The organism is Kitasatospora sp. NPDC048298 (genome assembly GCF_043201465.1).
GTDB lineage: Bacteria > Actinomycetota > Actinomycetes > Streptomycetales > Streptomycetaceae > Kitasatospora.
This window is the reverse complement of the sequence record NZ_JBICYZ010000041.1, coordinates 1-86,995: the sequence shown is the minus strand read 5'-3', so window position 1 is coordinate 86,995 and position 86,995 is coordinate 1. Positions and strand designations below refer to the sequence as shown.

Annotated in this window: 78 protein-coding genes and 4 tRNA genes; 40 read left to right on the top strand and 42 right to left on the bottom strand. The window is 73.3% G+C overall.

All coding sequences use genetic code 11. From position 1 onward, the window contains the following. Positions 1-226 precede the first annotated feature (226 nt). On the bottom strand, positions 227-412 hold the full coding sequence (locus tag ACGF0D_RS27445; protein WP_392920661.1) for a DUF397 domain-containing protein: 186 nt from the start codon (positions 410-412) through the stop codon (positions 227-229). Between the two features lie 3 nt (positions 413-415). Continuing rightward, positions 416-1,228, bottom strand: a complete 813-nt coding sequence (locus ACGF0D_RS27440; RefSeq protein WP_392920658.1) for a helix-turn-helix domain-containing protein — start codon at positions 1,226-1,228, stop codon at positions 416-418. Between the two features lie 265 nt (positions 1,229-1,493). Between ACGF0D_RS27440 and ACGF0D_RS27435 the strand changes: the two genes are divergently transcribed. Continuing rightward, on the top strand, positions 1,494-1,862 hold the full coding sequence (locus ACGF0D_RS27435) for an ATP-binding protein (protein WP_392920656.1): 369 nt from the start codon (positions 1,494-1,496) through the stop codon (positions 1,860-1,862). Next, complete coding sequence (locus tag ACGF0D_RS27430) at positions 1,859-2,128, top strand: hypothetical protein (protein WP_392920653.1); 270 nt, start codon at positions 1,859-1,861, stop codon at positions 2,126-2,128. The genes ACGF0D_RS27435 and ACGF0D_RS27430 overlap by 4 nt, the downstream gene beginning before the upstream one ends. A 215-nt stretch (positions 2,129-2,343) precedes the next feature. Here ACGF0D_RS27430 and ACGF0D_RS27425 read toward each other — a convergent pair whose 3' ends face one another. Beyond that, positions 2,344-3,471: a tryptophan dimethylallyltransferase family protein gene (locus ACGF0D_RS27425; protein WP_392920650.1), complete on the bottom strand. Its 1,128-nt coding sequence runs from the start codon at positions 3,469-3,471 to the stop codon at positions 2,344-2,346. Next, entirely contained in the window at positions 3,468-3,656 is a 189-nt protein-coding gene (locus ACGF0D_RS27420; protein ID WP_392920647.1) for a hypothetical protein, read from the bottom strand. The genes ACGF0D_RS27425 and ACGF0D_RS27420 overlap by 4 nt, the downstream gene beginning before the upstream one ends. Before the next feature lie 128 nt (positions 3,657-3,784). Between ACGF0D_RS27420 and ACGF0D_RS27415 the strand changes: the two genes are divergently transcribed. After that, positions 3,785-4,606, top strand: a complete 822-nt coding sequence (locus ACGF0D_RS27415; RefSeq protein ID WP_392920644.1) for a class II aldolase/adducin family protein — start codon at positions 3,785-3,787, stop codon at positions 4,604-4,606. Positions 4,607-4,668: 62 nt separating this feature from the next. Further along, the gene (locus ACGF0D_RS27410; RefSeq protein WP_392920641.1) at positions 4,669-5,703 is read left to right on the top strand and encodes a 2-dehydropantoate 2-reductase; all 1,035 of its coding nucleotides are present in this window, start codon (positions 4,669-4,671) and stop codon (positions 5,701-5,703) included. Positions 5,704-5,788: 85 nt separating this feature from the next. Here the strand turns inward: ACGF0D_RS27410 and ACGF0D_RS27405 are convergent, their stop codons facing one another. Further along, complete coding sequence (locus tag ACGF0D_RS27405; protein WP_392920638.1) at positions 5,789-6,307, bottom strand: SMI1/KNR4 family protein; 519 nt, start codon at positions 6,305-6,307, stop codon at positions 5,789-5,791. Between the two features lie 197 nt (positions 6,308-6,504). Here ACGF0D_RS27405 and ACGF0D_RS27400 point away from each other — a divergent pair, with 197 nt between their 5' ends. Further along, positions 6,505-6,840, top strand: coding sequence for an NIPSNAP family protein (locus ACGF0D_RS27400; RefSeq protein WP_392920635.1), 336 nt, complete (start codon positions 6,505-6,507; stop codon positions 6,838-6,840). Positions 6,841-6,884: 44 nt separating this feature from the next. On the opposite strand, the gene ACGF0D_RS27395 is transcribed toward ACGF0D_RS27400, so the two are convergent. After that, entirely contained in the window at positions 6,885-7,343 is a 459-nt protein-coding gene (locus ACGF0D_RS27395; protein WP_392920632.1) for a MarR family winged helix-turn-helix transcriptional regulator, read from the bottom strand. 189 nt (positions 7,344-7,532) lie between these two features. Here ACGF0D_RS27395 and ACGF0D_RS27390 point away from each other — a divergent pair, with 189 nt between their 5' ends. Together ACGF0D_RS27390 and ACGF0D_RS27385 are read left to right on the top strand one after the other, a co-directional pair. Beyond that, positions 7,533-9,041 carry an MFS transporter gene (locus ACGF0D_RS27390; protein ID WP_392920672.1) on the top strand — a complete coding sequence of 503 codons (1,509 nt, stop codon included), beginning with the start codon at positions 7,533-7,535 and terminating at the stop codon, positions 9,039-9,041. A 182-nt stretch (positions 9,042-9,223) separates the two neighbouring features. Continuing rightward, positions 9,224-9,934 carry a hypothetical protein gene (locus ACGF0D_RS27385; protein ID WP_392920629.1) on the top strand — a complete coding sequence of 237 codons (711 nt, stop codon included), beginning with the start codon at positions 9,224-9,226 and terminating at the stop codon, positions 9,932-9,934. 308 nt (positions 9,935-10,242) lie between these two features. Here ACGF0D_RS27385 and ACGF0D_RS27380 read toward each other — a convergent pair whose 3' ends face one another. Beyond that, the gene (locus ACGF0D_RS27380) at positions 10,243-11,592 is read right to left on the bottom strand and encodes a LuxR C-terminal-related transcriptional regulator (protein WP_392920626.1); all 1,350 of its coding nucleotides are present in this window, start codon (positions 11,590-11,592) and stop codon (positions 10,243-10,245) included. 166 nt (positions 11,593-11,758) lie between these two features. Here ACGF0D_RS27380 and ACGF0D_RS27375 point away from each other — a divergent pair, with 166 nt between their 5' ends. Then, entirely contained in the window at positions 11,759-11,968 is a 210-nt protein-coding gene (locus ACGF0D_RS27375; RefSeq protein WP_392881130.1) for a hypothetical protein, read from the top strand. A 56-nt stretch (positions 11,969-12,024) separates the two neighbouring features. Next, a complete protein-coding gene (locus ACGF0D_RS27370; protein ID WP_392920624.1) occupies positions 12,025-12,162 on the top strand; it encodes a hypothetical protein in 138 nt (45 codons plus the stop codon). Between the two features lie 139 nt (positions 12,163-12,301). On the opposite strand, the gene ACGF0D_RS27365 is transcribed toward ACGF0D_RS27370, so the two are convergent. Next, positions 12,302-13,069, bottom strand: a complete 768-nt coding sequence (locus tag ACGF0D_RS27365; protein ID WP_392920621.1) for a CDP-alcohol phosphatidyltransferase family protein — start codon at positions 13,067-13,069, stop codon at positions 12,302-12,304. A gap of 375 nt (positions 13,070-13,444) precedes the next feature. Between ACGF0D_RS27365 and ACGF0D_RS27360 the strand changes: the two genes are divergently transcribed. Beyond that, positions 13,445-14,035 (top strand): NUDIX hydrolase, encoded by a 591-nt coding sequence (locus ACGF0D_RS27360; RefSeq protein WP_392920618.1) that lies wholly within the window; start codon positions 13,445-13,447, stop codon positions 14,033-14,035. 157 nt (positions 14,036-14,192) lie between these two features. Then, complete coding sequence (locus ACGF0D_RS27355; protein WP_392920615.1) at positions 14,193-14,876, top strand: HAD family hydrolase; 684 nt, start codon at positions 14,193-14,195, stop codon at positions 14,874-14,876. 7 nt (positions 14,877-14,883) lie between these two features. Here the strand turns inward: ACGF0D_RS27355 and ACGF0D_RS27350 are convergent, their stop codons facing one another. After that, positions 14,884-15,609, bottom strand: a complete 726-nt coding sequence (locus ACGF0D_RS27350) for a YidC/Oxa1 family membrane protein insertase (protein ID WP_392920613.1) — start codon at positions 15,607-15,609, stop codon at positions 14,884-14,886. A gap of 118 nt (positions 15,610-15,727) precedes the next feature. Beyond that, entirely contained in the window at positions 15,728-16,021 is a 294-nt protein-coding gene (locus ACGF0D_RS27345; protein ID WP_392881143.1) for a DUF6412 domain-containing protein, read from the bottom strand. A gap of 228 nt (positions 16,022-16,249) precedes the next feature. Between ACGF0D_RS27345 and ACGF0D_RS27340 the strand changes: the two genes are divergently transcribed. Next, positions 16,250-16,534, top strand: a complete 285-nt coding sequence (locus tag ACGF0D_RS27340) for a type II toxin-antitoxin system Phd/YefM family antitoxin (protein ID WP_063349249.1) — start codon at positions 16,250-16,252, stop codon at positions 16,532-16,534. Then, positions 16,527-16,949, top strand: coding sequence for a type II toxin-antitoxin system VapC family toxin (locus ACGF0D_RS27335; RefSeq protein ID WP_049649700.1), 423 nt, complete (start codon positions 16,527-16,529; stop codon positions 16,947-16,949). The genes ACGF0D_RS27340 and ACGF0D_RS27335 overlap by 8 nt, the downstream gene beginning before the upstream one ends. Here ACGF0D_RS27335 and ACGF0D_RS27330 read toward each other — a convergent pair. Both ACGF0D_RS27330 and ACGF0D_RS27325 read right to left on the bottom strand, forming a co-directional pair. Next, a complete protein-coding gene (locus ACGF0D_RS27330; RefSeq protein WP_392920610.1) occupies positions 16,936-17,451 on the bottom strand; it encodes a hypothetical protein in 516 nt (171 codons plus the stop codon). The two genes, ACGF0D_RS27335 and ACGF0D_RS27330, sit on opposite strands and share 14 nt — an antisense overlap. Before the next feature lie 62 nt (positions 17,452-17,513). After that, positions 17,514-18,590 (bottom strand): Gfo/Idh/MocA family oxidoreductase, encoded by a 1,077-nt coding sequence (locus tag ACGF0D_RS27325; protein ID WP_392920607.1) that lies wholly within the window; start codon positions 18,588-18,590, stop codon positions 17,514-17,516. A 192-nt stretch (positions 18,591-18,782) separates the two neighbouring features. Here ACGF0D_RS27325 and ACGF0D_RS27320 point away from each other — a divergent pair, with 192 nt between their 5' ends. The 3 genes from ACGF0D_RS27320 (at position 18,783) to ACGF0D_RS27310 (ending at position 21,784) form a co-directional block, all read left to right on the top strand. Continuing rightward, positions 18,783-19,562 (top strand): HAD-IIA family hydrolase, encoded by a 780-nt coding sequence (locus ACGF0D_RS27320; RefSeq protein WP_392920604.1) that lies wholly within the window; start codon positions 18,783-18,785, stop codon positions 19,560-19,562. A 230-nt stretch (positions 19,563-19,792) separates the two neighbouring features. Further along, positions 19,793-20,521, top strand: coding sequence for a uracil-DNA glycosylase (locus tag ACGF0D_RS27315; RefSeq protein ID WP_392881170.1), 729 nt, complete (start codon positions 19,793-19,795; stop codon positions 20,519-20,521). 225 nt (positions 20,522-20,746) lie between these two features. Next, a complete protein-coding gene (locus ACGF0D_RS27310; RefSeq protein WP_392881173.1) occupies positions 20,747-21,784 on the top strand; it encodes a glycoside hydrolase family 6 protein in 1,038 nt (345 codons plus the stop codon). A 75-nt stretch (positions 21,785-21,859) separates the two neighbouring features. Here the strand turns inward: ACGF0D_RS27310 and ACGF0D_RS27305 are convergent, their stop codons facing one another. The 4 genes from ACGF0D_RS27305 to ACGF0D_RS27290 all read right to left on the bottom strand — a co-directional run bounded on the left by ACGF0D_RS27305 (position 21,860) and on the right by ACGF0D_RS27290 (position 28,018). Beyond that, positions 21,860-23,791, bottom strand: coding sequence for a galactose oxidase-like domain-containing protein (locus ACGF0D_RS27305; protein WP_392920601.1), 1,932 nt, complete (start codon positions 23,789-23,791; stop codon positions 21,860-21,862). A 24-nt stretch (positions 23,792-23,815) separates the two neighbouring features. Beyond that, complete coding sequence (locus tag ACGF0D_RS27300) at positions 23,816-26,014, bottom strand: glycosyltransferase family 2 protein (protein WP_392920598.1); 2,199 nt, start codon at positions 26,012-26,014, stop codon at positions 23,816-23,818. A gap of 548 nt (positions 26,015-26,562) precedes the next feature. Then, positions 26,563-27,252, bottom strand: a complete 690-nt coding sequence (locus tag ACGF0D_RS27295; RefSeq protein ID WP_392920595.1) for a 3-oxoacid CoA-transferase subunit B — start codon at positions 27,250-27,252, stop codon at positions 26,563-26,565. 4 nt (positions 27,253-27,256) lie between these two features. Then, positions 27,257-28,018, bottom strand: coding sequence for a CoA transferase subunit A (locus tag ACGF0D_RS27290; RefSeq protein WP_392881183.1), 762 nt, complete (start codon positions 28,016-28,018; stop codon positions 27,257-27,259). A 536-nt stretch (positions 28,019-28,554) separates the two neighbouring features. Here ACGF0D_RS27290 and ACGF0D_RS27285 point away from each other — a divergent pair. The 6 genes from ACGF0D_RS27285 (at position 28,555) to ACGF0D_RS27260 (ending at position 34,636) form a co-directional block, all read left to right on the top strand. After that, positions 28,555-29,826, top strand: a complete 1,272-nt coding sequence (locus ACGF0D_RS27285) for a substrate-binding domain-containing protein (RefSeq protein WP_392920592.1) — start codon at positions 28,555-28,557, stop codon at positions 29,824-29,826. Between the two features lie 5 nt (positions 29,827-29,831). Next, a complete protein-coding gene (locus tag ACGF0D_RS27280) occupies positions 29,832-30,665 on the top strand; it encodes an ABC transporter ATP-binding protein (protein ID WP_392920589.1) in 834 nt (277 codons plus the stop codon). A gap of 95 nt (positions 30,666-30,760) precedes the next feature. Next, positions 30,761-31,531: an ABC transporter ATP-binding protein gene (locus ACGF0D_RS27275; protein WP_392920669.1), complete on the top strand. Its 771-nt coding sequence runs from the start codon at positions 30,761-30,763 to the stop codon at positions 31,529-31,531. After that, entirely contained in the window at positions 31,531-32,397 is an 867-nt protein-coding gene (locus tag ACGF0D_RS27270; protein WP_392920586.1) for a branched-chain amino acid ABC transporter permease, read from the top strand. The genes ACGF0D_RS27275 and ACGF0D_RS27270 overlap by 1 nt, the downstream gene beginning before the upstream one ends. A gap of 236 nt (positions 32,398-32,633) precedes the next feature. Further along, positions 32,634-33,734, top strand: coding sequence for a branched-chain amino acid ABC transporter permease (locus ACGF0D_RS27265; protein ID WP_392920666.1), 1,101 nt, complete (start codon positions 32,634-32,636; stop codon positions 33,732-33,734). Further along, positions 33,731-34,636: an alpha/beta fold hydrolase gene (locus tag ACGF0D_RS27260; RefSeq protein ID WP_392920583.1), complete on the top strand. Its 906-nt coding sequence runs from the start codon at positions 33,731-33,733 to the stop codon at positions 34,634-34,636. The genes ACGF0D_RS27265 and ACGF0D_RS27260 overlap by 4 nt, the downstream gene beginning before the upstream one ends. A 118-nt stretch (positions 34,637-34,754) precedes the next feature. Here the strand turns inward: ACGF0D_RS27260 and ACGF0D_RS27255 are convergent, their stop codons facing one another. Both ACGF0D_RS27255 and ACGF0D_RS27250 read right to left on the bottom strand, forming a co-directional pair. Then, entirely contained in the window at positions 34,755-36,041 is a 1,287-nt protein-coding gene (locus tag ACGF0D_RS27255) for a hypothetical protein (RefSeq protein ID WP_392881194.1), read from the bottom strand. Between the two features lie 453 nt (positions 36,042-36,494). After that, positions 36,495-37,082 (bottom strand): DedA family protein, encoded by a 588-nt coding sequence (locus ACGF0D_RS27250; protein WP_392881379.1) that lies wholly within the window; start codon positions 37,080-37,082, stop codon positions 36,495-36,497. A 642-nt stretch (positions 37,083-37,724) separates the two neighbouring features. On the opposite strand from ACGF0D_RS27250, the gene ACGF0D_RS27245 reads away from it, so the two are divergent. After that, positions 37,725-38,816 carry an LLM class flavin-dependent oxidoreductase gene (locus ACGF0D_RS27245; RefSeq protein ID WP_392920580.1) on the top strand — a complete coding sequence of 364 codons (1,092 nt, stop codon included), beginning with the start codon at positions 37,725-37,727 and terminating at the stop codon, positions 38,814-38,816. Between the two features lie 144 nt (positions 38,817-38,960). Here ACGF0D_RS27245 and ACGF0D_RS27240 read toward each other — a convergent pair whose 3' ends face one another. Further along, a complete protein-coding gene (locus ACGF0D_RS27240; protein ID WP_392920577.1) occupies positions 38,961-41,126 on the bottom strand; it encodes a putative bifunctional diguanylate cyclase/phosphodiesterase in 2,166 nt (721 codons plus the stop codon). Between the two features lie 475 nt (positions 41,127-41,601). Further along, positions 41,602-42,027, bottom strand: coding sequence for an OsmC family protein (locus ACGF0D_RS27235; RefSeq protein ID WP_392881201.1), 426 nt, complete (start codon positions 42,025-42,027; stop codon positions 41,602-41,604). 322 nt (positions 42,028-42,349) lie between these two features. Between ACGF0D_RS27235 and ACGF0D_RS27230 the strand changes: the two genes are divergently transcribed. Both ACGF0D_RS27230 and lepB read left to right on the top strand, forming a co-directional pair. Continuing rightward, complete coding sequence (locus ACGF0D_RS27230; RefSeq protein WP_392881203.1) at positions 42,350-42,685, top strand: chorismate mutase; 336 nt, start codon at positions 42,350-42,352, stop codon at positions 42,683-42,685. 125 nt (positions 42,686-42,810) lie between these two features. Further along, positions 42,811-43,599 (top strand): signal peptidase I, encoded by a 789-nt coding sequence (gene lepB, locus ACGF0D_RS27225; RefSeq protein WP_392881205.1) that lies wholly within the window; start codon positions 42,811-42,813, stop codon positions 43,597-43,599. Here the strand turns inward: lepB and ACGF0D_RS27220 are convergent. From ACGF0D_RS27220 to ACGF0D_RS27210, 3 genes are all read right to left on the bottom strand, one after another. After that, complete coding sequence (locus tag ACGF0D_RS27220) at positions 43,562-44,626, bottom strand: DMT family transporter (RefSeq protein ID WP_392920574.1); 1,065 nt, start codon at positions 44,624-44,626, stop codon at positions 43,562-43,564. The genes lepB and ACGF0D_RS27220 overlap by 38 nt on opposite strands. Before the next feature lie 213 nt (positions 44,627-44,839). Continuing rightward, complete coding sequence (locus ACGF0D_RS27215) at positions 44,840-47,257, bottom strand: transglycosylase domain-containing protein (protein ID WP_392920571.1); 2,418 nt, start codon at positions 47,255-47,257, stop codon at positions 44,840-44,842. A 224-nt stretch (positions 47,258-47,481) separates the two neighbouring features. Continuing rightward, positions 47,482-47,555: transfer RNA gene (locus ACGF0D_RS27210), tRNA-Lys, on the bottom strand. A 122-nt stretch (positions 47,556-47,677) separates the two neighbouring features. On the opposite strand from ACGF0D_RS27210, the gene ACGF0D_RS27205 reads away from it, so the two are divergent. Beyond that, positions 47,678-48,541: a DUF998 domain-containing protein gene (locus ACGF0D_RS27205; protein ID WP_392920568.1), complete on the top strand. Its 864-nt coding sequence runs from the start codon at positions 47,678-47,680 to the stop codon at positions 48,539-48,541. Further along, positions 48,538-49,422 carry an alpha/beta fold hydrolase gene (locus ACGF0D_RS27200; protein ID WP_392920565.1) on the top strand — a complete coding sequence of 295 codons (885 nt, stop codon included), beginning with the start codon at positions 48,538-48,540 and terminating at the stop codon, positions 49,420-49,422. Before ACGF0D_RS27205 ends, ACGF0D_RS27200 begins: the two co-directional genes overlap by 4 nt. Positions 49,423-49,536: 114 nt before the next feature. On the opposite strand, the gene ACGF0D_RS27195 is transcribed toward ACGF0D_RS27200, so the two are convergent. The 4 genes from ACGF0D_RS27195 to ACGF0D_RS27180 form a co-directional block, all read right to left on the bottom strand. Continuing rightward, positions 49,537-49,610: transfer RNA gene (locus ACGF0D_RS27195), tRNA-Lys, on the bottom strand. A 60-nt stretch (positions 49,611-49,670) separates the two neighbouring features. Next, entirely contained in the window at positions 49,671-51,752 is a 2,082-nt protein-coding gene (locus tag ACGF0D_RS27190; RefSeq protein WP_392920562.1) for a dipeptide ABC transporter ATP-binding protein, read from the bottom strand. Then, a complete protein-coding gene (locus ACGF0D_RS27185) occupies positions 51,749-52,771 on the bottom strand; it encodes an ABC transporter permease (protein WP_392920559.1) in 1,023 nt (340 codons plus the stop codon). Before ACGF0D_RS27185 ends, ACGF0D_RS27190 begins: the two co-directional genes overlap by 4 nt. 16 nt (positions 52,772-52,787) lie before the next feature. Continuing rightward, the gene (locus ACGF0D_RS27180) at positions 52,788-53,768 is read right to left on the bottom strand and encodes an ABC transporter permease (RefSeq protein WP_392920556.1); all 981 of its coding nucleotides are present in this window, start codon (positions 53,766-53,768) and stop codon (positions 52,788-52,790) included. Positions 53,769-54,100: 332 nt separating this feature from the next. Between ACGF0D_RS27180 and ACGF0D_RS27175 the strand changes: the two genes are divergently transcribed. Further along, positions 54,101-55,807, top strand: coding sequence for an ABC transporter family substrate-binding protein (locus tag ACGF0D_RS27175; protein WP_392920553.1), 1,707 nt, complete (start codon positions 54,101-54,103; stop codon positions 55,805-55,807). Positions 55,808-56,306: 499 nt separating this feature from the next. Then, entirely contained in the window at positions 56,307-57,548 is a 1,242-nt protein-coding gene (locus ACGF0D_RS27170; protein WP_392920550.1) for a low temperature requirement protein A, read from the top strand. On the opposite strand, the gene ACGF0D_RS27165 is transcribed toward ACGF0D_RS27170, so the two are convergent. Then, positions 57,545-58,522: a LysR family transcriptional regulator gene (locus tag ACGF0D_RS27165; protein WP_392920547.1), complete on the bottom strand. Its 978-nt coding sequence runs from the start codon at positions 58,520-58,522 to the stop codon at positions 57,545-57,547. The two genes, ACGF0D_RS27170 and ACGF0D_RS27165, sit on opposite strands and share 4 nt — an antisense overlap. A 303-nt stretch (positions 58,523-58,825) precedes the next feature. Here ACGF0D_RS27165 and snpA (ACGF0D_RS27160) point away from each other — a divergent pair, with 303 nt between their 5' ends. The 4 genes from snpA (ACGF0D_RS27160) (at position 58,826) to ACGF0D_RS27145 (ending at position 63,496) form a co-directional block, all read left to right on the top strand. Next, on the top strand, positions 58,826-59,467 hold the full coding sequence (gene snpA / locus ACGF0D_RS27160; RefSeq protein WP_392920544.1) for a snapalysin: 642 nt from the start codon (positions 58,826-58,828) through the stop codon (positions 59,465-59,467). A 312-nt stretch (positions 59,468-59,779) separates the two neighbouring features. Next, entirely contained in the window at positions 59,780-60,403 is a 624-nt protein-coding gene (snpA, locus tag ACGF0D_RS27155) for a snapalysin (RefSeq protein ID WP_392881236.1), read from the top strand. A gap of 161 nt (positions 60,404-60,564) precedes the next feature. Next, a complete protein-coding gene (locus ACGF0D_RS27150; protein WP_392881238.1) occupies positions 60,565-61,224 on the top strand; it encodes a pentapeptide repeat-containing protein in 660 nt (219 codons plus the stop codon). 190 nt (positions 61,225-61,414) lie between these two features. Beyond that, complete coding sequence (locus ACGF0D_RS27145) at positions 61,415-63,496, top strand: phosphocholine-specific phospholipase C (RefSeq protein ID WP_392920541.1); 2,082 nt, start codon at positions 61,415-61,417, stop codon at positions 63,494-63,496. Between the two features lie 69 nt (positions 63,497-63,565). Here ACGF0D_RS27145 and ACGF0D_RS27140 read toward each other — a convergent pair whose 3' ends face one another. The 3 genes from ACGF0D_RS27140 to ACGF0D_RS27130 form a co-directional block, all read right to left on the bottom strand. Then, the gene (locus ACGF0D_RS27140; RefSeq protein ID WP_392920538.1) at positions 63,566-64,549 is read right to left on the bottom strand and encodes a hypothetical protein; all 984 of its coding nucleotides are present in this window, start codon (positions 64,547-64,549) and stop codon (positions 63,566-63,568) included. 154 nt (positions 64,550-64,703) lie between these two features. Beyond that, on the bottom strand, positions 64,704-65,243 hold the full coding sequence (locus tag ACGF0D_RS27135) for a carboxymuconolactone decarboxylase family protein (RefSeq protein WP_392881245.1): 540 nt from the start codon (positions 65,241-65,243) through the stop codon (positions 64,704-64,706). A gap of 152 nt (positions 65,244-65,395) precedes the next feature. Beyond that, positions 65,396-66,202 (bottom strand): phosphoribosyl-dephospho-CoA transferase MdcG domain-containing protein, encoded by an 807-nt coding sequence (locus ACGF0D_RS27130; protein WP_392920535.1) that lies wholly within the window; start codon positions 66,200-66,202, stop codon positions 65,396-65,398. Between the two features lie 189 nt (positions 66,203-66,391). Here ACGF0D_RS27130 and ACGF0D_RS27125 point away from each other — a divergent pair, with 189 nt between their 5' ends. Next, the gene (locus ACGF0D_RS27125; RefSeq protein ID WP_392881251.1) at positions 66,392-66,604 is read left to right on the top strand and encodes a hypothetical protein; all 213 of its coding nucleotides are present in this window, start codon (positions 66,392-66,394) and stop codon (positions 66,602-66,604) included. A gap of 9 nt (positions 66,605-66,613) precedes the next feature. Here the strand turns inward: ACGF0D_RS27125 and ACGF0D_RS27120 are convergent, their stop codons facing one another. Next, positions 66,614-69,853: a S41 family peptidase gene (locus ACGF0D_RS27120; RefSeq protein ID WP_392920532.1), complete on the bottom strand. Its 3,240-nt coding sequence runs from the start codon at positions 69,851-69,853 to the stop codon at positions 66,614-66,616. Positions 69,854-70,053: 200 nt separating this feature from the next. On the opposite strand from ACGF0D_RS27120, the gene ACGF0D_RS27115 reads away from it, so the two are divergent. After that, positions 70,054-71,754 carry a chitinase gene (locus ACGF0D_RS27115; protein WP_392920529.1) on the top strand — a complete coding sequence of 567 codons (1,701 nt, stop codon included), beginning with the start codon at positions 70,054-70,056 and terminating at the stop codon, positions 71,752-71,754. Between the two features lie 110 nt (positions 71,755-71,864). Beyond that, the gene (locus ACGF0D_RS27110; RefSeq protein ID WP_392920526.1) at positions 71,865-73,052 is read left to right on the top strand and encodes an MFS transporter; all 1,188 of its coding nucleotides are present in this window, start codon (positions 71,865-71,867) and stop codon (positions 73,050-73,052) included. A gap of 38 nt (positions 73,053-73,090) precedes the next feature. Here ACGF0D_RS27110 and ACGF0D_RS27105 read toward each other — a convergent pair whose 3' ends face one another. From ACGF0D_RS27105 to ACGF0D_RS27090, 4 genes are all read right to left on the bottom strand, one after another. After that, on the bottom strand, positions 73,091-73,720 hold the full coding sequence (locus ACGF0D_RS27105) for a DJ-1/PfpI family protein (RefSeq protein ID WP_392881261.1): 630 nt from the start codon (positions 73,718-73,720) through the stop codon (positions 73,091-73,093). Next, entirely contained in the window at positions 73,720-74,691 is a 972-nt protein-coding gene (locus ACGF0D_RS27100) for a GlxA family transcriptional regulator (protein WP_392881264.1), read from the bottom strand. The genes ACGF0D_RS27105 and ACGF0D_RS27100 overlap by 1 nt, the downstream gene beginning before the upstream one ends. A 197-nt stretch (positions 74,692-74,888) precedes the next feature. Further along, positions 74,889-74,962, bottom strand: a tRNA-Lys gene (locus tag ACGF0D_RS27095). 73 nt (positions 74,963-75,035) lie between these two features. Next, positions 75,036-75,944, bottom strand: a complete 909-nt coding sequence (locus tag ACGF0D_RS27090) for an NADP-dependent oxidoreductase (RefSeq protein WP_392920523.1) — start codon at positions 75,942-75,944, stop codon at positions 75,036-75,038. Positions 75,945-76,103: 159 nt separating this feature from the next. Here ACGF0D_RS27090 and ACGF0D_RS27085 point away from each other — a divergent pair, with 159 nt between their 5' ends. Together ACGF0D_RS27085 and pgi are read left to right on the top strand one after the other, a co-directional pair. Further along, positions 76,104-77,687, top strand: a complete 1,584-nt coding sequence (locus tag ACGF0D_RS27085; RefSeq protein ID WP_392881268.1) for a Na+/H+ antiporter — start codon at positions 76,104-76,106, stop codon at positions 77,685-77,687. A 219-nt stretch (positions 77,688-77,906) separates the two neighbouring features. After that, positions 77,907-79,568, top strand: coding sequence for a glucose-6-phosphate isomerase (gene pgi / locus ACGF0D_RS27080; RefSeq protein ID WP_392920520.1), 1,662 nt, complete (start codon positions 77,907-77,909; stop codon positions 79,566-79,568). A 178-nt stretch (positions 79,569-79,746) separates the two neighbouring features. Here pgi and ACGF0D_RS27075 read toward each other — a convergent pair. The 3 genes from ACGF0D_RS27075 to ACGF0D_RS27065 form a co-directional block, all read right to left on the bottom strand. Next, positions 79,747-79,820, bottom strand: a tRNA-Lys gene (locus tag ACGF0D_RS27075). 68 nt (positions 79,821-79,888) lie between these two features. Beyond that, entirely contained in the window at positions 79,889-80,449 is a 561-nt protein-coding gene (locus tag ACGF0D_RS27070; RefSeq protein ID WP_392920663.1) for a bifunctional DNA primase/polymerase, read from the bottom strand. 210 nt (positions 80,450-80,659) lie between these two features. Further along, entirely contained in the window at positions 80,660-81,013 is a 354-nt protein-coding gene (locus tag ACGF0D_RS27065; RefSeq protein WP_392881274.1) for a hypothetical protein, read from the bottom strand. Positions 81,014-81,246: 233 nt separating this feature from the next. Between ACGF0D_RS27065 and ACGF0D_RS27060 the strand changes: the two genes are divergently transcribed. Continuing rightward, positions 81,247-81,555 carry a hypothetical protein gene (locus tag ACGF0D_RS27060; RefSeq protein WP_392920517.1) on the top strand — a complete coding sequence of 103 codons (309 nt, stop codon included), beginning with the start codon at positions 81,247-81,249 and terminating at the stop codon, positions 81,553-81,555. Between the two features lie 24 nt (positions 81,556-81,579). On the opposite strand, the gene ACGF0D_RS27055 is transcribed toward ACGF0D_RS27060, so the two are convergent. From ACGF0D_RS27055 to ACGF0D_RS27045, 3 genes are all read right to left on the bottom strand, one after another. Continuing rightward, positions 81,580-82,932 carry an AAA domain-containing protein gene (locus ACGF0D_RS27055; RefSeq protein ID WP_392881384.1) on the bottom strand — a complete coding sequence of 451 codons (1,353 nt, stop codon included), beginning with the start codon at positions 82,930-82,932 and terminating at the stop codon, positions 81,580-81,582. A gap of 8 nt (positions 82,933-82,940) precedes the next feature. Then, positions 82,941-84,566, bottom strand: coding sequence for a hypothetical protein (locus ACGF0D_RS27050; protein WP_392920514.1), 1,626 nt, complete (start codon positions 84,564-84,566; stop codon positions 82,941-82,943). A gap of 141 nt (positions 84,567-84,707) precedes the next feature. Then, positions 84,708-85,946 (bottom strand): hypothetical protein, encoded by a 1,239-nt coding sequence (locus tag ACGF0D_RS27045; RefSeq protein WP_392920511.1) that lies wholly within the window; start codon positions 85,944-85,946, stop codon positions 84,708-84,710. Between the two features lie 215 nt (positions 85,947-86,161). Between ACGF0D_RS27045 and ACGF0D_RS27040 the strand changes: the two genes are divergently transcribed. Next, positions 86,162-86,818 (top strand): histidine phosphatase family protein, encoded by a 657-nt coding sequence (locus ACGF0D_RS27040; RefSeq protein WP_392881284.1) that lies wholly within the window; start codon positions 86,162-86,164, stop codon positions 86,816-86,818. Positions 86,819-86,995 lie beyond the last annotated feature (177 nt).

Here is an 86,995-nt window from a genome sequence, read left to right as displayed (position 1 = left end):
TGTGTTGTGTTGGGAGCGGTTGGGGGTGGGGACGGCGCAGGGGCGCCGGCACCTGTGTGGGGGCCGCCCCCCTTCCGACTGTGGAGCGCCAGGCCCGGGTTGCACGGACTCTTCCTACTGAAAGTAGGACGTGCTCTGGTAGCACCGCTGACGCCTGACGAGAGATTATCTCTCTCGCGACGTCAGGAACATTAGCAGGTCAGAGCCCGTGTGCCGAATCGGGGAGTCAGGCGTCGAACTCGCCGGCGCGGATGGCGGCCACGAGGTCGCGCCACTCGCTGACGTCGAGCTGGGCGATGGCGTCGGGCCGAAGGCTGCTGCGGACGTAGACGGCGTCATCAGCCACGGCAACTTCGGGGCAGTTGTTTGAGTTGGCGCACGACGTGGGGCGTGTCCAGGTGAGCTCTTCCACGATCTATATCTCCTTCTTGATTTTCGCGATCAGGTCGCGAGAACCTTCAACCGAAAGAGACCGATCAGTCATCCGCTTGATGATGGTGCGGTAGGTGTTCAGATGCTCTGTCGTGTGAAGGAAGATCGGCCCATCGACCGAGTCGTACTGGACCGTGTCGAGGCGAGGAACGGGGCCGTTCGCGTAGATGATGGCCTGGCCTGACCCCATGAATCCACCCGACTCGAACGTGACCACCCGAAGCGTCACGTGAGGACGCAGAGACAGTTCCAGCATCCAGTCCAGCTGTTCCCGCGTGACGTCACGGCCGCCGAACTGCGCTCGCAGAGCGGCCTCGTAAACGATCGCCGTGTACGGATGGGCGCCTTCAGTCATCAACGTCTGCGATCGGCGCAAGCGCTGTTCGACTCGCGTCTCGATGACACGGGGAGTCAGCGGCGACTGCGCGTGCTGAAAGATCGCGCGACAGTATCGCTCTGACTGCATCGGCCCCGGCGGATGGCAGATCTGGTACGACTGCATGCCCATCGAGTAGTACTCGAGCTCGCAGATGTCGAGAAATCCCTGCGGAACAAAGCCGCGATACTCGTCCCACCAGCCCTTGTGTCGCTCCCCGGCCATGGATGCGAGGGCCGCGACGTACTCAGCGTCCGCCTCGCCGAAGGCTTCCGCAAGTACTCGGACGCGCTCGGCAGTGATGGGATAGTGCCCCTTCTCGACCTGCGTGATCTTCGTTCGATCGAGGTTGAACACGGCGGCGGCTTGGGCGGTCGTCTGGCCGACGCTGTCTCGCATCTTCCGCAGCTCGATGCCCAACCGTTCCTGCCTGGCCGATGGGGTTGTGCGTGGTGGCATGGCCCAAGCATCTACGTCGTCTCATCAACAGTCCAGCGGCTACCGGTAGACCATGTTTCCAGATCTGGTGGCACATGTGAGCCTCAATGCCCTACAGTCTGTGATGCACCGATCACCGAACGGATCGTCAGTAACGCCGCTCGGGCACCGCAGAACACCCATGTCCAGTGGGTTCGTTCACGGCGACGCATCCGCCGGTCTCACCCATCCCCCTCCGGGAGACGCTGTGCGCAACCTGAACTCCCCCTCTCTCACCCTCTCCCGCGGCGCCCTCCGTGACGGGATGGCCAGCGCCGGCTGGCCGCCCTCCCTCATCGCGGACGCCGAACTCGCGATGGTCGAACTCATCGTCAACGCCTGGCGCCACGGCGAGACGACCTCCCCGGTCATCCTGATCCACCACCGTGCCAACACCCTCCGCGTCGCGGTCTCCGACCGCAGCCCGCTCCCCCCGGAGAAGGGCCCCCTCTCCCTCCTCTCCGAGACCGGCCGGGGCCTCCAGCTCGTCGCCGGCCTCACTCACCGCTGGGGCGTCGACCCCCAACACCTCGGCAAAACGGTCTGGTTCGAGCTCCACCAGGACGGTGCTCTGTGAGCGCCCACCACCCGATCCACCCCGCCGACCCGGCGCTCCTCCACCTCACCTCGCGCCAGGTCACCGAGCTCATCGTCGAACTCCGCACCGAGGGTCGCGAATTCGGCCTCCTCTGGCCCTCGGCGGCCCCGGGCGGAACCAACCTCCACGGCCGTCCGCTGGTCGACATCGGCAACGTCCCGGCCAGCACTCTGATCAACCTCCTCGCGCTCATCCGCGAGTTCAGGCGCAACCGCGACGTCCACCACCGCCCGGAGCCGACCTAGCTCGCCCGGATGGCCTCGGTCCCGGAAGGGTGCTTGCATGGAATTCGGGCGATCCGGACCCCGACGACTCCGGCGCGACCGAAGGGAGTCGTCCCCATGGCCACGTACTCCAAGAGTTCCGGCTGCACGTCCGAGATCCTCTTCATCGGGACCACGGTTCCGCGCTCCTTGAGCGACTCGAAGTTCCCACTGGGGAAGTTCGAGGGGCGGCCCGCTCAGGTCACCGGCCCGGCATAGGTGTTGAACCGCAGGTACAGCCCGATGTGCGCCGGAACCCCCGGCGCGATGGTGCGGTAGCTGCACAGCTCCTGCACGCCGGTGTCGCCCTCCTCGACCCCGGCCGTCAGCCGTCTCAGCACCTCGGCGTGCGGGCGCGGGTCGATCCCCTCGATCCGCATCAGCTCCGCGATCCGCGCGGCCGCCTCGGCATCGTTCCGGGCGTTCCCCGGCAGCCGCAGGTAGACGTTGGCCTCCTCGGGCCCCGTCGCACCCTCGCGGAACGCCAGGCAGGTCATCGGCTCGTTGTCCACCGTGCCGCCGTCTCGCCCGTAGATCACGGCACGCGCCCGCGCCGCCCGCGCCGAGTCGTGGCGGTGCGACAGTGCGGCCACCGTGTCCAACTCGTCCATCGTCATCGGGAGATGGCGGAAGTAGACCTTCACCCGGGAGGCGCTTCCGCCGTCCAGATCAAGTGCGAAGAATTCCACCTCGTGCCCGCGCAGCGCGAGTTCCTCGCACCGCCGCCCCACCGGCTCCCAGGCCTTCGCCAGCCCCAGCCGGTGCATCGCCTCCGCCATGACCTCGTGGGTCCGGTCCAGGCCGTGCGCCTGGGGGTTGAGGTAGACCTTGTAGTGCGGCCGCTCGCCGGGCTGCCAGGCCAGGGAGTGCCAGATGGTGGGCCGGTTGTGATCGGGAGCGGTCGTGACGAACAGGTCCTCGACGTCGAGGTACCGCCCGATGCTCACCCCCGGTCGTTCGGCGAGCCGGAGCGTCAACTCCCGTCCGGCTTCCTGGTATCCGAGTGGGGTGCGATCGATGCTCAGCGACTCGAACAGGATGCGGATCTCCGGCTTCCCCGCCTTCCAGCTGACGGAGAGCTCGGCGGGGAAGCCGTCGGACGACACGAAGGACGGAGGATCGCACCTGGTCCCGATGGCGCGCCCGCCCCACGGGCTGAGCACGTCCCGCAGCTCCCGCAGGACGCGCGCCGTCTCCAGCTCGCCTGTCCCCAGGCCTCGGCAGACGGCTGTCCACTTCTCTTCCAGGAACTGCCCGAACGTCTTCTCCGGGGCCCGGAAGGGGGCCTGGGCGGATAACGCGTCGCGAAGCAGCGGGCTGGTCACTGGCCCGACTGGTTGGGCTCGTTCCGCTGGACGACGACCGACTGGTTCGGTTCGTTCAGCTGGACCACGACCGACTGGTTGGGCTCGTTCCACTGGCCGGCGACGGTGGTGACCGAGGTGCCGCCGAGCAGGGCCGTACCGGCGGCGATCCCAACTGCCAGCGCTGCCAATGCCTTACGCATCATTGCCCCTCTCCATGATCGATGATCAGATTGATCATAGTCACGAGATCATTGCCAAAGGTATGTATCTTTCGAACATGCCTTTGGATTGATCCACCCCCTGCCCCACCGTCGCAGCCCCGGGAGTCGCCATGTCCGCACCGCAGCAGCCCGCCGACCCGTACGCGGCGACCGGCGTCGTGGGCCCGGCCCCGGAAGGGGTGACCCTGCCGCTGCCGCCGGTCTTCGACACCGTCGAGGAGGAGCGCCAGTATCGGAAGGAGCAACTGGCGGCAGGCTTCCGCCTGTTCGGCCGGTTCGGCTTCTCCGAGGGCGTCGCCGGGCACATCACCGTCCGCGACCCGGAGAACCCGAACTGGTTCTGGGTGAACCCGTTCGGCATGAGCTTCAACCAGATCAAGGCCTCCGACCTGATCCTGGTCGACCACGACGGCGCCCTGCTGCACGGCACCCGGCCCGTGAACCGGGCCGCGTTCGCGATCCACTCCCAGGTGCACGCGGCCCGCCCGGACGCCGTCGCCGCCGCGCACTCCCACTCGCTGTACGGCAAGGCCTTCTCCAGCCTCGGCATCCCGCTCGACCCGATCACCCAGGACGCCTGCGCCTTCTTCGAGGACCACGGGCTGTACAGCGACTATCGGGGCGTGGTGACCGAGACCGAGGAGGGCAAGCGGGTCGCCGCCGCGCTGGCCGACCACAAGGCCGTGATCCTGCAGAACCACGGCCTGCTGACGGTCGGCGGGACGGTGGCCGAGGCGGTCTGGTGGTTCATCACCATGGAGCGCTCCTGCCAGGCGCAGCTGCTCGCGATGGCGGCCGGCACGCCGAAGCTGATCGACCGGGAGACCGCGCTGAAGACCCGCGACCAGCTCGGGAGTTCACTGGCCGGCTGGTTCCAGGCCCGCCCGCTGTGGGACCAGATCACCCTCTCCGACCCCGACCTCTTCGACTGACCGGCTGGCCCCACACCCCCGGTTCCTCCTCCTCGTCCCCGCCTTCGTCCTGGAGCCGCACCGTGCCCACCACCCCCGCCCAGCGCAGGCTCCGGATCGCCGTGTTCGGCGCCGGGTCCATCGGCTGCCACCTCGGCGGCATGCTCGCCTCGACCGCCGAGGTCACCCTGGTCGGCCGCCCCGCCGCGATGGCGGCGATCGACGCGGGCGGGCTGACCCTCACCGGCCCGGGCGAGGCCCGCCGCGAGGTGCGGGAGCTGACCGCTGCCGCCGGCCCGGAGGCCGTGGCCGGCGCCGACTACGTCCTGGTCACGGTGAAGTCCGCCGACACCGAGGCCGCCGCCCGGGAACTCGCGCCGCACCTGGGCCCCGACACGGTGGTGGTCAGCTTCCAGAACGGGCTGCGCAACACCGAGGTGCTCGCGGCCGCGCTGCCGTCCCACCGGGTGCTGGCCGGTATGGTCCCGTACAACGTGGTGCGGACCGGCCCCGCCGCCTTCCACCAGGGCAGCGGCGGGTCGTTGATGCTGGCGGGCGAGGAGGGCGCGGACGCCCTCGCCGACGCGGCCAGGGAGAGCGGTCTGCTGCTGGAGCTGCGGTCGGACATGCCGGCCGTCCAGGCGGCGAAGCTGCTGATGAACCTGAACAACGCCGTCAACGCGCTCTCCGGGCTGCCGCTGCGCGAGCAGGTCGGGCAGCTGGCGTACCGGCGGTGCGTGGCGCGCTGCCAGCTGGAGGCGCTGGCGGTGTTCCGGGCCGCCGGAGTGGAGCCGGCCCAGCTCGGCCCGGTGCCGCCGGAGGTGATGCCGCAGGTGCTCGAACTGTCGGACGCGCAGTTCCACGAGCTGGCCGGGGCCAGCCTGCAGATCGACGCCACCGCCCGCTCCTCGATGTGGGAGGACCTCCAGCGCGGACGCCCCACCGAGATCGACTCGCTCCAGGGCGAGATCGTCGCCCTCGCCGAGCGCCACGGCCTCACCGCCCCGGCCAACGCCCGTCTGATCACCCTCGTCCGCGAGGCCGAGGCGGCCGCCCCCGGCGCGGCGCCCGGCTGGGCCGGCCCCGCCCTCCTCGCCGAAGTCGCCCCGGCCGGCTGACGGCCCCGGCCGCGCGGGCCACCGTGACGGCCGCCGGTCACCCCGCGAGGGGCCGGCCGGCGGTCGGACGTCGAAGGTGACCCCGTCAGGTCAACGGCCGGTAGAACGGGCGGTCCGGGGCGAGGTTGTGGGAGTGCACCGTGACGTCCTCGCCCCTGAGGTACGCCAGCATCCAGTCGCCGAACGTCAACTCGTAGGACACGAACTCCAGCGTGTCCGTCTCCAGCACGCCCACGCCCCACGGCATCGAGGGCTCTTCGGGCACCCGCAGGAAGACGAACTCGCGCGTGGTGGCCGTGGCGACCGGCAGCAGTTCGCCGGGGCCCGACCCCGCCGGGGCCGGAAGGAACTCCGCCTCGTCCTCGTCGCGCCAGAGTTCGAGCGACTCCTGGATCTTCTCGCCCAGGTTCCTGATCGGATGCCCGGGGTGCTCCAGGTACAGCTGCTCGTTGATCTCCACCGGGCCGTAGGCGTCGGTGAAGGCCCGGAAGTCGGCGGGGAGGGAGACCCCGAGGTCCTGCTCCAGCCGCGTCCAGGGCGCCGGATCGGACCAGTTGAAGCGCGGCTCTCCCAGCAGTGCCCTGAGCTCGTCGAGCGTCGCCATCGCGCCCTCCCCTTCCGTGCGGACCAGGTCGAAGGCTACGGCTCGCCACTGACACGCGGGGTCGGCGCCCCGCGCGGGAAGTCGGCTGGGGCCGAATCCTGACGCGCGGCCTCGCGCTCCCGTCTAGGCTTCCACCCGCCCTGGCCGGGGGACGGGCCTCCGGTCTGACCGGGCGTCAACCATCGCGAGGAGCCGCCGTGATACTGGAACTGCGCACCTACCGCCTCAAGCCGGGCACGCGCGCCGACTTCGTCCGGGTGATGGGCGAGGAGGCCGTCCCGCTGCTGCGGGCGGCGGGCATCCGGGTTGTCGACCACGGGGCGTCGCTCGTGGACGAGGACGGGCACGAGGAGGCGTACCTGATCCGGGCGTTCGACTCGATCGAGCAGCACCGCGCGCAGGAGGACGCCTTCTACGGCAGCGAGGTCTGGCGGCAGGGCCCGCGGGAGGCGATCGTCTCCCGCATCGAGAGCCTGCACTCGATCGTGGTCGAGGTCGTCGACGACGCGGCCGAGGTCTTCAAGCGCTCCTGACCGCTCCTGACCGCCTTGGCCGCCCCTGGCCGCTCCCGGCACCCTCAACCCCGGGGCCAGGGGCGGCCGTCGATCCGTTCGATGCCGGTGTTGAAGCGGCGCAGGTACGCCGCGAAGGTGGCTATGTCCTCCTCCGGCCAGTCCGCCATCACCAGGTCGAGCGCCCGGACGTGCGCCTCGCGCTCGTCGTCCAGCCGGCGCCGGCCCTCCTCGGTCAGGCGGAACTTGCGGGCGATGCCGCCGTCCGGATCCGGGATGCGGTCGAGGAGCCCGGCGGTGGTGAGCGCCGCGGTCTGGCGGTTGAGCGTGGAGACGTCCAGCCCGAAGGCGTCGCTGAGCTGCCCGATCGACATGGGCCCCTGGGTCGCGACGCGGCTGAGCAGGATGTAGGCGCTGCGTTCGAGCTGGCTGCCCTCGGGGCGGCGGTCGTCGACCTGGTTGAGGTCGCGGTGCCGGGCGAACACCAGGAACTCGAGGGCTACCTCGTGCGTGGGGCCGGCCATGTCGAAGTCCCTTCATCACCGCGTTGACCTGCGGGTTCTTCGTCGATCACGTCCAGTATGCCAGAGATGTGTGCATCCCACACGATGTGCATGGCGCACATCGTGTGTAGCCTGAGCAGAGTGTGCTATCCGCACATGGTGTGCGAACTGCACACGCCTGCGTCCCCCGAATGCCCGAGGAGGCCCGTCATCAACGGCCCCGCCCCCACCGCCCGTACCGGTCCGATCGTGGCGACGCTCGCCTTCACCGGCACCGTCGCCGCGATCATGCAGACCCTGGTCACCCCGCTGATCAGCGAACTCCCGCAACTCCTGCACACCACCGCGTCCAACGCCTCCTGGGTCATCACCGCGACCCTGCTCTCCGCCGCCGTCTTCGTCCCGATCAGCGGCCGTCTCGGCGACCTGCTGGGCAAGCGGACGATGCTCATCGCCTCCTGCGTCCCGCTGCTGCTCGGCTCGGTGTTGTGCGCGGTGGCCGACTCCGTGCTGCCGATGATCACCGGCCGGGCGCTGCAGGGCATGGGCATGGGCCTGGTGCCGATCGGCATCAGCCTGCTGCGCGACGTCCTGCCGCCCGAGCGGCTCGGCTCGGCGATCGCGCTGGTCAGCGCCTCCATGGGGATCGGCGGCGGCCTCGGCCTGCCGATCGCGGCCGGCGTCGCCGACTACGCCAGCTGGCGCGTGCTGTTCTGGGGCACCGCCGTGCTGACCGTCGTCATCATCGGCATGCTCTGGACCGTCATCCCGGCCTCGACGGCCTCGCCCACCGCGGCCTCGCCCACCGCCGGTGGCCGCTCCGCCGGCCGCCGGTTCGACTTCGTCGGCGCGATCGGCCTGAGCATCGGTCTGGTCTGCCTGCTGCTGCCCGTCTCCAAGGGCGGCGACTGGGGCTGGGGCAGCACCCGCACCCTCGGCCTGTTCACCGCCTCCGCCGCGATCCTGATGCTCTGGGCCCGCTGGGAGCTGCGCGTGACCGAGCCGCTGGTCGACCTGCGGGTCACCGCGCGCCCGCGGGTGCTGCTGACCAACGCCGCCTCCGTGCTGGTCGGCTTCGGCATGTACGCCCAGGCGCTGATCATCCCGCAGCTGCTCCAGCTGCCGGAGGCCACCGGCTACGGGCTGGGGCAGTCGATGCTGGCGATGGGCCTGTGGATGGCGCCCGGCGGGCTGATGATGATGGTCGTCTCCCCGCTCGGCGGCAAGCTGTCGGCCGCCCGCGGGCCCAAGTTCACCCTGGTCGCCGGGGCGCTGACGATCGCCGTCGGGTACGGGCTGGCGCTGCCGCTGATGGGCTCCACCTGGGGCGTGCTGGTCGTCACGATCGTCTGCAACAGCGGTGTGGGCCTCGCCTACGGCGCGATGCCCGCGCTGATCATGAGCGCGGTGCCGCTGACCGCGACGGCCTCGGCGAACAGCTTCAACACCCTGATGCGCTCGCTGGGCACCTCGGTGTCCGCCGCCGTGATGGGCGTGGTGCTGTCGCAGCTGACCGTCACCCTCGGCAGGCACACCCTGCCCTCGGAGGGCGGCTTCCGGGTCGGCCTGGTGATCGGCTGCGTCGTCGCGCTGATCGCGGCCGCCGTCGCCGCCGTCATCCCCGCGCCGCCGGGGCCGCAGCTGCGCGCCGTCCCCGCCCAGGAGACGGCGGGCGCCGACGCGGGGGGCGCCGACGTGGGGAAGCCGGCCACCGCCTGAGCCCCGCGCCCGGGGCCCCGTCCGGGCCCGGGCGGGTCCCGTCCGGCTCCGGTCGGGCCGCCTCCGCGCGGGGCGGCCCACTCGGACGGGTCAGGAGCTGTCGCTGTGGAGCGGGATGTTGCCAAGCATGGGGACGTACGGGCCCCTCGGCCGCCGAACACCGACCAGGAGAGGGATCCTCGGTGCGTGAACTCCACAGTCCCCCCAGCCACGGCCGAACCGGCCACCGTCCGCTGCCCGGCCGTCGCGCGGGCGGTGACGGGCGAGCGGGCCGGAGCTGGACACCGCAGCGCACGGTCGCGCTGATCGTGGCGGCGTCCGGCGCCGTCGTGCTCGCGGCCTGCGGCAGCAGCCCGTCGGGCACGGCGGCCGGTTCGCCGACGGCCACCCCGCCCAACACGAGCGCGTTCTCCGGCCAGCCGCCCTCCGCCGTCGCCTCCGCCGCGGAGTCGCTGCTGGCCTCGGCGTCGGCCGCGGCCGCCTCGGCCTCGGCGGCCGCCTCCGAGGCCGCCGCCTCGCTCTCCGCGAGGGCGTCCGCCTTCGGGGCGTCCGTGTCGGCCCAGCAGTCCGCGACCCAGGAGAAGGCCGCCTCGGTGCTCAGCGGGGTGACGGACGGCGGCAACGCGCAGGGCGACATCACCATCACCGGAGTCCCGCGGCAGAACACCGGGGGCCTGCACGCCGTGGTCGTCACGATCCAGAACCCGGGGCCCAACGCGGCCTCCTACGCGGTCCAGGTCGACTTCACCGACACTGGCGGCAGGACCGTGGACAGCGCCATCGTCGGAGCCGAGAACGTCCCGGCGAACGGCAAGGCCCAGCCCGTCGCCTTCAGCCGGCAGCCGGCCGACAAGACCCTGATCCCGGTGGTGGTCAAGGCCGTCCGCTACTGACGCGGCCCGTCCGTCGTCCGCCGCGCGATCCCGCACCCGGCTGCGGACGTCGCGCGGCGGGCGCCCGAGCACCTCCCGCACGGTGCCGGTCACCCGCTCGGTTCCGAACGTCCTCCGGGCCTGCGCCGCGGTGAGGCCCTGCGCGTCCCCCGTGGCTCAGGGCCGCCCGGCCGGCGCCACGAGTCGGAGCCACCCGCGCCGGTGAGCCCGCGCTTGCGCCGACTCGCCGTGGACGCCCGCGATCCCGCGGCCCACGCCCGGGTTACGTCACGCCGTCGCCGGGTTACGTGACGCCGGCGGCTCGCCGCTCAGGTGACGCCGTCCGTCTGTTCCCGTCGGCGGGTCCGGTAGGCGCGGGAGCGGCAGCGGGGCGAGCAGTAGCGGGGCGGTCGGCCGCCCGGGCGCCGGCCGTCGGGGGAGGGGGCGGGTGCCGGTAGTGGTCCGTCACAGGCGGGGCAGGCCGCCGTCGGTGCGGGCTCGGTCGGTGCGGGCTCGGTCGGTGCGGGGGTCCCCGGTGCGGGCGTCTCCGGCGCGGGTTCGTCGGTTCCGGCGGTGGGGGTGGCGGGTGCCGGGTGCGAGGTCAGGCCCAGTCGCTCCGCGACCACGCCGGCCTCGAAGCGGCTGTGGGCGCCGAGGCTGTCCAGCAGGTCCGAGACGTGCCGGCGGCAGGTGCGCAGGGAGATGCCGAGGCGGCGGGCGATGGACTCGTCCTTGAGGCCCTTCGCGAGCAGCACCAGGATGCTCTGCTTCATCGTCTTGGTGACGTCGTGCGCGGCCTGCGGGCCGCTGGCGAACGGGGTCGCGTTCTCCCAGTCCCGTTCGAAGACCGTCAGCAGGTAGCTGATCAGGTCGGGCTCCCGGATGATCAGCGCGCCGCCGGAGCTGGCGGGCAGCAGGGCCAGCGTGCCGTCGACGATGATCAGCTGCGGCAGCACCTCCGGCAGCGTCCGGATCTCCGCGCCGGCCTCGATGAGCTGCTCCGCGTGCACCCGGGTGGGCTGGTCGAAGCGGGTCGCGTGCTGGTAGAGGCTCCGCATCCGGACGCCCCGGTCGAGCAGCTCCAGGTCGCGCGGCAGCGCCTCACGCAGGGCGGCGGGGGAGAACGCTCCGCCGTGCTTGGAGACCAGCACCTCGCTGCGGCAGGAGTCGATCACGTCGGCGAGCATCGAGCGCACCGCGAACTTGTCCGGCAGGCGGTCGATGGTGCCCTGCGGGAAGGCGTGTTGGCGGGCCTGGAGGTAGACGGGCACCAGCGCCGCGAGGCCGTCGCGCTGCTGCTGGACGAGCCGCCGCTGCTCGCGCAGGGCCTCCTCCCGGGCGCGCAGGGCGGTGTCACGGGCGGAGAGCAGCTGCGCGGTCGCGGCCTGGGGGCTGACGGGCCGCCAGGCGATCGGGCCGCCGCAGGTGGGGGCCTCGCCCGCGGGGGTCTCGCCCGCGGGGCCGTCGGGTGAGCGCAGCTCCTGGAAGAGGCAGGCCCCGGTGAGCTGCCGGACGGCCGCCTCGCACTCCGCCAGGCTCAGGTCGGTCTCCGACGCCGCCCGCGCCAGGGTCGCCGGGGTGAGCTGCTCGTTCACCACCGTCCAGCGGTAGAGGGTGACGGCGCTGCTGTCGAGTGCGGGTACGTCGACGGTCGGATCGGGGCCGGTCTCGGGGTCCATCGCATGCCTCCTAAAGCTGCCAGGCAGGCTCATGATCCCTTGCGGGGGATGCCGTGGCCATCCGCCGCCTGGCAGGGTGGCGAGCACGGGCCGGGCGCTGCGGCGGGAACCGCGGAGAGGTCCGGAACGTGTGGAACTGTCCCCCGAAGTGATGGGAGTTGTCGGCATGCGAGGAATCGTGACGCGGACCCTGGCCGCGGTCGCGCTGGGCGCCGCCGCCTGGTTGGGCGGGGTGTCCCCGGCCGGTGCCTCCGTGTTCGACGATGCGACGCCGACGGGCTCGGGCGCGGGTGCGAGCTACGGGCAGGGCGGCCACAGCTGCGTCGCGACGACGGCCTGGGGCGACGCCTGGTGCCCCGGCAAGCCGCTGAGCTGACCGGCCGCGGCGCGACTTCCGTCTCCTCGACCCTCCTCCCGGAAAGGGAGCCTGTCATGCACATGGCCCTGAAGCGTTCCGTCCGTACCGCCACCACCGCCACCGGCCGGGCCGGCTCGACTGCCTCGTCCGCTGCGTCCGCCGCCGGGTCCGCCGCCGGGTCCGCCGCGTCCGCGAGCCGCTCCGGCCGCTGAGCCTCCCGGCGAAGTGGCGCGCCCTGCACGGGAAGTCGGCAGAGTCGACTTCCCGTGCAGGGCGCGTTGCCGATTCCGGCGGTTCGGCGGTCCGGCGGTTTGTTCGTCCGTTTGTCCGTCCGTCCGGCCGTCCGCGCGCTCAGCGCAGTCGCGAGGAGGACAGGATCGACGCCAAGTGCGCGACCACCATGCCCCAGGTGATCACCGTGATGCCCGCGAGCGTCCAGCGCGTCGCGTCCAGGTTGCCGAGCCCCGTGTCCACCGCGGCCGCCGCGAGCAGCACCAGCGAGGCCTCGATGCCGTTCGTCACCCGGTGGATCTTGAACACCGAGGCGAGCCTGCGGGCCGTCGCGATGCCCTGGGAACGCGGCTGCGTCGACTCCTCGGTCGCCGGGAGCTGCCCGCTGCGGGCCCGGGCCACGTCCACCAGGTCGGTCGAGGCCTTGAGCAGCACCACGCCCAGCGCGGCCGCCAGCCCCGCCGACACCCACAGCTCCGACCCGCCGCGCGCCGCCCGTACGCCCGCGCCGATCATCAGCGCGGCGTCCGCCAGGTAGGCGCCGAGCCGGTCCACGTACACCCCGGCCATGCTGAACTGGCGCTTCCAGCGCGCCACTTCGCCGTCCACGCAGTCGAACAGCAGGAACAGCTGGAACAGCACGGCGGCCAGCACCGCGCCGGTCAGGCCCGGGATCAGCAGGGCCGCACCGCCGCCGACCCCGCACACCACCATCACCCAGGTGAGGGTGTTCGGCGACACCGAGGTGCGCACCAGCTGCCGGGTCGTCCGCAGCGAGATCGCCCGCATGTACATCCGGCCCGCCCAGTGCTCGCCGTTGCGGCTCTGAAGCTTGGCCTGCGGCTGGCACACCTCGCGCAGCTCGGCGAGCGCCGGAGCAGCCACCATGACGACTTCCCTCCACCTGTCCTGAAACGATCACCACAGGCTACGGCCTCCGGGGGAACGCCCCGACCGGGTGGGGCGCCGGTGGTGGTACGGCAGGTGTCCACCGGTGGAACGTCTGTCGCGGACGGCTTCCGGAGGGGTGCGGGGCGGTGTGCGGGGCGGTGCGGGCGGCGGTCTGAACGGCGGCGTGTACGGCGGCGTGTGAAGCGGTGAAAACCGGTGGGCCGCCCGAGCGGGCCGGGCTAGGCTGCGCGGGTTCGCCGGAACCCGAAGCCCCGGGGCCGACCGCTCGCCCCCGACCGCCCGCGCCCGCACGCCCGCGCGCCGGTCGACGCGGTCCGCGCGGTCCCGGAGCAGAACGAGGAGCGCAGATCCATGGTGACCACGGGCGGCCCGTCCCAGAGCCCCGACCTGGCCCGACTGCTGGCGGACCACCGCCCGCACGGGCCGGTGGAGACCGCCGACCACGAGCGGGCCCGCCGGCTCCTCGACGTCGCCGACGCCTGGAACAGGGGCACCTTCCCGCTCCACTTCACCGCCTCCGCGCTGATCGTCCACCCGCCCACCCGCCGCGTCCTGCTGCGCTGGCACGTCCGTCAGCAGGCCTGGCTGCACGTCGGCGGCCACGGCGACCCGGGGGAGACCCGGCCGCTGGACATCGCCCTGCGCGAGGGCCTGGAAGAGACCGGCCTGACCGACCTCACCCCCTGGCCCGGCCCGGCCCTCGTCCACCTCGCCGTGGTGCCCGTCCCCGCCTCGCCCGCCGAACCCGCGCACCAGCACGCAGACCTGCGCTTCCTGCTGGCCACCGGTACCCCGGAACTGGCCCGGCCGGAGAACCCGGCGTCCCCGCTGGAGTGGCTCACTGTCGAGGAGGCCGGGCGACGGACCACCGAGGAGAACCTCCGTGAGACCCTCGACCGCGCTGCCCGCCTGCTGCCGCCCGCCTGGCCGACTCCGGCCTGACCGATTCCCGCCTGACCGACTCCGGCCTGACCGGCTCCGGCCTGACCGATTCCCGCCTGACCGACTCCGGCCTGACCGGCTCCGGCCTGACCGACTTCCGCCGCTGCCCGCCTGACCGCCCCCTGCCGCCCGACCGACGTCCCCTGGAGACCACCGGATGCACACCGACCAGACCCTGATCTTCGACGCCGACGACACCCTCTGGGAGAACAACGTCCTCTTCGAGCGGGTCATCGACGGCTTCCTGAACTGGGTCGCCGCCCCGGCCGAGCACGTGCGCACCAGGGCCCTGCTGAACGAGATCGAGGCCGCCAACTCCGCCACCCTCGGCTACGGCGCCACCGTCTTCCGGCAGAGCCTCGCCGACTGCCTGCAGCAGCTCAACAGCCGCACCCCCACGGCCGACGAGCAGGCCCGCATCGACGACCTGCTCACCCCGCTGACCAGCCGCGACGTCGAACTGATCCCCGGCGTCGCCGACACCCTGGCCGCCCTCGCCGACCGCCACCACCTGCTCCTGCTCACCAAGGGCGACCAGGACGAACAGCAGCGCAAGGTGACCGAGTCCACCATCGACCACCACTTCCTGGGCATCCACATCGTCGCCGAGAAGTCGGTCGACACCTACCGGCAGCTCACCACCGACCTCGGCCTCGACCCGGGCCGGACCTGGATGATCGGCAACTCGCCCAAGTCCGACATCGCCCCCGCCCGCCGGGCCGGCCTGCGCACCGTCTTCATCCCGCACGAGCACACCTGGGTGCTGGAGCACACGGAACTCGGCCCCGACGAGGCGACGCTGCAGCTCGGGGCCTTCCCCGAGCTGCTGCGCCACTTCTGACGGATCGTCAGCCCATCATCGAGGCCGCCGGGACGGGCGTCCCGTCCCGGTGCAGCCACGCCCGCTCGGCGGCCGACCAGACGCCGGTCGTCAGCAGGTAGAGCACGGCGGCCACCGGCACCAGCGCCGCGAACAGCACCGACCCGAACGACAGGTACGGCAGCAGCCCCGCCCCCGGCTGCGCCGGAGCCTTCGCCGTTGTCGCTGTCGCTGTCGCTGTCGCTGCCGCCGCCGTCGCGCGCCGGGCCCGGCGGAAGTTGACGACCCCGACCGCCGCCAGTCCGGCGAACAGCACCCCGAACACCGCCCACTGCCCGGCGCCGTGCGCGCCGGTGACGTGCAGGCCCAGCGGCACGCCGAACAGGGTGTGGTCCAGCAGGTCGTTCGGGGTGGTGAACAGGCGGTACATCACCGAGAAGAACGGGATCTGCACCAGCACCGGCAGGCACCCCGCGAACGGCGACACCTGCTCCTTGCGGTACATCTCGGCCATCGCCTCCCGCAGCTTCTCCGGCCGGTCCCGGTGCTTGTGCTGCAGCGCGGTGACCTTCGGCGCCAGCCGCGCCCTGGCCTTCTCCCCGCGCGCCGCCGCCCGCGCCAGCGGATGCAGCGCCAGCCGGACGGCGACGGTGAACAGGACGATGGCCAGTGCGGTCGGCACCAGGTGGGCGACGGCGGCGACGACGGCGTGCGCCACGGCGACGGCCGGGTCGAGAACGGCGAGTACGGACATGGTGAAGCGAGCCCTCCGGGGTCTCAGGACATGAGTGATCGGCGGAGGACGGCCACGAAGAACGTCTTACGGTCCTACGGTCCTGCGGAAGACTCGCGGAAGACCGGCGGAAGAGGGTTTACGCGGCCGCCGGGGCCGCTCCCGGCGCCCTGGGGCGTCGCCTGCCCCGGGCGTCCGGATCACGCTGCGGAAGGAACGCCGTACCGAACGCCCGACGCCGCAGCACCCCGCTGCGCACCGCCGCCGGTGCCCGCGCCCCCAGCAGCCGCGCCCCGGCCAGTGCCCCGGCGACCGCCCCGGCCACCAGCGCCACGGTCGCCACGGCGGCAACCGACGCCAGCGTCCCGCTGTCGGCCACCAACTCCCCGGTCAACACCCGGAGCAGGCCCAGCAGCATCGCGACCACGGCCACGGCGCCCTCCCCCTCCCGGTGTCCTCGGCTCCCTGATGTACCAGCACGACGATCCTACGAGCCGCAGGGTTCCCGCCCGTCGGGGATTTCCCCGGCGGTGCATCCCCACCCGCGCCCGCGCCCGGCGACGCCCCGTTTCCGTTCGTGATCGAAGGTGCCCTTCCCGGCCCGGGGATGGGACGTGCAGAGGGTGTAGCCAGCGGGGCTACACGGGGCTACCTTGGAAGGGTGAAGACGATTACCCAGCGGGAGTTCCGGAACAACTCCGCCGCGGTGATGGACGCGGTGGAGGCGGGGGAGACCTTCCACATCACCAGGAACGGGGTCGAGGTCGCCGAGCTGCGGCCGGTGTCCGGGCGCCGGCGACTCACGGCGGAGGAACTGGTGGCGCGGCACGTGAAGCTGCCGCGGGTGGACTACCAGCAGATGCGCAAGGAGGCCGAGGAGTACTTCGGGCCCGAGGAACTGGTGGGGGACGAGGGCGACGACCCGTTCGAGCGGCGGCGTGGCTGAGCGCCGCAGGGCGCCCCGGCGACGGCCGGCCGGGGTGCTGGACACCTGCGTGTACATCGACCTGGCGCTGCTCAGCCCGTCCGACCTGCCGGCCGTACCGGAGCTGACCGCGATCACCTTCGCCGAGTTGCAGCAGGGCGTGTCGATGGCCAGGGACCCGGCCAGCCGGGCGGCCCGGCTGGAGGTGCTGGGCGCGGCGATGGCGGACTTCGACCCGCTGCCCTTCGACGCGGCCGCCGCCGCCCGCTACGGGACGCTGGTCACCCTCACCATCGCCGCGGGGCGCCAGCCGCGCCCGCGCCGGATAGACCTGATGATCGCCGCGGTGGCCTCGGCCCACGGACTGCCGCTGTACACCCGCAACGTGGCGGACTTCCGGGGGCTGGGCTCGGCGGTGGAGGTCATCGGGGTGTGAGGGCGGCCGTCCCGCTGCGCTCCACCTCGTCCGCCAGGGCCGTCGCGGCCTTCATCGCGGCCGGGCGCCGCCGGGTCCGGGCGAGCACCTGCTCGCGGCCCCCCTCGGGGAGGGCGGTGACCTCGAAGTGCGGGCGGCCGGTCAGCTCGATGAACAGCCAGCGGAAGGCCAGGAACAGCACGACGACCGCGGTGACGGCGATCTCCATGAAGGGGATGACGGCGAGGACGTTCAGCAGCTTCTCGCCGGAGCCGCCCCTCGCGGGCTCCCGGTACCGGAACGGCCGCTCGATCGCGATCAGGACCGGCAGGCCGTCCGGCCCGGCCACCTTCACGCACCCGGCGAAGCCGGTCTTGTCCCCGCGGGCCCAGGCCTTCCGCTGCAGCGCCATCGCTCCGGCGCTCTCACGCTCGCTGAACTGCCGGTCCCGCTCCTGGTCCTGGCGGATCCGCTCCTCGTCCGCGGCCTTGCGTGCGGCCCGCCGCTCCCCCCGGGTGCTCATGGCGATCATCGTAGGAGTTCGGTTCAAGGGAGGGTGGAGCGGGCCGGAGGAGCGGCCGTCCGTCAGCCCAGGCGGACCGCCGTCCCGGTCGCGGCGGAGGCGCGGGCGGCCTCCAGGACGGCCAGGGCGGCCACCGCGTCGCGCGGGTCGACCGGGGGTGGGGTGCCCGGGGTGGCCAGGGTGGCGGCGACGCCCCGGTAGAAGGCGGGGTAGTCGCCCGGGTCGGTCGGCAGCGAGATCGCGGACTCGTCGGTGCCGAGGGTGCCGTAGTACGCGGGCTGGTCGGCGCCCCAGGGGCGGGTGCCGTCCGGGCGCAGCCCCGCCCGCAGGTCGGCCTCCTGTGGGTCCATGCCGGGCTTGACGTAGCCGGCGGTGTCGCCGAGCACCCGCAGCCGCGGGCCGATCAGCGGGGTGATGGCGCTGGTCCACAGGTGGGAGCGGGTGCCGGAGGCGTGGGTGAGGGCCAGGAACGCGTCGTCGTCCACCACCGCGCCGTCGCGCCGCACGTCGATCTCCGCGTACACCGTCTCGACCGGCCCGAACAGGGTGAGCGCCTGGTCGACCAGGTGGCTGCCCAGGTCGTACAGGGTGCCGCCGACCTCGGCCGGATCGGCCAGCTCCCGCCAGCCCGGCTTGGGCTTGGGGCGGAAGCGCTCGAACCGGGACTCGAAGCGGTGCACCCGGCCGAGCGCGCCGCCGAGCACGAGGCGGCTCGCGGTGAGGAAGTCGCCGTCCCAGCGCCGGTTGTGGAAGACGGAGAGCAGGACGCCCCGCTCCTCGGCGAGCCGGCACAGCTCCAGCGCCTCGGCGGCGGTGCCCGCCAGCGGCTTGTCCACCACGGTGGCCAGGCCGGCCCGCAGGGCGGCGCGGGCGAGCGGCGCGTGGGTGCGGTTGGGCGAGGCGATGACGACCAGGTCGAGCGCGTCCGGGTCGGCGAGCAGCTGCTCGGGCGTGTCCACGGCACGGGCGCCCGGGTGCTCACGCGCCAGCTGGGCACGCCGCTCGGGATTGGCGGTGACCACGGCGTCCAGCCGCAGGCCCGGCGTGGTGGCGATCAGAGGCGCGTGGAACGCGGAGCCGGCCAGGCCGTAGCCGACCAGGCCGACGCGGAACGGACCGGAGCTCGTCTTCGGGGTCATGCGCCTACTCAATCACGGGGCGCCCGCTTGCTCCCGGTTTGGTGCACGGGGGCCGGGGAGCGCGGGTGGGGAGTGCCGGGGACGTTCCGGTGGGCGGGACGTTCTGTCCCCGGACACCCGGGCGGATTAGGCTGTGCCGCGTCAGGGCCCTCGTACTACGCACGACGTTGCAACACTTCGGGAGACACGCACGTGGCAGACCGCAAGCCCATCGAGTCCTGGCTGACCGACATGGACGGGGTCCTCATCCACGAGGGCACTCCGATCCCCGGGGCGGAGGAGTTCCTGCGCAAGCTGCGGGAGTCCGGCAAGCCCTTCCTGGTCCTCACCAACAACTCCATCTACACCCCGCGCGACCTCAGCGCCCGGCTCGCGGGAATGGGGCTGGAGGTGCCCGAGGAGTGCATCTGGACCTCCGCCCTGGCCACCGCCAAGTTCCTCAAGAGCCAGCGGCCGAACGGGACCGCGTACGTGATCGGCGAGGCGGGGCTGACCACCGCGCTGTACCAGGCCGGTTACGTGCTCACCGACAACAACCCCGACTACGTGGTGCTCGGCGAGACCCGCACCTACTCCTTCGAGGCGCTCACCAAGGCGATCCGCCTGATCAACCAGGGCGCCCGGTTCATCTGCACCAACCCGGACGAGACCGGCCCCTCCACCGAGGGCGTGCTGCCGGCCACCGGCTCGGTCGCGGCCCTGATCACCAAGGCGACCGGGGTCGAGCCGTACTTCGTCGGCAAGCCCAACCCGCTGATGATGCGCGAGGCGCTGAACACCGCCGGGGCCCACTCCGAGACGGCCGTGATGATCGGCGACCGGATGGACACCGACATCGTCGCGGGCATGGAGGCCGGCATGGAGACCATTCTGGTGCTCACCGGGCTGACCTCCGCCTCCGACGTGGAGCGCTTCCCGTACCGGCCGGGCCGTGTGGTCCAGTCGATCGCCGACCTGATCGAGCTGATCTAGGGGCGTCCTCGCCCCGGCAGCCCTCTGGCCGCCGCGGTTCTGTCGTGGGCCCCGTTCCGGCCGGTCGCCGGGGCGGGGCCGCTTCGTACCCGCGGGGAGGGGCGGGCGGCCGCTTCGTCCCCGCGGGCCCGCGACCGGCTCCGGGGACGTGAGTTGTCGGTGGGGCTGTGTAGCGTTCGGGGTGAAAGAGGGCGTGCGGCGCAGCAGCCGCGGTGTGGGAGGTAGATGTCGTGACGGACACGGTCGAGGCGGGCGTGGTCGAGGCCGGCGCGGGCGGCGGGCTGGAGCTGCCCGAGTCCTGGCGCGAGGTGCTGGGCGCCGAGACGGAGAAGCCGTACTTCGCCGAGCTGGCGGCCTTCGTGGCGGCCCAGCGCGCGGAGCACGAGGTGTTCCCGCCGAGCGGCCAGGAGTTCGCCGCGCTGGAGGCCACCCCGTACGACAAGGTCCGGGTGCTCGTGCTCGGCCAGGACCCGTACCACGACAACGGCCAGGCCCACGGCATGAGCTTCTCGGTGCTGCCGGGCACCAAGACGCCGCCGTCGCTGCGCAACATCTTCAAGGAGCTGGACGCCGACCTGGGCATCCCCGCCCCGGACAACGGCTACCTGATGCACTGGGCCGAGCAGGGCGTGCTGCTGCTCAACGCGGTGCTCACGGTCCGCGCGCACGAGGCCAACTCGCACAAGGCGAAGGGCTGGGAGAAGTTCACCGACGCCGTGATCAAGGCGGTGAGCGACCGCGAGGAGCCGGTCGTCTTCGTGCTGTGGGGCAACTACGCGAAGAAGAAGCTGCCGCTGATCGACACCGCCAAGCACGTGGTGGTGCAGGGGGCGCACCCGTCGCCGCTGTCGGCCAAGCTGTTCTTCGGCAGCCGCCCGTTCTCCCAGATCGACACCGCGCTGGACTCCTTCGGCGCCGAGGCGATCGACTGGCAGGTGCCGAACCTGAAGGAGGCGTGAGCCTCGGCTCGAGCACCTCGGTGTGAGCACCCTGGTTCGAGCACCTCGGTTCGAGTGCTGGTGGCCGTGGGCCGGACGGGTTCGATGTCCCGTTCGACCACGGCCACTTGGCGTTCAGCGACGGTGGCCGTCGGCCGGTACCGGGTGTGCTTAGCTGGTGCCGACCGGTCGCCGGACCGGTCCGGGGAGGGGCGTCACGTGCACGGGCTGGGGCGGACGGGGACGTTGCGGTGGGCCGTGGGGGCGCTGCTGGCCGGGGTGATGGCCGTCGTTTCCGGCTGCAGCGGGTCGGACGGCGGCACGCCGGGCGCCGTCGCGAGTTCGGGGCCGGGCGGGGGTGGAGGCGAGGGCGTCGGCGCGGGTCAGGGCGGGGGGTTCGCCCAGCTCCCCGGGCAGGCCTTCTACGTCTCCGACCGGACCAACGCCGCCCACCAGGTGACCGCGCTGCGCGGCCAGGGCCGGACGGCGGAGGCCGACGAGCTGCAGCGGATCGCCGCCCAGCCGTCCTCGCAGTGGCTCGGCGAACAAGGCGCCCGGGAGATCGCCGAGCAGGTGAGCCGGCAGGCCACCGAAGCGGGCCGGACGGCGGTCTTCGTCGCGTACGACATCCCGCACCGCGACTGCGGCCAGTACTCGGCCGGCGGCGCCCCCGACGCGGCCGCCTACCGGGCCTGGATCACGGGCGTCGCGCAGGCCCTCGGGGACCGCAGGGCCTGGGTGGTGCTGGAGCCGGACGCCGTCGCGCACACCCTGGACGACTGCGGGATCAAGGGCGACCTCGCCGCCGAGCGGTACGGCCTGCTGGCCTTCGCCGTCCAGGAGTTGAAGAAGAACCCGAACGCGCGGGTCTACCTGGACGCCGGCAACCCGGGCTGGGCGCAGGACCCGGCGGAACTGGCCACCGCCCTGCGCAAGTCGGGCATCGCGGCGGCGGACGGCTTCGCCGTGAACGTCGCCAACTTCTACGACACCGACCGGAACGCGGCGTACGGCGCCAGTCTCTCCGCGGCCCTCGGCGGGAAGAACTTCGTCATCGACACCAGCCGCAGCGGCAACGGGGCGCTGGGCGGCGCCTCCTGGTGCAACCCGCCCGGGCGCGCGCTCGGCGAGCGGCCGACCACCGGGACCGGCCGGCCCGGGGTGGACGCCTACCTGTGGATCAAGAACCCGGGGGAGTCGGACGGCGACTGCGGCCGGGGCGAGCCCCGGGCGGGCGAGTTCTGGCTGCCGTACGCGCTCGGGCTGGCGCGGGCGGCGCGCTGAGGGCGCTCGCTCCGCCGGGGCCGCCCCGTCTGCTCCGCCCGCGCCGTCTGCTCCGCCCGCGCCGTTTCTCGGGCGTCAGCCGGTGACCTGGATCCAGCGGGCGACCGACGGGGTGCCGGCGGCGTCCGTCAGGAACAGCATGTACCAGCCCGGCGGCAGCAGGTCGGCGCTGCCGGGCAGGGCGAGCGAGACGCCGTCCGCCGTCCGCCCGGTGACGTCCAGGGCCACCGAGCGCTGCTCGACGTCCGTCACGTGGGTCACCGAACTCGGCCGGATCAGCTTGGCGGTGGCGACCGCCTCCGGCCGAGCGGTACCGACCGTGACGGACCCGCCGAGCCTGGCCGTCCGCGGAACGGCACCGACCTGCGGGCGGTCACCGTGGTACAGGTACGGCGGGGTGTAGATCTCGATGCGCTGCTCGAAGCCGCCCGGCTGCGTCTCGGCCTTGTCCGCGAAGAGCGGGTTGGAGCCGAGCACGGCGACCCGGCCGTCCGGTAGCAGCAGCGCCTCGGAGTGGTAGTTGCGGCCGACGGTCGGCTCGGCGGCGGTACTGAAACTGTTCGAATCCGGGTGGTACACCTGCGCCTTGAGCAGGTCGCTGTCGCCGCGGCCGCGGTAGCCGCTGGATCCGCCGGTGGTGAAGACGGTGTCGTCCGGGAGGATCACGCTGTTGAGGTAGCGGGTGCCGCCGGCCGGCAGGTCAGGACCCGGGGTGAAGACCGGTTTGGCGGAGGAGAGGTCCGCGATGTCGGTGCGGGCCGTGGACAGCGGGGACTCGCCGACGCCACCGCCGCCGAGCACCATCACCCGCTGCGCCTGCGCGGGCGGCAGCAGCACCGAGGAGGAGGTCTCGGTCAGGCCGGGGTCGCGCAGACCGGGGACGGGCTGGAAGGCCCCGTTCGAGAGGTCCCACAGGCCGGGCTCGCGGCCCTTGTCGCCGGGGCCGTAGCCGCCGTTGGAGCCGGAGTAGAAGAGCCGGCCGGAGGCGGTGAGGAAGATCGCCGGGTAGGTCGGGAAGTAGTGGTCGGGGCCCTTGGACCAGGACTTGGCCTTCGGGTCGTAGATCTCGTTGTCGTTGCCGTTGAGGATCTCCCCGGTGTCGTCCAGCCCGGAGACGGTGACTACTCGGCCGTCGCCCAGCCCGGTCAGCGTCGGGTACCAGCGGGCGTGGGCCATGTCGGTGACCGGCTCGTACAGTTCGGTGTCCGGGTTGAACTCGAAGGCGGAGCGGATGCCCTGGTACTCCTGCTTGTCCAGGGTCAGCTTCTCGTTCTGCCCGTACAGGTTGTGGGCGTCCGCGCCGCTCAGGCCCTTGATCCGGTACTGGGCGGGGGAGTCGGAGGCGTAGTCCGGGCCCGGGCCGACCGCCTCCACGTACACGTGCTGCTCGCCGGCGGTCACCACGGTCTGCTTGCCGGAGCCGGTCTTGGTCGCGGCCGGGACGGTCACCGCGGCGGTGCTGGCGTACTCGTGGCCGTTCGGGGCGACGAAGACGGTGCCCTTGGGGAACGTCCGGTCGTGCTCCGGGCTCTCGTTGCGCACCCGCATGACGCCGGCCGCCTTCTTCACGGCGCCGGCCAGCTTCTCGTAGCGCTGGGTGCCGCCGGCCACCAGGACGCGGCCGTCCGGCAGCGAGGTGTGGCCGCCGCAGAACATGTCGGCCGGGGTGGGGACCAGCTTGTAGGTGTTCTCGGCCGGGTCCCAGAGCAGGCTCTTGAAGGTGCCCGCGTTGAACTGCTTCTCGTCGTTGCCGGAGCCGGCCACGATCAGGACCTTGCCGGTGCGCAGCAGGGTCGCGTGCACGGCGTTGACCCGGAACTCGGCGGGCAGCGACAGGGTCTGCCAGTGGCCGTACTGCGCCTTGTACTCGGGGTGGTTGATCACGTAGTGGTGGTACTGCTCGGAGGCGAAGCCGAGGACGGCCGGCGCGTTCATCCCGGCCACGGTCAGTGCGACGGTGCTGCCGAGGGCGAGGCGCTTGGTGCGGCCGGCCTTGTGGATCTTCACGTGGGTGCTCCCCTCGGGAGGTCGTCAGTGGGTGGGTGTCAGGGGGTGTCCGGGCGGTACGGGAGCTCCGGGGGCTGCGGGGGCTGCGGGGGCTGCGGGGGGTAGGGGAGCTCCGGGGGGTACGGGGGCTGCGGGCGGTACGGAGGCTGTGGAGGCTCGGGGAGTTCGGGGATCGCGGGCGTGGCGCGGGCGGCGCTTCTCCAGGAGGACGCCAGGGGTCGAGGCCGGGCCGCCGGTGACGGTGAGGGTGGCGGTGGGGCGGGTCCGGCGGCGACGGACGGCGTCGCCGACGGTGATCAGGACCGGCAGGAGGGTGAGCAGGAGGGCGATCCAGGCCCAGGTGCGCATCGCGGCGTGGTCGTAGCCGGTGAAGTAGGAGGCGGTGATCGCGCCGCCGAACACCAGCGTCCAGAACAGGTGGAAGCGGAAGGCGCCGAGCCGGTCGGTACTGGCCGAGCGGCCCTTGGGCGTCACCACGAAGCGGCTGCGGCGGCGGACGAGTGCCTGGAGCAGCGAGGCCGCGTAGACCGGGCCGCAGAGCGCCGACATCACCATGCCGGCGACCCCGGAGGAGCCGGCCGGCTCGTGCGGGCTCACGTTGTGCTTGCGGTTCCAGGTGTAGAGCAGGAGTTGGAGCGCGGCGGCGTCGCTGTAGAGCATCATCCAGATCTCCGAGGAGACGTGCACGCCGGAGGCGCCGAAGCCCAGGTAGAGCACGCTGGACAGGCCGCCGAGCAGCCAGGTGAGCGCCGCCATCGGGTAGAAGCCCACCATCAGCGAGTAGTTGAGCAGCCGGCCGGGCGACAGCTTCCACAGCACCCGCCAGTACTGGGTGAGCAGGGTCTCGTAGGTGCCCCGGCTCCAGCGCAGTTGCTGGGAGAAGAAGTCGGTCCAGGAGGACGGCCCTTCGCCGACCGCCAGCACGTCCGGGGTGTACACGGACTTCCAGCGCTCCCCGGTCTCCGGGTTCCGGCTGCGGTGGAACTCCAGGCCGGTCGCCATGTCCTCGGTGATGGAGTCGTACAACCCGCCGATCGACTGGAGTGCCCGAATTCTGACGGCGTTGTTGGTGCCCACGAACATCGGTGCGCCGTAACGGTTTCCGGCGCGCTGGATGAGGGCGTGGAAGAGGTACTGCTGGCTCTCGGAGAACCTGGTGACGGCCGAGCCCGAGGTGCGGTAGTTCCCGTACACCTGGGGGCCGACCACGAATGCCACGTCCGGGTCGCGGAAGTAGCCGAGCATCCGCTCGCAGAAGTCCGGCAGCGGGACGTGGTCGGTGTCCACGGACACCCAGAACTCGTAGTCGTCGCCGTGGGCCTGGAGCCAGGCGTTGTAGTTGCCGTGCTTGGTCCCGGCGCGGAACCGGCCCTTCGGCCGGTTCCAGTGCGGGCGGCCGGCACGGCTGAAGTGGCGCACGCCCAGTTCGGTGCAGAGCGCCTGCATTGCAGGATCGTTTCCCTCGTCCAACAACCAGACGTCGTACGGTCCGTTGTGTCGCACGGCCCGGGCCGCGGTCAGCGTGGCCCGGACCATCTCGGGCGGTTCCTTGCCCGGCACGCAGGTGGTGAGGAAGGCGACCCGGGTCCCGGCCTCCGGTGTCACCGGGACCGGGTCGCGGGCGACCAGCGTGGCGTGGGTGTTGGAGACGACGTTGACCAGCCGGAACACCTCGACCACGGCGATGATGCCGATCATCACCTTGTCGCCCAGGAGCACCAGGGCGTTCGTCTCGTCCAGCCGCTCGGGCCAGTGCTCCGGCAGTAGCAGCCAGACCAGCAGCACCGCCTCCACCACGGGGGCCGCCATCATCAGTAGGGCGGCGCGGATCCGGTGCGGCTCGCGGCGCAGCAGGCTGCGGTACCGGACGCGGTAGGGCGGTGCGGAGGGTGGGTCGTAGTCGTACGGGGCGGCCGTCGGGGCAGGGCCGTACGGGGAGGCGGCCGAGGTGGGGCCGTACGGGGCGCCGGGGGGTGGGTCGTACGGGGCGGCCGCGGGGGCGGGGCCGTAGCGGGCGGCCGGTTCGGGCCAGTAGACGCCGCCGCCGAGGTCGTCGTCCTCGTCCGGGTCGTACGCCGGGCCGGCGAGACGGCTGAAGTGGCCGTAGTCGTAAGGGGCTTCGGGAACGGGAACGGCGCTCAGGGTGGCCTCGTCCAGCTGCCCGGGACCTCGCCCGTGGGCCGTTCCGACGCCCTTTCGTCGTGAGAACGGCGGCGTGGTCATAGCTGCTCCCCCCGGAGTTCGCGCCTCGCTCGGCTCGCTAGGCTCGCTCGGCTTCTGCGTGGGCTTGCCTCGACTCGGAGCCGTCCGGGTGGAAGTGGAACAGGGCGGAACGGGGCGGAACCGGTCGGCGTCAGCTCGAATCGGCTGGGCCGTCCAGCGCATTCGGCGTGTGCGATCGGTTCCGTGGAGCGGCGGTGCGGCGGTGCGGCGGCTTCGAATTCGGGATCCCGATGCACTTTCCCGTTTCCCCTCCGGGCACGTCGGGATCCTTGGTCTCCTCAACTCTCCCTGAGCGCAACGGTGATCGCAACCAGTCCGGGAGATCGCCGCCGCCGAGGCATGAAGATGCCACGGTTCCCGACCGCAATGGCGGGGGTTGATGCTATTGCGGGGGAATCGGGTTCCGGGGTGGCTTGTGGGTGCTCAGCGGGTGATCCGCGAGTGGTCTGCGAGTGGTCTGTGGGTGGTTCGCGGGTGGTTCGCGGGGCAGCGGAACGGCCGGACCGTCCCTCAGGGGCGACCCGGCCGTCCGTACGGGAGCGGACTGCTCAGAGCGGGGGCAGCAGGGTGGCACCGGTCGCCGACCGGACCTCCGCGAAGTCCACGCCAGGAGCCGTCTCCACCAACCGCAGGCCCTCCGGGGTCACGTCGATCACGGCGAGGTCGGTGACAATCCGGTCCACAACTCCGCGCCCGGTGGCCGGAAGTGACAGTTCCTCGACGATCTTCGGCGAGCCGTCCCGGGCGGTGTGCTCCATCACCACGATCAGTCGACGGGCCCCGTGCACCAGGTCCATCGCGCCACCCATGCCCTTGACCATCTTGCCGGGGATCATCCAGTTGGCAAGGTCCCCGGCGGCCGACACCTGCATCGCGCCGAGCACCGAGACGTCGATCCGCCCGGCCCGGATCATGCCGAAGGAGACGGCGGAGTCGAAGTACGAGGCGCCGGGGGCGACCGTCACCGTCTCCTTGCCGGCGTTGATCAGGTCGGCGTGCTCGGTGCCCTCCTCCGGGAACGGGCCGACGCCGAGGATGCCGTTCTCCGAGTGCAGCACCACCTCGACGCCCGGCGGGAGGTGGTTGGGGATCAGGGTCGGCAGGCCGATGCCCAGGTTCACGTACTGGCCGTCGCGCAACTCGCGGGCGGCGCGGGCGGCCAGGGCGTTGCGCAGGTCGAGGGCGGGGGCGGCGGGGGTGCCCGTGGCGGGGGCGGGGTCGGCAGTCTCGATGGGCATCGGGTCAGGCCTCCTGGAGTGCGGGGCGGACGGTCCGGCGCTCGATGCGGCGGTCCTCGGGGTCGGCGGCCACCACCCGGTCGACGTACACCCCGGGCAGGTGCACCGCGTCCGGCGGGAGCTCGCCCGGTTCGACGATCCGGTCCGCCTCGACCAGGGTGATCCGGCCCGCCATCGCGCAGAGCGGGTTGAAGTTCCGGGCGGCGGCGTGGAAGACGCAGTTGCCGTGCCGGTCCGCCACCTCGGCCCGGACCAGCGCGAAGTCCGCCGTGATCGCCTCCTCCATCAGGTACCGACGGCCGCCGAACTCCCGCACCTCCTTCGGCGGGGAGGCCAGGGCCACCGAGCCGTCGGCCGCGTAGCGCCAGGGCAGCCCACCCTCCTCGATCTGGGTGCCGACCCCGGCCGGGGTGAAGAACGCCGGGATGCCGGATCCGCCCGCCCGCAGCCGCTCGGCCAGCGTGCCCTGCGGGGTCAGCTCCACCTCCAGCTCGCCGGAGAGGTACTGCCGGGCGAACTCCTTGTTCTCCCCGACGTACGAGGAGGTCATCCGGGCGATCCGGCCCGCCCGCAGCAGCAGGCCCAGCCCCCAGTCGTCCACCCCGCAGTTGTTCGAGACCACCCGCAGTCCGGTGGCACCGGAGTCCACCAGGGCGCCGATCAGCGTGCTCGGGATGCCGCAGAGGCCGAAGCCGCCGACGGCCAGGACCGCGCCGTCGGGGATGTCCCCGACCGCGTCGGCGGGGGAGTCCAGGACCTTGTCCAAGGGGTCACCTCGTGAGGGAGTGGGAGGAGGGGAGGAACGGAGGGCGGAGGGGTGGAGGGGTGGAGGGAGGAGGGGTGGAGGGAGGAGGGGGAGGAGGCGGGGAGGGCAGGCGGGGGACAGAAGGAAGGAGACGGCGGGGACGGGCAGGCGGTGGGACGGACGGGCAGGCGGGGAGGGGTGGCCGGCGGGCTCGGGAACCGCGCGGAGCCCACGGCCGTGCCAGGCCGGGCTGGGGTCCTGCCTGGGCCGGACCGGGTCGGACGCGCCGCTGGGGTGGCTGCTGCCGGACGGGCTCCGCGCCCCTCCACCGTCACCGGGCGGGGGCCGCCGCAGCCATGGCGGCCACCCCCATGGGTGGGCGCGGATTCGTGTCGGTGGGCCACACCTGTGAACCCGGGGGACGGCGACCGGCCGACGGTATGTCGGTTGCCACCACATCCTGGTGGGCTGATGCGTCGACCAGGCACATGTCGCTGCTCTCACCGCACACCTACGGTTCCCGCATCCACCCCGCCGCACCTCAGGAGTCGGTCACCATGCGCAGCTCGACAGCCCCCTCCAGGACCGCCTCCGGCGCCCGCCTGGGCGACTCCCTGACCGGCGGCCCGACCCGGAAGCTCGCCGCCCTCGCGGCCTGCGTCCTGCTCGCCTCGGGCTGCGCCAAGGCCGGCACGGCCGGGACGAGCGCGGCGGACGGTGGATCGAAGGGCCCGATCAAGGTCGGCCTGGTGTACTCCAAGACCGGACCGCTGGCCGCCTACGGCAAGCAGTACCTGGAGGGCTTCAAGGCCGGCCTGAGCTACGCGACCAAGGGCACCGGCGCGGTCGACGGACACAAGATCGAGTTCGAGGAGCAGGACGACGCCGGCGACCCGGCCAAGGCGGTGTCCGCCGCCAAGGACCTGATCGGCAAGGGCTACAAGGTGCTGGCCGGCTCCACCGCCTCCGGCGTGGCCCTCCAGGTCGGCCCGATCGCCGCCCAGAACAAGGTGCTCTTCATCAGCGGCCCGGCCGCGGCCGACAAGGCCACCGGGCTCAACAAGTACACCTTCCGTTCCGGCCGCCAGTCCTACCAGGACATCAAGACCGCGGCCTCGTTCGTCGGTGACGCCAAGGGCAAGAAGGTCACCGTGCTCGCTCAGGACAGCGCCTTCGGCCAGGCCAACGTGGCCGCCGTGAAGGCGGTGCTCGGCGCCGAGGGCGCGACGGTCGACCAGGTGCTCGCCCCGCCGAGCGCCACCGACCTCACCCCCTTCGCCACCCAGGCCAAGACCGCCAAGCCCGACCTGCTGTTCGTCGCCTGGGCCGGCGACACCGCCTCGGCCCTGTGGACGGCGCTCAACCAGCAGGACGTGTTCGCCGACACCAAGGTCGTCACCGGCCTCGACCTGGCCGCCTCCTACCCGCTGTTCGGCCCGGCCGGCGAGAAGATCTCCTTCCTGAACCACTACTTCGACGGCGCCGCCGGCACCCCGGTGGAGAAGGCCATGACCGACGCCGTCACCGCCGCCGGGGGGAAGACGGACATCTTCACCCCGGACGGCTTCACCGCCGCCCAGATGATCGTGCACGCCGTCGAGTCCAACCACGGCTCCGCCGACGACACTTCGGCCCTGGTCAAGGCCCTTGAGGGCTGGAGCTTCGACGGGGTGAAGGGGAAGACCACGGTCCGCGCCGAGGACCACGCCCTGCTCCAGCCGATGTTCCAGGTGCGGCTGACCGGCAATGGCGCCGCCGCCAAGCCCTCGGTGGAGAAGACCCTGACCGCGGACGAGGCGGCACCCCCGGTCACCCCGATGGCGGGCTGATCCCGATGTCCGCCCGTACCACCTCCACTCCTTCCGGCTCCTCCGTCGCGTCCGCCGCGTCCACGTCGTCCGTGCGTTCCTCCGCGTCCTCCTCTCCGGTGCTGCGACTGGACGGGCTCGGCTGGGCCGTCCGTGGCGTGCCGATCGTCGAGGACGTCTCCTTCTCGGTCGGCGAAGGCGAGTTCATCGCCTTCATCGGGCCCAACGGCGCCGGCAAGACCTCCCTGTTCAACCTGATCTCGGGCATCTACCCGGCGACCCACGGCAGCCTCCACCTCGACGGTGCGGACATCACCGCCGAGGCGGTGCACGCCCGGGCCCGCCGCGGGCTGGGCCGCACCTTCCAGACCTCCTCCCTCTGGCCGGGGATGACCGTCGCCGACCATGTCCGCCTGGCCGCCCAGGCGGCGGCCGGGCCGCGTGCCTCGTACCGGCTCTGGCGCCGCGCCGACCGCTACGAGCAGCAGTTGGCCGACACCTTGGAACGCACCGATCTCACCCACCGTGCGGACACCCTGGCCAGTGCGCTCTCGCACGGGGAGAAGCGCAAGCTGGAGCTGGCCGTCCTGCTGGTCTCCGAGCCCCGGCTGATCCTGCTGGACGAGCCGATGGCCGGTGTCAGCGCGGAGGAGGTGCCCGCTCTCACCGAGCTGATCCGCTCCGTGCACCGCGACCTGGGCCGGACCGTCCTGATGGTCGAGCACCACATGGACGTCCTGCTCGGCCTGGCCGACCGGCTCGCGGTGATGCACCACGGCACCCTGCTCGCCCTGGACACCCCCGAGGCCGTGATGGCCGACCCGACCGTGCAACAGGCCTACCTGGGTGAGGCGTTGTGACCTCCTCTCCGTTCTCCGCTCAGCGCACCTCTCCTTCGGCGCGCTCCGCCTCCTCGCCGTCGTCCGCTGCCGATCCCCTCCTCTCCGTCCGCGATCTGCGGGTGGTCATCGACGGGCTGCACATCCTGCACGGCGTCGACTTCGATGTGGCCCCCGCCGGGGTGACCGCACTCCTGGGCCGCAACGGCGCCGGCAAGACCACCACCGTCAAGGCCGTCATGGGCCTGGTGCCGCGCACCGGAAGCATCCGGCTCTCCGGCGCCGAACTCTCCTCCCTTCCCACGCATCTGGTCGTTCGGCATGGCATCGGGTACGCACCCGAGGACCGGGGGATCTTCGCCGGCCTGACGGTCGCCGAGAACCTCCGCCTCGCCGAGCGCGCCGCCGGGAGCGGGAGCGGGGGCGAGGCCGGTGAGCCGAACTACGCGCTCGTCCACGAGCTCTTCCCCGAACTCAAGCAGCGGGCGGGCCAGTTGGCCGGGACGCTCTCCGGCGGCCAGCAGCAGATGGTGGCGATCGGCCGGACGCTGCTCAACCGCAATCGGTTGATCATCGCCGACGAGCCCACCAAGGGCCTGGCCCCGAAGATCGTCGCCGAGGTGGCCGAGGTGCTGGCGCGTGCGGCCGAGGCCGTGCCCGTCCTGCTGGTCGAGCAGAACCTCGCCCTCGTCCGCCGGCTGGCCGGCACCTGCGCCGTCCTGACCGACGGCCGCACCGCCCACCGCGGTGACACCGCCGAGCTGTTGGCTGACGAGGAAGCCGCCCGCCGCCTGCTCGGCGTCGGCTCCCACCACCCGCTCGCCGGCGGGCCCCGGCCCGCCTCCTCCCCGGCCGCCCCTGTCGTCACTGCCGAGGTGAAGCCCTGATGGACACCGTCGTCCTCCTTTCCTGTACCGGGCTCGGTCTCGGTGCGTTGTACTTCCTGGTCGCCTCCGGTCTGTCACTGATCTTCGGTCTGATGGACGTGCTCAACTTCGCGCACGGCGCCCTGCTCTCCATCGGCGCCTATGCCACCTGGTGGGCCGGCACCGAGGTCGGCTTCTCCTTCTGGCTCGCGGTGCCGTTCGGCACCCTGGTCGGAACGGCCGCCGCCGTCCTGCTGGAGCTCTTCCTGATCCGGCCCCTCTACAGCCGCCCACGCGACCAGATCCTCGCCACCGTCGGGGTCGGGCTCGCCGTACCCGCCCTGCTGATGGGGATCTGGGGGGCGGACTCCCGCCCCTTCCCCCAGCCGGAGCTGCTGTCCGGCACCTGGCACGTGCTCGGTGCGACCGTCCCGGTCAACCGCTTCGTGCTGGTGGCCGCCGCGGCCCTGCTGCTGCTCGCTCTTCGGTTGTTCCTCGCCCGCACCCGCTACGGGCTGATCGTCCGGGCCGGCGTCGAGGACCGGGCGATGGTCACCGCGCTCGGCATCGACGTCCGGAAGGCGTTCACCCTCGTCTTCGCCCTCGGCGGGGCTGCCGCCGCCCTCGGCGGCGCCCTCGGGGGCCTCTACTTCGGTTCGGTCAACCCCGGCCAGGGGACCGGCCTGCTCATCTTCGCCTTCGTCGTCGTGGTCATGGGCGGCATGGGCTCCGTGACCGGAGCCGCCGTCGCCTCGGTGGGCGTCGGCCTCGTCCAGCAGTTCGCCAACTACTACACCGGCGCCGGGCTCGGCGACCTCTCGGTCGTCGTCCTGCTCGCCGTGCTGCTTCTCGTCCGACCCCGTGGACTCACCGGGAGGCTCGCGTGAGCGCCGAAACACCGATCACGAGCACCGGTGGTCCTGCGGCCGACCGCAGCGCCACCCGTCCGACAGGGGGGACTGACACCAGCCCTGCCGTGACCACCATGCCGGCAGAGGGGACTGACACCAGCTCCGCCGACACCGCCACTGTGGCAAGGGGGACTGACACCGGCCTTGCCGAGACCCATTGTGAACACAAGGCCGAGCCCGGCGCCATCCCTCGAACAGGTGATTCGGTCACTATTCGTTGGACAGGAGTGCACAGAGCGCTACGCTGGTGGCCGATCGCTCTGCTGATCACGCTCCTTGTCGCCCCATATAGTGCGCTTCCCGTCCCGGGACTGCTCGACGGTCCGCTCGGCAGCCCCGGAAGCCTCCAACTGATGGCCCTGTGCCTGCTCTACGGGGGCCTCGCCACCGGTTACGACCTCCTGCTCGGTCGGACCGGACTGCTCTCCTTCGGCCACGCGCTCTACTTCGCGACCGGCCTCTACGCCACCGACCTCGGCATGCTGGAGCTGCAACTGCCGTTCGCCGTCGCCGCGGTGTTCGGCGTCGCCTGCTCCGTTCTGCTGGCCCTGCTGCTCGGCTCGGTCAGCCTGCGCGTCACCGGCATCGGCTTCTCCATGGTCACCCTCGCCTTCGCCCAGGCCGGCTCGATCCTCGTCCAGCGCAACCCCGGTGGCGCCACCGGTGGCGAGGAGGGCCGCTCCGCCCCGGCCGAGCTGCTGCCCTCCGGTCTGCTCGGGATCGAGAACACCGCCAACCTCTACTGGATCGCCGTCGGTTACCTGGTGCTGACGGTCGCCGCGGTCCACTGGGCCGTCAAGTCGCCCATGGGTCGGGTCTGGGAGGGCATCAAGGAGAACGAGCGCCGGGTCGAGGTGCTCGGACTGCGGCCCTACGGCTACAAGTTGGTCGCCTTCGTGCTGTCCGGCGGGCTCGCCGGCCTGGGCGGGGTGGTCTACCTGCTGCTGACCGGTGGCGCCACCCCGCAGGCCGCCACCTCGGACGCCACGCTCGCGCTCCTGGTCATGGTCGTCCTCGGCGGCTCCGGCACCCGTTGGGGGCCACTGCTCGGTGGTGTGCTGTACACCTGGGCGAGCCACCGGCTCGGCGACCTCGCCAACTCGTCGACCGTGGCCGACCTGCCGGCTGTGCTGAAGGTGCCGCTCTCCCAACCCCTGTTCCTGCTGGGCGCCCTGTTCGTCGCCGTGGTCTACCTGCTGCCCGGCGGCCTGGCCAGACTGCCTGCCCGCATCCGGTCCGCTCGGTCCGCGCGCTCAGCTCCGGCGCCGACCGGCCTCGGAACCGCCCACCCCACCGGAGGTACCCCCGCGTGAGCCAGTCGCCGCTGAAGCCCGAGGAGTTGACCGTCCCCGTGCCCGGCGGGGACCTCGCCGTCCTGCGCTGGCCCGCCGACGACCCGCAGGCCCCGACGATCGTGGCGGTGCACGGCATCACCGCCAACGGCCTCGCCTGGTACGAGGTCGCCCGCCGGCTCGCCGGTCGGGTCACCCTGCTCGCGCCCGACCTGCGGGGCCGCGGCGCGAGCCGCTCGGTCGCCGGACCGTACGGGCTGGCCCGGCACGCCGACGACGTGGCCGCGCTGATCGGCGCCCTGGGTTCGGGGCCCGTCACGGTGGTCGGCCACTCGATGGGGGCCTGGGTCACCGCGCTGGCCGCCGTCCGGCACCCCGAGCTGGTCCGTCGCGTCCTGCTGGTCGACGGAGCGGTCACCTTCCCGCTGCCGCAGGGCGTTCGCGAGGAGGACGCCCTGGCCGCCGTGCTCGGCCCCGCGCTGGCCCGGCTGTCCACGACCTTCCCGGACCGGGACGCCTACCGGGAGTTCTGGCGCGGCCACCCCGCCTTCGCCGGCGAGTGGACCGAGGGGATCGACGCCTACACCCAGCGCGACCTCGTCGGCACGGAGCCCGAACTGCGCTCCTCCTGCGTGCTGGAGGCGGTGCAGACCGACGGCGCCCAGGTCCTGCTGGACGAGGACGCGGCAGCCGCCGTGCACCGGCTGCCCTGCCCGGCCGACCTGCTCTGGGCCGAGCGCGGCCTGCTCGACGAGCCGCAGGGCCTCTACGACCACGAGCGGATCGGGCTGGCCCGGCTGGACCAGGAGCGGGTGTCCGCCGTGCCGGTGCCGGGCACCAACCACTACTCGATCCTCTGGGGTGAGGCCGGGGCGGACCGCATCGTCCGCACCCTGCTCGCGGACGCCCCTGCCGCCGGGTAGCCGCCCGCCGGGTAGCCGCCCGACCCCGGGAACCGACCGGGACGACAACGGCCGGCGGGGGCCGAACCCCCGCCGGCCGCCGGCGGCGCCAAGGGCGTCCGCCCCTCGGCGCGGGGCGTCAGCCCGCCGTGCCGAGGAAGCTCTCCCAGCCGCCGGCCGGCGCCTGGCCGACGTTGAGCGAGCGCAGCTTGCGCAGGGTGGACTGGTCCTGCACCTCCAGCCACTCGACCAACTGCTTGAAGGAGACCAGCCGGACGTCGGGCTTGCCCGCGATGGCCTTGAGGGCCTCCTCGACGGCGTCCATGTAGATGCCGCCGTTCCACTGCTCGAAGTGGTTGCCGACGAAGAACGGCGCGCGGTTGCTGTTGTACGCCCGCTCGAAGCCCGCCAGGTAGGAGTTGGCGGCTTGGGTGCGCCACTCGCCGTACATGGCCGGGTCGCCCTTGGTGCTGCCCTTGGACTGGTTGGCCAGGATGTTGTAGTCCATCGACAGGACCTGGAAGGTGTGCCCGGGGAACGGGATGGACTGCAGCGGGAAGTCCCAGATCTTGCCGTCCTGCACCTTCTGCGGCCATATCTGGAGGCCGCCCGAGGAGCTGGCGTCGTACTTCCAGCCCAGGTTGGCGATGGTCGGCAGCAGCGCCTTCTGGCCCTCCAGGCACGGGGTGCGGCCGCCGATGAGCTCCTTCTTGTAGTCGAAGGGGAGCGGGTCGACGTCGGTGAAGCCGGTGTTGGTCCGCCACTGGGTGACGAAGCCGATCGCCTGGTCGATCTCGCTCTGCCAGTCCTCGGGGGTCCACACGTTGACCCCGTTCTTGTCCGGACGGCTGGAGCAGAAGTGCCCGTTGAAGTGGGTGCCTATCTCGTGCCCGGCCAGCCAGGCCTGGCTGATGAGCTTGAGCGTGCTCTTCACCGCGCCGTCCGACAGGTACGGGATGTCGGAGGCGCCGACCGAGTGCTTCGGCGGGTGGTACAGGTCGGCCTTGCCCTTGGGCAGGGCGTAGATGCCCGAGAGGAAGAAGGTCATCGTGGCCTTGTACTGCTCCGCCAGCTTCAGGAAGCGGGGGAACTGGCCGTCCTCGGTGCCGCCCGCGCCGTCCCAGGAGAAGACCACGAACTGCGGCGGCCGCTCGCCCGGCTTGAGCTTCTCGGGCTTGGGCTGGTTCGGCTGCGGGCCGGTGTCCGCGTTGGAGCCGTCGCCGATCGGGGTGCCCTTGGGCACCACCGCCCGGGTGGGGTCGGTGGTGCCGCCCTGGGGCGTGCTCGCGCCGCCGGAATCCTGGGAGACGGAGGGGGAGCCCTTTCCGCCCGAACCGGATCCGCCGCTGGAACAGGCTGTGACCGCGCCGAGGGCCGCGGTTGCCGCGGTCGCACTGAGCACCGTCCTGCGCGAGATGCTGGTCATGGTCTCCCCTGGGTGCCGACGCCGGTGGTGAGGGCGGCCCGCAGCCGCACCGGTCAAATCGGGCAATTGATGATTATTTCGCCGTTAGCTTGTCATGTCGCCACAGCGGTCACCAAGGTCGCCGAGCGCTGACGACTCTCAACACGCCGGGCGTGACCGGCTGGGCTGCGGGGATGCGTCGACTGTTGCCGTCCTGTGACGCTTCCCACCCCTTGCGGCCCGGTCAGTACGGTACCGCCGGTCGGCTCGCACTCCGGTGGAGTTCGTCTGCGTTCGGCCCGGTTGGTCGCCCTTTTGGGAAAACTTTTGCCCCTTGCTGGGCTGGGGCGGCCCGAGGCCCGCCAAGGGGCACTGCCGGACGGAACGGGCGGAGCGGCGGAGCGGATCGGCCGGAAAGGAGCGGGGCCGGAAGTGGACAGGCCGGTCGGTCGGCGACGGCTGCCGGGCGGACCGTCAGAGCGCGGCGAGCCGGCGGGTGCGGCGCACCATGCGCGCGATCGCGGTGCTGATGGCGGTGGCCGCCGCGCAGGAGACCACGAGGCTCAGCCAGGCGGTGTTGAACCAGTGGCTGTTCAGCCAGCCCAGCGTCACGATGTAGGCGGCCCAGACCATCGCCGCCAGCGCCGACCAGTGCAGGAACCGGTGCGGATGGGCGGGGGAGTGGCCGATGGCCAGGTCGAGGACGGTCCGCCCGGCCGGGACGAACCGCGCGATCACCACCATCGCGGCGGCCGTCCCGTGGGGGCGTTCGATCAGGGCCTCCTGGACCCGGGTCACGCTGGCCGCCAGTTTCGGGCGCCGGGCGAGCCGGCGGTGCAGCACCGGGGCACCGCGCCGGGCCAGGTTGAGCAGCAGGAGGTCGCCCAGGAAGGAGGCCAGCGCCACGCCCAGTCCGAGCATCAGGGGCGCGCCGTTGACCTGGGAGGTCTTGAGCACGGCCAGGATGACCAGCGTCCCGCTGGGGATGAACGGAAGGAGTGCGTCACCGAGCACGGCGACGAGCGCCAGCGCGCAGATCCACGAGGATCCGATCGCCGCCACGAAGTTCAAGGCCCTTTACTCCCTCCATGCCTCCCGGAGGAGCAGGTGGCTGCAGGGGTCAACGCTAGCGCCTCGACCTTTCATGGCATGAAGCACCCCGGTATGGGATGGATCACGGCTGTTGATTCCGGCCGCGCCGCGAGGTGGCGAACCGTGCGTCCGGGCCGTCCGGGGCGTGCGGCACCCGGGGGCGGAAGGCCGCCGGAACCCGAACGAGCCCCCGGGGCGGGGTGCCGCGCCGAGGGCTCGCAGTGATCGTCCGGTGCTGGTCCAGCCCGACGATCTTGCTGGTGGAGTGCGGATCCCGCTCCGGTGACCCGCTCCTGGTTCCCAGCCTGCCGGACATCGGCCCCCGCCGCGAGCGCCGGCACTGGCGACTTCCGGCGCTGGCGGGAAGTCGCCAGCCGTGTTCGCCCGCTGGCTCTGCGTCAGTCGAAGGGTCGGTCGGACTTGGCGCGAAATGGCCGAAATCCACCTGGACCCTGGCCGGACGGCACCCCAGGGGCGGGAACAGCGGGCCGCCGGCCGTGGTTGACCCCGGTCGGCGACAGCGACCGGCGGGCCCACCCGGGCCGCGCGGTCGCCACGACGGCCGGCTCCAGGACGGCCGGCTCAAGGACGGCAGCCAGGAGGGCGGACGGGATGACCACCGAGGACCAGCAGGAGCACGGAACCGGGCCGGCGGCCGGCGCGGCGATCCGGGGCACCGCCCGCGGAACGGCACCCGCTCCGCTCTCGATCCTCGACCTGGCCACCGTCGGCGTCGGCCACACGCCCGCCGAGGCCCTCGCCGCCACCACCGAACTGGCCCGCAAGGCCGAGCAGTGGGGCTACCACCGCTTCTGGGTGGCCGAGCACCACGGCATGCCCGGGGTGGCCAGTTCCACCCCGGCCGTCCTGCTCGCCCACCTCGGGGCCAACACCACGACGCTGCGGCTCGGCTCCGGCGGCGTCATGCTCCCCAACCACGCCCCGCTGGCCATCGCCGAGCAGTTCGGCCTGCTGGAGGCCCTGCACCCCGGGCGGATCGACCTCGGACTCGGCCGCGCCCCGGGCACCGATCCGGCCACCGCCCGGGCGCTGCGCCGAGGCCTCACCGAAGGTGCGGACGACTTCCCCCAGCAGCTCGCCGAGCTGACCCACTTCCTCGACGGCGACTTCCCGGACGGCCACCCGTACGCCCGGCTGACCGCCGTCCCCAAGGGCGAGGGCCGCCCGCCGGTCTGGCTGCTCGGCTCCTCCGGCTTCAGCGCCCAGCTGGCGGGCCGTCTGGGCCTCCCGTTCGCCTTCGCCCACCACTTCAGCAGCGCCAACACCATCCCGGCGCTGGACCTCTACCGGTCGTCCTTCCGCCCCTCCGCCGTGCTCGCCGAGCCGTACGCGCTGATCGGCGTGAGCGCGGTCGCCGCCGACGACGAGCCCTCGGCCCGGCGCCTCGCCCGCTCCGCGGCCCTCGGCATGCTCCGCCTGCGGCGCGGCAACCCCGGCCCGATCCCCACCCCGGAGGAGGCCGAGGTGTACCCGTACAGCCCGGTCGAGGCGGACTTCATCGACAGCTGGCTCGACAACGTCGTGCTCGGCGACCCGGGCCGGGTCGCCGACGGACTGGAGGCACTGCGCAAGCGGACCGGCGTGAACGAGCTGATGGTCACCTCGCACATCCACGGCCACGAGGCCCGCCTGCGCTCCTACGGCCTGATCGCCGAGGCGTACGGCCTGACGGCGACGGCCTGATCGCCGAGGGGTACCGCGTGACGGCGACGGCCTGACCGGCCGGCGGGGCACGGTCCACACGGTGGCGGTCCGCGCACTCGGTCCGTCCAGCCCCAGCCCTCAGCCCCCGGCTCCCCGCCCCCGGGCCCCTCAGCTACCGGCGGGCTACCGGCGGCCCAGGGCGGGGCGGCCCTCGCGGAGTATGGCCGCGACCAGTTCGGCCTCGCCGGGGCGGGCGAAGTACCAGCCCTGGGCGGTGTCGCAGCCGGTCAGCCGCAGGCGCTCGGCCTGGGCGGCACTCTCGATGCCCTCGGCGGTGACGGTCAGGCCGAGGGTGTGGGCGAGCTGCACCATCGCGCCGACGATCTGCTCGTCCGCGTCGCTGCGGCGGGCGCCGAGTTCCGGGCGGCCGGGGCGGTCCGTCGGGGCGGGCTCGCGGAAGCCCTCGATGAAGGTGCCGTCGAGCTTGAGCACGTGCACCGGCAGCCGGGAGAGGTAGGCCAGGTTGGAGTAGCCGGTGCCGAAGTCGTCGATCGCGATCCGCACGCCCATGTCGGCGAGCGACTGGAGGGCCTGGAGCGGGCGGCCGCCGGGGCCGAGCAGGGCGCTCTCGGTGATCTCCAGCTGGAGGAGCCGGGCCGGCAGGCCGGTGCGTTCGAGGGCCCGGGCGACGTCGGCGACGATGTCGGAGTCCCAGATCTGGCGGGCGGCCAGGTTGACGCTCACGAAGGTCTCGGTCTCGGGGAACTCGGCGAGCCACTGCCGGGCCTGGCGGCAGGACTCCTCCAGCACCCAGGTCCCGAGCGGCACGATCGCGCCGGTCTCCTCGGCGAGCGGGATGAAGCGGTCCGGGGAGAGCGTCCCGTAACGGGGGTGGCGCCAGCGGACCAGCGCCTCGGCGCCGTGCACCGCGCCGTCGGCCAGACCGACCAGCGGCTGGTACTCGATGGTGAACTCGCCGCGCTCCAGGGCCGGGCGCAGCGAGGTGGCGAGCAGTTGCCGGGTGAGCTGGTGGGCGCCGCGGTCCGGGTCGTAGAGGGTCCAGCGGGCGCGGCCGTCGGCCTTGGACCAGTAGAGCGTGGCGTCGGCGTCCTTGACCAGGTCGGTCGGGGTGGTCTCGTGCACGGACCGCTCGACCACGCCCACGCTGGCGGTGATCACCAACCGGTGCCCGGCGACGTCGAAGGGACGTTCCAGCGCCTCCAGGATCCGGGCGGCCAGCTCGGTCAGCTGCTCGCTGCCCAGGCTGTCGGTGACCAGGACGGCGAACTCGTCGCCGCCCATCCGGGCCACCAGGTGGGTGTCGCGCCCGTCGAACCCGCGCCGCAGCCGGGTGGCGACGGCGATCAGCAGCTGGTCGCCGATGTGGTGGCCGAGCGCCTCGTTGATCGCCGCGAAGCCGTCGATGTCCAGGTAGCAGACCCCGACCCGGCGTTCGTCCGTGGCGGCTGTGGCGGCTGTGGCGGCTGTGGCGGCTGTGGCGGCTGTGGCGGCGGCGGCGACCGGGCCGGGCTGGTCGGTCGGTGTGAGGCAGGCGGCGTCGAGCCGCTCGAAGAAGTACGCCCGGTTGGGCAGCCGGGTCAGGGGGTCGTGCAGGGCCTGGTACTCCAGCCGGTCGCCGAGCCGGCGCTGTTCGGTGATGTCCTCCACCAGCGCGAGGGTGTAGAGCGGATCACCGGCGCCGTCCCGGATCAGCGAGACGGTGACCTTGCTCCAGACGGTGTGACCCTCACGGTGCTTGAGCAGCTTTTCCACGCGGAACCGTTCCCGCTCCCCGCGGACGAGTTCGGCGAAGAGCCGGTCCGGCATGCCCTCCGGGTCGATGATCTCGTGCAGGTGGGTGCGGACCAGGTCGCCGACGCCCCGTCCGATCAGGGCGGCGAAGGCGGGGTTGACCTCGATGATGCGGTCCTCGGCGTCGATCAGGGCCATGCCGATGACGGCGTCGCAGAAGGCGGCCCGGAACCGGGACTCGCTGGCCCGCAGCGCGGCCAGCAGCCGGTCGGCGCCGATGCCCTCCCGACCGGTACCGGTGTCCGTCCCACCGGCACCGCTGTCCTCCAGGCCGGTGCCGTCGCCCTCTCGGTCCGTACGGCCGTCGGCCCGGCCGGTGCCGCCGGTGAGCCACCGGTCCCGGTGGGTGTCGCCGGTGAGCGGGGCCGAGCAGGTGGGGCAGAGCAGCAGGTCGGGTTCCGCGAGGGTCCCGCAGACGGTGCCGGCTCCCGCTGGGGCACCCGTGGCTCCGGGGACGGGCGCGCCGTGGGATCCGGCGGCCGGTTCCAGGACCGGTGAGGCGAGGTGGCGGTGGCGCGGTGATTCCGTGTGCCGCACGCCGGGGTGGTGTGCGTCGGCCCCCTCGTTCTGGCCCGGCACGGCATGCTCCCGTCCGCTGCTGACGCTTGACGATGGTCCGGCCGGCCAGTCGGGACCCGGCGGCCGGCTCCGCACTCTGTCGTGGTCCTCGGAGTCGGTCCGCTGCGGGGGCCGCCCGTCGTGGGGTGGCGGCGCGCGGGGACCCGCCTGAAGGACAGGGCGCTGCGGCCGATCATAGGCCGGGATGGCAACACGCGGTGACCGCCGCCAGGGTGATTCGCCCGCTTTGTGATCATGAATGGCGGTACGTGCAGACGCCCCTGGTGTACATCACATGATGTGCACCAGGGGCGTGTGCGCCGAAGCCGCGCCCCTGGGCGCCGGTCGCGCGCCGGAAGCGGTCCGGAGCGGGACGGGAGCCGAAGGACAGGGACCGAGAGGCGGGGGAAGAAAGAAGGGGAGAGAGGAGAAGAGGAGAAGAGGAGGGCGCGGCTCAGGCCAGGGAGGCCGAGAGGGTGATGGTGGTGCCGGTCAGGGCCTGGCTGACCGGGCAGTTGGCCTTGGCGTCCTCGGCGGCCTTCACGAAGCCGGCTTCGTCCAGTCCGGGGACGTCGCCGACGACGGTCAGGTGGATGCCGGTGATGCCCGTGCCGGGCTGGAAGGTCACGTCGGCCCGGGTGTCCAGCTTGGTGGGCGGGGTGCCGGCGCCGGTCAGGCCGTGCGAGAGGGCCATCGAGAAGCAGGCGGAGTGGGCGGCCGCGATCAGCTCCTCGGGGCTGGTCTTGCCGTTGGGTGCCTCGGCGCGGGACGGCCAGGAGACGGGGTACTCGCCGATCCCGGACGAGGCGAAGGTCACCAGTCCCTTGCCGTCGAGGAGGTTGCCCTCCCACGCGGTGGTGGCGGTGCGGGTGGTTGCCACGATCGGTTCCTCCAGTGCTGAGGGAGTGTTCGAACGGTCACTTCCGGTCATGCGTGCCCCAGCCTACGGCCAGAGCCCGCCCCGGTCCCGGCGCGTCACGCCGCAGCAGTCGGCCGTAGCGGTCGGTCGGGGTGGTCGGGGTGGTCGGTCAGGGCAGTCGGTCGGGCACGGCGCCGGCGGGCGGTCCCGGCCCGCTGTCCGGATCGTGGACGGTTCCGTCCGACGGTGCGGGGCCCGGGCAGGGGCCCTGTTAGATTTGCCCGGGCCCGAGCCCGGTCGCCGTACGGCCGGGCGCCCACTCCAGACACCGGGAGCCGCCCCGATGACGGACCACTCCACGACCCCCGACGCCGGCTCGTCCGAGGGGATCGACGACGCCGTACGCGCCGAGCTGACCAGCCTGCGCGAGAGCATCGACAACATCGACGCCGCGGTGGTCCACATGCTGGCCGAGCGCTTCAAGGCGACCCAGAAGGTCGGCCGGCTCAAGGCCGAGCACAAGCTGCCGCCGGCCGACCCGGCGCGCGAGCGGGACCAGATCAAGCGGCTGCGGGAGCTGGCGGCGGGTGCGAAGCTGGACCCGGTCTTCGCGGAGAAGTTCCTGAACTTCATCATCGCCGAGGTCATCCGCCACCACGAGGCCATCGCCCGCTCCTGAAACCCGGGCCCGAGCGGCTCCGGGACACCCGGAGATGTCGGCGGCGGCTAAATGACCGATTTCGTCAGGCTCCACGGTTGGCGTAGCGTGCAGGTTTCCCCAGCCGGAGAGGTGGAGCAGCGACGATGGCGGTGAACCTGCCCGAAACGCCCAGCGGAGCCGGAGCGCCCAGCGGTACCGCGTCGGACGTCCACGGGGCGTCCGACGGCCGCGCCGAGGCCCGCCGTCGGGCGCGCGGTTCGCGTGGCGGTACGGCCCGCCGCCCGGGCCGGCGGCCGCGGCCGTGGTGGATCGAGCTTCCGGTGATGGCGGCGGTCGGCCTGGTGGTCGCGCTGCTGATCAAGACCTGTCTGTTCCAGGTGTTCACCATCCCGTCCGGCTCGATGGAGAACACCCTGCGGATCGGCGACCGGGTCGGCGTGAACAAGCTGGCGCCGCTGACCGGCTGGGAGCCGGAGCAGGGGCAGCCGGTGGTGTTCAAGGACCCGGGGGGCTGGCTGCCGCCGCAGCCCGCCGACCCCAACCCGTTCACCAACACCATGAGCTCGGTGCTCAGCTTCGTCGGCCTGGTGCCGCCGAAGGACGACAACTACCTGGTCAAGCGGGTCATCGCGACCGGTGGTCAGACCGTGCAGTGCCAGGGCACCACGCTGACCGTCGACGGGCGGAAGCTCGACGAGCCGTACCTGCACCCCGGGGACGACTCCTGCGCCGGGATGGACTTCGGGCCGGTGAAGGTGCCCGCGGGCTACGTCTGGGTCGAGGGCGACCACCGCAGCGACTCCGCGGACTCCCGCTTCCACCAGCACGGCCCGGGTGGCGGCGCCGTGCCGGTGGACAACGTGGTCGGCCCGGTGTCGGCCGTCGTGTGGCCGCTCAATCACCTCGACTGGTTCGGCTGGACCGGCCGCTGACCCCGCGCTCGGCGGTCACCCGGTCGCGGGCCCCGGAGTCAGTCCCCGAGCCCGCCCCCCTGTCCGCCCCTGGGCCGGCCCCCGTGTCCGCCCCCGCCTCCGCGGGCTTGCTCGCCTGCGCCGCGAAGGCGCCGGTCAGCACCAGCAGGCCACCCGCGATCTGCGGGAGCCCGAGGTGCTCGCCGAGCAGCACCCAGGCCGTCACGGTGGCGACCACCGCCTCCAGGTTGGCGACCACCCCGGCGATCGGCGGCGAGAGGTAGCCGACCGAGATCACCCCGGTGAGGTAGGCGAGCACGGTCGCGATCAGGACCATCCACACGGCCGGGAGGAACGCGGGCAGGGAGTGCCCGTTCATCACCACCGACCCGCCGAGCTTGCTCCAGTCGGCCTGCCAGGGCCGCGTGAGGGCGGTGAGCAGCACGGCGCCGACGAGCAGCCCGAACGCGCTGACGGCGAGCGGGTCGACCGGCCGGTCGCCGTGCCGGCCGGCGTCGGCGAGCACGAAGTAGCCGACCTGGCAGAAGGCCGCGCCGAGGGCGAACAGCACGCCCAGCGCGTCGAAGCTCAGACCGTTCCAGACCTCGACCACGCAGGCCAGCCCGGCCACCGCGACGCCGGCGCCGATGGCCGCGCCGCGGGTGATCGGCTTGCGCTGGACGAACTTGACGTAGCCGATCAGCAGCGGCGGCCCGAGGTACTCGATGAGCAGGGCGACGCCGACCGGTATGCGGGAGATCGCCGCGAAGTAGCAGGCCTGGACGCCGGCCACGGCGAGCAGGCCGAAGCCGAGCAGCAGGCCGGGGCGGCGCAGTACGGCGTCCCGGTGCCGGTAGGCGATGGGGAGGAGTGCCACCGCCGCGCCGGTGACCCGGAGCCACACCACGTGTAGCGGGGAGAGTCCGGCCTCTATCAGAGGCTTGGCCGCGGTGCCGGAGCCGCCGAAGGCGACGGCGGAGACCAGCGCGAGGCCGAGGCCGAGGGTTCTGCCCGAAGGGAGGGTGGGCGAGGCCGTTGATCTGTGCACGGCCGCATTCTGACAGTCATACCGATGATCGGGTAAGGCGCCATTCCGTCATTCGGTCCTGCCCGTACCTGTGCGTCATGGCGCAATCACCCGATCCGGCAAGACCCGGGGCTCCGAGGGCCCCCGAAGCTCCCACGGCCCCGGAACGCCCGGGGCCCCGAGAGCCTCAAGGCTCCCGGGGCCCCAGGGCTCCGACGTGTCCGGACCCGCCCGTCAGCCCCTGGACCCGCCCGACGCCCCAGCCCCAGCCCCCGCCCCCACGAGCGCGTCCGTCCCGCCGTTGGTCGGGGCGGTCGGCTGCGTGGTCGGGGCCGTGGTCGGCTGGGTGGTCGGCGTCGGCCGCGAGGTGGGCCGGGGCGGCCGGGTCGGCTGGGTGGTGGGCTCGGTCGGGGGAGGCGTCGGGGCGGTGGTCGCGCCGCCGTCCGTGCCGCCCGACGGGGTCGAGCCGTCGCCCGGCGCCGTGGTGGGGCCGGTGCTCGGAGCGCCGGTGGGCGCGCTCGTGGTCGGGGCGCTGCTCGGCGTGCTCGGGGCGGTCGGCAGGTCGGTGGCGCCCGTGGAGGCGCCGGCGGCCGGGGTCGGGAAGTCGCCGACCGGCTGGCCCTTGAGCGCGGCCTTCATGTAGCTGGTCCAGATCTGGGCCGGGTACTGGCCGCCGGCCGCGCCGTCGATGCCGCCGACGCCGCTCAGGCTGACCTGGGAGCCGTTGCCCGGGTCCTGCCCGAACAGGGCGACCGAGGTGACCAGTTCGGGGGTGTAACCCACGAACCAGACCGACTTCTGGTCGTCGGTGGTGCCGGTCTTGCCCGCCACCGGTCGGCCGAGCGCCTTCGCCCGCCAGCCCGTGCCGCCCGGGTCGCTCACCACGCCCTGGAGCATCGAGGTGACCTCGTTGGCGGTGTCCTCGCTGATCGCCTGGGTGGTCTTGTGCGCGGGCAGCGCGACGTTCTCGCCCTCGCGGTCCACCGCCTGGACCAGCCACGGGGTGATCTGCCTGCCGCCGTTGTCCAGGGTGGCGTACACGCCCGCCATGTCGAGCACGCTCGGGGTGGCCGCGCCCAGCGGGATGGACGGCACCGGGTCGAGGCCCGGGGTGTTGCCGGGCAGGCCCAGCGCGACGGCGGTGTCCTTGACCTTCTGCAGCCCGGTGTCCTGCGCGAGCTGCGCGAAGGCCGAGTTGACCGACCAGTCGGTGGCCTGCTGGAGGCTGATCTGGCCGTAGCTCCTGTCGCCCTCGTTCGGCGGCGCGTACGGGGTGCCCTTGCCGCCGCGGACCTTCCGGCCGCTGGTGCCGTCGTAGACCGTGTTCGGGGTGATGGTGCGGCCGTCCTGGGTCTTGGCGTCGTTCTCGAGGGCGGCGGCCAGCGCGATCGCCTTGAAGGTCGAGCCGGCCTGGTAGTCGCGCCGGGTGGCGTTGTCCACGTAGTGCTTCACGTAGTCGACGCCGCCGTACAGGGCGACGACCGCACCGGTCTTCGGGTCGACGGAGGCGGCGCCGGCCTGGGCGGCCGCGTCCTTCTTCCGCTTGTCCGGGCTCAGGGTGTCGTGCAGCTGGGCCTGGACGGAGTCCTGGAGGGCCTGCTGGCGGGCCGGGTCGATGCTCAGCTTGATCGTGTAGCCGCCCTTGGCCAGCTCGGTCTCGCTGATCACCCCGTTGGAGGTGAGGTACTGGGTGGCCGCGTCGACCAGGTAGCCGGCCTGGCCGGACAGACCCGGGTTGGGCTGCGGGTCCCGGACGTCGGGGAAGGTGGTCCCGGCCCGCTCCTCCGCGGAGAGCCAGCCCTCCTTGACCATGCCGTCGAGCACGTAGTTCCAGCGGTTGACGGCGTTCTGCTTGCCCGCCGCGGTCGCGGTGGCGACGTCGTAGGCGCTCGGGGCGTTCAGCAGGGTGGCCAGGTAGGCGCCCTGGGCGGCGTTGAGCGCGGACGCGTCGACGCCGAAGTACGCCTGGGCGGCGGCCTGGATGCCGTAGGCGCCGCGGCCGTAGTAGGAGGTGTTCAGGTAGCCGGAGAGGATCTCGTCCTTGCTCTCGGTGGCGTCCACCTTGATGGCGATGAACAGTTCCTTCACCTTGCGGGTGATCGACTGCTTCTGGTTCAGGTACGTGTTCTTCACGTACTGCTGGGTGATGGTGGAGCCGCCCTGGGTGCCCTGGCCCTTGGCGGTGTTGATCGCGGCCCGGGCCAGGCCCTGGACGTTGACCGCGCCCTCGTTGTAGAAGTTCCGGTCCTCGGCGGCCAGCGCCGCGTGCTGGGCGGCGGGGGAGACCTTGTCCAGGCCGACGTTCTGCCGGTTGGTCTGGCCGGTGCGGGTGAGCACCGAACCGTCCGAGTAGAGCCAGGTGTTGCTCTGGGCGGTCGCGGCCGCGTGCGCGTCCGGCACCTTCACCAGGGCGATCCCCAGCGCGAACAGGCCGATGCCGAGCAGCAGCGCCGAGCCGAAACCGAGCAGGGTCATCCGCCAGGTGGGTATCAGCCTGCGCCAGCCGGTGCGCCTGGGACGGCGCGCCTTCTTGCCGCCGGACCCGCCGGGCCCACCGGACCCGCCGACCGGGCCGGTGGAGCGCTTGAACCGCTTGACCGGGCGGAGGCTGATCGACGGCGTACGACGGCCGCTCTGGGCGTTTCTGGACAAAGCGCGGCCTTTCCTGCGGGTGCGTCGACGCAGCCGGCACGGACGGGGACATCGGCGGTTGGGGACCTTTGTCCCGATTCCGGTTCTACTGCCCTGGACGAGCAGACCGGGCCGGATGGCTCCGGCGGATCGCCAATCGAGACCGACATCACACGCAAATCGGACGTCGGAGGCCAAAAAATCAGGGAGCCTCTCGCTGTTGCGAGAGGCTCCCCAACTGTCTGTGCGCCGCCAGGGACTCGAACCCCGGACCCGCTGATTAAGAGTCAGCTGCTCTAACCAACTGAGCTAGCGGCGCCTGCTGACCTGGAAAACAATACACGCTTCCGAGGGGTGCCTCGAACCACCCCGGCGGCCGGCGCCCGATCCGCACCTTTCCTTCCGGTTGGTGTGGAGTTCACCGCTGGTTAGGGTGGAACGGTGCCCAGCCCCCAGCCAGGACACCGCGCCGCGCGGACGACGGCCGCCACCCTGCTGCTGCTCAGCGCCGTGGCGTACACCGCCTGGGTGCTGGAGGTCGTGCTGAGCACCGGGCTCGACCCGGTGCAGGCGTACATCAGCGAACTCGCCGCCGAGGACCAGCCGCTGGGCGGCCTGTTCCGGGCCACCGACCTCGCCGCCGGGCTCTGCCTGCTCGCCGCCGCCGGCACCGCCCTCGCCACCGGGCAGGCCGGGGCCTCCCGGCGGCACCGCTGGGCGCTGGCCGGCTGGTCCGCGCTGGCCCTGTTCGGCGCCGCGACCGCCGCCGACTCCCGGCTGCCGCTCAGCTGCGCCCCCACCAGCGACGAGATGTGCGCCGCCCGGGAGACCGCCGGGCTCGTCCCCGCCACCCACACCGCGCACGCCGTCACCAGCAGCCTCGCCATGGCCGGGGCGCTCACCGCGCTCGTCTCGCTCACCGTGGCCGCCCGGCGCTACCGCTGGTGGCCGCCGGTGCGCCGGTTCGGGCCCTGGCTGCTGGGCGCCGAGCTGCTCGCCACCGGTTGGAGCCTCGCCTCGATCGCCGCCTTCCAGGCCGGGCGCGGCACCTGGGCGCTCGGGGCCGGGCAGCGGCTGCAGGTGCTGCTGGTCGCGATCTGGCTCGGTCTGCTGGCTCTGGGCATCGCCCGCTCCGCCCGTACGGACGCCCCGGACGCCCCGGATCCATCGGACGCGCCGGATACGCCGGACACCCCGGACGCCCCGGACACCCCGCACGTGTCGGACCCCTCCGACCGGACGCACGAGGACGCCATGCCGCGGCACCGCCCTGCCGGGCCGTCCCGGGGCCGGAGGCCGACATGAGCGCCCCCGGAGCGCGGACCGGCGACCGGGCGCGCTTCCTGCGCATCGACGGCGTCCCGCTGCACGTCCGCACCGAGGGCAGCGGCCCGGTCTGCCTGCTCTCCGGCGGCCTCGGCAGCAGCTGGTTCGACTGGGACCTGGTCGTCCCCTTCCTCACGCCCTACCGCACCGTGGTCCGCTTCGACCGGCCCGGTTACGGGCTGAGCGCCGCCGAACCCGCCACTGGCCGGCCCGCCCCGACGGCGGTCGGCGAGGCCGGGCGAATACGGGCGGTGCTGGACGGCCTCGGGCTGCGGGAGCCCTGCACGGTGGTCGGGCACTCGCTCGCGGGCTTCCACGCCGAGGCCTTCGCCCGGCTGCACCCCGAGCGCACCGCGGGACTCGTGCTGGTGGACGGCAGCATGGAGGCGCGGCCCCGGCCGTACCCGGCGCCCGGCGCGCGCGACCTGGCGGCCCGGGCGGTGGCCGGCGCCGCCACCGCCCTCGCCGTGCCCTACCTGCTGGGCCCGACCATCCGACGGACCACGGCCCGGCTGTCCACCGTCCGCCGCGAGGACCTCGCCCCGGCGCCGCTGGTCCGGCACTGCTACCGCACCGGGCGGGCCCTGCGCGCGATGCTGCGGGAGAACGTCCGCTACCTCGACACGGCCGCCGAACTGGACGGGCTGCGGCGCACCAGGCCGCTGGCCGAGGACCTGCCGATCACCGTGCTGGCCGCCGACGACGGCTGCCGGACCCGCCGCACCGAGGACTGGCTGGCCCGGCAGCGGGAGCTGGCGGCCCTGCTGGGGGCGGACTTCCGCATCACCGCCCCGGCCGGGCACCTGGTGATGTTCGACCGCCCGGACGCGGTCGCCTCGGCGGTGCTCGACACCCGCTGAGGCGCCGTCGAGGCACCGTCGAAGCGTCATCGCAGGGGGTGCGGGGCCGACTCATCCGGGCCGGGAAACGCCTCAGGCCGCCCACCGGAGTGGACGGCCTGAGATCTTGCCATGTGCGCCGCCAGGGACTCGAACCCCGGACCCGCTGATTAAGAGTCAGCTGCTCTAACCAACTGAGCTAGCGGCGCCTGCTGACGTCGAAGACATTACACGGCGCCGACAGGATCCGCCGAATCGTGTTCGAGTGATCACTCCATGTGGCCGCTTCCGGGGTCCGGGAAGTGGCAGGCCGCCTGCTGGTCCGCGCCCGGGGTGCCGCCGACCAGGGCGGGGTGCTCCCGCTCGCAGCGGGCCCGGTCAGCCGGGGCCGTGAGCGCGGCGTAGCGCGGGCACCGGCTGCGGAAGACGCAGCCGGTGCGGCGCTCGGTGGGCGGGGGAGGGTCGCCGGCCAGCAGGATGCGGTCGCGGGCGCGCTCGGCGGCGGGGTCGGGGAGCGGGACGGCGGAGAGCAGGGCGCGGGTGTACGGGTGGCGGGGGTGGTCGAAGACGGCGGAGACCTCGCCCTGCTCGACCGTCCGGCCGAGGTACATCACGCTGACCCGGTCGGCGAGGTGCCGGATCACCGAGAGGTCGTGCGAGACGAACAGGTAGGACAGGCCCAGCTCGGCCTTGAGGCTCTGCAGCAGGTTGAGCACCCCGGCCTGGATGGAGACGTCCAGCGCGGAGACCGGTTCGTCCAGCACCAGCAGCCTGGGCCGTACGGCGAGCGCCCGGGCGATCGAGACGCGCTGGCGCTGGCCGCCGGAGAACTGGTGCGGGTAGCGGACGGCGTGCTCCGGGTCGAGGCCGACCTGGCGCAGCAGCTCGGGTACCCGGCGGGCGATCTCCTCGCGCGGGGCGCGCTGGGCCAGCAGCGGTTCGGCGACGATGTCGCCGATCGGCATCCGGGGGTCGAGGCTGGCCATCGGGTCCTGGAAGACGATCTGCAGCTGGGCGCGGAGCCGGTGGGCCTCGGCCCGGGTGAGGGCGGCGGTGTCCCGGCCGAGCAGTTCGATCCGGCCGGTCTCGGGGGCGCCGAGCCGCAGCAGTTCGAACAGCGTGGTGGACTTTCCGGAGCCGGACTCCCCGACCAGGCCGAGGGTCTCGCCCTCCCGTAGGTCCAGGTCGACGCCGTCCACCGCGTACACCTCGCCGACCTTGCGCTTGAACACCGTGCCCTTGAGGAGAGGGAACGTTTTTCCGAGGCCGGTCACCGACAGCACCGGGGTACGGGCGGAGCGGTCGCTGGGGCCGGCGGCGCCGGCGGGCACCTCCGGTACGGGGTAGACCTCGGCGGGTGCGGGCCGCCGCTCGGCGAGTTCCGCCGAGCGCACGCACGCCGACAGGTGGCCGTCGGCCCCTTCCAGGGCGGGCTCGGCCGCGGCGCAGCGCTCCTGCGCCAGCGGGCAGCGCGCCGCGAACGGGCAGCCCGGGGGCAGTTCGGCCATCGGCGCCGGGGTGCCGGGGATCGGCACGAGCGGACCGCGGCGTCCGTCCAGCCGGGGCAGCGCGCCGATCAGACCGAGCGAGTAGGGGTGGCGCGGGGCCGCGAACAGCTCGTCCACCGCGGCCGTCTCGACCACCCGGCCGGCGTACATCACCGCGACCCGGTCGGCCGTTCCGGCGATCACCCCGAGGTCGTGGCTGACCAGGACGAGTGCCGCGCCGGTCTCCCGCTGGGCGGTGCGCAGCACGTCCAGCACCTGGGCCTGGATGGTGACGTCGAGCGCGGTGGTGGGCTCGTCGGCGAGCAGGATGTCGGGCTCGTTGGCGACCGCCATGGCGATCATGGCGCGCTGGCGCATGCCGCCGGAGAACTCGTGGGGGAAGCTGTCCAGGGCCCGGTCGGGCGCCGGGATGCCGACCAGGTCGAGGAGTTCGGCGGCCCGGCGGCGCGCGGCGGCCTTGTCCACCCGCTGGTGGATGCGGACCGCCTCGGCGATCTGGTCGCCGATCCGGTAGACCGGGGTGAAGGCGGAGAGCGGGTCCTGGAAGACCATGGCGATCCGGCGGCCGCGGATCGCGGCGAGCTCCCGGCCGGGCAGTCCGACCAGTTCCCGTCCGTCCAGGCACACCGAGCCGCTGACGCGTGCCGTGCCGGGCAGCAGTCCGAGCACGGACAGCGCGGTGACGGACTTCCCGGAGCCGGACTCGCCGACGATGCCGAGGGTCTCGCCGCGCCGCAGGGTGAGGTCCACCCCGCGGACGGCGGGGACCGGGCCGTCGGGCCCGGCGAAGTCCACCCGAAGGTCCCGGACGGCGAGCAGCGGGGTTTCGACGGTGGTGGTCACGGGTGCTTCCTACGGCCGGCGGAGTGACGGGTACGGCGTGGACGACCGGTATGACGTGAACGACCGGTGCGGCGTGAACGGCGGGGCGTGGCCCCGGAGGTGGGGTCGAGGGCGTCGCGCAGCCCGTCCCCGATCAGGTTGACGGCGAGGACGAACAGCACCAGCAGCGTGGCGGCGAAGTAGAACAGCCAGGGGAACACCGGGGCCTCGCCGGTCCCGGCGGCGAGCAGGGTGCCGAGCGAGACGTCCGGTGGCTTGACCCCGAAGCCGAAGTAGGAGAGCGCGGTCTCGCTCATCACGGCGCCGCCGACCGCGATGGTGGCGTCGATGATGAGGAAGGAGGCGACGTTGGGCAGGATGTGCCGGCTGATGATCCGCAGCGGACGCACCCCCATGAACCGTGCGGCGCGGACGAACTCGCGCTCGCGCAGGGAGATGGTCATCGAGCGGACCACCCGGGCGGTGATCATCCAGTTGAACAGCGCGAGCAGCAGGACGAAGGCGATCCAGCCGGCGCCCTTCAGCCGGGCCGAGACGATGGTGATGATCAGGAAAGCCGGGAAGACCAGCAGCAGGTCCACCAGGAACATCAGCGCCCGGTCCGTCCAGCCGCCGAAGTAGCCGGCGCAGGCGCCGACCACCGAGGCCAGCACGGTGGAGAACAGCGCCACCAGCAGGCCGATGACCAGCGACTTCTGCAGGCCGCGGACGGTCTGCGCGAAGACGTCCTGGCCGACCCCGTTGGTGCCGAACAGGTGCTCGGCGGACGGGGGTTGGTGCAATGCGGAGAAGTCGGGGGTGGCGTAGTCCCAGGGCGTCAGGTACGGCCCGCCGAAGGCGAGCGCGAACAGCAGCAGCACCACGACGGCGCCGACCACGGCCCCGCGGGCGGCGAGCAGCCGGGACAGGACGAGCCGGCCGCGGCCGGCGGCCCGGGGCGGTCCGGCGGGTGGGCCGGCCTCGGCGGCCCCGGACGGCCCGGCCGGTTCGGCCGGGTCGGCGGTGGTGACGGTGGTCATCTCGGCTCTCCTCCGGTCAGGACCGCACGCGCGGGTCGAGGGCGGCGTGCAGGGTGTCGGCGAGGAAGCCGGAGGCGAGCACGACGACGGCGGTGAACAGGTTGATCGCGACCACCGAGTTGACGTCCTGTTCGTTGATGGACTTGATCAGCCACTCGCCCATGCCGTGCCAGCCGAAGATCGTCTCGGTGAAGATCGCGCCGGTGAAGATGCCCAGGAAGCTGTAGGCGAACATGGTCGACATGGGGATCACCGCGGTCCGCAGTCCGTGTCTGAGCAGCGCCCGGCCGCGGGTCAGGCCCTTGGCCTCGGCGGTGCGCAGGTAGTCGGAGCCGAGCACGTCGAGCATGGTGCCGCGCTGGTAGCGGCTGTAGGTGGCGAGGCCGCCGAGGGCCAGCGAGACGGTGGGCAGCAGCAGGTGCAGCGCCCAGTCGGCGAGGTGGGCGCCGAGGCCGCCGGCGAGCCCGGGGGTCTCGTAGCCGGTGAACGGGATCACCTCGTGGCCGGCCGCGTCCTTGGCGGCGATGGCGCCGTTCTTGAGGAACAGCGCGACCAGGAAGACGGGGGTGGAGAGCAGCACGAAGGACAGCACGGTGAGCAGCCGGTCGGAGATCCGGTACTGGCGCACCGCGCTCCAGGCCCCGACGGCGACGCCGAGGACCATGCCCAGCAGGCTGCCGAGCAGCAGCAGCCGCAGCGAGACCCAGACCCGGCGGCCGAAGTCGTCGGTGACCGGGGTGTCGTGGATGGTCCGGCCGAGGTCGCCGTCGAGCAGCCCGCCGGCCCAGTGGCCGAAGCGCTCGACCACCGGGGTGCGGTCGTTCAGGTTGAGCGCGGTGAGCTGGCGCTCCACCGACTCGACGGACGGCCGGGGGACCTTGGCCTCGAAGTAGGTGCGCGGCTGCAGCGCGGTCGCGGAGATCGCGTACGCCAGGAAGACGGCGGCGATCAGCAGCACCGCGTAGTAGCTCAACCGCTTCGCCAGGTAGCGGAGCATCAACGGCCGCCCGTCGCGGTGCGGGTGGGGCCGACGCGTCTGGTGGGCATCGGGTGTGGCCTTCGGTCCGGGCCCCGGTCGGGGCGTCAGTTGGCTGGAGTCGCAAGCAGATTGGGAAAGCGCAGGTCAGAGTGAAGCACCGGCGCACTGAGGCGGTGTTGCGGTCGTGTTGCCGCCCGTGACTTCTGGATCAGGTGTGCGCTCCTCCCCCTGGTGGCGGATCTGATCGGCTGTTACGTTCTGCTCGCTCGGTGCCGAATTGGCTGCCCACGCTCAAGCCCCGTCACACCTCGCGCGCCCCAACTCCCGTCATCGATCCCAGGGGGACCCTCATGGACGCTTCCCGTACGGCCCGCCGTCTCGGCCGGGCGGCCGCCCTCGCCGTCGCCGTCGCGCTCGCGGTCACCGCGTGCACCTCGGGCGAAGGAGGGACGGCCGACGGCGTGGCCAAGAGCGAGCCGCCGAGACAGGACTCCCAGGACATCAACGCCAAGCCGCTGGACCAGATCAGGGACGGCGGGGAGGTGCGCTTCCAGCTGGACCAGTGGATCACCCAGTGGAACCCGCTCCAGGTGGACGGCGGTTCCTACACCGACACGGTGAACCTGATCCGGGCCGTGGAGCCCTCGCTCTTCCGCACCGACGCCTCCGGCGCCTTCCAGGCGGACCCGGACTACCTGGTGGAGGCCAAGGTCACCTCGGTCTCGCCGCAGGTGGTCACGTACAGGCTGAACCCCAAGGCCAAGTGGTCCGACGGCAAGCCGCTGAGCTACCTGGACTTCAAGGCCGACTGGCAGACGGGCAACGGCAAGGACCCGGCGTACAACATCTACGACCCCTCCGGCTACGAGCTGATCTCCGCGGTCGAGCAGGGCGCCGACCCGAGCGAGGTCAAGGTCACCTTCTCGGAGCCGTACGCGGACTGGCAGAACCTGTTCCGCCCGCTGATCCCGGCGGCCGGCATCGCCAGCCCGGACGACTTCAACAAGGGCTGGGTGGAGAAGGTCCCGATCACCGCGGGTCCGCTGAAGATCGGCGTGGCGGACAAGACCGCGCAGACCATCAGCCTGGTGCCGGACCCGGCCTGGTGGGGCACCCGGCCCAAGCTCGACAAGATCACCTTCCGGGTGATGGACAAGGCCGCGAGCATCCAGGCGTACCTCAACAACGAGATCGACTTCGCCTCGGCCGGCACCGCCACCGCGTACGGGCAGCTCAAGAACGCCAAGGACACCGTGATCCGGGCCGCCAGCCCGTGGGACGAGGTGCACATCTCCTTCGGCGGCACCGGCGCGCTCGCGGACCGGAAGGTCCGGCAGGCCCTCGGCAAGGCGCTCGACCGCTCGGCGCTGATCAAGATCGCCAACAACGGGGTGCCGGTGGAGTTCAAGCCGCTCGGCAACCACATCATCATGCCCAACCAGGCCGGCTACCAGGACAACTCCGGCGAGTGGGCGAAGTTCGACCTGGCCGCGGCCGGGCAACTGCTGGACGAGGCCGGGTGGAAGGAGTCCGGCAGCGGCCAGCCGCGCACCAAGGACGGCAAGCCGCTGGAGCTGCACTGGGTGCTCAGCGACGGCACCCAGCAGGCCCAGGTCGACCTCGCCACCGCGGCGGCGGCGATGTGGCAGGCCGTGGGGGTCAAGGTCGACCTGGACAAGGTGGCGGCCAACGACTACTTCGCCAAGTACGTCACCCCGGGCAAGTTCGACATCGCGAGCTGGCGCAACACCGACTCGTTCCCGAACTCCAAGAGCCTGGCCAACTTCCGTCTGCCGGTGGGGGACAACACCTTCAGCAACCCCTCGCGACTGGGCACCCCGGAGATCGACGCCCTGCTGAAGAAGGCGGCCGGGACGGTCGACCCGGCGGAGGCGGCGAAGCTCTACAACCAGGCGGACGCGAAGATCTGGGAGCTCGGCCACACCGTGGAGCTCTACCAGCGGCCCGCCGTGGTGGCGACCCGCAAGGGGCTGGCCAACTACGGTGCCTTCGGCCTCGCCCAGGAGGACTACAGCAAGGTCGGCTGGGAGAAGTAGCCGCCGCCCGGACGGGCCCGGCCGCCGCACGGCAGGCGCTGGCGAGCAGCGCGGTGATCACGAGGCCGGTGGAGCGGGCGCGGGGGGATCGGCTCTGCCGCCCCCGCTGCCCGACCACCCGCCTTGACCTTCCGCGTTGCCCGCAGGCCGCCCGTGTCGTGGGGCCCGGCAGGGCCCGCGCTCTTCCAACCGGGGAAGAATCTAGCGGCGCTCCGGCCGCCCGCGAGGCAGCGCGCGGGGCACGCCCGGAAACCCGCCGAGCTGTCACCCGGTTCGCGCACCGGAGCGTCAACTACGGCTGACAGCAAGGAAAAAAGGGGCATTCCTGCCATTGCGCCCCGGGGTGTGAGGGGGCTTCCCGCCCCTGGTCCGTGCGCGCACACCGTCGTGCCCGCGCGTGCACACCTGCCGCGCCGATGCGTGCGCCCGGTCCGGACCGCTGCCAGGATGCGCGGGACAGGCCCTTTCCGCCCCCCTTCCCGACTCCGGAGCAGCTCCGATGGCCAGTGACCCCGCTGCCGCGGCACCCCACAGCCACCCCGTCGATCCGCCGCCGGTGCGCCGGATGGTCCCGCGCGACCGGCACGAGCCGCACCGGGTCTCCACCCCGCTGGAGCTGTTCTTCGACCTCTGCTTCGTGGTCGCGGTCGGCCAGGCCGGGCGGGAACTGGCCCACGCCCTGGCGGCCGGGCACTACGGCGACGGGCTGCGCGGCTACGCGCTGGCGTTCTTCGCGATCTGGTGGGCCTGGATGAACTTCACCTGGTTCGCCTCCGCGTACGACGTCGACGACGTGCCGTACCGGATCACCACGCTGGTGCAGATCGCCGGGGTGCTGATCCTCGCCGCCGGGGTGCCGCGGCTGTTCGCCACCCAGGACCTGACGCTGGTGATCGCCGGCTACGTGGTGATGCGGCTGGCGATGGTCACCCAGTGGCTGCGCGCGGCCGCCAGCGAGCAGGGCCTGGCGCGAAGGGTCGCGCTGGGCTACGCGGCGGGGATCACGCTCTGCCAGGTCGGCTGGGTGGTGGTGCTGTTCCTGCCGCACGACGTCCGCCCGTACGTCATCCCGCTCGGGGTGCTGTGCGAGCTGGCCGTGCCGGTGATCGCCGAGCTGCGGATGCGGACCTCCTGGCACCCGCACCACATCGCCGAGCGGTACGGGCTGTTCACCCTGATCGTGCTCGGTGAGACGGTGGCCGCGGCCACCGTCGCGGTGCAGTCGGGGGTGGACGAGCACGAGGACCTGGGCCGCCTGGTGCCGGTGGCGGCTGGCGGCCTGCTGATCTGCTTCTCGGCCTGGTGGATCTACTTCGCCCGGTCCGTCCACGAGCACCTGCGCTCCAACCGGCAGGCACTGGTCTGGGGCTACGGGCACTACCTGGTGTTTGGGTCGGCGGCGGCGATCGGCACCGGGCTGGAGGTCGCGGTGGAGTCGGCGGTGCGCCAGGCGCACATCCCGGACACCGCCGCCACCGCGACCGTCACCGTGCCCACCGCGCTCTACCTGCTCACGGTCTGGCTCCTGCACTCCCGGCACACCAAGCGGGGTGCGGCGGCCCAGGCGGTGGCGCCGGTGGGGGCCGCGCTGGTGCTGGCCTGCACCGCGCTCGGCGGCGCCGGGGTGCTCGCGGCGGGCCTGGTCTGCGCGCTGACGGTGGCGGTGGGCGTGCTGATCCACGGCCGGGAGAGCCAGCGGGCGGGCGTGTGGGCGCGGGGCCGGCGGGCGGGCGCCGGCTAGCCGACCCGTTCCAGCAGCACCGGCTCGTGCTCCGCCAGCCAGTCCAGGTAGGCCGGGTTGACCCTGGCCAGATCCAGGTAGGCGGCCCGCAGTTCGCCGTACAGCGCGTCCAGGGCGGGCGGGCTGAGCACCCGCGGACGCCAGGTGAACAGCAGTCGGACGGCCAGAGGGTCCCCGTGCACCGGGCGGACCACCGTGCCGGGGCCGGGTAACGAGGTCGGCTGGCACGGGCGGACGGCCTCGCCGGAGGCGACCAGCTCGGCGGCGGTGGCGTTGTCCCGCACCTGGACGACCCGGGGGTTGAGCCCGGCCTCGCTGAACACCCGGCGCATCGCCGCGTACTCGTGGTCGGCGGTCGGGTCGACCATCCAGGTGTCCTCGGCGAGGTCGGCCAGGTGGACGACCGGCCGGGCGGCGGCCGGGTGTCCGGCGGCGAGCGCGACGAACTGCGGCTCCCTGGCCATCAGTACCCGGTGCTCGGCGTCCGGCGGCACCCGCAGCGGGAAGCCCTCGCACTCGTACACGAAGGCCACGTCCAGCTGGTCGGCGGCGACCATCCGCAGCAGCGCGCTGGCCGAGACGTCCACGTGGATGGTGGTGTCGGTGTCCGGCAGCCGCTCGTGCACCCGGCGCAGCCAGGCCGCGACCGCCCGGCTGCCGACGCTGCCGATCCGCAGCCGCCGCTGCCGTCCTGGCCCGGCCGAGTCCCGGGCCTCCTGGCGGGCGGCGGCCACCAGGGCGGCCATCTCGGTGATCACCGGCCGGGCCCGGGAGAGCACCGAGTGGCCGAGCGCGGTGGGCCGGCTGCCGGTCTGCTCGCGGGTGAACAGGGTGCCGCCGATGGCCCGTTCGATGCGGTGCAGCTGGGTGGTGAGGGAGGGCTGGGTCATGCCGAGCTGGAGCGCGGCCTTGCGGAGGCTGCCGCTGTCGGCGATCGCGCACAGCACCCGGAGGTGTCTCACGTCGAGCTCCACGTCCGGAGCATAGACGTCGCCGCACCGTATCGCCAAGGACATGACAGGCATTCAAGGCGTGCCGAAGAGCCGGTCGGCGGACCGACCGGCCGGTCGACCGGCCCGGCGCGCGGCGAACCGGGCGGTCATGCGGCGGTGCTATCGCCGGTTGGCATCATCCGTGACGGCACCGGGCGGGTCGAAGCTCGGTGGGCAGCAACCCGCCCCGGCCACACCGTCGGGGCGGCCCCCCACCGTGCGCCGTCCCGGGCCCGGCCCCACCGGCCCCGGCGAGCCGGCGCACCGCGAAACCGGAGCCCCCACATGAAGCGATCCGTGCTGTCCGCCGCACTGGGCCTCGCCCTCGCGGCCGGCCTCGCGACCCTGCCCGCCACCGCGGCCTCAGCGGCCCCGGCCGGGCCGGCCCTCCAGGGCTACACCCCCTCGACGTCCGCCGGTCCGGCCGCGGAGACCGCGGACAACCAGGCCTTCTTCCGGGCCGTGATGGCCTCGGCCAAGGCCCGGCAGGCCGCCGACCCGTGGCTGCTGACCGTCACCGTCACCTACGACACCGCGAACGCGCCCTCCTTCACGAGTCAGATATCCCGGGCGGCGCAGATCTGGAACGGCTCGGAGCGCAACGTGCGGCTCCAGGAGACCGGCGGCAACGGCGACTTCTCGTACTACGAGGGGAGCGACAGCCGCGGCTCGTACGCCAGCACCGACGGGCACGGCCACGGCTACGTCTTCCTCGACTACCAGCAGAACCAGCAGTACAGCTCGCTGCGCGTGGTGGCGCACGAGACCGGTCACGTGCTCGGCCTGCCCGACGACTACTCCGGCCCGTGCAGCGAGCTGATGTCGGGCGGCGGCCCCGGCCCGTCCTGCACCAATCCGTACCCCGACGGCAACGAGCGCAGCCAGGTCGACTACCTCTGGTCGAACGGCCTGGCGGCGCGCGACTGACACGCCCGGCAGGCGGGTTCGGCGCGGCGGGCCGCCCGGCCGGAATCGGGCCGCCCGCCGCTCCGGGTACTTCCCCGCACGGGAGCCTAGCCGCCGCCGGAACGGAATGCCAGGGGCACGAATGAGTCAAGTCGAGGAAAAGGCGACTCAATTCCGTTCCACGGCAGGGGTATTGGATCGTGCTATCGCGGGTTGGCATCATCCGCGCACGCACCGGGTTGCCCGAAGCTCTGGGGACACCACCCGTTGACCAGGTGTTCCCCGCGGCCGGCCCCCAACCGGCCACGTCACCCCAGGAATCGGAGCCCCCACATGAAGCGATCCGTGCTGTCCGCCACCCTCGGCCTCGCCCTCGCGGCCGGCCTCGCCGTCCTGCCCACCACCGCCGCCGCCGCGGCGCCGGCCGCCCCGGCCGTGCAGGGCTACACGGCCACGACGTACGCCGGTTCGGCCGCGGAGGCGGCGGACAACCAGGCCTTCTTCCAGGCCGTGATGGCCTCCGCCAAGGCCAAGCAGGCCGCCAACCCGGGCCTGGCGACCGTCACCGTCACCTATGACGCCAGCTCCGCCCCGTCCTTCCGCAACCAGATATCCCAGGCCGCGCAGATCTGGAACAGTTCGGTCACCAACGTCCAGCTGCGGTCCGGTTCGGCCGCCGACTTCCGTTACTACGAGGGCAACGACAGCCGCGGCTCCTACGCCAGCACCGACGGCCACGGGCGCGGTTACGTCTTCCTCGACTACGCGCAGAACCAGCAGTACAGCTCGGTGCGCGTGGTGGCGCACGAGACCGGCCACGTGCTCGGTCTGCCGGACCACTACTCCGGCCCGTGCAGCGAGCTGATGTCGGGCGGCGGCCCCGGCACCTCCTGCACCAACCCCTACCCGAACGGCGCCGAGCGCACCCGGGTCAACTCGCTCTGGGTGCGCGGCTGACCCGCAGCCTTCCCACGGCCAGGGCAGTGAGCCCCGGACCGGTCGCGTCGGTGCGGCCGGTCCGGGGCGCCGCCGCGTCGGTGCGCCGCCGGGGGCTGTCGGTGCCGCGTGCGAGCATGCGGGCGAGACCCCTCCGCCCCCGACCGCCAGGAGCCACCGCCATGCCCCGTTCCGTCCCCGACCGGCTCGCCGACCTCCCGTACGCCGAGCTGCTGCGCCCGCACGGCGGGCCGCTGCGCAGCGACGAGCGCTACGACACCGCGCACTTCGACGGTGGCGAGCACACCGACGAGTCGGGCGCCGGGGCGGCCTTCCTGGAGTGCGCCTTCACCGGCGTCGCGCTCAGCGGGGTCAAGCTGCGCCAGGCCCGGTTCAACGAGGTCTGGGTGCAGGCCGGCCGCTGGGTCGCCTGCGACCTGAGCGACTCCGAGTGGCAGGACAGCGCCTTCGTCGGCGGGGTGCTCGCCGGGGTCGCCGGGTACGGCTCGGCGCTGCGCCGGGTGGTGTTCCGCGGCTGCAAGCTGGAGGCGGTCAACCTGCGCTCGGCCGTCCTGCGGGACGTCGTCTTCGAGGACTGCCTGCTGCGCGACGTGGACTTCGGCGAGGCGAAGCTGACCGGTGTGTCCTTCCCCGGCTCCACGCTGGAGGAGGTCCGGCTGCGCGGCGCGACGCTGAGCCGGACCGACCTGCGCGGGGCCGTCCGGCTCGGCCTGGTCGACGGCCACCAGGGGCTGCGGGGCGCGGTCATCAGCTCCACCCAACTGCTGGAACTGGCGCCGCAGTTCGCCCACGCGCTGGGGATCGAGGTCAAGGACCGCTGAACACCCGGGTTGTGTCCGGCCTCCTCCGCCCGTTCAGCCGGGCGTCGCCCGGTGACACCCGGACGAACAGTCCGCCAATCCTGCCGCGCGCATCTGGTGGGAGGCCTGGCGCGGGGTGGAGACTGCTGCGCGATCGAGTGAGCCCCGACTTGTGTACACAACATCGCCAGCGAAGGGACGGGCCGGGCTGATGGCCGAGTTGAGTCGTAGGAAGTTCGTCGCGCTGTCCGGTGCCGCCGCGGCAGGCCTCGCCGTGGCCGGCACCGGCGCCGGAGCCGCGGGGGCCGCCCCGAGCGGCACGGCCGCGACCGCCGCCACCACCGCGCTCAGCACGACCGGCACCATCACCGACGCCCGGCACGTGGTGATCCTGATGCAGGAGAACCGCAGCTTCGACCACTACTTCGGCACGCTGCGCGGCGTGCGCGGCTTCGCCGACCGCAGCGCCATCCAGATCTCCGGCGGCTACAGCGTCTTCAACCAGCCGAACGGCCTGTTCGGCCGGCAGTACCCGTGGCAGTTCAGCCAGACCAAGCCAGCCGGCGGCGCCGACCCCGAGCGCCTGGCCCAGTGCAACGGGGACCTCAGCCACGGCTGGTCCGACCAGCACAAGGCGTGGAACGGCGGCAAGCTGGACTCCTGGGTCGCCGCCAAGGGCAACGTCCGCACGCTCGGCTTCCTCACCCGCCAGGACATCCCGTTCCACTACGCGCTGGCCGAGAACTGGACCATCTGCGACGCCTACCACTGCTCCGTACTGAGCGCGACCGGCCCCAACCGCACCTACCACTGGTCCGGCCAGATCGACCCGGCCGGCGCCGCCGGCGGCCCGGCCTACGACGGCGGCGAGGAGAAGGGCCTGCGCTGGCAGACCTACGCCGAGGCGCTGGAGAGCGCGGGCGTCAGCTGGAAGGTCTACCAGAACGCCGCCGACAACTACGGCGACAACGCCCTGGCGTACTTCAGCAACTTCACGGGCGCCGCGGCCGGCAGCCCGCTGGCCGTCAAGGGCATGGGCTCGGTGCCCAAGGCCACCGGGCGGACCCCGGACGACATCGCCGCCGCGATCAAGGCCGACGTGCTGGCCGGCACCCTCCCGCAGGTCTCCTGGATCGTCGCCGACCAGGCCTCCTCCGAGCACCCGTACGCCACCCCGGCCGACGGCGCGCACTTCGTCCACATGGTGATCGACGCACTCAACGCGGACCCGAACGTCTTCGACTCGACCGTCCTGTTCCTCAACTACGACGAGAACGACGGCTTCTTCGACCACGTCCCGCCGCCGGCCGCCCCGGCCGGCACCCCCGGCGAGTTCTACAACGGCACCAACATCGGCCTCGGCTTCCGCGTCCCGCTGATCGCCGTCTCGCCCTGGACCCGCGGCGGCTGGGTCAACTCCGAGACCTTCGACCACACCTCGGTGCTGCGCTTCCTGGAGGTCTGGACGGCCGCCCTCGGCAAGCCCGCCACCTGCCCGAACATCAGCGACTGGCGCCGCAAGGTCTGCGGCGACCTGACCAGCGTGTTCGACTTCGCCAACCCGGTGTACGGCCTGCCCGCGCTGCCCGACACCTCGCAGACCATCGGTCTGTCCGCCTGCGGCCCGCTGCCCAACCCGGCCCCGGTGAACAACCAGCTGCCGGTGCAGGAGTCCGGCACCCGCCCGGCGCGCGCCCTGCCGTACCAGCCGAACGCCAACCTGGACCACTGGGACGCCGACGCCAGTGGTGTCATGCACGTCTGGGTGAAGATGTCCAACGAAGGCGCCGCCCGCGCCTCGCACTTCGCGGCCTACGCCAACGCCTACCGCGGCGGCGGCCCCTGGCAGTACACCGTCGACTCCGGCAGCCCCGTCACCGACTTCTTCAACTGCGGCACCAACGGCTTCGGCAACGGCAGGTACGACCTGACCGTCGTCGGCCCGAACCGCTTCCTGCGCCGCTTCACCGGCGACCTCACCAAGGCGGGCAAGAGCGTGGCCGTCACCGCCTCGTACGCGGTCGAGCCGGGGACGGGCAAGCTCGCGCTCTGGTTCAGGCTCGCCAACTCGGGCAGCACGCCGATGACCTTCACCATCGCCTCGAACAACTACCGGACGGACGGTCCCTGGACGTACCAGGTCCCGGCCGGCGGCAGCGTCGACGACTTCTTCAACGCGGTGGCTTACACCAACGGCTGGTACGACTTCACCGTCACGGTGGACGCCGACAGCAGCTGGTCCCAGCGGTTCACCGGCCACCTGGAGACGGGCGCGCCGAGCGTCACCGGCTGACCGCTCCCGGCGCCGCGGGCCCCGACCGCTCACCGGTGGTCGGGGCCCGCGGCGGTTCGGCCGCCGGCCTCAGGACCAGGGGGAGGGCGGGAACCAGATGTAGCCGAGCCGGCCCAGGATCCGCACGTCCCAGTAGACGACGGTGAAGACCCCGGCGACCAGGAAGGCCGCCGCGGTCAGCACGCTGATCCGGGCGGGCCCGGCCGCCAGCCGGCGCTGCAGTCGCCCGCCCGCCGTGTAGGTGAGCAGCACGAACAGCAGCGCCATGACCGCGATGTTGCCGATCGACTGCAGGAGGAACGCGCCGGCGCCGTAGACCGGGTCGTGGCTGTCGGCGGCGTGCCGGAACAGGTCGCGGAAGAGCGGGTACGGCCGGCCCACCAGGAAGCCGCCGATCAGCGCGCCGACGAGCACCAGCGGCGCGTTCGGGAAGCGGCGGGAGAGGCCGGCCAGCGGGTCCCGGACCAGACCGACGGCGGCCAGGCCGAGCACGATCATCACGAGCCCGATCAGGCCGAAGGTCACCATCGACTGGATGGACCGGGGCGTCAGGCCCTTGGCCGCGGCCGTCGAGAACTGCGGCATGTGCGTGCCGGCGAGGCCGACCAGCGCCCCGTAGGCGGCGGAGACCGGCGCCATGCCCGCGAAGATCCACCCCAGTGGCCGGGCGACGTGCAGCAGCCTGCCGCGCAGCGAGGGCGTCTGCCCGACCAGCGGGCCGACCGCGCCGAAGGCCGCGATGTTGCAGGCGGTGAACGAGCCGGCCAGTCCGGAGACGAAGGCGAACAGGATGCCGGAGAGCACTCCGGTGATCGGCGTGCCGTGGGCGTCGTGCCCGAGCAGGGCGTCGGCGCTGCTGAAGCCGATCTCGTCGTCGACCAGTTTCGCGTTCCAGGCGTACGCCAGCAGCAGTCCGCCGGCGGTACTGAGCAGCAGGGTGAGCCAGCGCCGCCGGGGGAAGTCCCCGGTGACGAACAGCGAGGTGCGGGAGGTGAGTTGGCGCGGGGTGGGATCGGCCGGCGCGTTCGGCCGGCCGGACGCGAAAGTACTCATGGCGGAGCCTCGATTCGGCAGGGGACCCGGTGCTCGACGGCTGACATCCTGGCGGTGCGGCCGGTCGGCCGCTTCTTCCGTCGTGCCGTGTCGCAGCGCGCTCGGGCGGCGCCGTCCGAGGACGGCGCCGCCCGATCCGCCGGGCTCCCGCGGCTCAGTTCCCGTGGCCGTAGCCGGAGTCGACGATCCGCTTCGCCCCCTCGGCGTAGTAGCCCGGGTCCGCGGGAAGGTCGGTGGCCAGGCAGTCGACGTACCGGTTGTACATGCAGAACGCGGCGGCGATCAGCACGGTGTCGTGGATCTCGGTGTCACCGGCGCCGGCCGCGCGGGCGGCCGCCACCGCCTCCGGCGAGACCGGCGCGGCCTGCGCCTGCACCTGCGCCGCGATCCGCAGCAGGGCCCGCATCCGCTCCGGGAGCGGCGCGGACGAGAGGTCGGCCAGGGCCGCCTTGACCAGGTCCTCGCCGCCGTCCAACTGCGCCGCGGCGAAGGCGCTGTGGGCCCCCTCGCAGAAGCGGGTGCCGTTGAGGTGGGAGACGTACGCGGCGACCAGCTCGCGCTCGCCCCGGCTCATCGGGGCCGGGGCCCGCAGCAGCGCGTCGGCCAGCATGCCCAGTGGGGCGGCGGTGTCCGGACGCAGCGTCAGCAGGCCGCTGATCCCCGGCAGTCCGTTGTCGATGGCGATGTGCGGCACGGTGCGCTCCCTTGGCTGGGCAGGACGGACGGCGCTCCATCCTCACGAGTGCCGGGCCGGGCCGCCAACTCCGAGATTGCCCTGACCGGACGGGAGCGACCGGCCGGTTCTGCCTGCCCCGCCTGCCCCGTCTGCCCCGCCGGTCCGGCCGCTCAGGCGAACGGCCCCCGGGGGAACCAGGGGTCGTGGACCTCCCGGGGCCCGTCGGAGGTCAGCAGGGTCAGGCTGTGGGCGCCGGAGGCGTACTCGGCCAGCTGGACCGCGCCGTGCCGGGTCTCCAGCTCGGCCTGCACGGGCACCGGCAGCTTGGTCAGCGCCCGTCGCAGCTGCAGGGCGTCGCGCCGGCTGATCGGCTGCGGGGAGCGCAGCACCAGCCGCAGCGGGCTGAGCGTCCCCGCCACCGGCACCCCGCTGCCCAGCTCGTAGCCGACCGCGCCGATCGGCCCCCAGGGGAGCCGGTGGTCCGCCACCAGCCGGCCGACCTCCGGCAGCAGGGCCAGCGCCGGGATGCCGGCCAGCCGCTCGGGGGCCAGCCGCTCGCGCCGTTCGGCGAGCTGCTCGGGCCGCAGCGTCCTGGCCACCGCCGCCCAGGGGGCCAGCGCGTCCATCCGCTGACCGGGGCGCGGGCCGCGCACGGTCACCGGGAACCACAGCTCGGGCGCCGCCTCCGGGTCCCGGGTGCAGCGCTGGGGGTGCGGCAGGTCGACCGGGTTGCCGACCACGGCGGGCGCCCGGCCGACCGTGACCCAGGGGTTCGCCCGCAGCACCGCCCGCGCCCAGTCCGGCAGCTCGCCGCCGGCGAGGGGCCGCAGCGAGCCGGGGCACTGCATCAGCAGCAGGTCGTGGGTGCCGGGCAGCCGGCCGTCCAGGGCGGCCAGCGGACCGACCCGCCGGCGCGGTCCGTCGTGCGGGTCCTCGGCGGTGCGCCGGGCGTGGCTTCCGGGGTGTACGACGGTCACAGCGGGCTCCAGAGGGTGGCGTCGATTTTCGCCGACGGCCCCAATCTGCGCCCGGCCGGCGGCCCCCGGCTACGGCCCTTGGGCGCGTCCACCAGGGACCAAAGGCTCAAGGTGCGCCCGTGGGCACCCGGTGTGAGAGTGGGGGCAGCCCGGTCATCAGACCTTCCGTCCATCCCCTTTGGAGGAGTCATGGGCATCTTCGAGAGGTTGTTCCACCGGTCGCAGCACGAGTCCGCCGGGCAGGAGGCCGCCCAGCGCGCCGCCCTCGCCCACGACGAGGCCGCCGACGCGTACACCAACGACGTCGAGCGCACCCGGGACCAGCAGGAGAAGCTCGCCCAGGAGGAGGCCGACCGGCGTGCCGCCGAGAACATGACCTCCGAGGGCGACCCCTGGGGCTGAGCCCCGGACTCAGCCCGTACGGGGCGGCAGCGGCGGGCGCCGCAGGTCCGGCCGGGGCGTGGACTCCGGCGGGGGCGCCGCGGCGGGCACGTCCTCCAGCAGGTCCAGGGCCAGCTGGACGGCGGTGACCAGTTCCGGGTGGCGCCCCCGCGCCCAGTCGCGCGGGGTGCGCAGCACGTGCACGTCCGGCTCGACGCCCCGGTTCTCCACCGACCAGCCGAGGCCGCCGCCGAACCAGGAGGCGTTCTTCGGCACCGAGATCTGGGTGCCGTCGCCGAGGGTGTGCCGCCCGCTCATCCCGACCACCCCGCCCCAGGTGCGGGTGCCGATCACCGGGCCGAGCCCGAGCAGCTTGATCGCCGCGATGATCACGTCGCCGTCCGAGCTGGTGGCCTCGTCGGCCAGCGCCACCAGCGGTCCGCGCGGCGCGTGCCGGGGCCAGCGCACCGGGTGGCGGCCCCGGCTGAAGTCCCAGGCCAGGACGTGCCGGGAGAGCTTCTCCAGCACCAGTTCGGAGACGTTGCCGCCGGCGTTGCCGCGCACGTCCAGGACCAGTGCGGGCTTGTCCAGCTCGCGCCGCAGGTCCCGGTTGAACTGCGCCCAGCCGGAGCCGCCGAGGTCCGGGATGTGCAGGTAGCCGCACCGCCCGTCGCTGAACTCCCGGACCAGGGAGCGCCGTCTGGCCACCCAGTTCTGGTAGCGGATGGGCCGCTCGTCGGTCAGCGGGGTGACCACGATCCGCCGCACCGGGCCGTCCGGGCCGCCGCGCAGGGCCAGTTCCAGGGTGCTGCCGCCGGTGCCGGCCAGCAGCGGCAGCGGTCCGCGCACCGGGTCCACCGGGCGGCCGCCGACCTCCAGGACCTCGTCGCCGTCCCGGACGCCCTGGGCGGCCAGCGGGGCGCGGGCGCGCGGGTCGGAGGTCTCGCCGGGCAGCACCCGGTGGACCAGCCAGCGGCCGTCGGGGGAGTGACGGGTGTTGGCGCCGAGCAGGCCGAGCGGCTGCTGGGCGAGGACGGGGCCCTCGGCGCGCCGGGACGGGGTGACGTAGGCGTGCGAGGTGCCGAGTTCGCCGAGGAGTTCGCGCAGCAGGTCGGCGAAGTCGTCGGGGGAGCAGACCCGGTCCAGCAGCGGCTCGTACTGGGCGACCAGCGCGGGCCAGTCCAGGCAGGACATCCGCTCGTCCCAGAACTGGTCCCGGACGATCCGGGCCGCCTCGTGGTACGCCTGGCGCCACTCGGCGGCCGGGTGCACGGTGTGGGTGATCCGGCGCAGGTCGACGGTGGTGCCGGCGGCGGGGGCGGCGACCGGGATCACCCGCAGCGCCCCGGCCGAGTAGACCACGATCGAGCCGCCGTCCCCGGAGACGGCGTAGCCGTCCAGCTTGTCGACCAGGGTGCTGCGGGTGCCCCGGGCGAGGTCGAAGTGCTCCAGTGAGGGGCGCCCCGAGGTGTCCTCCGGGCTGGCGAAGGTCTGTCCGAGGGTGCCGGAGATCGGCCAGCGCAGCCAGACCAGGCCGCCGCGCACCGCGTCGGTGGCCGAGTACTTGGAGGCGATCACCGGGAACTGGAGCAGCCGCTCGCCGATGCCCTCCGGGTCGACCCGGACGGTGCCGTCGCCGCCGCCGTCGCCGTGCGGGGCGCCGTCCTCGGCCGGGGCGGCGAACGGTGAGGGGGTGTCGGCGGCGAGCGACACGAGGTACGGGCGGCAGCCGACCGGGAAGGAGAGGTCGCCGGTGTGCACGTCGTGGACCGGGTCGAAGCCGCGCCAGGACAGGAAGGCCAGGTAGCGGCCGTCCCGGGTGAACACCGGCTGCTCGTCCTCGAACCGGCCGTCGGTGACGTCGGTGGTCCCCGCGGGCGTGTCGGCGCGGGTGAGCCGGATGCGGCGCAGCGAGCGCCCGGCGACCGGCTCGGACCAGGCGATCCAGTGCGAGTCGGGGGAGAAGCGGGCGCTGGAGACCGGTCCGTAGCCGGAGGCGGCCACCTCGCGGACCTCGCCGTCGGCGGCGGAGAGCAGCAGCAGCCGCCCGTCCGAGGTGGTGACGGCGAGCCGGCTGCCGTCGGGGGAGGCGGTGAGCTCCAGGACGCGGCCGATCCGTCCGGCGGCGAGCAGCCGGTGGCGGTGCCGGTCCGAGCCCTGGTGGCCCGGCGGCCCGGCGTGGCCGGGCAGCGGCACCACCTCGATCGCGTCGGCCCCCTCGGCGTCGGTGATCCAGGCCGCCTCGCCGGTGTGCCCGAGCACCACCGGCAGCCGGGTGCGCACCCCGGGGGTGTCGGCGAGCGCGCGGGCCGGACCGTCCTTGTGGGTGAGCCAGTACTGGCTGCCGCGCACGGTGATCACCCCGGCCCGGCCGGTCTGGTCGCAGGCGAGGTCCTTGACCTGGCCGGCGGTGTTGACCTGGTAGGGGCGGCGGCCGGCCCGGGCGCCGCCGAGCGGGACGTGCAGCAGGTGCGGGGCGGGGGCGTCCAGGCCGTCCAGCAGCCAGAGGTCGCCGGCGTGCTGGTAGACGATCCGGGTGCCGTCGGTGGCGGCCTCGCGGGCGTAGTAGGAGGCGTGGTCGGTGTGCCGGCGCAGGTCGGTCCCGTCCGGGCGGCAGGAGTAGACGTTGCCGATGCCCTCGTGGTCGGAGAGGAAGGCGATCCGGCTGCCGAGCGCTCCGGTGACCGGCATCGGTGCGGCGAGGTGCCCGGTGTGCTCGGGCAGGATCCGCTCGCCGTCCACCCAGAGCCGGCCGATGGCGCCGCCGCGGTAGCGCTTCCAGGCGGCCGGCTCGTGCGGGGCGGCGCCGGTGAGCAGCACGGTCCGCTCGCGGCTCATCTGGGCGTCGCCGACCGGCCCCCAGGGCATCCGGCGGCCGGGGGAGCCGTCCGGTGGCAGGGCGTGCGCCCAGGTGTAGTGGCCGAAGGGCTCGTGGTAGGAGGTGACGGCCAGCACCTCGCCGTCCGGCAGCCAGCCGCGCACCCGGGTGTCGTGGCTGCCCCAGAAGCTGAGCCGGCTCGCCTCGCCGCCGTCGACCGGGGCGGTCCACACCTCGGGGGTCAGGCCGAACCAGCTGGTCCAGGCGAGGGTGGTGCCGTCGGGGGAGAAGCGGGGGTGGCTGACCCGGGTGCGGTCGCAGCCGACCCGCCAGGCCCGGCCGGTGCCGGCGCCGTCGGCGTCCAGCGGGGCGATCCAGACGTCGTCCTCGGCGGTGAAGGTGAGCAGGCCGCCGTGTAGGTGGGGGTAGCGGAGGTAGCCGGGCGGGGTCACCCCTCCATCCTTCGACGGGGTGTCACCCCCGGCAACCGGAGAAGCCGGGAACCGGTCTGGACCATTGACACCGCCCTGTCGAATCCACTTCAGTGGTCTAGTCCAACTTGGGTGCCAGGCCGGGCCGTTCCCCCCACTGGCGCGTGCTCCGGCGTGCCCTCGGACGTCCCCCACGACCGCGCCATCGCAGGAGCACCCGCATGCGCAGAACACCCATGCCCAAGACCCCGGTCAGGGGCCGCCGCGCGGCCCTCGCCGCCGGTACCGCCTCCGCCGTCGCCGCGGCCGCCCTGGTCGGCGTCACGCTGGGCCTGGCGCCCACCGCCTCGGCCGGCGAGTTCCTGGTCAACGGCGGCTTCGAGTCCGGCTCGCTCGGCCCCTGGAGCTGCACCGGCAACTCCGGCAGCGTCGTCACCGCCCCCGTGCACGGGGGCAGCCGCGCGCTCGCCGCGGCCGCCACGGCCGGCGACACCGCCCAGTGCGCCCAGACCGTCACCGTCGCCCCGAACACCACCTACACGCTCAGCGCCTTCGTCAACGGCTCGTACGTCTACCTGGGCGTGGACGGCGGCGGCCCGAGCACCTGGACGCCGGGCACCGGCGGCTCGTACCAGAAGCTCAGCGTCAGCTTCACCACCGGGGCCAACCAGACCAGCGCCACCGTGTACACCCACGGCTGGTACGGGCAGGGCACCTACTACGCGGACGACATCTCGCTGGACGGCCCGGGCGCGCCCAGCCCGACGCCCACGCCGACCGCCACCGCCTCCCCGACCGCCACCGCCTCCCCGACCGCGACGCCCACCGGCACCCCCTCGCCGACCGCGACGCCGACCGGGACGCCGACGGGCACCCCGACCGGCACGCCCACCAGCCCGCCCGCCGGCAGCCACGCCCTGGTCGGCTACCTGCACGCGAGCTTCGCCAACGGCGCCGGCTACACCCGGATGGCCGACGTCCCGAACTCCTGGGACTTCATCGACCTGTCCTTCGGCGAGCCCACCTCCGTCACCTCCGGCGACATCCGCTTCAACCGCTGCCCGGCCACCGAGTGCCCGACCGTCGAGTCGGACGACGAGTTCAGGGCCGCCATCGCCGCCAAGCGGGCCCAGGGCAAGAAGGTGCTGATCTCGATCGGCGGCCAGAACGGCCAGGTCCAGCTGACCACCACCGCCGCCCGGGACACCTTCGTCAGCTCGGTCTCGGCGATCATCGACAAGTGGGGCCTGGACGGCCTGGACATCGACTTCGAGGGGCACTCGCTCTCCCTCAACACCGGTGACACCGACTTCAGGAACCCGACCACCCCGGTCATCGTCAACCTGATCTCCGCGCTGAAGACCCTCAAGGCCAAGTACGGCCCGGGCTTCGTTCTGACCATGGCGCCGGAGACCTTCTTCGTCCAACTCGGCTACCAGTACTACGGATCCGGCCCCTGGGGCGGCCAGGACCCGCGCGCCGGGGCGTACCTGCCGGTCATCCACGCGCTGCGCGACGACCTCACCCTGCTGCACGTCCAGGACTACAACTCCGGCTCCGTCATGGGCCTGGACAACCAGTACCACTCGATGGGCGGCGCCGACTTCCACGTCGCGATGACCGACATGCTGCTCAAGGGCTTCCCGGTGGCCGGCAACACGAACAACGTGTTCCCGCCGCTGCCCGCCTCCAAGGTGGCCGTCGGCATGCCGGCCACCACCAACGCGGGCAACGGCTACGTCGCCCCGGCCGAGGTGAACAAGGCGCTCGACTGCCTCACCAGGTTGGCCAACTGCGGTACCTACGTGCCGCGTTCGGGCGCCCAGCCGAACCTGCGCGGACTGATGACCTGGTCGATCAACTGGGACCGGTTCGGCGGCCAGGAGTTCTCCAGGAACTTCAACGGCTACTTCGGCCGCTGAGCCGCCGAGCGGCTGATCCGACCGGCCGCTGATCCGGCGGGCCGCCGGCCCGACCGCCCGCGGGGCCGTGCTTGAACCTGACACCGGTGTGAGGTCCAAGCATGGTTCCCATGGCGACCACACAGCTCACAACCCCGGTACCCCACAAGCCCTTTCCGCTCCCCGCCCTGCTCGCACTGGCCACCGCGGTCTTCGTCACCGGCCTCACCGAGAACCTGCCGGCCGGCGTGCTGCCCGGGATGAGCGCGGCGCTCGGAGTCGGCGAGTCCGCGGCCGGGCAGACCGTCACCGTCTACGCGATCGGCTCCGCCGTCACCGCGATCCCGCTCAGCGCGGCCACCGCCGGCTGGGGCCGCAAGCGGCTGCTGCTCACCGCGATGGCGGGCTTCGCGGTGGCCAACACCGTCACCGCGGTCTCCACCAGCTACCCGCTCACGCTGGCCGCCCGCTTCCTCGCGGGCGTCGCGGCCGGCCTGGCCTGGGCCCTGCTGGCGGGGTACGCGCGCCGGCTGGTACCGGTCGAACAGCAGGGCCGGGCCATGGCGGTCGCGATGGCGGGCGTGCCGGTGGCGCTGTCGCTGGGAGTGCCGGTCGGCACCTTCCTCGGGCAGGCGCTCGCCTGGTGGGTGCCCTTCCTGGCCATGACGGCACTGGCGGTCGGCGTGATCGGCTGGATCGCGGCGCTGGTGCCGGAGCAGCCCGGGCAGCCGGCCGGCGGGCGGGCGCCGGTCCGGCAGGCGCTCGCCGTGCCCGGCGTACGGCCGGTGCTCACCGTGACGGTGCTCTACGTGCTCGCCCACACCATCCTGTACACCTACGTCGCGCCCTTCCTGGACCGGGCCGGCCTCGGCGGCGCCACCGGCACCGTGCTGCTGGTCTTCGGGCTGGGCTCGCTGGCGAGCGTCTGGCTGACCGGCGCCCACATCCACCGCCGGCTGCGGCGGCTGACGATCCTCGGCGCGCTGCTGGTCGCGCTGGCGGCGGCCGTCCTCGCCGGGTGGTCCGCCGACGCGCCGCCGGTGTACGTCGCCGCACTGTGCTGGGGCCTGGGCTGGGGCGGCGCCCCGACCCTGCTGCAGACCGCGCTCGGCGACGCGGGCGGGGAGCGGGCGGACACCGCCCAGGCCGTCCTGGTGACCCTGTGGAACGCCGCGATGGCGGGCGGCGGCGTGGTCGGCGGGCTGGTCCTGAGCGGCCTGGGCGCCGGCGCCCTGCCCTGGACGGTGCTCGCGCTGATGCTCCCCGTCCTCGCCGTGGTCACCGCCGCCCGCCGCCACGCCTTCCCGCCCCGGCGGTAGGGCCTGTCTTCGAACTCGCGCCTGCGGGGCGACGCTCCCTAGCGCTCCATCAGCCGGTGCACCGCCTCGACCACCTCGGGGGAGGCCTTCGCCATGGAACCCGACTCGTACGGCGGCTGGGGGTCGTACTCGATCAGCAGCTGGATCGCCTGCGCGGTGGTGTCCCCGCTGATCAGGCCGGCCAGCGTCAGCGCGAGGTCGATCCCGGCCGAGACGCCGGCGGCGATGGCGTACTTGCCGTCGATGACGACCCGCTCGGTCCCGGTTGGCTCCGCCCCGTACGCGGGCAGCCGGTCCAGGACGCCCCAGTGAGAGGTGGCCCGACGGCCCTTGAGCAGCCCGGCGGCGCCCAGCAGCAGCGAGCCCGAGCAGACCGAGGTGGTCCAGGTGGTGGTCGCGTCCACCCGGCGCAGCCAGTCGAGCAGTTCCTCGTTCGCGAGCTGCGCCTGCGTGCCGGGCCCGCCGGGCACCAGCAGCAGGTCGGCCGAGTCCACCTCGTCCAGGGTGGCCTCCGCGGTGATCGACAGGCTGCCGACGTCGTTGCGCACCGGCCCCCGTTCGGCGGCGGTGAACACCACCTCGGCGCCGGGGATCCGGGACAGCACCTCGTACGGGCCGACCGCGTCCAGGGTGGTGAAGTCGGGGTAGAGCAGGATGGCGATGCGCATCAGTGACCTCCGGTCGGTTCGGGTCGGAAGCGGCGTCGGTACTCGGCGGGCGGGGCGGCCAGGGCCCGGACGAAGGCGCGCCGCATCGCCTCCGGGGTGCCGTAGCCGCAGGAGCGCGCGATCTCCTCGACGCCGTCGTCGGTGTCCTCCAGCAGCCGCCGGGCGGCCTCCAACCGGACCCCGTCCACGTACCGGCCCGGGGTCACCCCCACCTCGGCGGCGAAGGCCCGGGCGAAGTGCCGCGGCGACAGCGCCGAGCGGCAGGCCAGGGCCTCCACCGAGAGGTCGCCCTCCGGGTGCTCGGCGATCCACCGCTGCACCTCGCGCAGCGGCTGCCGGGCCGCCACCTGGGCGGCCAGCTGGGTGCTGAACTGGGCCTGGTTGCCCGGCCGGCGCAGGAAGACCACCAGGTGGCGGGCGACCAGCAGGGCCGTCTCCCGTCCCAGGTCCTCCTCGACCAGGGCCAGCGCCAGGTCGATCCCGGCGGTGACCCCGGCCGAGGTGGCGACGTTCCCGTCCCGGACGTGGATCGGGTCCGGGTCCACCTCGACGTCCGGGAACCGCCGGGCCAGCTCCTCGCCGTAGGCCCAGTGGGTGGTCGCCCGGCGCCCGGCCAGCAGCCCGGCCTCGGCGAGCAGGAAGGCGCCGGTGCACACCGACACCACCCGCTCGGCCCGGCCGGCCAGCTCCCGGATCCGGGCCACCAGTGCCGGGTCGGCGAGCTTGGTGCCCTCCCCGCCGGGAACCAGCAGGGTGTGCACCGGCCCGACCTCGGCCAGGTCCGCGTCCGGCAGCAGCCGCAGTCCGCTGTGGCTGCGCACCGGACCGCCGCCGGGGGAGGCCGTGGTCACCCGGTACGCGTCCGGCTGCCCGGAGGCCTTGCCCGCACCCGCGAACACCTCCAGCGGGCCGGTCACGTCGAGGCTCTGCACGCCCTCGAAGAGGACGATGACCACGTTGCGCGCTCTCATGCGACCAGCCTCCCAACGGGCGACGGTGGCAGCAATGACCTGTTTCCCACCTTTCCTGCCACCGACGCGCGGGCGGACGCGGAAGGCGCAGGAAGGCGCAGGAAGACGCGGAAATGGCGGGCGGGCGCGGGAAACGCGGGAGGACGCGGAAACGCCGGAAGGCCCCTCGCTCTCGCGAAGGGCCTTCCGGCTGTCTGTGCGCCGCCAGGGACTCGAACCCCGGACCCGCTGATTAAGAGTCAGCTGCTCTAACCAACTGAGCTAGCGGCGCCTGCTGACGTGGAGAACATTACCTGGTCAGCAGCCGAAACTCACAATCGGGCCGGAGCGGGGGCCCGGCCCGCTCACATGGTCAGCACCACCTTGCCCCGGACGTGCCCGGCGCCGACCAGCCGGTGGGCCTGGGCGACCCGCTCGATCGGGAACGACTCCTCGACCTCCAGCCGCAGCGCGCCGGCCTCCCACAGCTTCACCAGCTCGGCCAGCCGCCCGGCCGTCCGCTCGCCCCGCAGCCCCCGGACGCCCAGCCGCTCGGCGCCCGGGTAGTCGACCACGGTGCCGATCCGGCTCCGGTCGGCGACCAGTTCCACGGAGGCCTCCAGGGCGCCCCGCCCGGCGGCGTCGAACGCCGCGGTCACCCCCTGCGGCGCCACCGCCCGGACCCGCTCGACCAGCCCCTCGCCGTACGCGACCGGCACCGCGCCCAGCTCCCGCAGGTACGCGTGGTTGCGCTCGCTCGCGGTGCCGACCACCGTGGCGCCCCAGGCCCGGGCCAGCTGGACGGCGACCGTGCCGACCCCGCCCGCGGCGCCGTGCACCAGCACGGTGTCGCCCGGGCCGACGCCCAGCCCGGTGAGCGCCACGTGCGCGGTCTGGCCGGAGGCGGAGAGCGAGCCGGCCTGCTCCCAGGGCATTCCGGCGGGCTTGGCCACCAGCCGGCCGGCGTCGACCGTGACCCGGTCGGCCTGGCAGCCCAGCACCCGGAAGCCCAGCACCTCGTCCCCGACCCGCCAGTCGCCGGCGTCCCGGCCGAGGGCGTCCACCACCCCGGCGAACTCGTTGCCGAGGACGAACGGCGGCTCGACCGCCGTCCCCGGCGGGCGGAACCCCTCGCGGATCGCGAGGTCCACCGGCTGCACCCCGGCCGCGTACACCCGCACCCGCACCTCGCCCGGCCCGGGTTCCGGGTCGGGCACCTCGGTGACCCGCAGGACCTCCGGACCGCCGCTCCCCGTCACGGTGACCGCCTTCATCCTGTGCCCACCCCTCTTCGATCGTTCCGATGCCGACGATCCTCCGACCTGAAGTGCACTTGAGGTCAAACCCTTGTTCAGCGTGTCGACAGCATTGGGCGCATTGTCAGATTTATCCTGGACGGCGCTCAGCCGTCCGTCGTCGAGAGGAACCTCCCCGTGGGCCAGCTGCCCCTGTTCTTCCTGGTGCTGCTCGCCTCCGTGGTGACCATGCCGCTCGGACGGAAGACCGGAGTGCCACAACCGGTACTGATGACCCTCCTCGGCATCGTCATGGCGCTCGTCCCGCAGATCCCGGACGTCACCATCGAGCCCGAGCTGATCCTGCCGCTGGTCCTGCCGCCGCTGATCTTCGCGGTGGCCCGGCGCTCCTCGGTGCGCTACTTCAAGGCCAACGCCCGCTCGATCCTGCTGCTGGCGGTCGCCCTGGTGGTGGTCACCACGGTCGCCGTGGCCGGCACCGTGCACTGGCTGCTGCCCACCCTGCCGCTGGCCGCCGCGATCGCGGTCGGCGCGCTGGTCTCCCCGCCCGACCCGGTCGCCGCCGTCGCGGTGGCCGGCAGCGTCGGGCTGCCCCGCCGCCTGGTGGCGATCCTGGAGAGCGAGGGGCTGTTCAACGACGTCACCGCGATCGTCGTCTACTCGCTGTCCATCGAGGCCATGGTCAGCGGCGACTTCTCGGCCGGCGACGCGGTGCTGCGCTTCGTGCTGTCCGCGGTGCTGGCCGTGGTGGTCGGCGTCGCGCTCGGCTGGGTCAACACCAAGCTCGCCGAACGGCTGGACGACCCGACCCAGCAGGTCGCGCTCAACCTGCTGGTGCCCTTCGCCGCGTACACCCTGGCCGAGGAGATCCACGGCTCCGGCGTGCTCGCGGTCGTGGTCTGCGCGCTCTACCTCGCCGAGCGGGCCTCCGACGCGGACGCCGTCTCCTACCGGCTGGTCGGCAACGCCTTCTGGGAGGTGGTCGAGATCCTGATCACCGGCGTCGCCTTCGGCCTGATCGGCCTGGAGCTGGCCACCGTGCTCAAGGAGGCCGGCCGCGGCTGGACCGGCTTCATCGGCGACGCGGCCGTGGTCATCGCCGTGGTCGTCCTGGTCCGGCTGCTCTGGCTGCTGCCGGCCGGCTGGCTGTCGAAGAAGCTGCGCTCCGGCGACGACGAGGACACGCCGTTCAGCTGGAAGGAGAGCGTGATCCTCTGGTGGTCCGGCATGCGCGGTGTGGCCACCGTCGCCCTGGCGCTCGCCATCCCGCTCACCCTGCACTCCGGCGAGGACTTCCCCGAGCGCGGCCGACTGGTCTTCATCGCCTTCAGCGTGGTGCTCTTCACCCTGCTGGTGCAGGGCCTGACCCTGCCCTGGCTGGCCAAGCGGTTCGAGCTGGACATCGACCAGGACAAGCACGAGCAGGCCGTGCGCCAGCTCTGGTGGCGGGCCGCCAAGGCCGGGCTCAGGCGGCTCGGCGAGATGGAGGAGCAGGACCGGCTGCCCGCCGAGGTCGCCGACCGCCTGCGGGACCGTCAGCACGACCGGCTGGCCCGGCTCTGCCCGGAGAACTACGCCGAGGAGGAGGCCGCCGAGGCCAGGCTGCGGATGGCCCAGTGGCGGGCCGCCCGGGACGTCGAGCAGGAGATGATCGCCGCCTCCCGTCGCGAGATGCTCGCCGCCCGCAGCGAGCCCGGCGCCGACCCGGAGCTGGTCGACCACGTGCTGCGCGGACTCGACCTGCGCTCCGAACGGAAGTGACGGGGCGTCCACTCGCCCCGCAGCGCACCGTCCACGTCCTGCGGGCGCACCGTCCGCGCCCGCGGGGCGGAATGTGCGCGACCGGCCCCGGGGTTGCATAGGCTGAACCCGGGCAGGCCGTCAACGGAGTCGGCGCACCACCAGTACCCGCACGACCTCGGCGAACCCTCACGCCTGGCCCTGCCGGTTTCTGCACCCAGATGAATCGAGGACCCACCGATGTCGGAGACCCGCGCCGACGCCCGCACCCCGCTGGACCGCACCCCGCAGTGGGCCGCCCTGGCCAAGCACCGGGCCGAACTGGGCGACACCCACCTGCGTCAGCTGTTCGCCGCCGACCCCGAGCGCGGCCGCCGCTACACCCTCCAGGTCGGCGACCTGCACGTGGACTACGCCAAGCAGCTGGTCACCGACGAGACGCTGGAGCTGCTGCGCGAGCTGGCCGCCGCCACCGGCGTCGCCGAGCTGCGGGACGCCATGTTCCGCGGCGAGAAGATCAACAACACCGAGCACCGCGCGGTCCTGCACACCGCGCTGCGCGCCCCGCGCGGCGCCGTGATCGAGGTCGACGGCGAGAACGTGGTGCCCGCGGTGCACGCAGTCCTCGACAAGATGGCCGTCTTCGCCGACCGGGTCCGCAGCGGCGAGTGGAAGGGTCACACCGGCAAGCCGATCCGCACCGTCGTCAACATCGGCATCGGCGGCTCCGACCTCGGCCCCGCGATGGCCTACGAGGTGCTCCGCTCGTACGCCAAGCGCGACCTCGACGTCCGCTTCGTCTCCAACGTGGACGGCGCCGACCTGCACGAGGCGGTCCGCGACCTCGACCCGGCCGAGACGCTGTTCATCGTCGCCTCGAAGACCTTCACCACCATCGAGACCATCACCAACGCGGTCTCCGCCCGCGACTGGCTGCTCACCGGGCTGCGCGCCGACACCGACGCGGTGGCCAAGCACTTCGTCGCGCTGTCCACCAACGCCCAGGGCGTGCAGGACTTCGGTATCGACACCGCCAACATGTTCGAGTTCTGGGACTGGGTGGGCGGCCGCTACTCCTACGACTCGGCCATCGGCCTCTCGCTGATGATCGCCATCGGCCCGGACGCCTTCCGCGAGATGCTGGACGGCTTCCACCTGGTCGACGAGCACTTCCGCACCGCCCCGCCGGAGCAGAACGTCCCGCTGCTGCTCGGCTTGCTCGGCGTCTGGTACGGCGCGTTCTTCGACGCCCAGGCGCACGCGGTGCTGCCCTACTCGCACTACCTGTCCAAGTTCACCGCCTACCTGCAGCAGCTGGACATGGAGTCCAACGGCAAGTCGGTGACCCGCGACGGCACCCCGGTGGACTGGCAGACCGGCCCGGTGGTCTGGGGCACCCCCGGCACCAACGGCCAGCACGCCTACTACCAGCTGCTGCACCAGGGCACCAAGGTCATCCCGGCCGACTTCATCGGCTTCGCCAAGCCGGTCGCCGACCTGCTCCCCGGCCTGGTCGCCCAGCACGATCTGCTGCTGGCCAACTTCTTCGCCCAGACCCAGGCGCTGGCCTTCGGCAAGACCCCGGAGGAGGTCGTCGCCGAGGGCGTGCCCGCCGAACTCGTCCCGCACAAGACCTTCAAGGGCAACCACCCGACCACCACCATCCTGGCCGGCGAGCTGACCCCGTCGGTGCTCGGCCAGCTGGTCGCGCTCTACGAGCACAAGGTGTTCGTCCAGGGCGCGGTCTGGAACATCGACTCCTTCGACCAGTGGGGCGTCGAGCTGGGCAAGGTGCTCGCCAAGCGGATCGAGCCGGTGCTGCTCACCGGCGAGGGCGCCGACCAGCTGGACAGCTCCACCGCCGAGCTGGTCGCCCGCTACCGGGCGCTGCGCGGCCGCTGAGCCCGGGTCGGGCCGTCCGCTCCGGCGGGCGGCCCGGTCGGGTCTCTCGGGCCGGGCCCCGGTCGGGTCTCTCGGGCCGGGCCCCGGTCGGGTCTCTCGGTCCGGGCTTCTCGGCCCGGGGAGGCACCGGAAACGCCGGAAGGCCCTTCGCTCTCGTGAAGGGCCTTCCGGTTGTCTGTGCGCCGCCAGGGACTCGAACCCCGGACCCGCTGATTAAGAGTCAGCTGCTCTAACCAACTGAGCTAGCGGCGCCTGCTGACAGAGAAGACTCTAGCAGCGCCGTGCGGCCGAGCCAAAATCGAATACCGGTCGCCCCGCGTTCACCCCCCGGTCACGACGGCCGACCCGGCGGGAACCGCCGCGCCCGGCTCACGCGCCGCCCGGACGCAGGCCCAGAGCACCACCGCGGCGCCGGGCAGTCGGGGATCGCGCCGCTCCGGTGCGACGACCCACCGGCCGGCGCCCTGCCCGGGGGAGTCCGGGCTGTTCACCATCCGCTGCAGCGGCGGCACGGTCACCGCGTCGCCCCTGCCGTGGCACAGCAGCGGCGGCACGTCCCGGGCCCACTCCTCCCAGGCCAGCAGCCGGCGCAGCCGGGGCGCCGCGCCCGGCTGGACGAACAGCAGCAGCCGCCCCCGGTGGACGGCCACCGGCCCGCAGCCCGGCCCGGAGGCCCACAGCTCGTCCAGCACCCGGCGGCCGAACAGCGCCGGCATGCTGATCACGTCGAAGGCGCGCCCGCAGGGCAGCACCGAGGGCGCCCAGGGGCGGCTCTCCCACAGGGCGCGCATGCTGCGCGGGTACTCGCTGGCGGAGGCCAGCCAGGCCTCCCCGGCCGCGCCGACGCACTCCACCGTGGGGTGCATCACCGACGGGTACATCGCCGACTGCTGCGTCACCGACTGCTGTGTCACCGACTGCTGTGTCCAGATCTCCACGGAGAGCAGCCTGCGGGGCGCACGCCCCGGGCGGGGCGGAAAGCACGGTTCGCCGGACAGCGCGGCGGGGGACGGCGTACCCTTCCCCGCCGCGCATATGCCAGAGGCCTGTGCCCGAGCGGGGTCCGTCCGTCCCGCCGTCGGGCGCGGGGCTCAGTCCTCGTGCCGGCGCGGCTGGAGCAGGGTGCGGCCGTACTCGATCATCTTGGCGGCGTAGTCCGGGGTCCAGTCCGCCCGCTGGGCGATCTCGACGTCGGAGAGCGCGTCGAAACGGCGCGGGTCGGCGAGCTGCGCGGCGGCGACCGCCTGGAAGTCCGTGGCCCGCTCGGCGGCCGCCCGGAAGGCCAGGGCCAGTTCCGTGGAACGGCGCAGCAGCTCCGCCGGGTCCTCGATCGACTCCAGGTCGAAGAATCGTTCCGGCTCGGGTTCGGCGGACTGCGGCTCGAACAGCAGCTGCACCGGACGCCGGCGCCTGGTGGGCTCGGTCGACTCTGGGGAGTCGGGCATGGACGGACACCTCCGGGTCTCGGGTGGGGGTGGTGGGAATCTGCTCCGGGCCGCGCCGCCCGGTCGTGGCCGCCGTCCATTGTCTCGCGGCGATGGCCGGTAGCGGAACGGTGCGCACGCGAGCGCTATTCCCCGGCACGCGCCGGGCGCGTGCCCTGGGCGCCGCGCATCCGAGCAGCGGGCGAACCGGTTGTCCCGGTGTCCCCGCCATCCGCACCACCGGGAGAACCCCCATGCGCAGCCGAGCGATCCTCTCCACCGGCGTCCTCCTGGCCGCTCCCGCCCTCGGCCTGGCCGCCGCGGCGCCCGCCGTCGCCGCCGAGACGGCGGTGGTGGCGCAGGGCCCGACGAGCGCCCCGGGCGCCCCGTCGCAGGCGACCTGCCCGAGCGGTACCCACCTGACCGGCGGCGGCTACGTGCTCCCGGCCGGGACCAACGACACCGTGACCCACAACGGTCCGTCCCAGGACGCGACCGGGTGGATCGCGCGGACCGACCACTCGGCCGTCAAGGCCTTCGCCGTCTGCGAGACCGAGGACTGACCTCCCACCGCGGGTGCACCCGGTCTACCGCAGGTGCACCCGGTGGCCGCTCAGGTGGTGCAGCACCTGGTGGTTGGCCTCCCAGCCGTCCGGGAAGGCCACCGGGACGCCCAGCTGCACCGGCTCCGTCGCGGGGTGCTCGTCCAGCAGCTCGGCGATCCCGGCCCGGGCCACCACGATGCAGGCGTGCCGGTGCCGGGAGGCGAGCACGCAGAGCCGGCCGGTCTCCAGGTGGAAGGCGGTCGCGTCGGGGCGTCCGGAGAGCGGGTGCAGCACCACGGTCACGTCGTACTCGCGGCCCTGGAGGCGGTTGGCGGTGTCCACCGTGACGGCCGGCCCGTCCGCGCCGTCCACCGGTACACCCGCCTTGAGCAGCGCCGCACGCACGGCCGCCGCCTGGTCCCGGTGGGCGGTGCCGACGGCGATCCGGTCCGCGGTGAGGGGGCCCCCGCCCTGCTCCGAGTGGGTGGTCAGCCCGCGCTCCAGCAGTCGGCGGACGGTGGCCGCGACGGCCGCCACGGCCTGCGGGTCGGTCCGTACGGTGTGCCGGGCGGGCAGCTCCAGCAGCGCCCAGCCGTGCTCGGCGGCCCGGTCGATCACCGCGTCCAGCGCCGAGCCGTCCGGGCGCACGGCGGCGGTCAGCCGGCGGTCGTCCGGTCCGGTGCCGGAGCGGAACGGCGTGTACGGGTAGAAGGCCCGCGAGATCAGCGGTGCGGCACTGGCGGGCAGCCGCCAGGAGACCGGCAGCCGGTGCGGCTCGATCTCCGGGTTGTGCGCCAGCATGGTGACCACCGCGCTGCCGGACGGGTCGTACGACAGCCCGGCCCACTGCTCGGTGCCGACCACGGTGAACGGGTCCAGCTGGCCCGGGTCGCCGACGAACAGCGCCCGCTCGAACAGCCGGGCCACCGCGAGCAGGGCGTCCGAGCGCATCTGGTACGCCTCGTCGACGATCGCGTGCCGCCACGGGGCCTCGGCGCGCACCCACTGCCACTTGGCCGCAGTGGAGATCACCACGTCGTGCTCGACCAGCTCGGCGACCTTGTCGGAGGGCGTGACGTTGGCGTGCTTCAGCACCTCCGGGCCGGGCCGGGAGTCCGCGGCGTGCAGCCGGCCGATCGTCAGCTCCGGCGCCTTCTCGGCCAGCCGGCCGACCAGGTCGTCCACCTGGCCGTTGGTCTGGGCGACGATCATCAGCCGCTCGCCGGCCCCGACCAGCTCGCGCGCGGCGCGCACCACGAGCGTCGACTTCCCCGCGCCGGGCGGGGAGTCCACCACCACGCCGCGCGGGGCGCCGGCCGGCGGATGGACGGTGGCGGCCAGGATCCGCGCCACCGCGGCGTCGGCGGCCGCACCCGGGGCCTGCTCGGGGATCATCGGACTGCTCACTCCCACTCCTCGGAGACGGACGGGGCGGGTACGGGCGCGGCACCGGGCGGACCGCCGTGCGTCCACGGGGTGTCGTCCGGCTCGGGCAGCGGAGCGGACTGGCGCACCGTCAGCTCGAACAGGGTGAAGGTGACCGACTCGCCGGGCTCGGGCAGGCTGCCCGGCTCGGGGTCCTTCCGGCGGCCCATGCCGGAGAGCACCCGCAGAGTGAGGGTGCCCTCGGCGGCGTCCACCGCGACGATCTCCGCCTTCTGCGCGGACGGGCCCGCGCCGGCCTCCGGCCGGGGGGACCCCCACACCCGGTGCACCTCCCGGCCGAGGTCCGCGTGCGGACGGTCGGCGGTGCGCAGGGTGACCAGCGGGCGCGGCTTGGGCGAGCGGCCGGTGGTGTCCCAGTCCGGCACCACCTCCGTCACCACGCCGCTGAACGCCTCGCCCGCCAGCCGGTGCTCGGCCATCGCCAGCGGGTCGTCCAGAGCCTCCTGGACGTCGAGCCGGGCCTGCTCGCGCTCGCGCTGGGCGAGCTTGCGGGCTGCGGTGACGGCGTCGTCCTGCCGGGGCTGCGGCGGCTCGCCGGCCGCCAGCCGGTCCCGGTGGCCGGTGTAGGACCAGCGGTCGCCCGTCCAGCGCTCCGCCAGGTGCCCGGCGGGCGGCAGCGCGCGCAGCAGGTCCAGGCCCTGCCAGACGTCCTGCCAGGTGGGCAGCAGGATCGTCGCCAGCGACTCCTCCAGTGCCGTCACCGCGCCCCGGACGGCCGTCCGGGCGCGGCCGGCGGCGGCCTCGTCGCGCTGCTCGGTGCCGTGCTGCAGGGCGGCCACGGCGGAGTCGTAGCGGGCGATCGCCGGGGCCAGCACGAACTCGTCGAAGCGGGGGTCGGTGGCCGGGCCGGCCGGCGGGTGCAGCAGCTGCCCCCGGTCGTCCCGGGCGGACTCGGCCAGCTCGGCCGCCTGCGCGCCGGTCAGCCCCGGCGGCGGGCGGTGCCAGGCGAGCCGGGCCGCCAGGTGCTGGTCCTCCAGGTGACTCTGGCCGGTCGCCCAGTGCCGGGCCAGCAGCCCCGTCATCGGCAGCAGCAGGGAGGAGCCGGGCACCTGGGCTCGGTCGGTGAGGTGGGTCAGCCAGCGGCCGAGCAGCGGCACCCGGACCGGCGCCGGGTACGGGCCGGGCTCCGCGTCCTCGGCGGTGCGGCGGAAGCGGGTCGAGCGGCCGATCAGGGCGAGATGGTGCACCCCCGCGCCGTTCGGCACGATCAGCTGCGGGGCGTCCGCGCACAGCTCGCGGAACACCTGGGCCTTCTCGCCGGTCTCCGGGTCCTTCTCGGAGCCCTCGATCTGCTCGACGTCCTCGGCGAAGGACTCCAGGTAGGGCAGCAGGTCGGCGGCCAGCTCGGCCAGGAAGTCGAAGCGAAGGGTGCGGTTGAGCGGCTGCGGCACCAGGTGCAGCCGGGGCGCGTCCCGGTCGGTGCCGAGCATCACCGCGAGCGGCGCGCCGGACTCGCCGGCGGCGGTCAGCGGGACCAGCACCATCGGGCGGTCGGACAGGTGCCGGTGCCGGACGGTGGCCAGCGGCTCGGCCCGGCCGCTGCGGACGGCCTCCAGCCGGGCGAGGGTGGTGAGCAGGCTCATGCGCCCGCCTCGCTTCGCTCGGCAGGGGCATTCGCCCGTACGCGCCTCTTGATGATTCGCTCGCTTCGCTTGCTCATGCGCCCGCCCCGCCTCGCTCGGCAGGGGCATTCGCCCGTACGCGCCTCTTGATGATGCGCTCGCTCATGCGCCCGCCTCCGCGGCTGCGGGCGCCGCCGTCCTCAGCGCCGCCGTTTCCAGCGCCTCGGCGCGCAGGGCGGCCGCGTAGGCGAGGCGTTCGGCGGCGTCGTCCGCGCCGTCCAGGTCCCCGCTCTTGGTGCCGGCGGCGGCCAGCGCGTCGGCGACCGTACGGATGCTGCCCAGCTCGCCGCGCACGCCCCGGCCGAGCTGCTCGACCCGGTCACCGCAGCGGGCCTGGGCGCGGCAGTGGAAGCCGAGCTCGCAGGTGGAGAGGCAGTCCGGGCTGTACGCGGCGGGCACCGCCTCGACCGAGGCGGCCAGCCGGCCGGTGCTCCGGGCCGGCGCGCCGGCCTCGTCGGAGGCCAGGTCGAAGTCGGCGTCCGGCGGCAGCGCCTCCAGCAGCCGGCCGATGCCGGTCATCCGGCTCAGCTGGCGCCGGGTGGTGGCCAGTTCGCGGCGGACGTCCACGGCCACCGCGGTCGGCCGGTTGCCGAAGTCCTTCGGGCAGACCAGCAGCACGCCGGTGCGCGGGCTGCCCGGCAGCCGCTGCTCGGTGTACGGGTCCTCGGCGAGCGGCTGCCCGGCCGCCGCGGCGGCGGCGTGCTGGAGCGCCAGCACGTACACGGCGGCCTGCCGGGCGGCGGCGCCGACCTTGGCCGGGTCCGCGCTGCCGTCCAGCACCGGGAAGGACTTGATCTCGACCACGGTGCACCGCCCGCCGTGCACCACCAGCGCGTCCGGCTCCAGGTAGGCGGTGCTGCCGGCCACCTCCAGCCGCAGCATCGGGTGGTCCAGCAGCGTCCAGGCCTCCGGGTCGGCGGCGGCCCGAACCAGGGCCTCGGCCGTCCGGTCGGCGCGTACGGCCGGGCCGGAGCGGTGCAGCAGGTCCGGCACCAGGAGTGGGGCGTGGCCGTCCACCGGGACGCCCAGGTGGTGGCGGAGCGGCTCCAGCAGCGGGGCGTAGCCGTCCGCCTTCAGCCGGGACTCGAAGATCACGCCGCGGGCGATGGCGAAGGGCGACTGGCCGAAGGGGGCGGGGCGGCCGAGCCGGGCCGCCAGCGCCGACTTGTCCACCCCGGCCGCGTCGAGCACGGCCCGGCGGTGGCAGCCCGGATTGGCGGCGAGCGCGGCGAGGGAGCGGGCGTTCAGACTGCGCTGCGGGGCCGGTCCGCGCAGCTCCGCGAGCCGCCGGGCGAGCGGCTCAGCGGGCCCGCGGGGCGGGACGTTCGTCGAGACGTTCATGGTGCGGCCCAGTGTCGCATCCGGGTCCGACAACGCGGTGCGGACCGGCCGTTGGACGACATGCCGGACGGCCGGAGCCCCGTTCGACGGCGTGCGGCCGGGGGCGGCGGGACGGCCCCGGGATCGTGGCCGCCGCCCGGGTGGGGGATCATGGAGCCCGGTGCTCAATGGTGAGACCGACCGTTGTTGCCACCGCCCTTTCGCTAGGAGCCCCCATGCCCTGCCGCATCGTGCTGGTCCGCCACGGCGAGACCGAGTGGTCCGCCACCGGCCGCCACACCGGCCGCACCGACATCCCGCTGACCGAGGCGGGCCGCGCGATGGCCCGGGCCCTCGGCGCCCGCCTCGCCAAGGCCCCCTGGAACGGCCTGCCGGACGCGCTCGTCTACACCAGCCCGCTCGGCCGGGCCAAGGAGACCTGCGAGCTGGCCGGCTTCGGCGACCGCGCGGTGGAGCGCCCGGAGCTGATGGAGTGGGACTACGGCGCGTACGAGGGCCGCACCGGCGCGGACATCCGGGCCACCGACCGGCCCGGCTGGCTGATCTGGCGCGACGGGGTGCCCGGCGGCGAGAAGCTCTCCGAGGTGGCCGCCCGGGTGGACTCCTTCCTGGCCGGACTCAACGAGGAGCACGGCGTCCCGGAGCCGGACACCACCGTGATGCACTGCGCCGACCGGGACGTCGTCCTGTTCGCGCACGGCCACCTGCTGCGCATCCTGGCCGCCCGCTGGCTGGGCCTGCCGCCCGAGTACGCCCAGCGGTTCAAGCTCGGTACGGCCGCGCTCTGCGTGCTGTCCTGGGAGTACGGCGCTCCGGCGGTGGAGGTCTGGAACGACCTGTCCCACCTGGACGGCCTGGCCGCCGGGCACTGACCCCGGCGCCCCGCACCTCGGGCGGCTCCGGGCCGTCCGTGACCCCGGCGCCCCGCCCCGGGCCTGCGGGCCGTGCCCTAGGTATAAAACTGCCGGACGTTGGTGACACATAGATCTCCGACTACGACGGAGTCATGTCATGCCCCCTTCGCCTCAACAGCAGCAGGACCGCCAGGC

Bases quoted from the DNA above. Each gene is read 5' to 3' on its own strand.
- ACGF0D_RS27280 (WP_392920589.1), top strand. From the start codon at position 29,832: ATGTCCGCCCGTACCACCTCCACTCCTTCCGGCTCCTCCGTCGCGTCC.
- ACGF0D_RS27395 (WP_392920632.1), bottom strand. From the start codon at position 7,343: ATGGCCGGCCCCACGCACGAGGTAGCCCTCGAGTTCCTGGTGTTCGCC.
- ACGF0D_RS27330 (WP_392920610.1), bottom strand. From the start codon at position 17,451: ATGAGCACCCGGGGGGAGCGGCGGGCCGCACGCAAGGCCGCGGACGAG.
- ACGF0D_RS27405 (WP_392920638.1), bottom strand. From the start codon at position 6,307: ATGGCGACGCTCGACGAGCTCAGGGCACTGCTGGGAGAGCCGCGCTTC.
- ACGF0D_RS27065 (WP_392881274.1), bottom strand. From the start codon at position 81,013: ATGCCCGACTCCCCAGAGTCGACCGAGCCCACCAGGCGCCGGCGTCCG.
- ACGF0D_RS27415 (WP_392920644.1), top strand. From the start codon at position 3,785: ATGTCCGCACCGCAGCAGCCCGCCGACCCGTACGCGGCGACCGGCGTC.
- ACGF0D_RS27200 (WP_392920565.1), top strand. From the start codon at position 48,538: ATGAGCGCCCCCGGAGCGCGGACCGGCGACCGGGCGCGCTTCCTGCGC.
- ACGF0D_RS27150 (WP_392881238.1), top strand. From the start codon at position 60,565: ATGCCCCGTTCCGTCCCCGACCGGCTCGCCGACCTCCCGTACGCCGAG.
- ACGF0D_RS27125 (WP_392881251.1), top strand. From the start codon at position 66,392: ATGGGCATCTTCGAGAGGTTGTTCCACCGGTCGCAGCACGAGTCCGCC.
- ACGF0D_RS27180 (WP_392920556.1), bottom strand. From the start codon at position 53,768: ATGCTCCGCTACCTGGCGAAGCGGTTGAGCTACTACGCGGTGCTGCTG.
- ACGF0D_RS27145 (WP_392920541.1), top strand. From the start codon at position 61,415: ATGGCCGAGTTGAGTCGTAGGAAGTTCGTCGCGCTGTCCGGTGCCGCC.
- ACGF0D_RS27090 (WP_392920523.1), bottom strand. From the start codon at position 75,944: ATGAAGGCGGTCACCGTGACGGGGAGCGGCGGTCCGGAGGTCCTGCGG.
- ACGF0D_RS27295 (WP_392920595.1), bottom strand. From the start codon at position 27,252: ATGCCCATCGAGACTGCCGACCCCGCCCCCGCCACGGGCACCCCCGCC.
- ACGF0D_RS27355 (WP_392920615.1), top strand. From the start codon at position 14,193: ATGCACACCGACCAGACCCTGATCTTCGACGCCGACGACACCCTCTGG.
- ACGF0D_RS27140 (WP_392920538.1), bottom strand. From the start codon at position 64,549: ATGAGTACTTTCGCGTCCGGCCGGCCGAACGCGCCGGCCGATCCCACC.
- ACGF0D_RS27325 (WP_392920607.1), bottom strand. From the start codon at position 18,590: ATGACCCCGAAGACGAGCTCCGGTCCGTTCCGCGTCGGCCTGGTCGGC.
- ACGF0D_RS27045 (WP_392920511.1), bottom strand. From the start codon at position 85,946: ATGAACGTCTCGACGAACGTCCCGCCCCGCGGGCCCGCTGAGCCGCTC.
- ACGF0D_RS27350 (WP_392920613.1), bottom strand. From the start codon at position 15,609: ATGTCCGTACTCGCCGTTCTCGACCCGGCCGTCGCCGTGGCGCACGCC.
- pgi (WP_392920520.1), top strand. From the start codon at position 77,907: ATGTCGGAGACCCGCGCCGACGCCCGCACCCCGCTGGACCGCACCCCG.
- ACGF0D_RS27285 (WP_392920592.1), top strand. From the start codon at position 28,555: ATGCGCAGCTCGACAGCCCCCTCCAGGACCGCCTCCGGCGCCCGCCTG.
- ACGF0D_RS27100 (WP_392881264.1), bottom strand. From the start codon at position 74,691: ATGAGAGCGCGCAACGTGGTCATCGTCCTCTTCGAGGGCGTGCAGAGC.
- ACGF0D_RS27110 (WP_392920526.1), top strand. From the start codon at position 71,865: ATGGCGACCACACAGCTCACAACCCCGGTACCCCACAAGCCCTTTCCG.
- ACGF0D_RS27375 (WP_392881130.1), top strand. From the start codon at position 11,759: ATGCGAGGAATCGTGACGCGGACCCTGGCCGCGGTCGCGCTGGGCGCC.
- ACGF0D_RS27170 (WP_392920550.1), top strand. From the start codon at position 56,307: ATGGCCAGTGACCCCGCTGCCGCGGCACCCCACAGCCACCCCGTCGAT.
- ACGF0D_RS27060 (WP_392920517.1), top strand. From the start codon at position 81,247: ATGCGCAGCCGAGCGATCCTCTCCACCGGCGTCCTCCTGGCCGCTCCC.
- ACGF0D_RS27370 (WP_392920624.1), top strand. From the start codon at position 12,025: ATGCACATGGCCCTGAAGCGTTCCGTCCGTACCGCCACCACCGCCACC.
- ACGF0D_RS27245 (WP_392920580.1), top strand. From the start codon at position 37,725: ATGACCACCGAGGACCAGCAGGAGCACGGAACCGGGCCGGCGGCCGGC.
- ACGF0D_RS27070 (WP_392920663.1), bottom strand. From the start codon at position 80,449: ATGTACCCGTCGGTGATGCACCCCACGGTGGAGTGCGTCGGCGCGGCC.
- ACGF0D_RS27050 (WP_392920514.1), bottom strand. From the start codon at position 84,566: ATGAGCCTGCTCACCACCCTCGCCCGGCTGGAGGCCGTCCGCAGCGGC.
- ACGF0D_RS27300 (WP_392920598.1), bottom strand. From the start codon at position 26,014: ATGACCACGCCGCCGTTCTCACGACGAAAGGGCGTCGGAACGGCCCAC.
- ACGF0D_RS27230 (WP_392881203.1), top strand. From the start codon at position 42,350: ATGACGGACCACTCCACGACCCCCGACGCCGGCTCGTCCGAGGGGATC.
- ACGF0D_RS27115 (WP_392920529.1), top strand. From the start codon at position 70,054: ATGCGCAGAACACCCATGCCCAAGACCCCGGTCAGGGGCCGCCGCGCG.
- ACGF0D_RS27040 (WP_392881284.1), top strand. From the start codon at position 86,162: ATGCCCTGCCGCATCGTGCTGGTCCGCCACGGCGAGACCGAGTGGTCC.
- ACGF0D_RS27365 (WP_392920621.1), bottom strand. From the start codon at position 13,069: ATGGTGGCTGCTCCGGCGCTCGCCGAGCTGCGCGAGGTGTGCCAGCCG.
- ACGF0D_RS27360 (WP_392920618.1), top strand. From the start codon at position 13,445: ATGGTGACCACGGGCGGCCCGTCCCAGAGCCCCGACCTGGCCCGACTG.
- lepB (WP_392881205.1), top strand. From the start codon at position 42,811: ATGGCGGTGAACCTGCCCGAAACGCCCAGCGGAGCCGGAGCGCCCAGC.
- ACGF0D_RS27175 (WP_392920553.1), top strand. From the start codon at position 54,101: ATGGACGCTTCCCGTACGGCCCGCCGTCTCGGCCGGGCGGCCGCCCTC.
- snpA (WP_392881236.1), top strand. From the start codon at position 59,780: ATGAAGCGATCCGTGCTGTCCGCCACCCTCGGCCTCGCCCTCGCGGCC.
- ACGF0D_RS27270 (WP_392920586.1), top strand. From the start codon at position 31,531: ATGGACACCGTCGTCCTCCTTTCCTGTACCGGGCTCGGTCTCGGTGCG.
- ACGF0D_RS27255 (WP_392881194.1), bottom strand. From the start codon at position 36,041: ATGACCAGCATCTCGCGCAGGACGGTGCTCAGTGCGACCGCGGCAACC.
- snpA (WP_392920544.1), top strand. From the start codon at position 58,826: ATGAAGCGATCCGTGCTGTCCGCCGCACTGGGCCTCGCCCTCGCGGCC.
- ACGF0D_RS27055 (WP_392881384.1), bottom strand. From the start codon at position 82,932: ATGATCCCCGAGCAGGCCCCGGGTGCGGCCGCCGACGCCGCGGTGGCG.
- ACGF0D_RS27380 (WP_392920626.1), bottom strand. From the start codon at position 11,592: ATGGACCCCGAGACCGGCCCCGATCCGACCGTCGACGTACCCGCACTC.
- ACGF0D_RS27185 (WP_392920559.1), bottom strand. From the start codon at position 52,771: ATGACCACCGTCACCACCGCCGACCCGGCCGAACCGGCCGGGCCGTCC.
- ACGF0D_RS27105 (WP_392881261.1), bottom strand. From the start codon at position 73,720: ATGCGCATCGCCATCCTGCTCTACCCCGACTTCACCACCCTGGACGCG.
- ACGF0D_RS27420 (WP_392920647.1), bottom strand. From the start codon at position 3,656: ATGATGCGTAAGGCATTGGCAGCGCTGGCAGTTGGGATCGCCGCCGGT.